At 64.4% G+C, this 113,621-nt stretch carries 107 protein-coding genes and 1 pseudogene (1 of these 108 running past the window's edge); 68 read left to right on the top strand and 40 right to left on the bottom strand.

The features are described from left to right. Both WD006_RS24500 and WD006_RS24505 read left to right on the top strand, forming a co-directional pair. A partial coding sequence (locus WD006_RS24500; protein ID WP_425648311.1) for a hypothetical protein occupies window positions 1-1,775 on the top strand: 1,775 nt, incomplete at its 5' end. Further along, complete coding sequence (locus WD006_RS24505; RefSeq protein WP_029306807.1) at window positions 1,772-2,488, top strand: hypothetical protein; 717 nt, start codon at window positions 1,772-1,774, stop codon at window positions 2,486-2,488. The genes WD006_RS24500 and WD006_RS24505, both read left to right, overlap by 4 nt. A gap of 445 nt (window positions 2,489-2,933) precedes the next feature. Here WD006_RS24505 and WD006_RS24510 read toward each other — a convergent pair whose 3' ends face one another. The 4 genes from WD006_RS24510 to WD006_RS24525 all read right to left on the bottom strand — a co-directional run bounded on the left by WD006_RS24510 (window position 2,934) and on the right by WD006_RS24525 (window position 6,848). After that, window positions 2,934-3,815, bottom strand: coding sequence for a plasmid partitioning protein RepB C-terminal domain-containing protein (locus WD006_RS24510; protein ID WP_029306806.1), 882 nt, complete (start codon window positions 3,813-3,815; stop codon window positions 2,934-2,936). After that, window positions 3,812-4,714: a ParB/RepB/Spo0J family partition protein gene (locus WD006_RS24515; protein ID WP_029306805.1), complete on the bottom strand. Its 903-nt coding sequence runs from the start codon at window positions 4,712-4,714 to the stop codon at window positions 3,812-3,814. The genes WD006_RS24510 and WD006_RS24515 overlap by 4 nt, the downstream gene beginning before the upstream one ends. Further along, window positions 4,711-6,276, bottom strand: a complete 1,566-nt coding sequence (locus WD006_RS24520; RefSeq protein WP_029306804.1) for a recombinase family protein — start codon at window positions 6,274-6,276, stop codon at window positions 4,711-4,713. The genes WD006_RS24515 and WD006_RS24520 overlap by 4 nt, the downstream gene beginning before the upstream one ends. Before the next feature lie 146 nt (window positions 6,277-6,422). Continuing rightward, a complete protein-coding gene (locus WD006_RS24525) occupies window positions 6,423-6,848 on the bottom strand; it encodes a hypothetical protein (protein WP_029306803.1) in 426 nt (141 codons plus the stop codon). A 1,175-nt stretch (window positions 6,849-8,023) separates the two neighbouring features. On the opposite strand from WD006_RS24525, the gene WD006_RS24530 reads away from it, so the two are divergent. Further along, the gene (locus WD006_RS24530) at window positions 8,024-9,262 is read left to right on the top strand and encodes a restriction endonuclease (RefSeq protein ID WP_029306802.1); all 1,239 of its coding nucleotides are present in this window, start codon (window positions 8,024-8,026) and stop codon (window positions 9,260-9,262) included. A gap of 36 nt (window positions 9,263-9,298) precedes the next feature. Next, window positions 9,299-9,484: pseudogene (locus tag WD006_RS24535) on the top strand (DUF6216 family protein); the annotation flags it as partial. 45 nt (window positions 9,485-9,529) lie between these two features. Here the strand turns inward: WD006_RS24535 and WD006_RS24540 are convergent. The 8 genes from WD006_RS24540 to WD006_RS24575 form a co-directional block, all read right to left on the bottom strand. Beyond that, window positions 9,530-11,284 carry an amidohydrolase gene (locus WD006_RS24540; protein WP_011514939.1) on the bottom strand — a complete coding sequence of 585 codons (1,755 nt, stop codon included), beginning with the start codon at window positions 11,282-11,284 and terminating at the stop codon, window positions 9,530-9,532. Between the two features lie 138 nt (window positions 11,285-11,422). Further along, window positions 11,423-12,352 carry a DMT family transporter gene (locus WD006_RS24545; protein ID WP_011514940.1) on the bottom strand — a complete coding sequence of 310 codons (930 nt, stop codon included), beginning with the start codon at window positions 12,350-12,352 and terminating at the stop codon, window positions 11,423-11,425. 105 nt (window positions 12,353-12,457) lie between these two features. Further along, the gene (locus WD006_RS24550; RefSeq protein ID WP_011514941.1) at window positions 12,458-13,276 is read right to left on the bottom strand and encodes an AraC family transcriptional regulator; all 819 of its coding nucleotides are present in this window, start codon (window positions 13,274-13,276) and stop codon (window positions 12,458-12,460) included. A 37-nt stretch (window positions 13,277-13,313) separates the two neighbouring features. Next, window positions 13,314-14,201: a carbohydrate ABC transporter permease gene (locus tag WD006_RS24555; protein ID WP_011514942.1), complete on the bottom strand. Its 888-nt coding sequence runs from the start codon at window positions 14,199-14,201 to the stop codon at window positions 13,314-13,316. A gap of 1 nt (window position 14,202) precedes the next feature. Further along, complete coding sequence (locus tag WD006_RS24560) at window positions 14,203-15,135, bottom strand: carbohydrate ABC transporter permease (protein WP_011514943.1); 933 nt, start codon at window positions 15,133-15,135, stop codon at window positions 14,203-14,205. Further along, on the bottom strand, window positions 15,132-16,169 hold the full coding sequence (locus WD006_RS24565) for an ABC transporter ATP-binding protein (RefSeq protein WP_011514944.1): 1,038 nt from the start codon (window positions 16,167-16,169) through the stop codon (window positions 15,132-15,134). The genes WD006_RS24560 and WD006_RS24565 overlap by 4 nt, the downstream gene beginning before the upstream one ends. A 19-nt stretch (window positions 16,170-16,188) precedes the next feature. Next, window positions 16,189-17,583, bottom strand: a complete 1,395-nt coding sequence (locus WD006_RS24570; RefSeq protein ID WP_011514945.1) for an ABC transporter substrate-binding protein — start codon at window positions 17,581-17,583, stop codon at window positions 16,189-16,191. 197 nt (window positions 17,584-17,780) lie between these two features. Further along, window positions 17,781-18,440, bottom strand: a complete 660-nt coding sequence (locus WD006_RS24575) for a methyltransferase family protein (protein WP_011514946.1) — start codon at window positions 18,438-18,440, stop codon at window positions 17,781-17,783. A 151-nt stretch (window positions 18,441-18,591) separates the two neighbouring features. On the opposite strand from WD006_RS24575, the gene WD006_RS24580 reads away from it, so the two are divergent. The 9 genes from WD006_RS24580 to WD006_RS24620 all read left to right on the top strand — a co-directional run bounded on the left by WD006_RS24580 (window position 18,592) and on the right by WD006_RS24620 (window position 27,231). Next, entirely contained in the window at window positions 18,592-18,915 is a 324-nt protein-coding gene (locus WD006_RS24580) for a nucleotide pyrophosphohydrolase (RefSeq protein ID WP_008645810.1), read from the top strand. Window positions 18,916-19,046: 131 nt separating this feature from the next. Next, window positions 19,047-19,997: a DUF72 domain-containing protein gene (locus tag WD006_RS24585; RefSeq protein WP_011514948.1), complete on the top strand. Its 951-nt coding sequence runs from the start codon at window positions 19,047-19,049 to the stop codon at window positions 19,995-19,997. Between the two features lie 13 nt (window positions 19,998-20,010). Beyond that, a complete protein-coding gene (locus WD006_RS24590) occupies window positions 20,011-20,694 on the top strand; it encodes a DEAD/DEAH box helicase (protein ID WP_011514949.1) in 684 nt (227 codons plus the stop codon). A 189-nt stretch (window positions 20,695-20,883) separates the two neighbouring features. Further along, a complete protein-coding gene (locus tag WD006_RS24595; RefSeq protein WP_011514950.1) occupies window positions 20,884-21,324 on the top strand; it encodes a CBS domain-containing protein in 441 nt (146 codons plus the stop codon). 207 nt (window positions 21,325-21,531) lie between these two features. Beyond that, window positions 21,532-23,118 carry an MDR family MFS transporter gene (locus tag WD006_RS24600; RefSeq protein WP_011514951.1) on the top strand — a complete coding sequence of 529 codons (1,587 nt, stop codon included), beginning with the start codon at window positions 21,532-21,534 and terminating at the stop codon, window positions 23,116-23,118. 110 nt (window positions 23,119-23,228) lie between these two features. Further along, the gene (locus WD006_RS24605) at window positions 23,229-23,855 is read left to right on the top strand and encodes a glutathione peroxidase (protein ID WP_011514952.1); all 627 of its coding nucleotides are present in this window, start codon (window positions 23,229-23,231) and stop codon (window positions 23,853-23,855) included. 151 nt (window positions 23,856-24,006) lie between these two features. Continuing rightward, window positions 24,007-24,789: an MBL fold metallo-hydrolase gene (locus tag WD006_RS24610; RefSeq protein WP_017514029.1), complete on the top strand. Its 783-nt coding sequence runs from the start codon at window positions 24,007-24,009 to the stop codon at window positions 24,787-24,789. Window positions 24,790-24,854: 65 nt separating this feature from the next. Next, window positions 24,855-25,721 carry a fumarylacetoacetate hydrolase family protein gene (locus WD006_RS24615; protein ID WP_029306799.1) on the top strand — a complete coding sequence of 289 codons (867 nt, stop codon included), beginning with the start codon at window positions 24,855-24,857 and terminating at the stop codon, window positions 25,719-25,721. Between the two features lie 232 nt (window positions 25,722-25,953). After that, window positions 25,954-27,231: a M20 aminoacylase family protein gene (locus WD006_RS24620; RefSeq protein WP_008645138.1), complete on the top strand. Its 1,278-nt coding sequence runs from the start codon at window positions 25,954-25,956 to the stop codon at window positions 27,229-27,231. A gap of 15 nt (window positions 27,232-27,246) precedes the next feature. Here WD006_RS24620 and WD006_RS24625 read toward each other — a convergent pair whose 3' ends face one another. Further along, window positions 27,247-28,065 (bottom strand): AraC family transcriptional regulator, encoded by an 819-nt coding sequence (locus tag WD006_RS24625; protein WP_011514955.1) that lies wholly within the window; start codon window positions 28,063-28,065, stop codon window positions 27,247-27,249. A 140-nt stretch (window positions 28,066-28,205) separates the two neighbouring features. Here WD006_RS24625 and WD006_RS24630 point away from each other — a divergent pair, with 140 nt between their 5' ends. Further along, window positions 28,206-29,420 (top strand): MFS transporter, encoded by a 1,215-nt coding sequence (locus WD006_RS24630; protein WP_029306798.1) that lies wholly within the window; start codon window positions 28,206-28,208, stop codon window positions 29,418-29,420. A 62-nt stretch (window positions 29,421-29,482) separates the two neighbouring features. Here WD006_RS24630 and WD006_RS24635 read toward each other — a convergent pair whose 3' ends face one another. Then, window positions 29,483-30,799, bottom strand: a complete 1,317-nt coding sequence (locus WD006_RS24635) for a M20/M25/M40 family metallo-hydrolase (RefSeq protein ID WP_011514957.1) — start codon at window positions 30,797-30,799, stop codon at window positions 29,483-29,485. A 220-nt stretch (window positions 30,800-31,019) separates the two neighbouring features. Between WD006_RS24635 and WD006_RS24640 the strand changes: the two genes are divergently transcribed. Both WD006_RS24640 and WD006_RS24645 read left to right on the top strand, forming a co-directional pair. Then, on the top strand, window positions 31,020-31,283 hold the full coding sequence (locus WD006_RS24640; RefSeq protein ID WP_029306797.1) for a hypothetical protein: 264 nt from the start codon (window positions 31,020-31,022) through the stop codon (window positions 31,281-31,283). Between the two features lie 139 nt (window positions 31,284-31,422). Further along, entirely contained in the window at window positions 31,423-32,415 is a 993-nt protein-coding gene (locus WD006_RS24645) for a Bug family tripartite tricarboxylate transporter substrate binding protein (RefSeq protein WP_017514557.1), read from the top strand. Between the two features lie 58 nt (window positions 32,416-32,473). Here the strand turns inward: WD006_RS24645 and WD006_RS24650 are convergent, their stop codons facing one another. Continuing rightward, window positions 32,474-33,241 carry a response regulator transcription factor gene (locus WD006_RS24650; RefSeq protein ID WP_011514960.1) on the bottom strand — a complete coding sequence of 256 codons (768 nt, stop codon included), beginning with the start codon at window positions 33,239-33,241 and terminating at the stop codon, window positions 32,474-32,476. Window positions 33,242-33,426: 185 nt separating this feature from the next. On the opposite strand from WD006_RS24650, the gene WD006_RS24655 reads away from it, so the two are divergent. Continuing rightward, a complete protein-coding gene (locus tag WD006_RS24655) occupies window positions 33,427-34,233 on the top strand; it encodes a response regulator transcription factor (RefSeq protein WP_011514961.1) in 807 nt (268 codons plus the stop codon). A gap of 12 nt (window positions 34,234-34,245) precedes the next feature. Here the strand turns inward: WD006_RS24655 and WD006_RS24660 are convergent, their stop codons facing one another. The 4 genes from WD006_RS24660 to minC form a co-directional block, all read right to left on the bottom strand. Further along, window positions 34,246-35,370, bottom strand: a complete 1,125-nt coding sequence (locus WD006_RS24660) for a porin (protein ID WP_029306795.1) — start codon at window positions 35,368-35,370, stop codon at window positions 34,246-34,248. Window positions 35,371-35,790: 420 nt separating this feature from the next. After that, a complete protein-coding gene (gene minE, locus WD006_RS24665; RefSeq protein WP_008645119.1) occupies window positions 35,791-36,045 on the bottom strand; it encodes a cell division topological specificity factor MinE in 255 nt (84 codons plus the stop codon). Window positions 36,046-36,060: 15 nt separating this feature from the next. Continuing rightward, window positions 36,061-36,873 (bottom strand): septum site-determining protein MinD, encoded by an 813-nt coding sequence (minD, locus tag WD006_RS24670; RefSeq protein ID WP_008645118.1) that lies wholly within the window; start codon window positions 36,871-36,873, stop codon window positions 36,061-36,063. A 48-nt stretch (window positions 36,874-36,921) separates the two neighbouring features. Beyond that, window positions 36,922-37,770: a septum site-determining protein MinC gene (gene minC, locus WD006_RS24675; protein WP_011514963.1), complete on the bottom strand. Its 849-nt coding sequence runs from the start codon at window positions 37,768-37,770 to the stop codon at window positions 36,922-36,924. A gap of 198 nt (window positions 37,771-37,968) precedes the next feature. Here minC and WD006_RS24680 point away from each other — a divergent pair, with 198 nt between their 5' ends. The 11 genes from WD006_RS24680 (at window position 37,969) to WD006_RS24730 (ending at window position 52,352) form a co-directional block, all read left to right on the top strand. Continuing rightward, window positions 37,969-38,940 carry a magnesium and cobalt transport protein CorA gene (locus WD006_RS24680; RefSeq protein WP_029306794.1) on the top strand — a complete coding sequence of 324 codons (972 nt, stop codon included), beginning with the start codon at window positions 37,969-37,971 and terminating at the stop codon, window positions 38,938-38,940. A 223-nt stretch (window positions 38,941-39,163) separates the two neighbouring features. Next, window positions 39,164-39,325 (top strand): hypothetical protein, encoded by a 162-nt coding sequence (locus tag WD006_RS24685; protein ID WP_008651794.1) that lies wholly within the window; start codon window positions 39,164-39,166, stop codon window positions 39,323-39,325. Beyond that, window positions 39,325-39,414 carry a K(+)-transporting ATPase subunit F gene (gene kdpF, locus WD006_RS24690; RefSeq protein ID WP_008651796.1) on the top strand — a complete coding sequence of 30 codons (90 nt, stop codon included), beginning with the start codon at window positions 39,325-39,327 and terminating at the stop codon, window positions 39,412-39,414. Before WD006_RS24685 ends, kdpF begins: the two co-directional genes overlap by 1 nt. After that, window positions 39,414-41,246, top strand: a complete 1,833-nt coding sequence (gene kdpA / locus WD006_RS24695; protein ID WP_011514965.1) for a potassium-transporting ATPase subunit KdpA — start codon at window positions 39,414-39,416, stop codon at window positions 41,244-41,246. The genes kdpF and kdpA overlap by 1 nt, the downstream gene beginning before the upstream one ends. Window positions 41,247-41,264: 18 nt before the next feature. Then, window positions 41,265-43,496, top strand: a complete 2,232-nt coding sequence (gene kdpB / locus WD006_RS24700; protein ID WP_029306793.1) for a potassium-transporting ATPase subunit KdpB — start codon at window positions 41,265-41,267, stop codon at window positions 43,494-43,496. A gap of 21 nt (window positions 43,497-43,517) precedes the next feature. Then, entirely contained in the window at window positions 43,518-44,129 is a 612-nt protein-coding gene (kdpC, locus tag WD006_RS24705; protein WP_011514967.1) for a potassium-transporting ATPase subunit KdpC, read from the top strand. Window positions 44,130-44,334: 205 nt separating this feature from the next. Then, window positions 44,335-47,181: a sensor histidine kinase gene (locus WD006_RS24710; RefSeq protein WP_175582376.1), complete on the top strand. Its 2,847-nt coding sequence runs from the start codon at window positions 44,335-44,337 to the stop codon at window positions 47,179-47,181. A gap of 1 nt (window position 47,182) precedes the next feature. After that, on the top strand, window positions 47,183-47,878 hold the full coding sequence (gene kdpE, locus WD006_RS24715) for a two-component system response regulator KdpE (protein WP_011514969.1): 696 nt from the start codon (window positions 47,183-47,185) through the stop codon (window positions 47,876-47,878). A gap of 138 nt (window positions 47,879-48,016) precedes the next feature. Then, window positions 48,017-48,727: a tetratricopeptide repeat protein gene (locus WD006_RS24720; protein WP_011514970.1), complete on the top strand. Its 711-nt coding sequence runs from the start codon at window positions 48,017-48,019 to the stop codon at window positions 48,725-48,727. Window positions 48,728-48,804: 77 nt separating this feature from the next. Then, the gene (locus tag WD006_RS24725) at window positions 48,805-51,453 is read left to right on the top strand and encodes a circularly permuted type 2 ATP-grasp protein (protein WP_011514971.1); all 2,649 of its coding nucleotides are present in this window, start codon (window positions 48,805-48,807) and stop codon (window positions 51,451-51,453) included. Continuing rightward, window positions 51,450-52,352, top strand: a complete 903-nt coding sequence (locus tag WD006_RS24730) for a transglutaminase family protein (RefSeq protein ID WP_011514972.1) — start codon at window positions 51,450-51,452, stop codon at window positions 52,350-52,352. The genes WD006_RS24725 and WD006_RS24730 overlap by 4 nt, the downstream gene beginning before the upstream one ends. A 71-nt stretch (window positions 52,353-52,423) precedes the next feature. Here WD006_RS24730 and gatB read toward each other — a convergent pair whose 3' ends face one another. From gatB to gatC, 5 genes are read right to left on the bottom strand one after another with little or no spacing between them, the layout of a single operon-like run. After that, window positions 52,424-53,920: an Asp-tRNA(Asn)/Glu-tRNA(Gln) amidotransferase subunit GatB gene (gene gatB / locus WD006_RS24735; RefSeq protein WP_375199096.1), complete on the bottom strand. Its 1,497-nt coding sequence runs from the start codon at window positions 53,918-53,920 to the stop codon at window positions 52,424-52,426. A 37-nt stretch (window positions 53,921-53,957) separates the two neighbouring features. Continuing rightward, window positions 53,958-55,028 carry a dienelactone hydrolase family protein gene (locus tag WD006_RS24740; protein ID WP_011514974.1) on the bottom strand — a complete coding sequence of 357 codons (1,071 nt, stop codon included), beginning with the start codon at window positions 55,026-55,028 and terminating at the stop codon, window positions 53,958-53,960. Window positions 55,029-55,061: 33 nt separating this feature from the next. Continuing rightward, window positions 55,062-55,535, bottom strand: a complete 474-nt coding sequence (locus WD006_RS24745; protein ID WP_011514975.1) for a hypothetical protein — start codon at window positions 55,533-55,535, stop codon at window positions 55,062-55,064. Between the two features lie 7 nt (window positions 55,536-55,542). After that, the gene (gene gatA / locus WD006_RS24750; RefSeq protein ID WP_011514976.1) at window positions 55,543-57,042 is read right to left on the bottom strand and encodes an Asp-tRNA(Asn)/Glu-tRNA(Gln) amidotransferase subunit GatA; all 1,500 of its coding nucleotides are present in this window, start codon (window positions 57,040-57,042) and stop codon (window positions 55,543-55,545) included. Between the two features lie 51 nt (window positions 57,043-57,093). Next, on the bottom strand, window positions 57,094-57,393 hold the full coding sequence (gatC, locus tag WD006_RS24755) for an Asp-tRNA(Asn)/Glu-tRNA(Gln) amidotransferase subunit GatC (protein WP_008648047.1): 300 nt from the start codon (window positions 57,391-57,393) through the stop codon (window positions 57,094-57,096). Between the two features lie 965 nt (window positions 57,394-58,358). Between gatC and WD006_RS24760 the strand changes: the two genes are divergently transcribed. From WD006_RS24760 to WD006_RS24790, 7 genes are all read left to right on the top strand, one after another. Next, window positions 58,359-59,402 carry a rod shape-determining protein gene (locus WD006_RS24760; protein WP_008648066.1) on the top strand — a complete coding sequence of 348 codons (1,044 nt, stop codon included), beginning with the start codon at window positions 58,359-58,361 and terminating at the stop codon, window positions 59,400-59,402. A gap of 142 nt (window positions 59,403-59,544) precedes the next feature. Continuing rightward, window positions 59,545-60,555: a rod shape-determining protein MreC gene (gene mreC / locus WD006_RS24765; RefSeq protein ID WP_011514978.1), complete on the top strand. Its 1,011-nt coding sequence runs from the start codon at window positions 59,545-59,547 to the stop codon at window positions 60,553-60,555. Continuing rightward, entirely contained in the window at window positions 60,552-61,064 is a 513-nt protein-coding gene (mreD, locus tag WD006_RS24770) for a rod shape-determining protein MreD (RefSeq protein ID WP_008640831.1), read from the top strand. The genes mreC and mreD overlap by 4 nt, the downstream gene beginning before the upstream one ends. A 43-nt stretch (window positions 61,065-61,107) precedes the next feature. Further along, entirely contained in the window at window positions 61,108-63,489 is a 2,382-nt protein-coding gene (gene mrdA / locus WD006_RS24775; protein ID WP_011514979.1) for a penicillin-binding protein 2, read from the top strand. A gap of 13 nt (window positions 63,490-63,502) precedes the next feature. Continuing rightward, window positions 63,503-64,645 carry a rod shape-determining protein RodA gene (rodA, locus tag WD006_RS24780; protein WP_011514980.1) on the top strand — a complete coding sequence of 381 codons (1,143 nt, stop codon included), beginning with the start codon at window positions 63,503-63,505 and terminating at the stop codon, window positions 64,643-64,645. Window positions 64,646-64,697: 52 nt separating this feature from the next. Then, window positions 64,698-65,369: a DUF484 family protein gene (locus tag WD006_RS24785; RefSeq protein ID WP_011514981.1), complete on the top strand. Its 672-nt coding sequence runs from the start codon at window positions 64,698-64,700 to the stop codon at window positions 65,367-65,369. A gap of 19 nt (window positions 65,370-65,388) precedes the next feature. Beyond that, window positions 65,389-66,498: a tyrosine recombinase XerC gene (locus tag WD006_RS24790; RefSeq protein WP_011514982.1), complete on the top strand. Its 1,110-nt coding sequence runs from the start codon at window positions 65,389-65,391 to the stop codon at window positions 66,496-66,498. Here the strand turns inward: WD006_RS24790 and WD006_RS24795 are convergent. Then, window positions 66,495-67,451, bottom strand: a complete 957-nt coding sequence (locus tag WD006_RS24795; protein ID WP_029306792.1) for a transcriptional regulator GcvA — start codon at window positions 67,449-67,451, stop codon at window positions 66,495-66,497. The genes WD006_RS24790 and WD006_RS24795 overlap by 4 nt on opposite strands. Window positions 67,452-67,644: 193 nt before the next feature. Between WD006_RS24795 and WD006_RS24800 the strand changes: the two genes are divergently transcribed. The 9 genes from WD006_RS24800 to pcp all read left to right on the top strand — a co-directional run bounded on the left by WD006_RS24800 (window position 67,645) and on the right by pcp (window position 75,211). Further along, window positions 67,645-68,013: a DUF2917 domain-containing protein gene (locus WD006_RS24800; protein ID WP_011514984.1), complete on the top strand. Its 369-nt coding sequence runs from the start codon at window positions 67,645-67,647 to the stop codon at window positions 68,011-68,013. Window positions 68,014-68,151: 138 nt separating this feature from the next. After that, complete coding sequence (lipB, locus tag WD006_RS24805; RefSeq protein ID WP_029306791.1) at window positions 68,152-68,880, top strand: lipoyl(octanoyl) transferase LipB; 729 nt, start codon at window positions 68,152-68,154, stop codon at window positions 68,878-68,880. Window positions 68,881-68,956: 76 nt separating this feature from the next. Beyond that, window positions 68,957-69,949, top strand: coding sequence for a lipoyl synthase (gene lipA, locus WD006_RS24810; RefSeq protein ID WP_011514986.1), 993 nt, complete (start codon window positions 68,957-68,959; stop codon window positions 69,947-69,949). Between the two features lie 340 nt (window positions 69,950-70,289). After that, window positions 70,290-70,940 (top strand): 5-oxoprolinase subunit PxpB, encoded by a 651-nt coding sequence (gene pxpB, locus WD006_RS24815; protein WP_011514987.1) that lies wholly within the window; start codon window positions 70,290-70,292, stop codon window positions 70,938-70,940. Next, a complete protein-coding gene (locus WD006_RS24820) occupies window positions 70,937-71,956 on the top strand; it encodes a biotin-dependent carboxyltransferase family protein (protein WP_011514988.1) in 1,020 nt (339 codons plus the stop codon). Before pxpB ends, WD006_RS24820 begins: the two co-directional genes overlap by 4 nt. Window positions 71,957-72,032: 76 nt before the next feature. After that, window positions 72,033-72,773: a 5-oxoprolinase subunit PxpA gene (gene pxpA / locus WD006_RS24825; protein ID WP_011514989.1), complete on the top strand. Its 741-nt coding sequence runs from the start codon at window positions 72,033-72,035 to the stop codon at window positions 72,771-72,773. 67 nt (window positions 72,774-72,840) lie between these two features. After that, on the top strand, window positions 72,841-73,575 hold the full coding sequence (locus WD006_RS24830; RefSeq protein WP_011514990.1) for a DUF969 domain-containing protein: 735 nt from the start codon (window positions 72,841-72,843) through the stop codon (window positions 73,573-73,575). A gap of 3 nt (window positions 73,576-73,578) precedes the next feature. Then, window positions 73,579-74,529: a DUF979 domain-containing protein gene (locus WD006_RS24835; RefSeq protein ID WP_011514991.1), complete on the top strand. Its 951-nt coding sequence runs from the start codon at window positions 73,579-73,581 to the stop codon at window positions 74,527-74,529. Window positions 74,530-74,542: 13 nt separating this feature from the next. Further along, window positions 74,543-75,211: a pyroglutamyl-peptidase I gene (gene pcp / locus WD006_RS24840; protein WP_011514992.1), complete on the top strand. Its 669-nt coding sequence runs from the start codon at window positions 74,543-74,545 to the stop codon at window positions 75,209-75,211. Between the two features lie 11 nt (window positions 75,212-75,222). Here pcp and WD006_RS24845 read toward each other — a convergent pair whose 3' ends face one another. Genes WD006_RS24845 through WD006_RS24865 form a run of 5 tightly spaced genes read right to left on the bottom strand, consistent with a single transcriptional unit; the run spans window position 75,223 to window position 80,196 of the window. Continuing rightward, window positions 75,223-76,545: a VanZ family protein gene (locus WD006_RS24845; protein WP_011514993.1), complete on the bottom strand. Its 1,323-nt coding sequence runs from the start codon at window positions 76,543-76,545 to the stop codon at window positions 75,223-75,225. A gap of 51 nt (window positions 76,546-76,596) precedes the next feature. Further along, window positions 76,597-77,244: an ABC-type transport auxiliary lipoprotein family protein gene (locus tag WD006_RS24850; RefSeq protein WP_011514994.1), complete on the bottom strand. Its 648-nt coding sequence runs from the start codon at window positions 77,242-77,244 to the stop codon at window positions 76,597-76,599. Between the two features lie 44 nt (window positions 77,245-77,288). Then, entirely contained in the window at window positions 77,289-78,230 is a 942-nt protein-coding gene (locus WD006_RS24855; RefSeq protein WP_011514995.1) for an MlaD family protein, read from the bottom strand. Further along, window positions 78,230-79,069 (bottom strand): ABC transporter ATP-binding protein, encoded by an 840-nt coding sequence (locus tag WD006_RS24860; RefSeq protein WP_008648922.1) that lies wholly within the window; start codon window positions 79,067-79,069, stop codon window positions 78,230-78,232. The genes WD006_RS24855 and WD006_RS24860 overlap by 1 nt, the downstream gene beginning before the upstream one ends. Continuing rightward, the gene (locus WD006_RS24865; RefSeq protein ID WP_011514996.1) at window positions 79,066-80,196 is read right to left on the bottom strand and encodes an MlaE family ABC transporter permease; all 1,131 of its coding nucleotides are present in this window, start codon (window positions 80,194-80,196) and stop codon (window positions 79,066-79,068) included. Before WD006_RS24865 ends, WD006_RS24860 begins: the two co-directional genes overlap by 4 nt. A gap of 160 nt (window positions 80,197-80,356) precedes the next feature. On the opposite strand from WD006_RS24865, the gene WD006_RS24870 reads away from it, so the two are divergent. From WD006_RS24870 to WD006_RS24880, 3 genes are read left to right on the top strand one after another with little or no spacing between them, the layout of a single operon-like run. Then, window positions 80,357-81,214 (top strand): biotin--[acetyl-CoA-carboxylase] ligase, encoded by an 858-nt coding sequence (locus WD006_RS24870; protein ID WP_011514997.1) that lies wholly within the window; start codon window positions 80,357-80,359, stop codon window positions 81,212-81,214. After that, entirely contained in the window at window positions 81,211-82,044 is an 834-nt protein-coding gene (locus tag WD006_RS24875) for a type III pantothenate kinase (RefSeq protein ID WP_011514998.1), read from the top strand. Before WD006_RS24870 ends, WD006_RS24875 begins: the two co-directional genes overlap by 4 nt. Before the next feature lie 42 nt (window positions 82,045-82,086). Beyond that, a complete protein-coding gene (locus WD006_RS24880; protein WP_011514999.1) occupies window positions 82,087-82,881 on the top strand; it encodes an SPOR domain-containing protein in 795 nt (264 codons plus the stop codon). 123 nt (window positions 82,882-83,004) lie between these two features. Here the strand turns inward: WD006_RS24880 and rfaE2 are convergent, their stop codons facing one another. The 6 genes from rfaE2 to WD006_RS24910 form a co-directional block, all read right to left on the bottom strand. Beyond that, window positions 83,005-83,496, bottom strand: a complete 492-nt coding sequence (gene rfaE2, locus WD006_RS24885; RefSeq protein WP_011515000.1) for a D-glycero-beta-D-manno-heptose 1-phosphate adenylyltransferase — start codon at window positions 83,494-83,496, stop codon at window positions 83,005-83,007. Window positions 83,497-83,573: 77 nt separating this feature from the next. After that, window positions 83,574-84,434 carry a ferritin gene (locus WD006_RS24890; protein WP_011515001.1) on the bottom strand — a complete coding sequence of 287 codons (861 nt, stop codon included), beginning with the start codon at window positions 84,432-84,434 and terminating at the stop codon, window positions 83,574-83,576. A 129-nt stretch (window positions 84,435-84,563) separates the two neighbouring features. After that, the gene (locus WD006_RS24895) at window positions 84,564-85,748 is read right to left on the bottom strand and encodes a patatin-like phospholipase family protein (protein WP_224446175.1); all 1,185 of its coding nucleotides are present in this window, start codon (window positions 85,746-85,748) and stop codon (window positions 84,564-84,566) included. 68 nt (window positions 85,749-85,816) lie between these two features. Continuing rightward, window positions 85,817-86,716 (bottom strand): PhaM family polyhydroxyalkanoate granule multifunctional regulatory protein, encoded by a 900-nt coding sequence (locus tag WD006_RS24900; RefSeq protein WP_011515003.1) that lies wholly within the window; start codon window positions 86,714-86,716, stop codon window positions 85,817-85,819. A 54-nt stretch (window positions 86,717-86,770) separates the two neighbouring features. Next, entirely contained in the window at window positions 86,771-87,598 is an 828-nt protein-coding gene (locus tag WD006_RS24905; protein ID WP_008648241.1) for an enoyl-CoA hydratase/isomerase family protein, read from the bottom strand. Between the two features lie 381 nt (window positions 87,599-87,979). After that, window positions 87,980-88,960, bottom strand: coding sequence for a fumarylacetoacetate hydrolase family protein (locus WD006_RS24910; protein ID WP_029306789.1), 981 nt, complete (start codon window positions 88,958-88,960; stop codon window positions 87,980-87,982). A 103-nt stretch (window positions 88,961-89,063) separates the two neighbouring features. On the opposite strand from WD006_RS24910, the gene WD006_RS24915 reads away from it, so the two are divergent. The 4 genes from WD006_RS24915 to WD006_RS24930 all read left to right on the top strand — a co-directional run bounded on the left by WD006_RS24915 (window position 89,064) and on the right by WD006_RS24930 (window position 92,374). After that, window positions 89,064-89,921 carry an IclR family transcriptional regulator gene (locus WD006_RS24915; RefSeq protein ID WP_011515005.1) on the top strand — a complete coding sequence of 286 codons (858 nt, stop codon included), beginning with the start codon at window positions 89,064-89,066 and terminating at the stop codon, window positions 89,919-89,921. A gap of 52 nt (window positions 89,922-89,973) precedes the next feature. Next, window positions 89,974-90,978 (top strand): DUF3108 domain-containing protein, encoded by a 1,005-nt coding sequence (locus WD006_RS24920; RefSeq protein ID WP_011515006.1) that lies wholly within the window; start codon window positions 89,974-89,976, stop codon window positions 90,976-90,978. A 54-nt stretch (window positions 90,979-91,032) separates the two neighbouring features. Then, a complete protein-coding gene (pcaD, locus tag WD006_RS24925) occupies window positions 91,033-91,881 on the top strand; it encodes a 3-oxoadipate enol-lactonase (protein ID WP_011515007.1) in 849 nt (282 codons plus the stop codon). A 235-nt stretch (window positions 91,882-92,116) separates the two neighbouring features. After that, entirely contained in the window at window positions 92,117-92,374 is a 258-nt protein-coding gene (locus WD006_RS24930; RefSeq protein ID WP_008644526.1) for a BTH_I0359 family protein, read from the top strand. 118 nt (window positions 92,375-92,492) lie between these two features. Here WD006_RS24930 and WD006_RS24935 read toward each other — a convergent pair whose 3' ends face one another. After that, entirely contained in the window at window positions 92,493-92,885 is a 393-nt protein-coding gene (locus WD006_RS24935; protein WP_008644527.1) for a rhodanese-like domain-containing protein, read from the bottom strand. Window positions 92,886-93,108: 223 nt separating this feature from the next. Between WD006_RS24935 and WD006_RS24940 the strand changes: the two genes are divergently transcribed. The 5 genes from WD006_RS24940 (at window position 93,109) to WD006_RS24960 (ending at window position 99,046) form a co-directional block, all read left to right on the top strand. Next, on the top strand, window positions 93,109-94,176 hold the full coding sequence (locus tag WD006_RS24940; protein ID WP_011515008.1) for a homocysteine S-methyltransferase family protein: 1,068 nt from the start codon (window positions 93,109-93,111) through the stop codon (window positions 94,174-94,176). Between the two features lie 28 nt (window positions 94,177-94,204). Then, complete coding sequence (metH, locus tag WD006_RS24945; RefSeq protein WP_011515009.1) at window positions 94,205-96,952, top strand: methionine synthase; 2,748 nt, start codon at window positions 94,205-94,207, stop codon at window positions 96,950-96,952. A 305-nt stretch (window positions 96,953-97,257) separates the two neighbouring features. Continuing rightward, window positions 97,258-97,596, top strand: coding sequence for a hypothetical protein (locus WD006_RS24950; RefSeq protein ID WP_011515010.1), 339 nt, complete (start codon window positions 97,258-97,260; stop codon window positions 97,594-97,596). 249 nt (window positions 97,597-97,845) lie between these two features. After that, window positions 97,846-98,478, top strand: a complete 633-nt coding sequence (locus tag WD006_RS24955; protein WP_011515011.1) for a response regulator — start codon at window positions 97,846-97,848, stop codon at window positions 98,476-98,478. A 160-nt stretch (window positions 98,479-98,638) separates the two neighbouring features. Beyond that, window positions 98,639-99,046 carry a response regulator gene (locus tag WD006_RS24960; protein ID WP_011515012.1) on the top strand — a complete coding sequence of 136 codons (408 nt, stop codon included), beginning with the start codon at window positions 98,639-98,641 and terminating at the stop codon, window positions 99,044-99,046. 65 nt (window positions 99,047-99,111) lie between these two features. Here the strand turns inward: WD006_RS24960 and WD006_RS24965 are convergent, their stop codons facing one another. Further along, on the bottom strand, window positions 99,112-100,497 hold the full coding sequence (locus tag WD006_RS24965; RefSeq protein ID WP_011515013.1) for a sensor histidine kinase: 1,386 nt from the start codon (window positions 100,495-100,497) through the stop codon (window positions 99,112-99,114). Between the two features lie 280 nt (window positions 100,498-100,777). On the opposite strand from WD006_RS24965, the gene WD006_RS24970 reads away from it, so the two are divergent. Both WD006_RS24970 and WD006_RS24975 read left to right on the top strand, forming a co-directional pair. After that, window positions 100,778-100,942, top strand: a complete 165-nt coding sequence (locus WD006_RS24970; protein WP_008644540.1) for a DUF1328 domain-containing protein — start codon at window positions 100,778-100,780, stop codon at window positions 100,940-100,942. Between the two features lie 30 nt (window positions 100,943-100,972). Next, window positions 100,973-101,407, top strand: a complete 435-nt coding sequence (locus WD006_RS24975; RefSeq protein WP_029306787.1) for a DUF883 family protein — start codon at window positions 100,973-100,975, stop codon at window positions 101,405-101,407. 411 nt (window positions 101,408-101,818) lie between these two features. Here WD006_RS24975 and WD006_RS24980 read toward each other — a convergent pair whose 3' ends face one another. Further along, window positions 101,819-102,139: a DUF1840 domain-containing protein gene (locus WD006_RS24980; protein ID WP_011515016.1), complete on the bottom strand. Its 321-nt coding sequence runs from the start codon at window positions 102,137-102,139 to the stop codon at window positions 101,819-101,821. A 177-nt stretch (window positions 102,140-102,316) separates the two neighbouring features. Between WD006_RS24980 and argS the strand changes: the two genes are divergently transcribed. The 5 genes from argS to WD006_RS25005 all read left to right on the top strand — a co-directional run bounded on the left by argS (window position 102,317) and on the right by WD006_RS25005 (window position 107,520). Beyond that, entirely contained in the window at window positions 102,317-104,125 is a 1,809-nt protein-coding gene (argS, locus tag WD006_RS24985; protein ID WP_011515017.1) for an arginine--tRNA ligase, read from the top strand. A gap of 139 nt (window positions 104,126-104,264) precedes the next feature. Further along, window positions 104,265-105,005 carry an SPOR domain-containing protein gene (locus tag WD006_RS24990; RefSeq protein WP_011515018.1) on the top strand — a complete coding sequence of 247 codons (741 nt, stop codon included), beginning with the start codon at window positions 104,265-104,267 and terminating at the stop codon, window positions 105,003-105,005. A gap of 145 nt (window positions 105,006-105,150) precedes the next feature. Continuing rightward, the gene (locus WD006_RS24995; protein WP_011515019.1) at window positions 105,151-105,789 is read left to right on the top strand and encodes a thiol:disulfide interchange protein DsbA/DsbL; all 639 of its coding nucleotides are present in this window, start codon (window positions 105,151-105,153) and stop codon (window positions 105,787-105,789) included. Between the two features lie 91 nt (window positions 105,790-105,880). Next, window positions 105,881-106,678, top strand: coding sequence for an SDR family oxidoreductase (locus WD006_RS25000; RefSeq protein WP_011515020.1), 798 nt, complete (start codon window positions 105,881-105,883; stop codon window positions 106,676-106,678). Next, window positions 106,678-107,520: a helical backbone metal receptor gene (locus WD006_RS25005; RefSeq protein WP_011515021.1), complete on the top strand. Its 843-nt coding sequence runs from the start codon at window positions 106,678-106,680 to the stop codon at window positions 107,518-107,520. The genes WD006_RS25000 and WD006_RS25005 overlap by 1 nt, the downstream gene beginning before the upstream one ends. On the opposite strand, the gene WD006_RS25010 is transcribed toward WD006_RS25005, so the two are convergent. Further along, entirely contained in the window at window positions 107,521-108,600 is a 1,080-nt protein-coding gene (locus WD006_RS25010) for an MBL fold metallo-hydrolase (RefSeq protein ID WP_011515022.1), read from the bottom strand. It lies immediately after the preceding gene. Window positions 108,601-108,732: 132 nt separating this feature from the next. Between WD006_RS25010 and WD006_RS25015 the strand changes: the two genes are divergently transcribed. From WD006_RS25015 to WD006_RS25035, 5 genes are all read left to right on the top strand, one after another. Further along, complete coding sequence (locus WD006_RS25015; RefSeq protein ID WP_011515023.1) at window positions 108,733-109,167, top strand: MerR family transcriptional regulator; 435 nt, start codon at window positions 108,733-108,735, stop codon at window positions 109,165-109,167. A gap of 122 nt (window positions 109,168-109,289) precedes the next feature. After that, a complete protein-coding gene (locus WD006_RS25020; RefSeq protein ID WP_008642884.1) occupies window positions 109,290-110,471 on the top strand; it encodes an isovaleryl-CoA dehydrogenase in 1,182 nt (393 codons plus the stop codon). A 126-nt stretch (window positions 110,472-110,597) separates the two neighbouring features. Continuing rightward, entirely contained in the window at window positions 110,598-112,421 is a 1,824-nt protein-coding gene (gene aceK / locus WD006_RS25025; protein ID WP_011515024.1) for a bifunctional isocitrate dehydrogenase kinase/phosphatase, read from the top strand. Continuing rightward, complete coding sequence (gene can / locus WD006_RS25030; protein WP_011515025.1) at window positions 112,418-113,089, top strand: carbonate dehydratase; 672 nt, start codon at window positions 112,418-112,420, stop codon at window positions 113,087-113,089. The genes aceK and can overlap by 4 nt, the downstream gene beginning before the upstream one ends. Window positions 113,090-113,130: 41 nt before the next feature. Next, a protein-coding gene (locus tag WD006_RS25035; RefSeq protein ID WP_011515026.1) for an acetyl-CoA C-acetyltransferase crosses the window boundary here: on the top strand, window positions 113,131-113,621 show its 5' end (the start). Its footprint extends 694 nt past the window's final position; only the first 491 of its 1,185 coding nucleotides appear in the window; it begins with the start codon at window positions 113,131-113,133; the stop codon falls past the right edge of the window.

Below are 113,621 nucleotides of genomic sequence, written 5' to 3' on the forward strand. Positions count from 1 at the left end.
GCATTGCGCAAGCCCTAATCAAAGCCCGCTATCCAATTGCCGAGACGAGAGTTTTACCGGGCGCGACAGAGAGCGGCCACGCGGAGTCACCTGAGGCGCGGGCCATCGACCTGGTGATGGTCAGCAGCCGCCTGTTTAAGGCGGTGCCACTTAGCATTGTGCTGCGCGCGGCAGGCGTGGGGCAGAGTGCTGGCGGATCGTACAGCATTGATTCGCTGCTGGATCTGATTCGCGGCCAGGACCTTTTCCGGTGGATATATGCAGATGAAGAACAGACCGATATCTTGGTCGAGGCGCGTCTACAGATCGAGGCGCGCCTTATCTGCGACTCCCGCTTCGGAAGCGCTGCTAGGGAAGCCGACGCCATCCGGAGCCTGATCGAGGCAGCAACCCGCGCCGGCCCAGAGACTAGCGACGAGACCTCGTACGTCGCAGAGTTGATCCATGCCGCCGGCCCTGACGGCCCGGAGGGCGATCGCTACAAGGAGAGCTACGCTAGCCTTGCTCGCGCCCTGACAACCCTGCGTGCCAAGACCATGCCTAACGCCCGCCTGATGCTTCAAGAGTCGGTACTTCGTCGGCACTACATTCGCACCCACAAGAACATCGAACAGCAGCAGAAGATTGAATTGCTGAATGAAGCGGTCAGCGTGGTGGATGAGGCGCTGAACCGCACCGCGGAAAATGGAGCGCAGGGAATCTACGCGTCGCGCCAGACCATCGATAATCTTTGGAACGAGCGCGCTGCAAGCTACGGCTACGTTGCCACAGACGCAGTACAGCATGGAATGGGTGTCAAGGCATGGTCCGCCTACAAGGCGGCTCATGAAGCAGCTGCACTAGCGAAGGCACGTCGCGATTCGTCGTTTTCTTTAGACGTATCTCTTTGGATGCCGATCGATATTCTCAAGCTGGAGAATACGTTGACGGATGCCCAGCGGCTTGAGATCGCCGCGGATTTGAGGTCGTCCTTAGATGGTGTCGACGAGAACGCGCTGGACGACGAGCGAAGGAAGAAATTCCAAAGTAGGCGCATGGAAGCTGGCGACGCAATTGGCGACACAGTACTCTCAGACGACGCGTTTACCCGACTCGACGAGGCCGGCTCTACGGCGGGCTACTTCTTCCGGGCACGCCGCCTTGCACCAGATATGAAGCTCAAGGCCGAGCCGACATCCGAGGACATTGTCGCTGCACAGACTTGTGTTGCATACCTTCGCTGCCACTATGACAAGATCTCGCAGGATGGACGTTGCCTGCGGTTACTTCTTGACATGGAGTGGGCAGTATGGACCCATCGTTGGCTGATGCGCGGTCTACGGCAACCATTCCCAGGCTCCACCGAGTTCCGCACCATGGTCCAGATTATCGTCGCCGACATGGCAGCCCTAGGTGAGGAAAAGCTGGCTACGAAGTACCGGTATCTTCGCGCAGTCACGACTTGGCTGGAGGGTAATGAGAAGGCCAGTAAGGACCTTTGGGACGAACTGGCTTACGACACACAGTTCGCTGATTCGCAGCGCGTCTCCGTTCGGCACCTGCTCGCCGACAAGAACGGCACGCCTATCATCTTTCGCGGCGTCGTGGAGAAGCAGCTTGGCCCAGGCCGTTACCAAGTGCGCGTGGATGGGATCGGTGTCATAGACCTTATTGCGGAATACTTCCCCAACGTCGACCTGGCTTTCGGACGAACCGTCTCCAACTTCGCTATTGCATTCAACTATCGCGGTCCTCTTGCCGATCCTCCAAGTAGCCCGCGGAGGCTTGGCCGATGAATTTCGTGCAACTTCAGGACGCAACCAGTCAATTTACAGGCATGATCAATAACGCCCTCGGGCGGGATGCGGTCAAGCCAGTAACCCTTGATATTCCGCAGCCACCGCCGGACGACCTGCATTTCCACAAACTTGTCGTATGGTGCTATGGCTTTTTCTATGAGGCCGCCATAGACGTACTTAGGGAGTGCAAGGCCCTCCTGAAACAAGGGCCGCCTGAGAGAACGAATAGGTTTGACCGGGGGGCAAAGATAGTTAACAACCTTCGGACATACAAGGTTCACAATCTTCCACCCAGTAAGGAAAACGACGGCAAACGGAGGCAGGCTGAGGCGTGGATTACAGATGCATCCAGCGATGGCAAGGGGATTGCCGGTGCCACCCAGGAGCTTTGCCGGATTGCCTTGGAAATGGTTAGCGATCTTATTGCCGCTTGGATCGACGCAACGAAAGACTCAAGCGACGCTGGCCAGCTTATCGAGCGCGTTCTGGGGGCGATCGACAATACCTGGCAGCCACACGAGTTGGATGACATCGTCCGCGACGTTGCCGACGAGATCAACCTGTCTGGCTTCGACGCGAAAGCGTTCCGAGATCTGCATCTTGAGGAATGGCGTAAGTGTGCCGGCTGCTTCTTAGATAGAGAGACCGCAGCAGCGGGGCTTCGTCGCCTCATCCGCAAATCGATGGAGAGCAAGTTCGGAACAATCTAGTCATGGAAGGGGCATTGCGCGACTGACCTGAGCAAGAGACGGATCGCGCGTAAATCTCCTTGACGATATGGGACCTCTCCCAGAAGGGGCCTTTCATAGCCTGTAGGTGCTTTCTCCGATGTCCGCTTTGGAGTAGTGGCCCGGCGGCGGGTGGCTTGTCCAGCAACGAGTTGAATCCTTGCGGCCAATCGAACAGAACCTTGACTACCGCCTCGACAAGCGAGATAGATCGGTCTAGTTGCATGACGCCGGCAATCTTTTCCGCCTTCGCTGTATTGCACGTCGCGTACGCACCCAAGAACCACGTCGCTTGAAGTAGCTGATCGACATTGAGCCGATGTATGGGTGTAGCCGCATCAGAGGAGTTGCAGCGCAACGGCAACCGGCTTGCTGCTAGCTTGCCCGGCAACATAGCCTTGGCAGGCTGGCGCTATTCGCAATGGTGCTATTGATCCAGAGAGACAGTTTGTACGATCAACTCGAACTCTGCGAGCAGATCGGGCTGCCTTTGGCGAAGGAAGGCAGACACCGACTCGTTCTCGAGTAACTTCGCTAGGTAGCCCTTCGCCAAGACCAAGTTCAAGACGTCTTGGCCGTAGGTCTGTTCAACGAGCTTGTATTGGCCCTGCAAATTTGTCATCTCCCTTTCCATCTTCGCCATCTGCTCTTGCGTGACGCCAGTGAGCTTACGTGGCTTTCTTCCGTCGACAAGTAGTGTCGCGGGGGTGGCCACAAGCAGGGCCTCGGCATATGCCACGGTGAGATTATTTGCCGAAGCCATAAGCTCGACGCACTCAACTTGCCTGGTCGGCTTCATCTTCCTGACGGCGCGAACGAGCTCTGGAGAGAACTGCCTATCCTTCAGTAACTCTGTTGCCTCTGGGCAGATGCCATTCAAGAGATTGGCCTTCTTCTGGATGTGTGAGACGTCAACGCTGAGCGCCTTAGCCAGACGGTCCGGGGATACGCCGCGCTCAATCGCCCGTCGCAGCATAAAGTGCTCTTGAATGGTGGAGAGGCGATTGATGCGATTGTTGTATGTGAAGCTTTCATCGTCAGTTGCAACCAGGCAAGACGCCTCGACGAAGCCCAACTCGCGGAGCGCAATCAATCGAATGTGACCGTCAAGCAGCACATGCTGACCAGATTGCTGGTTTGCCGGCATGACCGTAAGAGGCTCGATCAGGCCGATTTCCTCTATCGAGGATTTAATCTGGTTGAACTTTCGGGACGTAGCTATTCCTTCCGGAGCCCTCCGAGATGGCAGAATACAAACCACTGGAACGCTCAACGGCTCAGGAATGAAGCCTAGCGTAACGCCGCTCATCTCAGCGCACCTCCGGGCCACACGCGTTCCGACAGGTACTTCGGGAGCGTTGCGAGATCTTCCGCTCGTAGAAGATTGACAAAATTCTCATCAGCGAACAGCTGCCGTAGGGCTCCCACGACAAACAGTAGGCGTTGTTGCGCGAATTCGGCCTTGCGAACCATGGCCTTCTGGCGCTCGACCTCATTCTGATAGGTGCGGATGAGGCTAGACGTGGAGACATCGCTGCTATGGCGGGGCATCCGGTGGGCGATTGTCCTACCGAGGGTCTGGCGCCGCTCAATGACCCGACGCGCGTCCATCAGTTGCTTCCCTCTTAGCTTGCCTGACTCGTACGCCTCCTGCAGCGCGGCTTGAATCGCCTTGTCGTCATCGCCGGCACCGACAATTGCAAGTGCGGCATTCAGCGGGATGCCCCCCTTTTCGACGGCGACAAGTAGTCGCTCCTCGCCTTGTTGAAGTAGAGTCAAGATGCCTTGGATGTACTGTTGGGTGAGCCCTGTTTTCTCGGCAATCGCTTTCGGGGGGTAGCCTTGCTCATGGAGTTGCCGGATGCCAGACAGAAGCTCCAGTGAGCGACATTGGCGGCGGGCAATGTTTTCCGCCAGACTCATGAGAAAGGCATCCTCGTCGCTCACGTGAACGACGAGCGCGGGAATCATCGTCTCGCCGAGAGACCGGAACGCCTTTAGACGCCCTTCACCACACACCAGCTTGTACCGCTCGCCCCCATCTGATGCTGCGCGCGGTGTCACAGTAATAGGCTTTTTCAGGCCTATGGTCTTGATGTTCTCAACGATCTCGTCGAACACCTTTCCGTTGCGTTCTCGGGGATTCAGTACGTCGACCCGGTCGATCGGGATCATGCGTACCTCGCCTGGCTGTTGCCTCTCGGTCATGCTGCTCTCCGAAGTCTTGAGCGAGCCGCCATTCCGTAGAGGTAGTCAAGATTGTCAAATCGATAGCTTTCCAATTCGGCCGGGTTGCGTTCGGCGAGACTGATGCGCGGTCTACAGAAGTCCAGACGTGGAAGCAAATAGTAGTCCAGTATGGATTTGTTTTCCTGATCCAGCCGTATCGCAACAGTTATGTCGGGAGCGAGGCTTGTGTCAAAGCGCACTTTCCAGCGGTAATGGCCTATCGCGGGCGATTGGCAACGGGCAAGGACAAGCGAGGCGCTGAACTCACCATTTAGCATCAGCATATCCGTCGCTGGATCACGAACCACAGTGCCGCCGAGTGCGGAGATCTTTCGCTCTGTCTCCGTCACAGTTTCGGGATGGAGGCGGCGTAGGAAGCGATTCGTCTCCACATACCGGTAGTCGCGATCCGGCGTGAAGCCAACCGTTTGATAGGCACGAATCAGGCTTCCAAAGTGGTACACGTAGACTGACGTCGATGGCATTCCCTCCGTTTCGTCGATAACCAGGCCAGACAGGAAGCCGCGGCTCTTATACAGCGCGCGCAGTCTGTCGATAAGCTCGCTGTCGGTGTATCGGCGCGCTCGTGCGCGCATGATGCCTTGAGCTGTGTAGAAGATATCGCTCGGAATTATTGATTCAAAGGCATGCTCCTTTCGTATCCACATATCGGGCGTGTTGGTGACCCGCATCTTCTTCAGCTTGAAAGAGACGCGGTTGTAGACGTTATTTCCGATGTACTTCTCGTTCGTAAGTACCTCTCTTACTGTAGATCGACTCCAAGGCCGTCCAAGCTCTGTGTCGATTCGCATCTCATTTAGACGTGCAGCGATTTCATGCTCATTTCGTGCCTCCTCTATGAACCAGGAATAGATGAGATTGACCGTGCGGACCTCGCTTTCGGGCCCAGGCATCAAGATAACCCGATCAGTCTGGATACTCTTGTGCTCACCTCTTGCCAACGGTCCCTTCATGACCCCGTGTTGGTCTACGAGTACGCGTCGAAGTCCATACCCTGCTGGTCCCCCTTGCCGGAATCCCATCTCGATTAGTCGGCACTGCCCAGCAAAGACCTTTGCCGACAGTTCGCGGCTGTACTCTCCGGCCATCGCGCGCTTAACGCCTTTGACGATCGTGGAGACGGGCGATCCATCGTTCTCGAATTGCTCGGCGCAGTATGCAACCTGCAGGCCAGCCCTCCGGCAGATGTACTCGTAGTAGGCGCTCTCATCGGCGTCCTGGAAACGGCCCCACCTGCTGACGTCGTAGACGAGAATGACCTGAAAATCCGCCGCGCCAGATTCCACGTCCCGGATGAGGTCTTGAAGCGCTTGGCGGCCATCTATCCGCAAGCCGCTTTTCCCCTCGTCTGCATAGGTGTGAACAATGCGATAGCCACGACGGAGGGCATATTCACGGATTTTGTCGCGTTGATTTTCAGTCGAGTACTGCTGGTGTTCAGTCGACATGCGGACATACTCAGCCGCCCTTACTTCGGCTCCCAGTGGCGCTGCGCCAGTGCGTTGATCGTCCGTTTGCATGATTTCGACTCACTGCGTCCAAATCGATGTGTCGCGCCGATGCCTCGTCGGCCCTCGGTGTTGGCGATCGCAGGGGCGTGCACACGTCATTTCTAGCAGGTCCCTGCCCCTAGCGTGACACGTCATCTCTTTGCAATCATGACCCTCTATGCACTCGGCCGCGCCAGGACTGTAATACGGACGATCCACGAGTCCATCTTTGCAATCAGCTTTGGTAGCGCTGGAGACAGGGCGTAGATGCCGGACCGTATGGCCGTTAGCCTCTTCCACGCGTCCATCTTTGCAACGCGGTTCGTGGCATTCCGGCGCTTCTGCTGTTCTCGGTTGCGAGCGCTATAGGCCGGGTGGAGATTGCGATACGCGCGCCAATACTCAGGATGTGTCGCGGCCCAAGTGCGCTGGGCCCGTGTTTGGTTCTCCCGATAGTCGGCGTCAGTTGCCAATCGTTTTTGCTGCCATTCGCGGCGCCGGCGCCGCTGGCATTCAGGTGACGGACAGAAGCGCTGCTCGGGCGTCTGCGGACGGACCTCAAACGGCCGCCCGCACGCCTGGCACTGTCTGATGATCTTCATGCATCTCTCCCCGCCGGCGGCAAACGGGGAGGGTGCGGGAGGCATCGCTGGCGTTAGCCGCGGCAGCCCTATTAGTTAGCCAGATACATAAGAATCCAGCGAGGGCTGTCTTGAGATTCTCTCAAACTTGAGGGGCGGGTCGTCCGCGACAGTCGGGAACAGCGTGAGCCAAGGGATTTCGGCAAGGGTGGGCTAAAAAGGGAGGGAAAGTGCCTCGACGGGCGCTTGCCGGGCAGTCTCACTAATTCGTGCTCCGATTCAGGCTAGTCTCACTAATTCCGGTTCTGATGCGCGCGAACCGTGGCTGAATTAATTGATAAGTCCTTGATTTCTCGGAATACTCAGTCTCACGAATTCCGGTTCCTCACAGATGACACGGGAAGTGAAATCTGTGCCGAGTTACTGAAAACTTTGTGACGCAGTAAATGAAAAAACCGCCTTCGGGCGGTTTTTTTGTATGTAGGAAATCTGAGGGGCAAGCCGCCGGCAGGAGCCGACCGGTTGCGGTCGCCCAGGGTCTTGCTGCAAACGGCTGCTTTGCCGTGCGAAAGCGGAAGTCCGCACAAGATCCGAGGCGGTCTGCTTCACCCTCACCGCGCACGCGGCGGCCGCCTAACCTCGCTTGCGCGCCCAGATAACTCAGAACTTGCCATCCAACGACGGGCGAGACTATGGGAAGGAATAGCGGCGAGAGATATCCGAGTCAACGCATTCGACCTGAACCGCATCGGCCAAATTTTGCTGCGCCTCTGGGCGCCCCCGCGCGAAAAGACCGCATAGAGCGATCATTAGGGCATGCGTTCGCGCTAATGGACTTGCTGAGCGACTTGATCGAGTGACAAATTGGACGTATCGCTCACCCCGGCATTTGTTAGGCCAGTAGCAACAAGCTAGTCCGACTGTTTGAGCGCTGCGTAGCGGGGGCGCTTTTCACGCTTTTGATTCCTTAAGACTAGCGAGAGCGCTTCCTGTCGTCCCTACTGGATGAAAATGGTGAGTGGGCGGCGGTCGTAAGTCGCCGTCAGCCATAGCATATCTTCAAAGAAATGCCTCACTCGAGGTCATTCTTTCGTCGCTCGGAAACGGAGGGCTAGCCGTTTTTGGTATTCTGTTGCGGTTTGTTGCATGGCAGTGGCCAAGTAGGCGATACCACAACCATCTGATGCCCCACTACGATGACCAAGATTATTCCTTTTGATGCCCTCGCGACGGCCGATCTCGTTGTCGATGCGGTTTATCAGAGTCGGGCAGATGGTCAGATTGCCGGTGAGCCAATTGCAAAGCTCTTACCGGGTTCCGGCAACATGGGGGGATTCCGTGTCACCGGGAGAGGTGAGCAAAAAAGCTGGGTCGTGCTGTTCACGACTGGCGAGGATAAAGATTGGCCTGACACGCTGGATTTAAGTACTGGTAAGTTTGTCTACTTCGGTGATAACAAGACCCCGGGTCATGAATTGCATGAAACGCGTGGTGGCAACAAGGTTCTTCGATATTCGTTCGAGCGACTCCACGCTGCAGTGAATCCGCGAGCGGACGTGGCTCCGTTTTTGGTGTTCAAGAAGTACCCACTCGCACACGGTGCGAGGTCTGTTCAGTTCAAGGGCCTTGCGGTACCGGGCTTCCCAAGCTTGTCGTCGACGGAGGACCTGGTTGCTGTCTGGAAGTCCTCTGAGGGCCAGCGATTCCAAAATTATCGCGCTGTCTTTACGATCCTAAACGCGCCTGTGTTGAGCCGTGCTTGGATCAACGATCTCAAGGCAGGAGATTTAAACTCTTCCAATGCACCAAGAGCGTGGCGTCAGTGGCGCGAGTCCGGAAAATATTCGCCGCTTGCTGCGGCGCCGACCACGAACATTCGATCTGCGAACGCGCAAAGTCCAGATACGGCTCTGAAACGTGAGCTGCTCGAATGTATTTGGCAGCACTACAAAGGCGCACCGATTGCTTTTGAAGCGTTTGCCGCCCGCGTCTTTCAAATGACCGATGAGCGCGTCGTCATCGACGAAATCACGAGAGGGGTTGTCGATGGTGGTCGAGACGCAATTGGGAGATATCGGCTTGGGTCTATGGCCGATCCGGTCTATGCAGAATTCTCGCTGGAAGCAAAATGCTATCGTCCGCCACTAAACGGTGACACGCCGATTACGGTCAGCGTTAGTGATGTTGCGCGTTTAATCTCGCGTATTCGCCATCGGCAGTTTGGCGTTCTTGTCACAACCTCAGTGATTGCCTCCCAGGCTTACAAGGAGGTGCGCGAAGATCGCCACCCGATTGTCTTTATTTCGGGTGGCGATATGGTCAATATCCTCATCGACAAGGGCTACAACACCAGAGGAAGGGTGCAAGAGTTACTTTCCTCGGACTTTGCGCTTGTTGCGGCTGCTAGCAGCGAGCCGGTTGATAAGCCGCGCTAGTACCGCCAGGAGGCCACTGGGCGAAGCTATGTCCGGCGACGATCCGGGTCACCCCACAGCCTTATGACAAGGCTCTGGCAGCTATTCCATGGCAAGCAAGAATGCAAGGATCCAGAAATCGGTGAGTTTCTTGACGAGCAAGGGGCGCCTCTTCAATTTCGCTTCACGACAGATGTGCGCATGAACGCGGCAGCAAAAGACCGCGAAGCCATGCAAACCTGAAGCGGAAATGACGCCGAGCGCCATTTCCGCACCAACATCCCCCCCTCAAGCCGCAAACCGCCTCCGTCCCTCCGACCAAGTCTCCATCACCTTCAACTTACCAATCTCCTCCTGCGCCATCTGGAGCGGGTCCTTATCCACAATCACCAGATCCGCATACTTCCCGGTCTCCAGGCTGCCAACGATCTGGTCCATCTGGCATTGCCACGCCGCGTCGATCGTCACCGCCCGCAGTGCCTGCGCCACGGTAATGCGCTCCGCTGGGTTGAGCACGCCACCGCCGTCGCGCATGGTGCGGTTGACGGCGTTGTCCATGTAACGGATCGGTTCGATCGGCGTCACGTTGTAGTCGGAGTGGAGCGAGATGCGCAGGCCGCCGCGCAGTGCCGATGCGCAGGGGGCGTAGAACTGGGCGCGCTGGGGGCCGAGGATGTTGTCGCGGAATGCCTTGCCCCAGTAGTGCACGTGTCCGATCAGGAATGACGGCGACACGCCGAGCTTTGCCATTCGCTGAATCTGCTCGGGGTGCAGGACGCTGCAGTGTTCGATGCGGTGTCGATGATCCGTGCGTGGTGAGCGTTTCAGCACGTGTTCGTAGACGTCCAGCGTGGTGTCGATGGCGGCGTCGCCGTTGGCGTGGATGGCGACTTGCCAGCCGAGGTCGTGCGCGCGTTGTACGCCCTCGATCAGTTGCTCGGCGGTGTAATTCAGCGCGCCACGGCTGGTGGAGTTGAGGTATGGCTCGCGCTGGTATCCGGTGCGGGCCTGGTTGGAGCCGTCGGACCAGAACTTGATGCCGTGTAGCCGGAAGCGATCTGTGCCGGCGCCCGGCTTGATGCCTCGCTCTACCCAGCCATCCATCCGGTCGGACGTCAGGAAGCCCGAATAGCGGACAGGAGGATCGTCGCGCATGGCGGCGTTGACGATATCGAGGTCATGCACGCCGCTGGTGCCAATGCCGGCATCGTGCAGGCTGGTACAGCCCACGGCGCTGGCGCGGTCGAACAGCTTGCGAATGCTGGCCACCATTTGCGCGGCGTTGGGCATCGGGGCGACTTTCAGAAAGGGGCCGTATGCGGGGCCTTCCTCGAGCCGGCCGGTTAGTTCGCCCTTGTCGTCGCGGACAAAGCGGCCCTGGGCCGGGTTCGGCGTATCGCGCGTGACGTTGGCGAGCTTCAGGGCCGCGCTGTTGACGTAGGCAATATGTCCGTTCGATTCCAGGATGAAGACCGGATTGTTGGGCGCCACGGCATCGAGCCGTTGTCGCGTGACGGGTGCGCCGGGCATCAGCGAGGGATCGAGCGCCTGGGCGCGGACCCACTCGCCCGGTTTGGACTTTGCCGCCTCGGCGCGGATCTTCTCGAGTGCCTGGTCAATCGACGTGGTGGTGAACGGGCCCACGTCGAGCCATGCGTCGAGCACGGCCAATGCGGAGTGCATGTGTGGTTCGACAAATCCCGGCAGCAGCGTGCGTCCACCGAGGTCGATGGTTTGCGTGTCCGGGCCACGGAACTGCGCGACCGCATCCATCGAGCCAACGGCAACGATGCGGCCATCGCGCACGGCCAGGGCCTTGGCCGTTGGCGAGCCGCTGGCCATGGTGTAGATCGGCCCGTTGGTGAAGATGAATTGCGCGTAGGGAGATGTCGAAGGAGACGTAGCCGGGGGGTTCTCGGCGTATGCCGACGGGAATCCGAAGGTGGACATTGCACCGAGCGCCAGCGCGCCCGTCAGGAAGTCTCGGCGCGACGCGCGCGCGAGCAGGACTGCTGCACCACCAGGACTGCAGTAGAAGCACATGTGGTTACCCCATCGTTATCGTTGCTGTGTTGGGAATGGCGCGTATGTGGCGTCGACTGTAGCCTGCCGGACGATAGCGGTGACCGTCCATCCGCGTTTTCGTCAATTGTCGGCGTGGTTCGCAAAAGCGAATGCTGCCTATCGGTGCGAAGTGGCATCGCCTTCGGCATCTGCCATCGCACTATCGGTCATGTCAGCAGACTGAGACATCCCAAGGCTGAACACCGCGACCAGCACGCAACCGATGCCGATGATCTGGCTCTGGCCGATCTGTTCGCCGAGCAGCGCGGCAGCGAGCACCACCGCTGATACCGGTGCCACCGCAGTGAACAGCGCCGCCTCTGCACCGCTCACTCGGGCCGCGCCGGCGTACCAGAGCAGGAAGCCCCCCACGGTTGGAATCAGCGCGTAGTACGCGACGGCGGCGACCGCGTTGCCGGAGAGCGCGTGCATCCACGGCATCTCGAAGCCGGCCGGTATCACCGCCACCGCGAGTCCGAACACCGCCATGATGGTCGAGAGCGCAAGCGGCGCGATCGGTGTCTGGATCCGCTTGTTGAGCAGGATGAAGACACCCTCGCAGCCCACGGCGCCGAAGATCAGCAAGCTGCCGAGCAACGAGTGCGCGCTGCCAGCGTCGTTGCGGAATACGATGGTCAGGACACCGGCAGCCGCCAATGCGATGGCCAGCAACACGGCGCGTCGCGGCCGCTCGCCAAGCACCATGATGGCGATTGCCGCGGAGACCACTGGCAGCGTGCCAATGATCACGCCCGCGTCGGTGGCAGAGGCATGTCGGAGCCCCAGGATCAGCAGCGTCGTATAGCCGACGCTTCCAGCGCCTGCCTGCACCAGCAGCAGGCCCCATTCCCTCGGCGCCAGGATTGGCCAGGTTATTCGGGTCACGCGCATCAGCACGAGAAACAGCGGAAGCGCGATGGCGAAGCGAAGCGCCGTTGCAGTGAACGGTGGCAGGCCCGCGGCCACGATCTTGCTGGCCACCACGGTGCTGCCGACCGTAATCATCGCCAGCGTCAAATAGAGATAGCCGTGCATTCGTCTGGACATGGTCCTTCCTTTCTTCCCCGATGGGGGATGGCGGAAAGGTGCAGGATCGCGAACCGGACGCGGTGTCGTCTTGAATGAAATTGCGAGCGTGGCGGGGAAGGCCGGCTACGATGCGCCGCAGGCACGCGCGTACATGCTGGGCGAAATGCCGTACGTGCGAACAAAGATGCGCGTCATATGGCTCTGGTCGGCGAAGCCGCTCGCTGCGGCAGCGTCCGCGAGCGACATGCGGCGCGCGATCAGATGCCGTGCGGCGATGATGCGGCGCTGGATCATGTAGGCGTGTGGTGTCATGCCAGTCGCCCGCGAGAACGCGCGGATGAACTGGAAGCGGCTCAGGCGGCACTCGTTGGCCAGTTCGCCGAGCGTGAGCGGCGCGGCTGAATCGTCGTCGATGCGACGTCGCGCCAGTGCGATCTCTGCGAAGCCCGGGCCGCGTGTGTCCGAGCGGGTCTGCCCATGCATCGTGTCGGCCAGCAAGGTGAGCAGCAATTCCTCGCGCAGCACCGAGGCATGTTCCGCGTGCGCGGCCGTCATGGCGGTGAACAGTGTCAGGAAGCGTTGCGCGAGCCGCACATCGCGCATGACTGGGTGGGCGAACTCGAAGCTCCGCGTCCGCCCTTCCGTCACGTCCAGGATCGCGTCGGCGACCACGGGTGGATCGAAATAGAGCATCTGCCAGGCACGGCCGGCATCGCCGATCGGCATGCCGTCGTGCACTTCGCCAGGGTTGACCGTGATCGTGTCGCCGGGGCCGGCCTCCACGATCCCCTGCCCGCTGGCCGATCTTTGCGCGCCCTTGCCGATCACACCGATGCCGAACTGATCATGCGTATGCCGACCGAACGCGTGGCGCGAGTCGGCCTGCACAGCCTGTGTGCCGGCAACATGACAGCGGAATATCTGGAACTGGCCTCCGGCCATTTGCGCTCCCATTCGTCTGGCCATTCGTGCGACACCGCTACTTTATCGCGCCCACGGTGAAAGCGGTGACAAAGCGATCGAGGAACACGTTGTACAGCAGCGCTACCGGCACGCTGACGATCAGGCATGCACCCATCAGCGAGCCCCAGAAATAGACGTCGCCGCGCACAAGGAAAGTGGGCACGCCCACGCTGACCGTGTACTGCGAGGAACTCGTGATGAACGTCAGCGCGTAGACGAACTCCTGCATCACCAGCGTCAGCGTGAAGATGATCACGGTGAGAATGCCCGCTGACGATAGCGGCACGATGACTTTCAGGAACGCGCCAAAGCGGCTCATGCCATCCATCATCGCGGCTTCCTCGATGTCCCGGGGCACCGCCTTGAAGAAGCCCATCATCAGCCAGGTGCAGAACGGCACGGTAAAGCTCGGGTACACGAGCACGAGCGACCAGAGCGAGTCCTGCAGGCCCAGCGCGCCGACGATGCGGGAGAACGGAATGAACAGGATCGTGGGCGGAATCAGATAAGTCAGGAAGATGGCGATGGCGAGTTGCCGCCCTCGGGGTCCCGATAGTCGCGCCAGGCTGTAGCCCGCCGGTACCGCGAGCACGAGCGTGATGATGACCACGAAAACGCCCACCAGCAGCGTGTTGAGCAGCCATCGCAGGAATGCGGTTTCCTGGAACAGCACCCGCAGGTTCTCCGTCGTGGGTGGCAGATTGAACACGAACGGATTGTTGGCCGTGTTGATCAGGTCGTGCACATCCTTGAACGTGGTGATCAGCATCCAGTAGAACGGAAAGGCGCAGAACACGGCAAAAGTCGCCAACGTGGCGAACACCGCTACCCACGCGCAGCGTGCGGGCCAGCGCGACCCGAGCCACGCCAGCTTCCAGCCTCCGGATGTCGATATCGCTTCCATGTCACGTCACCTCGGAGCGATGCGCCACAGTCAGCAGCAACGTGACGACTGCCACCAGCAGTGGAAACAGGAAAAGCGAGATCGCTGCGCCTTCAGCCAGATCACCGCCTTGTATGCCTGTAAAGAAGGCCAGGCTGGCCAGCACCTGGGTCGTATCGTAGGGGCCGCCGCGCGTGAGCACGTAAATGATGACCATGTCGGTCAGCGTGAAGACGATGCCGAACAACAGGGCCACCAGCATGACCGGCATCAGCAACGGCACGTCGATCCTGAACAGCCGCCGCCAGAAGCCTGCGCCGTCCATGGCAGCGGCATCGTGCAGATCCTGCGGGATGCCTTGCATCCCGGCCAGGATGATGACGGTGGCCAGTGGCAGCAATCGCCAGACATCCACCAGAATCACGGACGCCATTGCCAGATCAGGCTGGCCGAGCCAGATCGGCCACGTGTTAGGGCCGAAAAGGCCGATCGCGCGTAACGTCCAGTTGATGATGCTGTAGACCGGGTCGAAGATCCACAACCAGCCAATCGATCCCAGCGAGATCGGCGCCACCCATGGCAACAGGATCAGCAGTCGCACGAGCCACTTGCCGGGGAAGTCACGCACCAACGCCAGCGCCAGCGCTTTGGCGAGCACGACCACCAGCGCTTGCGAGACCAGCGTGAACACCAGCGCGTTGCGCAGCGATTGCCAGAACGTCGGGTTCGCTACGACGCTCCGGAAATTCTCCAGCCCGATGAAATGCGGCATCGGACTTCCGACGGTGACATCGGTCAGGCTGTACCAGATCGACAGCAGGAAAGGAAAGCCAAGCAGCAGCGCGATATAGATGAGTGCAGGCGCCAGCATCATTGCGCCTAGCCTGCGGTCATCATCCGGCGTATCCGACGTCTCGTGGTCCGGTCTGCCAAGGGTGGCCGATAGCGCGCTCATGTCACGCCTTCCGCCACGCTCAGGCTTGTGCCACTGCTCGTGTCGAAGTGGTGCAGATCAGCACGGCGCACGGCGAACATGTGACGCGTGCCAGGTTGCGGTGACACGTTCACCGTGCACGGTATCCGGGAGATGACTTTCACGGGCGGCTGCGGTGGTGCCAGCACGCCGTACACGAGCCGGTCCGCGCCCAGGTTTTCGATGCGAGTGATGTCCAACGGAAACCGTTCCAACGATGCATCGGCGGTGAAGACGTCATCCGGTAAAAAATGCTCGGGTCGGAAGCCGATCTCCATGCCGTCGCTGGCAACGAGATTCATGGGAGGTGACCCGATGAACGTGGCGACGAACCGATCGACAGGATGCGCATACACGCGCTGCGGCGTGTCGAGTTGACGTATGCCGCCATGATCGAGCACGGCCACGCGATCCCCCAGCGCCAGTGCCTCCACCTGATCGTGGGTCACGTAGATCGTGGTGGTGCCGAGGCGGCGTTGGAGTTGCTGCAGTTCCTCTCGCGCCGAAGCACGGAGCTTGGCGTCGAGATTCGATAGCGGTTCATCGAGCAGGAATGCAACGGGGTCGCGCACGACAGCACGCGCAAGCGCCACGCGTTGACGTTCGCCGCCCGAGAGCTGACGTGGTTTCCGCGCGAGAAGATGGCCGATGCCGAACAGCGAGGCGGCCCACTCGACCTTGCTGTCGATCTTGTCGCGTGCCATATGCTGGGCCTGCAGCGGAAAGGCGATATTGCCCGCCACGGTCAGGTGCGGATATAGCGCGTAACTCTGGAAGACCATCGCCATGTTGTGCGCGCGCGGCGGGAGCCCCGTGACGATGCGCCCGCTCACCAGCACATCGCCGGAGGTCGGCGTCTCGAGTCCCGCGATCATGCGCAGCAGCGTCGTCTTGCCCGAGCCGGATGGGCCCAGCAGCACCAGGAACTCGTGCTCGCGCACGGCGAGGTCGATCGCGTCGACGGCGGTGGTGCTGTCGTAACGCTTGGTCAGCGAGCGTGTTTCCACTGTGGCCATGATGATTGCGCAGGCGGGGCTATACCAGCCCCCTCGCCTTCCATTTTGCGAAGATCCGCTTGCAAGCGTTCTCGGCATCGCGGATGGCGTCCTCCGGAGACGCGTCGCCGGTTGCGGCGCGGGCGAACATCGTGTTGAGGACCCACGTGTTGAAGATCTCGTCGATAGCGGCGTTGGCGTATCCGGGGTAGCCCACGTTGGTGGCCTGCTCCATCAGCACGCCCAGCACCTTGTACTTGTCATGCGGCGTGGCCTTGGCGTCCGCTTCGATCATCGTCTTGAGGTCGGGCACGGTGCTCGGGAAGCAGGGGAAGTTGTAGAACTCGCTGCCAACGAAGCCATCGCGAAAGTTGTCGATGTAGTCGACGAGGAACTGCTTCGCGCCGGCAATGTTCTCGGCGAATTTCCAGATCACGTAGCAGTCCATCACGTGTTCCAGGCAGATGCGTTGCGCGGGGCCGCGCAGTGCCTGCGTCAGCCAGATGTCGGGCGTGACCGGGATCTGCTTGTTTTCGCCTTCGCGCGTGATCGAGATGGCGTTCAGGCAGAGCGAGATCTTGCCGGCCAGCATGGCCCGGTTGTTCGAGGATGGGTCCCAGGCCAGCACTTCGGGTGTCATGGTGTCGCGATACAGCGCTCGCACGTACTTGACGGCCTCGAGCGTGCCGGGCGAGTTCAGCACGACATTGCCGCGCATGTCCTGCACGGCGCCACCGAATGCATAGAGGATCGTGCGCATGGCCATGGCGGTATCGAGTTCCGCGGAGAGGCCGATACCCACCGGCACGCCCTTCGCCTGCTTGATCTTGCGCCCGGCGGTCAGCACGTCGTCCCAGCTATCGGGAGGCTTCGCGCCGATGGCATCCCACAGGTCCTTGCGGTAATTGACCGGGTCCGGTACGAAGCTGTCGGAGAAGGCGAAGTACTTGCGGGTCTTCGGGTTGTAGGTACTGCGAACCGCCAGGTCCACGGGCTTGCCATGCTTGCGCTGGCATTCCTCGTAGATGTCGCGATGATCGATGACCTGGTCCTCGTACACCGGCGGCGGCGACAGGAACATGAAGAGATCGTGCCCCTTCTGGGCCGACACCTCGGCAGCGGCACGCGTAGCCAGCGCCGGAATGCCGACGTGATCGACGATGACTTCCGTATCGTGGCGCTGCCCCCATTCCTTCACATACGTGTTGTCGAACCACTTGTCGTAGCCCGGCACGAAATGGTTCCACTGAAGAATCCTGAGCGTATGCCTGGCCGCCGCGTGCGCGGCACCGGGGCGCGCCAGCGGTGCCAGGCCCGTGGCCAGTGCAGCGGCGGCCGCGGCTTGCATGACGTGGCGACGCTGCAAACTGGTGACGGAAGCATTGCCACCGCTGGGCCGGGTACGGAGCCCGGCAACGGGCGTGGTGTTCTTCATGAGAGCCTCGCAAACATGATGAGAGCCTCATGTGCTCTGTTTGCGTGGCTACTGGGCAGGGTGGCTACGCGCCGGGGCGCATGTGCCTATTTTTCAAGCATAGGCCCGTGTGCGGGAAATTCAATCACGGTGTGATGCCAAGGGCTTGATTCGATTGGATTCCCGCCACGTGATCCGCGCGCGGGCCTAGCGCGGGCCTAGTACAAGCCCGGCAACATGCGCCACGTACGTGCGCAGTACTGTTCGTACTCGACCCCGAACTGGCTCTGCAACAGCGCTTCCTCGGCCCGGATGCGGGCTACAAGCGGCGGGAGCATCAGCAGCGCCAGCAGCACGCCCACCCATGAGCGGAACACCAGTCCCCATCCCAGCGAGCTGATCACGAAGCCCACATAGCTTGGATTGCGAATGACGCTGTAGATGCCCGTCGTGACCAGGGTATGCCCGGGCTGGATCGCCACGAGCCCGCTGAAACGCCGGCCCAGCACGAAGACGGGCCAGAGCCGCAGCGCGCCGCCGGCGACAAACAGGAACAGGCCGATCCAGCGAATCGTATTGCCGTCGATCGACCAAACGTCGAGGCGGTCCGTATAGGCCGGCAGGAATCCCGCGAGCAGGCTGAGCACGCTGAATGCCACCAGTACCCATCGGTTATCGCGGTCCTCGCGTTCGCCAGCGCTGATATTGCCGCCGGAGAAGATGGCGATGACAGCCATCACCAGCGTCGCAACGACTGCCAGCGTGCGCGCGGTATCGGCGAAGTACGCCGTGATACCACCCCATCCGAACACGGGCAACGCCAGGTACGCGAGGGCGCCCGCGATGGTGATGATCGCCATTTTTGGAGTGGGACGCATGAGTGCCTCCGTCTGCAGTGGGCTTCACATGCGAGCCTATGCCTCGCGCGCGGCCGTGTCGAGAGGTGGCGTGTGGCGGCGTGTGGGAGCATCCGGCTGCCGTTCGGTGTGACAATACATGCCTGTCAGCGACATCCACATTGCATTCACAATGGCTCTCATCGATATCAGCAATCTCCAGCAAGCGGCGGCCGCCTTCGGCGAGGCCCGGGGCTGGGGCAAGTATCACAGCCCGAAGAACCTCGCGATGGCGCTCAGCGTCGAAGTGGCCGAACTGGTGGAGATCTTCCAGTGGCAAACCGAAGAGGAATCGCGCGGGATCATGTCAACGGACGAGCGCGCGCACGTCGAGCAGGAACTGGCCGATATCACCATCTACCTGACGCAGCTCGTGACCGCGCTTGGCGTCGATCTCGACGCGGCGGTGCAGGCGAAGATGGAGATGAACGCACGTAAATATCCCGCGCCAAAGTAAGGCCGGAGACGAGCAGGAGGGCTGCGCCGCCCTCGCCCACCGGCGTGTTTCGATTCACATGTCCGCGGGCTTCCGCCACGCCGCTCAATTCCGGCTAGACTTCCTCCACCAATCCTCGCGGAGATCGGGTCATGGCGGTTACCAGACAGGGCAAGTCGGCGAGCAACATCCATATTGGCATCGGCGGCTGGAACTATGCGCCGTGGCGCGATAACTTCTATCCGGCAGGTCTCGCGCAGGCACGCGAGCTGGAATATGCAAGCCGGCATCTGACCGCGATCGAGATCAACAGCACGTACCACGGCACGCAGAAGCGCACGTCGTTTGCGAACTGGCGCGACGCCACGCCCGATGGCTTCGTCTTCTCGGTCAAGGCTTCGCGCTTTGCGACCAATCGCCGCGTGCTGGCCGAAGGGAGTGATTCGATCAGCCGGTTCATCGACAGCGGCATTGCCGAATTGCGCGAAAAACTGGGCCCGGTCGTCTGGCAGTTCGCACCGACCAAGCAGTTCGTGGCCGACGATTTCGAGGCCTTCCTGAACTTGTTGCCGACCTCGGTGGAGGGTGTGAAGCTGCGGCACGTGATGGAGGTGCGTCACGAGAGCTTCATGTGCGACGCGTACCTGAAGCTGGCGCGCAAGTTCAAGGCGGCCACCGTCTTCACCGACTCACCGAAGTTTCCGTCGTTCGCTGATCTCACTTCGGACTTCGTGTACGCGCGGCTGATGAACGCCGACGAGAAGGTCGCGACGGGCTATGCGCCGAAGGTGCTGGACCAATGGGCGCAGCGGGCATCGGCGTGGGCTGGCGGCAAGTCACCGGACGATCTGCCACGTGTGGAAGACGAACCCGCTGGCAAGCTCAAGCCGAAGGAAGCGTTCCTGTTCTTCATCAACGGCGCGAAGGAGCGCGCGCCGGCGGCGGCTGGCGCCTTGCTTGAGAGGCTTGGCTGGGTGCCGACCGAGGCAGTGCCGATGAAGGCTTCAACGCCGAAGCCGCCCGCCGCGAAGAAGATCGCGGTGGTCAAGACGGTGACCAGGAAGCCGGCGGCCACGAAGACCGTGGCGCGAAAGACTGCATGACGGTGTCTCTGCCATGCGCGTCACCAAGTTCTCCGCATCGATTCCGCTTTCGACCGGCACACTGTTTTCCGCGCTTCCGCTGGCGCCTGCGTTGCAGGTGACGCTGACGGAACTCGGATGGCATGCCATCAATCCGCTTCAGGCGGCCATGCTGCCAGAGGCGCTGGCCGGCCGCGACCTCATCGTGCAGGCGTCTCCCGGCAGCGGGCGTACCGTGGCCTTCACCGTTGCCCTGCTCCATCATCTCGATCCGCGCCGGTTCGATGTGCAGGCGCTGGTGCTCTGCCCGACGCGCGAGCGCGTGCAGCATGTGGCCCAGTGCATCAGGGACTGCGTGCGCGCCGCCCGGCACGTGAAGGTCGTGGCGCTGATGCATGGCGCGGCGATGCGTCCGCAGATCGACAGTCTGATCCACGGCGCGCATGTCGTGGTCGGCACACCGGGCAGGGTTGTCGACCACCTGGATGCCGGCAGCCTCGATCTGCGCGCGATCGGCATCCTGGTGATCGACGACGCCGAATCGATGCTCGACCTCGGACTTGTCGACGATGTCGGCTTTGCGGCGAGCCGATGTCCGAAGAGCCGGCAGACGCTGTTGTTTTCCACATCGTTCAATAGCGACCTGGATCCCGAGGTGGAGCGGTTCTCCAGGCTCTGGCTCAGGAAGCCGCGACGCATCGCTCACTTGCCGGATTGACGCCGGGGTGCGTGCCCCATTCCGATGCGCGTTCTGCGTGAAACAAAGATTCGTGAAAGTCACCCTGTGAGTGCCGCGATTCCTTTGCTAATCTGAATGGACGCAGCCGGATGCACGTTGCGCAGTGCCGCTGGCGCGGCCCGCACAGGGCAGTGAATATTTCCAAAACGGCAACAAGGAGTCGGTGTCATGAAAACCGCGCGGCAGGTTCTGGAAAGCAAGGCAAATCAGGCGATCTTCAGCATTCCTCCCACGGCGACGGTCTATGCTGCGCTGCAACTCATGGCCGAGAAGGGCATTGGTGCCCTGCTGGTGATGGAGCAGCAGAAGATCGTCGGCATCATCAGCGAACGGGATTACGCGCGCAAAGTGATCCTGATGCAACGCACGTCGCGTGAGACCCTCGTGCGTGAAATCATGACCACCGCGGTGATCTATGTCCGGGCCGACCAGACCACCGACGAGTGCATGGCGTTGATGACCCGGCATCGCTTGCGTCACTTGCCGGTGATGAATAGCGATCAACTGCTCGGCATGATCTCGATCGGTGACCTCGTGAACGACATCATCAGCGAGCAGCGCTTCACCATCGAGCAACTGGAGCACTACATCCACGGCGGTTCGCGCTAAGCGGGCTGTTATCGCGGCCGATCGCATGGCGATCGGCCGCGATCTCCGGATAACGTCAAATGTGATGCGAGGACGCCCGCAGGCCGGCCTTTGCCTGTCCGGTATTCGGACAATTCCGCCAGCGCCAAATGCTAAGCATGCATATAATTATGCGGTTACTGAATTAGGCCGCATACACCGACTTGCGGCCGCACCCTCCCTCCCCGCATGTCGTCGACCGCCCCCGCCAGCCAGTCCACCGCAGAGGCCCTAGAGGCCACAGCTTCCCTCCCCCAAGCCGCCGTTCACGATCACGCGTCGATCATGCGTGTGATCGGTGGCATCGTGCTGTGCATTCTGCTCGCGGCGCTCGACCAGACCGTGGTGATCCCGGCCGTGCCGGCGATCGCGAACGATCTCAACGGATTCGGGCACCTGTCGTGGATCGTGACCGCGTACCTGATCGTGTCGACGGTGACCACGCCGCTGTACGGCAAGCTGTCCGACAGTTTCGGGCGTCGCCGTCTGCTGATGGTGGCGATCTCGCTGTTCATCCTGGCCTCGGTGGCCTGCGCGCTGGCGCAGACGCTGCCGCAGCTAATCCTGTTCCGCGCGCTGCAGGGCCTCGGCGGTGGCGGCCTGATGTCGCTGGCGCAGGCGGCCATTGCCGACGTGGTGGCGCCGCGCGAGCGCGGCCGCTATCAGGGCTATCTGGCCACGGTCTGGGCGATCTCGTCGATCGCGGGGCCGCTGGTAGGCGGCTGGGTGTCCGATCACATGTCGTGGCGCTGGCTGTTCTGGATCAACGTGCCGCTCGGTCTGCTGGCGATGACCATGTGCTATCGCGGGCTCGCGCATCTGAAGCCGCGCGGCGGCCGGCCCCAGGTCGATTGGCTAGGCGCCCTGCTCCTGGCCGTGGCCATTGTCGCGTTCCTGCTTGCCATGAGCTGGGGCGGCGAGGCGTTCGCCTGGATCTCGCCCGAGATGGCCGCCCTGCTGGCGATCTCGCTAGTGGCCGTGCTGTTGCTGGCCTGGCAGGAGCGCCGCGCCGCCGACCCGATGCTGCCGCCGCGCCTGTTCCGCAATCGCGCCTATGTGATGGGCGTGGGCGCATCGGCGCTGGCCGCGCTCAATATCTTCCTGTGCATCTTCGCCCTGCCCCTGCATTTCCAGCTTGTTCGTGACGCCGATGCGTCGATGTCGGGCCTGCTGGTGGTGCCGTTCCTGCTGGCGACCGTCGCCGGCAACTTCGTGGTGGCATGGCTCGCGCCGCGTCTGGGCCGTATGCGCGTCATCCTGACCATCGGCTTCGTTGCCGCGGCGGTCGGGCTAGTCTCGCTGGCTGCCGTGACGGTCGCCGTACCGACCTTCTTCGTTCTGCTGGCGATGACGATCGGCGGTATCGGCCTGGGTATGGCGATGGTTGGCACGCTGATCAGCGTGCAGAACGCGCTGGAGCGCCGTGACATGGGCGCGGGCACCGGCGCCTTGCTCGTGCTGCGTTCGCTCGGCAGCTCGATCGGTGGCGCGCTGGCCGGCACGCTGCTGGCCATGGAGTTTCGCGACGCGCTGGCCCGGGCCGGCGTCACGCAGGCGCTGGACCTTGGCGCGCTACGGCATGGCAGCGAGGCGCTGGCGCACCTGTCGCCAGCCGTGCGCCATGTGCTGGCTGGCGGCGTGGAATCGGGCTTTCATCTGATTTTTGCGGCCGGCGCGGTGGCCACGATCATCGCGCTGCTGATCGTGCGTCGGATGCCGGATCTGGAACTGCGCAGCAGCGTGACCGAGCACGCGGCCAAGATCCACATGGAATAAGGACGTCAAACCAGGGAAGAGGCCGGGTGTGCCCGAATGACGCGAATCGGCCGAGAGCGTAGACTTCCTTGCACCTAAAGTCACTCCTCAAGCCACCGGAGCCCCGATTCATGTCCCGCCAACGTACCCTGGAATCCGTGCAACGAACCGCTCTGGCTGGCGCGCTGACGCTGGCTGCCGCCGTGGCAGTCATGCTGCCGCCACCTGCTCACGCCGCCGAAAAGGCCGTGCCGGCGGCCGCGCAGCCGGCGGGCAATTGCCCGGCGTCGTTGAACTTCCGCTTCCCGCGGCTCCAGGACGAATCGCCGCAGAACCTGTGCCAGTACGCTGGCAAGGTGGTGCTGGTCGTGAACACGGCCAGCTATTGCGGCTTCACGCCGCAGTACGAGGGCCTTGAGGCGCTCTACGCCAAGTACCGCGAACGCGGGCTGGTGGTGCTCGGTTTCCCGTCCAACGACTTTTCCCAGGAACCCGGCTCGTCCAAGGACATTGCAGACTTTTGCTACAACACCTACGGGGTCAAGTTCCCGATGCTCGGCAAGAGCCATGTGCGCGGCAGCGACGCCAATCCGATGTACGCACTGCTGGCCCAGGAGACGGGCACCGCGCCGAAGTGGAACTTCTACAAGTACCTGATCGACCGCAAGGGGCAGGTCATCGGCAGCTACAACAGCATGGTCAAGCCGGACGACAAGCAGTTTGTCTCGAAGATCGAAGAACTGCTGAACGCGCGCTGATGCGCGGCTTGCCCCGCAGCGTGTCCATGCGGCTGTCGTTTCGTAGCTTGTTTCTGCCATAGTTTGATCACCGTCAATAAAGAAACGCCTACGTCTCATTACTTTCGCCCCTAGCCATTTACAACAAAACTAGAGCGGCGAGAGAGGGATCATGAGTAACGTGTTGTACGAAGCGGGCGGGCATGTCTGTCTGGCATTCACGGATCTGGTCGACGAGGGTCAAGGCGAGGTCGTCCAGAGCAACCAGTTTCTGGTGGTCGACAACGGCCATGCGGCGTTGATCGATCCGGGCGGAAACATGACCTACAGCGAGCTGTATCTGACGATCAGCCGCTATTTCCCACCCAAGCAGCTTGACTACGTGCTGGCGTCCCATGCGGACCCGGACATCGTCGCTTCGGTGGGGCGCTGGCTGACATCGTCGGACAGCCGCGTGCTGATCTCGCAGGTCTGGGCACGCTTTCTGCCGCATTTCTGCCAGGCAGGCAAAACGGCGGGGCGCATCGTAACCATCCCGGATGGTGGCATGGTGATACCGCTCGGCAATTGCCAGCTGATCGCGGTGCCCGCGCACTTCCTCCATTCCGAAGGCAATTTCCAGTTCTACGATCCGGTCAGCAAGATCCTGTTCTCGGGCGACCTTGGGGCCACGATGACATCGGGGACGGAAGCCGGCACAGTGGTCACCGATTTCGATGCCCACGCCCGCCGGATGCTGGCGTTCCATCGCCGCTATATGAGCGGCAACCGGGCGTGCCGGCTCTGGGCCGCGATGGCGCGGACCATGGATATCGAGTGGATCGTGCCTCAGCACGGGCCCTCGTTCCGGGGCCGCGAGATGGTCAATCGCTTCATCGACTGGATCGACCAATTGCAGTGCGGGCTGGATCTGCTCGAGCCCGCCCACTACCGTGTGCCGTCGATGCTGGGCTGAACGGGCAGGGGTCTCGCGCTTGCGCTATGCTCGCGGGCTGGTGCTACCGCAAGGAGACGAGACCCATGAAACTAGTCCGCATTGGAGAACCCGGCGCCGAGCGCCCCGGCATGTTGGACAGCGACGGCCGCGTGCGCGACCTGTCCGGCGTGATCGACAACATCGGCCCGCAGGAACTGGCGCCTGGCGTGCTGGCCCGTCTGGCGAACATCGACCCCGCCACGCTGCCGGTGGTGGAGGGCGGACGCTTCGGCGTGCCCTGGAGCGGCGTTGGCAAGATCGTTGCCATCGGCCTGAACTATGCCGACCACGCCGCCGAACCCGGCATGCCGCTACCGACCGAGCCGATCGTGTTCCTGAAGGCCAACACGTCGCTGAACGGCCCGAACGACAACGTGATGTTGCCGCTCGATTCGCAGAAATCGGACTGGGAAGTGGAACTGGGCGTGGTGATTGGCACCCGGGCTCGGAATGTGTGGAAGGAGCAGGCGCTCGACTACGTGGCCGGCTACTGCGTGGTCAATGATGTCTCCGAGCGCGAATTCCAGCTCGAGCGCGGCGGCACGTGGGACAAGGGCAAGGGCTGCGACACCTTCTGTCCGGCGGGCCCGTGGCTGGTCACGCGTGACGAGGTACCCGACGCGCAAAAGCTGGGGATGTGGCTCGACGTCAATGGCGAGCGCATGCAGAAGGGCAGCACGGCCACCATGGTTTTCGATGTGGCGACGATCGTCAGCTATGTCAGCCGCTTCATGACGCTGGAGCCCGGCGACCTGATCGCCACCGGCACGCCGCCGGGTGTGGGCATGGGCTTCAAGCCGCCGCGCTACCTGCGTGCCGGCGACGTGATGCGCCTGGGCGTCGAGGGGCTTGGCGAGCAGTCCCAGAACGTCGTGGCCTACGTCGGGCGCGGTGGCGCAATACGAATCTAGGCGGATTCAGACGGATCCAGGGCAGGGCGGTTGGGTGTCCGCGGCGACATCGGCGCGGGTTCCCAACGGAAACGTCTTCACACAAATCGTCGCAGTTCCACACAAAGCGTCCGATCAGGGCAACAGTTTTGCCGTGATTCCGGGCGTTTTCGCACGAAATCAGCATTCCAGGTTTTCTTCCTTGGGGTGCGTGAAATACTGTTCATACATGTCTGCCGTTTAGAGCACTGTCATGTCTGAACACGCCCCCGAAATCGAAGACCCCGACATCGACGCCCCTGAAGTCGCATCGATCCTCAAGTCTGTCTCCGTCCGCCTCGCCAAGGATTCCCCCACCCGGTCCTTCTGCACCCTGCACGACACGCTCGACTCGCGTGACGAACTGCAGGACATCCGCCGCCATATCCACCAGCATCCCGAGCTTGCCTTCAACGAGGTCCACACGGCCGAACTCGTCGCCAGCAAGCTGGAGAACTGGGGCTACACGGTCACACGTGGCGTGGGCGGTACTGGCGTGGTGGCCTCGCTGCGAGTGGGCGCGGGGCAACGCAGCGTCGGCATTCGCGCCGACATGGATGCATTGCCGATCCACGAGCGGTCGGGCTTGCCCTATGCCAGCGTGCACGACGGCAAGATGCACGCGTGTGGCCATGATGGCCACACCGCCGTGCTACTGGGTGCCGCGCGGCAACTGGCACGTACCCGGCAATTCGATGGCACCGTGCACCTGATCTTCCAGCCGGCCGAGGAGATCGGGGCGGGCGGTGGCGCGGAACGGATGCTGGCCGACGGCCTGTTCGAACGCTTTCCGTGCGATGCGATATTTGGCCTGCATAACCATCCGGGTGCCGAGGCCGGTACCTTCATGTTCCGTTCGGGCCCGTTCATGGCCGCGTGCGACACCGTAGCGATCACCATCCGAGGGAAGGGGGGCCATGCCGCGCGGCCGCATCAGTCGATTGATCCGATCCTGGTCGCGGGCAGTCTGGTCATGGCGCTGCAGTCCATCGTGGCGCGCAACGTCGATCCGAATGAGACTGCCGTGGTGACCATCGGCACGCTGCATGCGGGCCACGCGCCCAATGTGATTCCAGATAGCGCGCGCATGGAACTCAGCGTGCGCTCATTCAGTGCGGATGTCCGGGCATCCATGGAAACGCGCATCAAGCAGCTTGCCACGTCACACGCCGAGGGCTACGGCGCGACGGCCGATATCGAGTACGTGCGTGGCTATCCGGTGCTCGTCAACAGCGAAGCGGAGACCGAGTTCGCACGCCAGGTGGCCGAGGAACTGGTGGGCCCCGAACGTGCAATCGCGAATTTCCACCGCATCGCCGGCAGTGAGGACTTCGCTTACTTCCTGCAGCAGCGGCCCGGGTGTTTCGTCCGGATGGGCAATGGGGTCAACCAGCCGCTGCTTCACAACGCCGGCTACGACTTCAATGACGACAACCTGACCGTCGGGGCGGCTTACTGGACGCGGCTGGTCGAGCGTTACCTCGCCGGGTAGGACAGGGCGACAGGACTATTTGAAGAAGGCACTCGGCGGCACGCCGAACTGCCGGCGGAACATCGTCGCGAAGGCGCTCGGGCTGCCATAGCCCATGTCGAGCGCCACATCCACCACCTTGTCGCCTGCCGCCAGCCGCTCTAGCGCGGCCAGCAGCCGTGCCTGCTGGCGCCACTGGCCGAACGTCATCCCGGTCTCCCGCGCGAATCGGCGCTGAATGGTCTTGGGGTCCACGCCAAGCCTGTCGCCCCAGTCAGCCAGCGTCAGGCCAGAGTCGGGGCTGTCGGTGATCCGCTCGCAGATCACGCGCAGGTCCTTGTCCTTCGGGCGGGGCAGGTGGAGCGGCAGCGTGGGTACCAGCGTGACTTCATCGAGCAGCAATTGCATCAGCCGGGATTCGCGCGAGTCGGGCGAATAGGGCAGGGGAATGTCGATCGCGGCCAGGATCAACTCGCGCAGCAGCGGAGAAATACCGAGTACGGTACAGCGCGTGGGCAGGTTCGGCGCGGCGTCGGGGCGAATGTAGGCCGTGCGCATCTGCACGTGCCCGACCATGCGGATCCAGTGCACGGTGCCACCGGGCATCCACATGCCGCGTGTCGGCGGCACGATCCACTGTCCTTCTGACGTCGAGACCACCATTACCCCGTGCACGGCGTGGATGAGTTGCGCGTGCGGGTGCTGATGGGGCTTGGTGACATGGGTCGGCAGGTAGTCCGCCGCCATGGCCGCCACAGGCATCGGGCCGCGGTCGTACTGGAGGTAGGCGGGCTGTTCCGAGTAGGTATCGGGCCGCCCGTCGGCATGGGCAGCGTTCGGCGCTTCGGCTGGCATGTCCTTTTCTCCAAAGTTACGGCCTCATTCTCGCAGGACAGGCGGCAGTTTGCCAATTAGCATCGTCACACTTCCCGGCCGCGCGCTGTTCGGGCGCCCGGGCTTTTGCCAAGCATGACTGGCCAATGCGCCCCCGCACCATGAGCACAACCATCAATCCGGCCCATCCGGCCGACCGTGAGGAAGGCACACGCTTCCGCGTGCTGTACGCGATCAGTTTCGCGCACTTCCTCAACGACATGATCCAGTCGCTGATCCTTGCCATCTATCCGATGCTCAAGGGCGGCTTCAACCTGAGCTTCACGCAGATCGGTCTGCTGACGCTGACGTATCAGGTTACGGCGTCGCTGCTGCAGCCGGTGGTCGGCCTGTACACGGACAAGCATCCGAAGCCGCATTCGCTCGCCATCGGCATGGGATTCACGCTGTGTGGCCTGTTGCTGCTGTCGGTGGCCCCGACCTATGGCGTGCTGCTGGTTGCCGCAGCGCTGGTGGGAACCGGTTCGTCGATCTTCCACCCGGAATCGTCGCGTGTGGCGCGGCTGGCGTCGGGCGGACAGCATGGGCTGGCTCAGTCGATCTTCCAGGTGGGCGGTAACGGTGGCAGCGCGATGGGTCCGCTGCTGGCGGCGTGGATCGTTCACTCGCAGGGCAGCGTGGCGTGGTTCTCGCTGGCCGCGCTGCTGGCCATCACCGTGCTGTGGCAAATCGGCGGCTGGTACGGCCGGCACCTGGCCGAGCGCGCCGCGAAGAAGAAGGGCGCCGGCGTCGTGGTCAACAAGCTGCCGAAGTCGACAGTGGTGCGCGCCATCGTGGTGCTGCTGCTGCTGATCTTCTCGAAGTACTTCTACATGGCCAGCCTGAACACGTACTACACGTTCTACCTGATGGAGAAGTTCGGCCTGGCGCGTCAGACCTCGCAGATCTACCTGTTCCTGTTCCTGTTTGCCGTAGCGGCGGGCACGATCATGGGCGGGCCGATTGGTGACCGTATCGGCCGCAAGCGCGTGATCTGGGCGTCGATCCTGGGCGTGGCGCCGTTCACGCTGATGCTGCCCCATGCCAACCTGTTCTGGACCGCCGTGCTGTCCGTGGTGATCGGCTTCATCCTGGCCTCGGCCTTCTCGGCCATCCTGGTGTTCGCCCAGGAACTGATCCCGGGCAAGGTGGGCATGGTGTCCGGGCTGTTCTTCGGGTTTGCCTTCGGCATGGGCGGTATTGGCGCCGCCGTGCTCGGCCGGCTGGCCGATGCGCACGGCATCGAGACCGTGTACCAGCTTTGCGCGTTCCTGCCGCTGCTGGGCCTGCTCGCGGTATTCCTGCCGGACCTGCGCGAGAGGGCGAAGGCGGCTTGAACGGCTGATGGTTTTAACCCCCTCGCGCCAGAGCGGGAGGGGGCGTCACTTCCCTCCCGCGATCACTTCCCCGTCTTGTCCTGCGAGACATCCATGATCATCCGCGTCAGCAGATACAGACGCGGCGTGACCGAGTTCAAGTCCACATACTCCGCATCGTTCGAATGCGCGCCGAAGCCGCGCAAGCCGAAGCGCTCGATCACCGGTGCCTTGGTGGCCGCCGCCGCAAATGCCGCATCGGTGCCGCCGCCTTCGGCGGTGTCATAAACAGCCAGCTTTTCGCCGATTTCGGCATAGATGCCCTGCGCGTGCACAGCCAGCGCACGCGATGCCGGTGTCGCTTCCAGCGGCGGGCGACGGCGCTCGAACTTCACCTCGACCTTCGTGTCGGGAATCAGCTTCTTCTGGATCCGCTCCTGTAGCGTGCGCTCCAGGCTGTCGTAGTCGGCGGTGCGCAGCACGCGCACATCGGCCTGCGCGGTGGCTACGGCCGGAATCACGTTGCGGTTGGTGCCGGCGTGGGACAGGGTCCAGTTGACCTTGAGGCCAGTGTCCGGGTTGGACAGGTCGCGCATCTGCAGGATTTGGTGCGATAGCTCGTAGAGCGCATTACGCCCCAGTTCCGGCGAGCTTCCCGCATGGGAGGACTTGCCGTCGACCTTGAGCGAGATGGCGCCAATGCCGCTCGTAGCCAGCGAGAGCCGGTCGCCGGTGACGCGCGAGGCTTCGCACGAGAACACGGCATCCTGCTCCGCCCCCAGCTTCGTCAACGTGGCGCGCGCGCCCGGCGAGCTGATTTCCTCGTCGCCATTGATCAGCACGGTCAGCGTGCCATAGTCCTTGAACTTCATCTTCTGCAGGATGGCCACGGTATGCAGGATCACCGCCACACCGTTCTTGTCGTCGGCAATGCCCAGGCCGTAGGCGCGATCCCCGTCGACGCGGAAGGGCTGCTGCGCGAGCATTCCGCGCAGGTACACCGTGTCCATGTGCGCGATCAGCATGATCTTGCGTTGGCCGGTGCCCTTGAACTGGGCCATGACCATCTTGCCCACCTTCGCCGGGGTGTCCTCCATGCGATAGATCTCAGTTGGCTCGACCAGCTTCGCGTCGCCGCCGAGCGCGGCCAGGCGGTCGCGAAGCAGGTTGGCGATGCGGTCCAGGCCTTCGATATCCTTGCTGCCAGACTCGATCGAGACCAGGTCCTTGAGCGTGTCGATCAGCGCCGGCTTTTCCTGCTGCGCAAGCTGAAAGGCCGGCTGCACGGGCTCGGCCTGGGCCGGCAGGGCGCAGATCGCGCCAGCCAGCGCCAGCGCGGCGGGCAAGAGGGCCAGGCGGGCCAGGCGGGTACGCAGGGCAGGGTGAGGGGCAGCGTGCATGACGGGAACACTCCTTGTGGTGTCTTCTGTGCGGAAAGTTGGAATGTTGCGGAATCGGGGCGTCGCGGTAAAGGCCCCGGCGTGGGTCTCGTCACGATTCACGCGCCGTCCGCGCATCCTGTCGCGCGGGCGCTGCAGACATTGGTCATCCTGGCATCGAATTTGCGGCATCATGGTGGTCATGAAGTCCGCCGTACTCCAGCCCCCCGGGACCCCCGCCATGCCTGCCGCCGTGCCTTCCCGTGCGCCTGCGCACCCTGCCTGTGCCCATTGCCTGGCACTGGCTGACGACCCGCGCCGGCGCGAACCCCATCCCTGCCTGGCCCTGCACAACACGGCGCCGCTGGTCAGCCAGAGCGCGGCCGGCGTGCCGTTCAGCATGTTGTCGTTCAGGTGCCGGGAATGCGGTACCGCATGGCGGCTCTATGACCGGGCCAACGAGCTGTTCGTGTCGTGGGTGCCGGAGCATCCGCTGGTGCGATAACCGCTCGCCCGTTTCAGGGGCGCGGGCCGGATCGGCTAAGATGGCGGCAATTCGGACGCGGCCATGCATTTCCCGCCACGTCCCGCCAAATCCGCAGATTCCCGCTAATTTCCCGCCAATTTCCCGCTCAAGCCCGATCATGGTCGCCTTCCGATCCCTGCCGCTGCACGCCGCGTTCATCGCGGCCGCTGCCCTGACCGCCTCCATCTCCGTCCCGGCCTTCGCCGCGGACAACTATCCGAGCCGCCCGATCCGCATGATCGTCGCCTATCCGACCGGCGGCATCAGCGACGCCGTGGCGCGTGCGCTGGGCGAAAAGCTCTCGGTGCAGATGGGCACCTCGGTGGTGGTCGAGAACAAGGCCGGAGCGGGTGGCAGCATCGGCATCGACGCCGTGGCCAAGGCCGCGCCGGACGGCTACACAGTCGGTTTCTCGTCGACCAGCCCGCTGACGCTCAATCCGCACGTGGGCCACGTCAACTACGACCCGCAGCACGACGTGGCGCCGGTGATGAGCGTGATGTACTCGCCGGTGCTCGTGGTCGCCACGCCGAGCTTCTCCGGCAAATCGTTCCAGGACCTGATCGCGCAGGCCAAGGCCAAGCCGGGCTCGGTGCGCTGGGCCACGTCTGGCCTTGGCACGGTGGGCCACGTGATGCTTGAGCAGATCAAGGCCAAGTCGAAGACCGAACTGACGATGATCCCGTACAAGGGTGCCGGCCAGCAGATGAATGACGCGCTCGGCGGACAGTTCGAGGTGATGAGCACCAACGCCAGCCCCATGCTGACGCAGCACATGCAGGCCGGGCGCCTGCGCGCCATCGCCGTGGGCGCGCCGAAGCGCATCGACTCGCTGCCCAATGTGCCGACCATGGACGAACTGGGCTATCCCAAGGCCAACCTGACCTCGACGTTCGGTATCTTCGCGCCGGGCAAGACGCCGCCGGCCATCATCAACAAGCTCAATGCGGAACTGAACAAGGCGCTGGCCGAGCCCGACGTGCGCGACCGCCTGCTGCGCGGCGGCGAGGTGCCCACGGGTGGATCGGCGGCACAATTCGGCGCGGCCATTCGCGCCGAGTCGGCGGAGAACGCGCGCATCGTCAAGGAAGCCGGCATCAAGATCGATTGAGATGGATTCCGCTCAGCCGAAGGCGGCGGCCACATCTGCCACATTCGCCTCATCCGCCTCATAGGGCAGCCAATGACGGCCGGCCGCGTGTCGCGACGGCTGTTTCTATCGGGTCCAGGCGGCTCCCGAGCCGATAGACCGAACGCAGCATGATGCCGTTGAACGGCCAGAGCGCGAGTTTGGTGCGTACCCGTGACAGGTGGCTGTCGATGGTGCGCGCCTGCTCCTTGATACCCGTGGCAGGCCAAACGTGCTCGATCATCGCGCGGCGCGTCACCAGCGCGCCAAGGTTGCGGAACAGCAGCAGCGCCAGCGCGTATTCCTTGGGCGACAGGGCCACGGTCATGCTGTTGACCCACACGCGGTGCTCCGCTACCGCAAAGCGGAACACGCCGCAGACGAGTTGATCGGAGGTGTCCCCTAGCGCGCCGGGCGGCACGGTGGCAACCGTCATGCCGGGCACCGCTGCCCGCCGGGTCAATGCCTCGATGCGGGCCCGAAGTTCATCGCATCGCGCGGGCTGTGGCACGTACGCATCCGCGCCAGCCGCGAGGCAGCCCACGACCACTTCCTCCGCATCGCTCTGGCCCAGCATCATCACCGGCATCCCGTGTCCCAGTGTGCGCCGCACCCAATCGAGCAGATCATCGGCGTTGGTACCGGCCACGTCCCGGTCCAGCAGCAGCAGATCGAACGGCTCACGACGCATGGCCTCGATCATCGGCTGGCTGCTGCGAAATCGCGCAAGCGTGTGTCCGCCGGGATGCAACGCTCGCTCCAGCACGATGGCGCGGGCGGGGTCGTCTTCGAGCGCGGCGATTCTCAAGATGCGTTTCCTTCCTGTTCAGGTCAGATGTTCCGGGTCATGGTAGGCCGATGCGCGCGCCAAACGAAAGTAAACATTTGTGGCCGATGCAGAAAATGAGCATCGTCTTATAGGGTTTTCTCGCTCACACGCCTCTAATGGTCGTCAGCGATTTCACTGGACGCTCCACGTGGGAGCGACGACGCATGACAAGGATGGGACTGAGGGTTGCCTCGCTGGAGGACGACGCCGCCGAGGCCGCGAGGATTCGCGAGATCGTGACGGCGGAAGGGCACGAGTGCGTAACGTTCGCCGATGGCAGGCGCATGCTGGTCACGTTGCGCAAGGTCACGTTCGACCTGCTGCTGCTTGACTGGCACGTGCCGCATGTCTCGGGCCGGGAAGTACTGGACTGGGTGCGCGCGCACCTGGACCCGCGCATACCGGTGATGTTCCTGACTGGGCGTGACACCGAGGCGGACATTGTCGCAACGTTGAGTGCCGGCGCCGACGACTATATGGTCAAGCCGATCCGGCCGCGCGAACTCGGCGCGCGCATCGCAGCGCTGCTGCGGCGAGCGTACCCGGACTCTCGCCAGCCAGACGATGGACGGCTGACCTGGGGCTGTTTCCGCTTTGATGCCGTGACGCGCGAAGCCACGTGCCACGGGCAGGAGGTACGGCTGACGCCGAAGGAGTTCGAAGTCGCGCTGCTCCTGTTCCGCAATGAGGGCCGCGCCGTGCCGCGCGAATACATGCTTGCGGCGATCTGGGGCAAGGAACTGCCACCGCTGTCGCGCACCATCGATACCCATGTCTCGCGCGTGCGTACCAAGCTCGGCCTGTGGGAGCACAACGGCGTGCGGCTCCAGCCGCTCTACACGCATGGCTATCGTCTGGAACTGCTGACGACGCCGGGGATGGCGCCACCGTCAACACCACCGCCAACTCCACCTTCGACTCCGCCATCGCAAAAAAAGAAAGGCACCCGAAGGTGCCTTTCTGCCAACTGATCAAACCAACAATCAGAAGATGTGGCGGATGCCAGCGCCGAAGCTGGTCTGGTTGTTGCGGCCCGGCAGTTCGGTCGTGGTAGCGCCCGAAACCTTGTTGAAGTCCGCAGCACCATAGACTTGCGTGCGCTTCGACAGCGAGTACTCGGCGATCAGCGCGGCCGTGTAGCGGCGGCCATTGTTGTCGGCGATACCGTTCTTGTTTTCGACGTAATCGGCGTAGAACGCACCGGTCAGCGCCAGGGCCGGAGTGGCCTGGTAGGTCGCGCCGATGTAGCCCAGCGTGTCCTTGCGCGGATTGGCGTTGGCAGCAGCCGTACCGACGGTGTTCGGAGCCGGGTTGGCGTTCGTCGTGACGACGGCGGCGTTGTTCAGGATGTTGTCCATCAGGCCGGTGTGGTCGCGACCACCGATGTAGCCCAGGAAGATCTTTGCCGGGCCGATCGAGTACTTACCAGCAGCGCCCCACATTTGCTGCTTGTTGCCATTGGCGTCGCGAATTTCCTGGTACACGCCACCCACGCCGAACGGGCCGTAGTTGTAGGCTGCGCGCACGCCAAAGTACGGCGTGTTGATGCCGGCGCCCGAACCGCTTGCCTTCGTGAAGCTGCCCGGGGTTTCGCCGAAGCCGTAGCTTGCGCCGAAATCAAAACCGCTGAACGAACCGCCGTAGCTGACCACGTTGTTGCGACGGAGCTGCGTCAGGCTGTAGTACATCCACGAGTTACCGGTGTAGTTACCGATGGTCAGCGGATCGTAGTCACCGAAGAAATTAAACCCTTCGGTGTACTGACGGCCCAGCTTCACGGCGCCGAAGTCACCAGCCAGGCCAACGTAGGCTTGACGGTTGAAGATCTGGCCCGACGAGCTCATCGTGCCGTTGGGCACGTTGAAGCCGTTTTCCAGTTGGAAGATGGCCTTCAGGTTGTTGCCCAGGGCTTCGGCGCCCTTCAGGCCCCAGCGGCTTTGCGTGATGGCACCATTGTCCATCGCGAGTTGGCCGTGGTTGTTGGCATCGGCGTTGGTCGTGTAGTGGATGCTGGCGTCGGCAATGCCGTACAGCGTGACCGACGTTTGCGCGTAGGCGCCGCCGGCAAACAGCGAACCGAGTGCGAGGGTCAGTAGCGATTTCTTCATGGTGCTCCTTTTCTGTCTTGTGGTTGTCCGCTGCCGGATCACGGCGCGTCCATTTGAATAACGTTTGCTGTAAACGCCGCGAAAATTTAACAAAAGGCGGATCGTTCGGACATAAAACCAAGCAAGAGCAGTGCTTCAGGAGGAGATTTGGTGCAATTCCGTTGGTTTGCCGCTACACAATGCCTCCGCACCCTGAAAATGGTGCGCAGCAGCACGCGTCGTTCTGGTGCAAGGGCACGAACGGGCAGCGACAGGGCAACGAAAAACAGGGGGATAAACGGAAGTGCGGAGGACAGCGCAGCGGTCGTGAAATACGACTGCTGCGCTGCAATAACCTAATCGAAAATGCGGGTTTTCCCTTAGAAGAAAATACCGCGGATTTATCGCGGATTTACTTTGGAATTACCCACAGCCTCGATCTCAGGCTTGTGGAATTTCTATCTTGACCTCGAGAACCTCGAGGTTGTCCTGACGCTCCAGGCTGACGCGCAGGTCCTGATCGCTGATTTTGACGTACTTCGAAATCACGGCCACCAGCTCGCGCTGAAGGGCCGGCAGGTAATCGGCCGGCGCCGAATGGCCCGAACGTTCATGGGCAAGAATGATCTGCAGGCGCTCCTTGGCGACCGATGCGGATTTCTTCTTCTCTCCCAGCAGGAAGGACAGGATCGACATGTGGATGAGCCCTCCTTATTTGTTGCCGAAGATGCGCGAGAACAGCCCCGGCTTCTGATAATCGGTAAAGCGCAGCGGTTTGTCCTTGCCCAGGAAGCGGTCCACGATGTCGCCGTAGGCATCGGCCACATCGGTGCCTTCCAGGTGGATCGCCGGCGTGCCCTGGTTGGAGGCATGGAGCACCGCCTCCGATTCCGGAACCACGCCGATCAGCTTGATGCGCAGGATTTCCTGAATATCGGTAAGCGACAGCATCTCGCCACCGTGCACGCGCTTGGGGTTGTAGCGCGTGATCAGCAGGTGTTCCTTGATCGGCTCGCCTTCGCTGGCGCGCTTGGTCTTCGACGACAGGATACCGAGAATGCGGTCCGAATCGCGTACCGACGATACCTCGGGGTTGGTCACGATCAGCGCCTCGTCAGCGAAATACATCGCCATTAGCGCGCCCGTCTCGATGCCGGCCGGCGAGTCGCAGATGATGTACTCGAAGCCCATTTCCTTCAGGTCGTTGATGACCTTCTCCACGCCCTCGCGCGTCAGCGCTTCCTTGTCGCGCGTCTGCGACGCCGGCAGGATGAACAGGTTTTCGCACTTCTTGTCCTTGATCAGCGCCTGGTGCAGGTTCGCTTCGCCCTGCACCACGTTGATCAGGTCATACACCACGCGACGCTCGCAGCCCATGATCAGGTCGAGGTTGCGCAGGCCGACGTCGAAATCGATCACGGCAGTCTTGTGGCCACGCAGGGCCAGACCGGCGGCGAAACTCGCGCTGGTGGTGGTCTTGCCAACGCCCCCCTTGCCGGAGGTCACTACGATGATTTTTGCCATGGCTCTATGGTCCGGTATGAGTGGAATTCGTTCGATTGCGTGCTGCCGTTATTTCATGCGCAGCGGTTCAAGGATCAGCTTTTCGTCGGCCAGGCGAACCTGTGCCGACTTGCCGAGCACGTCGGCCGGGAGTGTCTGCTCCGCGGTCCGGTAGATGCCGGCGATGGAAATCAGTTCGGGCTCCAGGCACGTGCAGAAGATGCGCGCATCGGGATTACCCTTGACACCCGCCAGTGCGCGGCCGCGCAGCGGGGCATAGATATGGATATTGCCTTCGGCGATGACTTCGGCGCCGTAGCTGACCAGGTCCAGGATCACCACGTCGCCCTGGGCGTAGATCTGCTGGCCCGAGCGCAGCGGCTTGTCGATCAGCAGCGTGGGGATTGCGCGGGGGGCGGAAGCCGCGTTCGCGGCCGCCATGATCTCGGCGATTTCCGAGGCCTTGCCATTGACGGCGGCGCCCTCGCTGTCCTTGCCCTTGCCGGTGTTCCCGGCCGCCTCGGCGTCCGTCTGCCCGCTTGCCGCCGTGGCTTCGGGTTTGCCCGCCTTCTCTTTAGGGGCCTCGTCCTTGCCGCCACGCCGGCTCTGGCTGTCCAGCAGCGGCAGGCCGAAGCCGCCGGCCCAGTCGCGCTGGTCGGCACGGGCCACCACGCCGATGGCACGGGCCTTGAGGGTGGCCAGGGTGTCGATCACACGGTCCAGCGCCAGCGCCCCGGTGCCTTCCAGGCGGCGCAGGTCCAGCGCGACAACGTCATCAGAAAAGAAATCGGGGGTTGACTCGAAGCGGGAGAGGAGGTCGTCCCGCACCGCGTCCAGGTCGGCGGTATTGAGAGCGAGAAGGAGGGCGTCGACGTTGCCACTGCGCAGCTCGAAGCGTGGCGATTTCTTCTGAGACATAGCCGGGTGACCGTGGAAATGCCACATTCTAACGTCGTATCTCCGGGGAACTGTAACAAATGTCGGACGGCCGGCCCCAGGTGGCCGATGCGGACCACGGGCGCGCCAGCCGCACGTCAAAAAGTGGTGATGGCGGGGATGGTTCACATCAAATGCCTCGGCTTGTTACGATTGCACGTCCTCAAGTACGGAGCATCCATGGGAGCCATCGTTAACTGCGCGGCCTATCGCGACGGCAGAAAGGTCGGAGATGTGGAGTTCGACGGCATTGCCAGAGCGCTGGCCGAGCCCGGCACCTTCGTCTGGCTGGGGCTGCACGAGCCAGACCTGCCGCTGCTGCGCAAGGTGCAGCAGGCGTTCGGTCTGCACGATCTGGCCGTGGAGGACGCGCTGGAGCCACATCAGCGCCCCAAGATCGAGGCCTACGGTGACTCGGTGTTCGTGGTGCTGGGTACCGCGCGCCTGGTCGACGACGAAGTGGTGGTGGGTGAGACGCATCTGTATGTCGGCCCGAACTACGTGGTTTCGGTGCGGCATGGCGCCAGTTCCACCTACACGCCGGTGCGCGAGCGCTGCGAGGAAGACCCGCGCGGCATGGCGCATGGCACGGGGTTCGTGCTCTATGCGTTGATGGACTACATCGTCGATCACTACCTGCCAATCGTGAACCGGCTCGAGGAAGCCTTCGAGGCGCTGGAGCAGGATATCTTCCACGACGAGTTCGATCGCGCGGCCATCGAGCGCCTCTATAAGGTCAAGCATCAGGTCCTGCGCCTGCGCAACGTGGTCTATCCGGTCGAAGACATCTGCAGCCAGTTGATCCGCCTGCATGAAGACCTTGTGCCAAAGGATCTGCGCGCGTACTTCCGCGATATCCAGGACCACAGCAGCCGCGTTGTGCGCACACTCGACGTGGTACGAGAGATGCTGACGACGGCCGTCCAGGTCAACCTGGCGCTGGTCACCGTGACACAGAACGAGGTGGTCAAGCGGCTGGCCGGGTGGGGTGCGATTCTGGCGGTGCCCACCGTCGTGTTTTCGCTCTATGGCATGAACTTCAATTTCATGCCGGAACTGAAGTTTCACTACGCGTATCCCGTGGTGATCGGCTTCACGGCGGCCGCGTGCAGCTTTCTCTGGCGCAAGCTGCACCGCGCGGGCTGGATCTGACGGTTTCGTCGCCATGATCTCCCTTCTCCCGCATGCTGGAGTGGGGGGATCCCCCTCCTGAAGACATCGGCCGAACCGTCTTCCAGCGCCAGCAGTTGCTGGTCTTCTGCATTTTTATATTTCGTTTACACCCCCCTCCCGCCTCTCTACCCCGTTTTTACCCCCCGATCCCTAACCTGCTATCCGTAAATCACTCAGTCAGGTGTTATCGCCTGCACAAGTCATGGACGGGATCTACTTCCTTGTATTGCTGGCCTTCGGCGCGTTGACGGGCGCGCTGCTGGCTCTGTGCGCCGCGCTTGGCGCCAATCCGCCGGCCAGTCGAGGTAACGGCGAAGCCGCCGCTGCCGATTCCAGGCCAGCCGCCGACAACAGGGGGCAGTAATGGAATGGACTGACCTGCTTAGCGCCGGCCTGGCCGCTGCGCTCTTCATCTACCTGCTCATTGCGCTGTTCCGGCCGGAGAAATTCTGATGTCGACACCGCACTTCACTCAATTTCTCGGACTGCTGGTTCTGTTTCTGGCCATCCTGTTCGTGGTGGGCCCATTCCTGGGCCGCTATATGCGCCGTGCCGTCGAGGAGGGCAACTTCAGCCTGACCGCCTGGGGGCGGCCCATCGAGCGCGTGCTGTATCGCGTGGCCGGTGTGCGTGCCGATGCCGAAATGGGCTGGAAGCAATACGCCATCGCGGTGCTTGTCTTCAATGTGATCGGCGTGATCGCCGTCTACGCGCTCCAGCGCGTGCAGGGTTTGCTGCCACTGAATCCGCAGGCGTTTGGCGCGGTCTCGCCCGATTCGTCGTTCAACACCGCCATCAGCTTTGTCACCAATACGAACTGGCAAGGCTACAGCGGCGAGTCGACGATGAGCTACCTGACGCAGATGCTGGCGCTGACGGTCCAGAACTTCGTCTCCGCAGCCACTGGCATTGCCGTGGTCTTCGTTCTGATCCGTGGCTTCGCGCGCCATACCTCGGCCACGATTGGCAACTTCTGGGTCGATATCACGCGCACCACGCTCTACGTGCTGCTGCCGCTGTCGGTGATCACAGCGCTGCTGCTGGTCAGCCAGGGCGTGATCCAGAACTTCGACGGCTACAAGGACGCGAATCTCGTCACGGCGGTCGAGTACACGCAGCCCAAGGTCGACGCGGCGGGCCAGCCCGTGCTCGACCCGCAAGGCAAGCCCGTGACAGAGGCGATGAAGACGACCACGCAGACGCTGGCGATGGGGCCCGTGGCTTCGCAGGAAGCGATCAAGATGCTCGGCACTAATGGTGGCGGCTTCTTCAACGCGAACTCGGCGCACCCCTATGAGAACCCGACGCCGCTGTCCAATTTCATCGAGATGCTGGCGATCTTCCTGATCCCGGCGGCCCTGTGCTTCACGTTTGGCGAGATGGTGCGGGACCGGCGTCAGGGCGTGGCCGTGCTGGCCTCGATGACGGTGATCTTCGTCGTGATGGCCGTGGCGGCGATGGCGTCCGAGCAGCACATCACGGCGGCCCTGTCGTCTCTGTCGATCGACCATGCCGCGTCCGCACTGCAGGCAGGCGGCAACATGGAAGGCAAGGAAGTGCGCTTCGGCATATCGGCCACTTCGCTGTTCGCCACGATCACGACCGCCGCTTCGTGCGGCGCGGTCAACGCCATGCACGACTCGTTCACGGCCATTGGCGGTCTGGTGCCGATGTTGCTGATGCAACTGGGTGAGGTCGTGTTTGGCGGCGTGGGATCGGGCCTCTACGGAATGCTCGTGTACGCCGTGCTGGCCGTGTTTATCGCGGGCCTGATGATTGGACGCACGCCCGAGTACCTCGGCAAGAAGATCGAGGCCTACGAGATGAAGATGACCGCCGTGGCGATCCTGGTCACGCCGCTGCTCGTACTCGTGGGTACCGCCATCGCGGTGATGCTGGAGCCGGGTCGCGCCGGCGTGTTCAACCCGGGCACGCACGGTTTCTCCGAGATCCTGTATGCGCTGTCGTCGGCGTCGAACAACAACGGCAGCGCGTTTGCCGGCCTTTCCGCCAACACACCCTTCTACAACACGCTTCTGGCTGCGGCTATGTGGTTCGGGCGCTTCTGGATCATCGTGCCGGTGCTGGCGATGGCCGGTTCGCTGGCCGCCAAGCGCCGTACGCCGGTCACGGCCGGCACCATGCCGACGCATGGCCCGCTGTTCATCGTTTTGCTCGTGGGTTCGGTGCTGCTGGTTGGCGCGCTGACCTATGTGCCGGCGCTGGCCCTGGGGCCGGTGGCGGAGCAACTGCAGCCCGCGGCGGTGACCGCGGCTGCCAAGTAATCCTGCGGAGAATCGCACATGCAACAACAATCCACCGCGACACGCTCCAGCGCTGCCGGCACGGCGTCGCGCAATCCGGCACCGGGTTCCACGGTGATGACAGGCGGCGGCCTGCCAGGCCATCCGCGTCCCTCGCGCGGCATGATGTCGCCCGAGCTGGTGAAGCCGGCCATCATCGATGCCTTCCGCAAGCTGAATCCACGCGATCAGTTGCGCAACCCGGTGATGTTCGTGGTCTACGCCGGCAGCATCCTGACGTCGATCCTGTGCGTGCGTGCCTGGCTGCACCCGACGCCGGGTGGCGAATCGGCAGGCTTCATCCTGGCCGTGACGGTATGGCTCTGGTTCACGGTACTGTTTGCGAACTTCGCCGAAGCACTGGCTGAAGGTCGCAGCAAGCAGCAGGCCGCTGCGCTGCGCGGACTCAAGACCACCACCATGGCACGCGTGGTGCGCGCCGGCCATCGCGATGCGCGCGCGCAGGGGGCTACCGAGCAGCGTGCGGCCACGGAACTGCGCAAGGGCGATGTCGTGCTCGTCGAGGCCGGCGACATGATCCCTGGCGATGGCGAAGTCATCGAGGGCGTGGCGTCGGTCGATGAAAGCGCCATCACCGGCGAATCGGCGCCGGTGATCCGTGAGTCGGGTGGCGACTTCTCATCGGTCACTGGTGGCACGCGTGTGCTGTCGGACTGGATCATCGTGCGCATCACGGCCAACCCCGGCGAGAGCTTCATCGACCGCATGATCAGCATGGTCGAAGGTGCCAAGCGCCAGAAGACACCGAACGAACTCGCGCTGACGATCCTGCTGGTGGGGCTCACGCTGGTGCTGTTGCTGGCCACAGCCACGCTGCAGCCGTATTCGCTCTACGCGGTGCTGGTGACCAAGGCCGGCGTGCCGGTCTCGGTGACGGTGCTCGTGGCGCTGCTGGTCTGCCTGATTCCGACCACGATCGGTGGCCTGCTGTCGGCGATCGGCGTAGCCGGCATGAGCCGCATGATGGAAGCGAATGTGATCGCCACGTCGGGCCGCGCGGTGGAAGCGGCGGGCGATGTCGACGTGCTGCTGCTCGACAAGACCGGCACGATCACACATGGCAATCGCCAGGCCTCGCGCTTTATCTGTGCGCCCGGCGTTACCGAGCGTCAGCTCGCCGAGGCCGCGTGGCTGTCGTCGCTGGCCGATGAAACACCGGAAGGCCGCAGCATCGTTGTGCTGGCACGCCAGCAGTCAGACGTGAGCGCGCCGGAGATGGGCGAGCGGGGACTGGCAGCGCCGGTGTTCGTGCCGTTCACCGCGCAGACGCGCATGAGCGGTGTCGACGTGGCCAATGGCCAGATCGTGCGCAGCGTGCGCAAGGGCGCGGCCGATGCGGTGCGCCGCTACGTGACCGAGCGCGCGGGCAAGTTCCCCGATGTGGTGATGCAGGCCGTCGATGATGTGGCGCGCGCGGGCAGCACGCCGCTGGTGGTGGCGGAATCCATCGCGCAGGGTACCGAGGAATCGGTGCGAGTGCTCGGCGTGATCGAGCTCAAGGACATCGTCAAGGCCGGCATCCGCGAGCGCTTTGTCGAACTGCGCAAGATGGGTATCCGCACGGTGATGATCACCGGCGACAACCGGTTGACCGCTGCGTCGATCGCGGCCGAGGCCGGTGTCGACGACTTCCTCGCCGAGGCCACGCCAGAGGCCAAGCTGGCGCTGATTCGCGAGTACCAGAGCGAAGGGCGTCTTGTGGCGATGACCGGCGACGGTACCAACGATGCACCGGCGCTGGCGCAGGCCGATGTGGCCGTGGCGATGAACAGCGGCACGCAGGCCGCGCGCGAGGCCGGCAATATGGTCGACCTGGACAGCAATCCAACCAAGCTGATCGAGATCGTAGAGATCGGCAAGCAGATGCTGATGACGCGCGGGTCGTTGACCACGTTCAGCGTGGCCAACGACGTGGCCAAGTATTTCGCCATCATCCCGGCCGCGTTCGCGACCACCTATCCGCAGCTCAACCTGCTCAACGTGATGGGGCTGTCGACACCGGGCTCGGCCATCATGTCCGCCGTGATCTTCAATGCGCTCATCATCGTCGCGCTGATTCCGCTGGCGTTGCGCGGCGTGGTGTACCGCCCGCTGGGCGCGGCGGTGCTGCTGCGCCGCAACCTGCTGATCTATGGCCTGGGTGGCATCGTGGTGCCGTTCGTCGGGATCAAGCTGATCGACATGTTGCTGACGATGTTCGGCTGGGTCTGAGCATCGCAAGGAGAATCGCAAATGACTACACAAAGCAATACCGTCGCGCAGGTGCCGCGTCAGACTGGGCTGCTGCGTCCGGCGCTGACTGTTTTCATCGTGCTGTCGGTGGTGACCGGCCTGCTCTATCCCGGCGTTGTCACCGGCATCGCGCGCGCGGTGTTTCCGCATCAGGCAGCAGGCTCGTTGATCGTCAAGGATGGCAAGACGGTCGGTTCCGAACTGATCGGCCAGCCGTTCTCGGACCCGAAGTACTTCTGGGGCCGCCTGTCGGCTACGGCGCCGATGTCTTACAACGCCACGGCATCAGGTGGCTCAAACCTGGGGCCGACCAATCCGGCGCTGACGGACGCCGCGAAAGCACGTATAGACGGGCTCAGGGAAGCGGATCCGGACAACAAGGCGCCGGTTCCGGTGGATCTGGTGACGGCCTCGGGCAGCGGTCTCGATCCGCATATCAGCCCGGCAGCGGCGCAGTACCAGGCGGCCCGCGTGGCGCGGCTGCGCGGTGTGTCATTGGAGAAGGTCGAGGCGCTGATCGCCGCCAATACCAAAGACCCTGGTCTGGCGGTGCTTGGCGAGCCGGCGGTCAATGTGCTTGCGCTGAACCTGGCGCTGGATGGGCTGAAATAGATCTGGTGGCCGTTGATACCTGGTTTGCCCTCCGTCTTCCCCTCGCCCTTGCCCTGCCCGTGCAGGCGGGAGCCGGGGGAACGCCGAAGGCCTGTGAAACGCTGATGGTTTGCCCCGCCCTCCCGTGTGTGGAGTTGGGGACAGACGCATGTACGCATGGCAATCGCCTGCGTGGCACAATCATCGCCACCAACCGCCGTTGCCGATGACCGATCCAGACGCCCGCCCGGACCCCGACGCCCTGCTGCAACGCATGCAGGCGGAGCGCGCGCGTGCCGCTCGCGGCAAACTGCGCGTGTACTTTGGCGCGTCGGCCGGCGTTGGCAAGACCTTTGCCATGCTGGGCGCCGCGCGTGCGTTGCGCGAGCAGGGCGTGGACGTGGTGGTCGGCGTGGTCGAGACACATGGCCGCGCCGAGACCGAGGCTCTGCTCGATGGACTCGAGCGCCTGCCGCTGCGCGAGGTTCCATATCGGGACCGCGTCCTGGCGGAGTTCGATCTCGACGGCGCGCTGGCCCGACGCCCCGCGCTGATTCTGGTGGATGAACTCGCGCATTCGAATGCCGCGGGCAGCCGGCATCCGAAACGCTGGCAGGACATTCAGGAACTACAGGCCACGGGCATCGACGTCTGGACCACGGTCAATGTGCAGCACCTGGACAGCCTCAATCAGGCCGTGGGTGGCATCACCGGTGTGCGCGTCTGGGAGACCGTGCCCGATGCGGTGTTCGACGGCGCCGACGAAGTGGTGCTGGTGGACCTGCCCGCCGATGAACTGCTGCGCCGGCTGCGCGAGGGCAAGGTCTACCTGCCCGATCAGGCGCGCCACGCCGCACGTAATTTCTTCCGCAAAGGCAACCTGATCGCGCTGCGCGAACTCGCGTTGCGGCGGACCGCCGATCGCGTCGACGACGATGTGCGCGCGTATCGACATGCCGAATCGATCGATCTGGTCTGGCGCACGCGGGAAGCCCTGGTGGCGTGCATCGGCGCCGGCGACGATGCCGAGCAGGTGGTGCGCAGCGCGCAGCGTCTGGCGGGCCAGCTCGATTGCGACTGGCATGTGGTGACGATCGCCACGCCCCAGTTGATGCCGCCATCCAACGAGGTCCGCGCGCGCATGCGCGCCGCCATGCAATTGGCAGAGGAACTGGGGGCCCGCACGGAGACGCTCGCCGGCAACGACATGGTCAAGGCGGTGGCAGGCTACGTGCGACGCCACAACCTGACCAAGGTGCTGCTTGGCCGTGCCCCCGCCGACTGGTATGCGCGAGGGAACTGGATCGACAAGGGGCGTGCCTTGCTGGCCCGTGCGCTGTCGCCGTTGCTTGGTGTCGGTAACCGGCTGTTCGGCCGGCAGATGTTCGCCGATGCGCTGGCGGCGGGTTGCCCGGAGATCGACGTGATCAGGGTGGCGGCCGACTCCACACGGGCGGACCTGCGTCCGCGAGTCCAGGAGGGGCTATCCACCGAGGCGCACGATGCGGAGGCCGAAGCCGAGTTGGCCCGCGTGCGCCGTCATAACTATGGCTGGGCCGTGGTCTGGTGCATGGCGGCGACGTTCCTGTCGACGTTGACCAGACCCTGGTTCGACCTGGTCAATATCGCGATGCTGTTCCTGGTTGCCGTGGTAGGCGTGGCGTTGCGTCATGGCCGGGGACCGGCGGCATTGGCATCGGTGATTTCGGTGGCGGCGTTCGACTTTTTCTTCGTGCCGCCGAGAATGTCGTTCGCCGTCAGCGACGTGCAGTACCTGTTGACGTTCTTCGTGCTGCTGACGGTTGGTCTGGTGATCGGCCAGCTTACGGCGGGACTACGCGAGCAGGCTCAGGTGTCCGTGCGGCGCGAAACCGATGCGCGCACGCTCTATGAGCTGGCGCGCGAGTTGTCCGCTGCGCTGACGGCGCAGCAGATCGTCGAGATCGGCGGTCGCTTCCTGCGTGCCGCCTTTGACGCGGATGGCACTTTTTTCCTCGTCGCAGAGAACGGACGGCTCATGCCGATGGCCGGCGGAGAAAAGACACCGGAGCCGCGGACAGGCAAAGGCGATGCCATCGACAAGGTGTTGGCGCAATGGGTGTTCGATCACGGTCAGCCTGCCGGCACGGGCACGCACACGCTACCCGGCAGCACGGTGCTGTATCTGCCGCTGAAGGCGCCGATGCAGACGCGCGGCGTGCTGGCCGTGGAGCCGCGCGCGTGGCGGGCGCTGGCGGACCCGGCGTTGCGTCGTCAGGCCGATGTCTTTGCCACGCTGATCGCGATCGCGATCGAGCGTATCCATTACGTCGACGTGGCGCAGCGCGCGCTGGTGTCGATCGAGTCGGAACGGCTGCGCAGTTCGCTGCTGGCCGCGGTGTCGCATGATCTGCGTACGCCGCTGACCGGGCTGATCGGCATGGCCGAAACGCTGCAGCGCGCGGAGATGCCGCTGCCGGCCAGCGTCGCGGAGACAGTCGAGGCAATGCGCGTTCAGGCACAACGGATGCGCACGATGGTCGTCAACCTGCTCGACATGGCGCGCCTGCAGCATCACGACCTGGCGCTCAAGCGTGGCTGGCAATCGCTTGAGGAACTGATTGGCGCGGCGCTGGCGTCGATGCGCGACGTGCTCGGTCGGCACCATGTGGAAGTGATGAATCTTGTGGAGCTGCCGCTGGTGGAGTGCGACGATGTGCTGATGGAGCGTGTGCTGTGCAACCTGCTGGAGAACGCGGCGAAGTACACGCCGGCAGGCACCGCCATCCGCATCCGCGGCGCGGTGGTGGGCGACGAGGTGCAACTGTCAGTGGAAGACGAAGGCCCGGGCGTGCAGTCGGGCCAGGAGCGCTACATCTTCGAGAAATTCACGCGTGGCGAGCGCGAATCGGCCACCTCCGGCGTCGGGCTCGGCCTGGCGGTCTGCGAGGCGATCATGCAGGCCCATGGTGGTCGCATCTGGGTGGAGGCCGCCCACCCACATGGTTCGCGATTCACGCTGGCGCTGCCGCGCGGCAATCCACCGGCTATCGAGCCAGAGTCGCTGGACGAACCCATTCCGGATCATCACTGACATGCCTTTTGATTATTCGCCGACCGTGTTGCTGGTCGAGGACGAACCCCACATCCGCCGCTTCGTGCGTGAATCGCTGCAGTCCGAGGGCTGCACGGTGCACGAGGCCGATACGCTCAAGCGCGGCCTGATTGACGCCGGCACGCGCCAGCCGGATGTGGTGATCCTGGACCTTGGCCTGCCTGATGGCGATGGCATGACACTGATCCGCGAGATGCGCACCTGGACCGAGGTGCCTGTGCTGGTGCTATCGGCACGCACTGGCGAAGCCGACAAGATCGCCGCGCTCGATGCGGGCGCGGACGACTACCTGACCAAGCCGTTCGGCGTCGGTGAACTGGTGGCGCGCGTGCGCGTGCTGCTGCGCCGGCACGCCAAGGCGAATCCACAAGGCACGCCCCAGATCACGTTCGGCGACGTGCGCGTGGACCTGGCCAACCGGCTCGTCACGCGCGGCGAAGATCAGGTGCATCTGACGCCGATCGAATACCGCCTGCTGGCCGTGCTGATCGCCAATCGTGGCAAGGTCATGACGCACCGGGAACTGCTGCGCGAGGTCTGGGGCCCCTCGCACTCGGAGAGCAGCCACTACCTGCGGGTCTATATGGGCCACCTGCGCCACAAGCTCGAGGTCGATCCGGCCCAGCCCGCGCATCTGCTGACAGAGGTGGGCGTCGGATACCGGTTCGCCGGCTGAGCCAGATTATAAGAATGACGAATAATAACGAAGAATAATTTGAGTCGATAATCTGTTATCGACATATAAGTTCCCACGGATCGCCCACTACACTGAATCAAACACCCCCAGACGCGCCTAGCCGGATCGGAGCCAGCCATGTCGCAACTTGCCGCCCCTACGATCCGCCAGTCCGTCGTTGCACTGGCGCTGGCCTGCGCCCTGTCCGGCTTGAGTGCTTACGCGGCCACCGAGCGACCGCAACCGGCACAGGAACAGACCCAGGCGGCGGTGGCCGCCTACGAGGCTGGCAATTTCGAGGTGGCGATCCAGGGCTTTGCAGCGGCCGCGCAGAAGGGCAACCGGCTGGCCCAGTTCGACTACGCGATGATGTTGCTGCGTGGCGAAGGCACGCCGGCGAAGCCGCAGGAGGCGCTGGTCTGGCTGCGCCGCGCGGCGGACAACCAGATGACCCACGCGCAGTTCACATTCGGCGATCTGTACGAACGCGGTGACGTGGTGCCGAAGTCGCTGCCCGAGGCCAACCGCTGGTATGAACTCGCGGCGCAGGGGGGACATGTGCAGGCGCAGGTGGCGCTCGCCACCAATTACTTCACCGGCCGGGGCGTGCCCCTCGACTACGGTCGCGCGTTCCACTGGTACAGCAAGGCCGCCGCAGCCGGCGACGAAGGCGCGCAGTACATCGTCGCCAGCTATTACGAGCGCGGGTATCCGGGGGTGGTGGATCGCGATATCGAACAGGCCAAGCTCTGGTACGCCCGTGCCGCCGCGCATGGCGATCCGGGCGCGCTGGCCAAGCTGCGTTCGCTGCAGGACGAGGGGGCGCAGCCCGCGAAGGGCCCAATGTGAGCGCTATGCGCGACGCGAGCGCCGATCCTGTCATACTCGCAGCGCATTGCGCCGATGCATCCCGGAGACCGTAGCCCTTGCCCTCGCAGTCGTCACTGCCTCTTGAAGGACCCGATGCGCCTGCCCTGATGGCTGGCCAACTGGCGCTGCCCGTGCCGGATGGCCACCTCGACGAGTTGCGCCTGCCAGATGGCGCGTTGCGCGAATGCTGGGCACGCTTCTTCTCGGTACTCGGCGATCCACCGCCAGACGTACTGAATGCCCACGCGTCTGCCGTGGCGCGGCAGATTCGCCAGAACGGCGTCACGTACAACATCCGTGCCGACCAGGGCGATGGCGCGCGCGCGTGGCAACTCGAAGTGTTTCCGCTTCTGGTGCCGGAGCAGGACTGGGCCACTATCGAAGCGGGCGTGGCGCAGCGCGCGACGTTGGCCAACGCGATCATGGCCGACATCTACGGCCCACAGCTGCTGCTCAAGCGCGGCCTGCTGCCACCGGGGCTCGTCTACGGGCATCCCGGCTACATGCGGCCACTAAAGGGATACCGGCCGCCGGGTGGCAGCTACCTGCAGACCGTGGCAGTCGACCTCGTCCATACCGCGAGCGGCTGGACCGTGATTGCGCATCGGACGGAGACGCCGTCCGGCATGGGCTATGCGCTCGAAAATCGCCTGATCGTCTCGGGCCAGTTCGCCGAGGCGTTCCGCGAGATGCGTGTGCGGCGGCTCCCGCAGGCGTTCGCCCAGTTGATCTCCACACTCGCGCTGGCGCCGCTGACGCCGCTGACGCCGCTGGGGGGCGAGCCCGGCAGCCCGAGACCCTTGCAGGCGGGGCGGCAGATCGTGCTGCTATCGCCGGGGCCATACAACGAGACGTTCTTCGAGCACACGTTCCTGGCGCGCTATCTCGGCATCACCCTGGTCGAAGGCAAGGACCTGACCGTGCGCAATGACGTGGTCTATCTGAAGACGTTCGGCGGTCTGGAGCGCGTGGACGTGATCCTGCGTCGCCTCGACGATGTGTTCTGCGACCCCCTCGAACTGCGCGGCGATTCGATGATCGGCGTGCCGGGCCTGCTCGAAGCGATGCGTGCGGGCAATGTGATGGTGTCGAACGTGCCGGGCTCTGGCTTTCTCGAGTCGCCCGCGATCCACGGTTTCCTGCCCGGCGTGGCGCAGGCGTTGCTCGGCGAACCGCTGGTCCTGCCGGCGGTGTCGAGCTGGTGGTGCGGCGAGGCGCCGGCGTGGCAGGAGGCACTGGGTCTGCTTGACGAAGCGTTCGTGATGCCCACCTATCCGCGCACGCCTGCAGACGCGCCGCTTGGCATGGAGCAGGGGCTGCAGACGCTGGCGGACTGGCGCGCGCGCATCGACGCGTCGCCCGATCGCTATACCGTGCAGGCGCCGCTGCCGCTCTCGCATATGCCGTGCTGGGAACCCGACGGCCATGGCGGCGGCCGCATTGGCTCGCGCCCGGCCATGCTGCGGGTTTATGCGATTGCCGATGGCAATGGCGGCTGGCAGGTGATGCCGGGCGGATTCACGCGTCTGGCCCCGCCGCATCGCGAGGCGGTATCGATGCAGATCGGCGGTACCAGTGCCGACACGTGGGTGTTGTCGAGCCAGCCGACGCACGCGGTGCCGCTGACCTCGGCGCGCGCCGGTTTGGCGGCGATGAGCGCGACGGCAGGATCGGCGCTTGCCCGGCAGCTGACGGTGTCGAGCCGCGCGGCCGAGAACCTGTACTGGGCGGGCCGCTACGCCGAGCGCGCCGAGAACCTTGTGCGTCTGTGCCGGCAAATCCTTGGTTCGATCGAATCGAACGACGAAACCGACGACGGCACGCTGACGATGATCGGTGACCTGGCAACGTGGTTCGGGCTGGTGCCGCCGCAGACGCCATCGCCGCGAGCATCGTTGAGAGCGTTCGAACATGCCCTCGTTTCCACGCTGGCCAACCCTGACGCGGACTCCGGGCTGGGCCCGACGCTCGCCAGCCATGCCGGCGCCGCCAACGAGATCCGCAACCGGCTCTCGAACGATCACTGGCGCACGATCTTGGCCGCGCGTAATGACTTTCGCGATGCGATGCAGGCAGCCTGCCCAGATGGTCCATCGGCGGGGGAGGGCACTTACGATCGCTCGAAGGTGCTGGCAGCGCTCGAGCACCTGTCGATGCAGCTTGGCGCGATCAGCGGCGCGCAGGGCGACCGCATGGCGCGCGACGTGGCGTGGCGGCTGGTATTCATCGGCCGCCATATTGAACGGCTCGGCACGCTGGCGCTGTTCCTGGAAGTGGCCGAGCGCAGCGGCGCGCTGTACTCGCGCAGTGGTGTGGACCTGCTGCTGCATCTGTTCGACAGCACGTTGTCGTTCCGATCGCTGTTTCCCGGCCGCGCCGATGTACCTGCGCTGGTCGATCTGCTCGTGCTCGATCCGACCAATCCGCGCGGCATCTATGGTGTGCTGGATCGCTTGCGCGCCAAGCTCGTGCAACTGCCCACCGGCGCCACGGGGCAGACGCGTGTGCCGCTGGCGGAGATGCTGCCGCCAGCCAGCGCGCTACCTTCGCGCACGCTGCTGTGCGCGAGCAATCGGCAGGGGCGTCAGACCACGCTCGGGGCGCTGTGTGATCAGCTTGGCGCGCGCATGGCAAAGTTGTCCGAAGAGATCGGCGGCCGCTACTTCAGTCATGCCGGCGTGACAATCGAAACCGAACTGCCATGAGCGACATCGGCACGACCACGCTCAGCGTGCACCACACCACCACCTACCACTACGCATGGCCGGTAGAGCTTGCGCAGCAGCGTGCCGTGGTGACGCCACCGTCCTGCGCGTGGCAGACCGTCGGGGCCCATTCGATCGAGGTGGACCCCGCCCCGTCCCACCAGCACATGCGCACCGACGGGTTCGGCAACAACGTGCTGCATTTCATGCTCGACGTGCCGCACGAGACGATGTGGCTGACGGCTACCAGCACCGTCACACTGAAGCCGCGCTGGCAGGCGCTCGATATCGCCCGCAGTCCGCGCTGGGAAGACGCAGCGGAGCGGCTACGCTATCGCGCAGGCCAGCCCTTTCATCCCGAGACGGAGTTTGTGTATGCGTCGCCCAACGTCGCATTGCATGACAGCCTGCGCAACTACGCGCTCCTTAGCTTCGCGCCTGGCGTGACGGTCGCGGCTGGCGCCATCGATCTGATGCATCGTATTCACGCCGACTTCGACTATCACAGCGAGATCACGGAGGTGCATACGCCGGCGCTGGAAGCGTTCGCGCTGCGCAGCGGCGTCTGCCAGGACTTCGCACAGGTGATGATCGGCTGTCTGCGCTCGATTGGCCTGCCGGCACGCTACGTCAGCGGTTACCTGTGCACCGATCCACCGCCAGGCGAGCCGAGGTTGCTGGGCGCCGATGCCTCACATGCGTGGGCCGGCGTCTGGTGCCCGGAGAACGGCTGGATCGATCTCGATCCCACCAATGCAATGCTGGCCGACACGCGACACGTGACGCTGGCCATCGCACGCGACTATAGCGATGTGCCGCTGCTGCATGGCGTGATCGTGGGGGGCGGGGAGCATACGGTGGGGGTGGAGGTCAGCGTGGTGCCGGTGATGTCGGCATAGCGAACGCCAGGCGCAAAAAAACCGGCCACGCTTGATGCATGGCCGGCTTCTTCACTTCCGGAGCGCCGATATCAGCCCAGCTTCTTCTTCAGCAGTTCATTGACCTGCGCCGGGTTAGCCTTGCCCTTGGTGGCCTTCATGGCCTGGCCGACCAGTGCGTTGAACGCCTTCTCCTTGCCAGCGCGGAATTCCTCGACTGACTTGGCGTTGGCGGCCAGCACGTCGTCGATGATCTTCTCCAGCTCGCCAGTGTCGGACATCTGCTTCAGGCCCTTGGCCGCGATGATCGCGTCGGCGTCGCCGTCGGACTCGCCAGCCCACATCGCCGGGAACACGTCCTTCTTGGCGGTGTTGTTCGACACCGTGCCGTCCGTAATGCGTGCCAGCAGCTTAGCCAGTTGCGCCGGGCGCACGGGCGCTTCGTCGATCGAGATGCCTTCGCGGTTCAGTTGCGACGCGATCTCGCCCATCACCCAGTTCGCCGCCGGCTTGGCGCTGGCTGCGCCAACGTTGGTCACGACGGCCTCGTAGTACGCCGCCAGCGCCTTCGTCGCCGTGATGGTGCTTGCGTCGTACGCCGACAGGCCGTACTGGGACACGAAACGGGCCTGCATCGTGGCCGGCAATTCGGGCAGTTCGCTCTTCACGCGCTCGACCCACGCCGCGTCGATCTCCAGCGGCATCAGGTCCGGATCGGGGAAGTAGCGGTAGTCGTGCGCGTCTTCCTTGGTGCGCATCGCGCGTGTCTCGCCGGTGTCCGGGTCGAACAGCACGGTGGCCTGCACGATCTCGCGGCCATCCTCGATCTCGGCGATCTGCCACTGCACCTCGTAGTCGATGGCCTGTTGCAGGAAGCGGAACGAGTTCAGGTTCTTGATCTCGCGGCGTGTGCCGAATTTTTCCTGGCCCACCGGACGCACGGACACATTGGCGTCGCAGCGGAAGCTGCCTTCCTGCATGTTGCCGTCGCAGATGCCAAGCCACACCACCAGCGAATGCAGGGCCTTGGCATAGGCCACGGCCTCGGCCGAGCTGCGCATGTCGGGCTCGGTCACGATTTCTAGCAGCGGCGTGCCCGCGCGGTTCAGGTCGATGCCGGTCATGCCCGCGAAGTCCTCGTGCAGCGACTTGCCGGCGTCCTCCTCAAGGTGGGCGCGCGTCAGGTTGACGGTCTTCTCGTACACGCCCTGCTTGCCTTCCACCTGAATCGTGATCTGGCCGCCTTGCACGACGGGGATCTCGTACTGGCTGATCTGGTAGCCCTTCGGCAGGTCAGGATAGAAGTAGTTCTTGCGCGCGAAGATGCTGCGTGGCGCAATCGTCGCGCCAATGGACAGGCCGAACTGGATGGCGCGCTCCACGGCGCCGCGGTTCAGTACGGGCAGCACGCCCGGCAGCGCCAGGTCCACGGGCGAGGCCTGCGTATTGGGCTCGGCTCCGAACGCGGTGGAGGTGCCGGAGAAAATCTTGGAGGCCGTGGAGAGCTGCGTGTGCGTCTCCAGGCCGATCACCACTTCCCATTGCATGGCGGTTGTTCCTTCGTAAGCCTGATTTGAGTCTTTCTGTATCTGTGTTCGGTGCTCGTCGAGCCGGGTCCCGGTTGTATCAGGGATCCGGGCTCGCAAGCCATGAATCGAGCTGTCCCAGCGCTGCCACGCGGGCCACGGCATCGCCGCCCACCGTGACGCCGCCGTTGCGCCGCGCTGCGATCACATCGCGCCGCACATGCAGTTCGCTCGTGCCGTCGAAGCCATGGTACGCGCCCGGATAGATCTCCAGCCGGAAGCGCGCCCCCGGCTGCCGCGACTGCACGGCGTTCTGCAGCATCGCGCAGCGCGTGGCGGGCGTCCAGTCGTCCGCGCCGCCGATCAGCAGCAGCAGCGGCGAGCGCAGCCGGAAGTTGTGCTGTTGCACCGCGCGCTTGCATCCCGGATAGAACGCCACCGCACGGTCCACCGTGGGCGTGCCGCCGGGCCAGGGCCGGCTGGCGTCGATCGTGGCCAGCACGGCTTGCGCACCGTTGGACCAGCCCAGCAGCACGATGCGGCGGGCATCGATGCCAGGTTGCCGGGATACCCATCGCATTGCGGCCAGTGCGTCGCTGCGGCGTGTCCGGTCGTCGATCGCACGCGATTCGAGGGCGTCGCCGCAAGTGCCCTGGGCCCTGCCGCGCACGCTGTAGCTGTCCGGCATCAGCACCGCATAGCCGCGCTCGGCAAGCCAGTGCGCGTACTCGCGGTAGCGGCTCTGCAGCGCGCCGGCCGGATCGATGACTTCCTCGATCGTGCCCGCGCGTTTCGCGGCCACGCGCATGTCGATCAGACCATTGCAACCGTGCAGTGCCACTACCACGGGCAGTGGCTGCGAACGCGGCAGGCCACCATCGCGGGGTGTGAACCAGTATCCGGTCAGCTCCGGCGAGCCGCCATCGCCGGGAATGCGCACCCGCTGGGCCGCTGGTTCCATGGCCGCCGCTGCCGGTGTCATGGGTGCGCTGGCGGAAGCGGCCGGCGCCGCCGACGGTACTGCCGATGACACAGCAGGCTGCGCGGGCGCGGCCTGCAGGAGCGCCATGCCGATGGCCACCGCCGCCACGCTCGCGCGCAGCCAGTGCCCCGCCATGGTCGGAACCAGCGGCGTGGGGGTCAGCGTGGAAAGGTGCGGTCGGCGCCTCATGATCGGTCGATGGACGGTGTCGCTTCGTGCGTGTTAGCGCGTGCGGGCGCAGTCGCCCGAACCCGGTTCGAACATCACCGGCCATGCCTGCTCATAGATGCCCGGCGTGCAGTGCGCCTGGCAATTCGCGTGCGCCAGCGTGATGCGGCGCGGGTCCTGCCAGACCATCAGCTCGCAGGCGCTGCCGTCGTTGGCGCGCAGTTCGATATGCGGCGTTTTCTTGACCTGACGGAAGTCGGCCAGATTGAAGCTGCACGAGCCGCGCTTGCCCACCCAGAGCTTCCACTGGAGCTGCTGCACGGTGTTGTTGGCCACGCGCAACTGCGCGTCCTCGCGGAAGCCATCCTCCTCGGTGCGGCGGCAATCGCCAACGAGGTCGATATCGCGCGCGGCGATCGGCGTCGAGCGGCCGCCGAACGGCAGCGGAATGCAGCCGGCCAGCGTCGCCAGCAGGGCCATGGCCGCAGCGGCGCGCATGCTGACGATGGGCAGGGGGCGTGTTTGCATGGCGTTGTCAGGCCGGGCGGCGCAGGTGCCAGTCGGTGGCCTGCTGGAACGCATGGGCCGTCTGCAACAATTGCGCTTCGTCGAAATAGTTGCCGATAAGCTGCAGGCCAACAGGCATGTTGCCTTCGCCAAAGCCGCACGGCACGCTCATGCCGGGCAGGCCCGCCAGGCTGGTGGACAGCGTGAAGATGTCCGCCAGGTACATCTGGACCGGATCGGCAGTCTTCTCGCCGAGCTTCCATGCCACCGTGGGCGCCACCGGACCCATGATCACGTCGCACTGGGTGAACGCGCGCTGGAAGTCGTCGGCGATGATGCGGCGGATCTTCTGCGCCTGCAGGTAGTAGGCGTCGTAGTAGCCGTGCGACAGCACGTACGTGCCCACCATGATCCGGCGCTTGACCTCGGGGCCGAAGCCTTCGGCGCGGCTCTTCTTGTACATGTCGAGCAGGTCGCCATACTGCGCGGCGCGATGGCCGTAGCGCACGCCATCAAAGCGGGACAGGTTCGACGATGCCTCGGCCGGCGCGATGATGTAGTAGACGGGGATCGACAGTTCGGTCTTCGGCAGGGTCACGTCGACCAGCGTCGCGCCCAGCTTCTCATACTCGGCCAGCGCGGCGCGCAAGGCCTGTTCGACGTCGGCCGAGAGGCCTTTGCCGAAATACTCGCGCGGCAGGCCGATGCGCAGGCCGGCCAGCGGCTGGCTGGCGGTGGCGCCGGCGCGGGGCTGGCCCAGCAGGCGCGTGAAGTCCTCGGTGACGCCGCCCAGTTCCGGGGTCAGGCTGGTCGAATCCTTCGGGTCGAAACCGGCCATGCCATTAAGCAGCAGCGCGCAGTCCTCTGCTGAATGGGCCATCGGGCCGCCCTGGTCCAGCGACGACGCGAACGCAATCATGCCGTACCGCGACACGCGGCCATACGTCGGCTTGATGCCGGTGATGCCCGAGAACGAGGCCGGCTGGCGAATCGAGCCACCGGTGTCCGTGCCGGTGGCCGCAGGTGCAAGGCCGGCGGCCACGGCGGCGGCGGAACCGCCCGAGGAGCCACCCGGCACGCGGCTGGTGTCCCACGGGTTGCTCACCGGGCCGAAGAACGAGTTCTCGTTCGACGAGCCCATCGCGAACTCGTCCATGTTGGTCTTGCCCAGCGTGACCATGCCGGCGGCGGCCAGGCGTTCGACCACGGTGGCGTCGAACGGGCTTTCGTAGTTGGCCAGCATCTTCGAGCCGGCGGTGGACTTCCAGCCGCGCGTCACGAAGACGTCCTTGTGGGCGATGGGCACGCCGGTCAGCGGCGTGGCCTGGCCCTGGGCGCGGCGCTCGTCGGCGGCGCGGGCCTGGGCCAGGGTCAGTTCGGGGTCGACGGCAACGAACGCATTGAGGGCGCGGCCGGCCTCGATGCGGGCCAGGTACTCGCGGGCGAGTTCCTCGGCGGAAACGGAGCGCGCCGCCAGGGCATCGGCGATCTGGCGCAGGGAAGTCACGGAATCAGCTGAAAAGGGCATGTCGATGATGGCGTCTGGGTGGTGGGCAACGTGGTATCGGAGACCGCGTTGTCACTCGATGACCTTCGGCACCAGGTAGAGGCCGTTTTCGGTAGCTGGCGCGGGGCGCTGGTAATCGGCGCGGCGGTCGGATTCCGTGACGGCGTCCTCGCGCAGGCGCTGGGCGATGTCGCGCACGGCGGACAGCGGGTGCGCCAGCGGCTCGATGCCGGTGGTGTCCACCGCCTGCATCTGCTCCACGAGCGAGAAGAAATTGTTCAGTTGCGCAAGCGTTTGCTCGGCCTCGGCATCGCTAGTTTCGATGCGGGCCAGATGCGCGATGCGCTTGACGTCGGAGAGTGCGAGAGCCATGGCGTGATGCGGCGCGTGCGCCGGGTTCGGTCCGTTGGACTGGAAGTATCTTGGCCGGATTCGGGGGTGCCGGCCATCTGGGGGCCGGAAGGGCGCTTCGGGTGGCACGGCGGCGGGGTGGCCAGGGCGTGCCGGACTGGTGCGCCCGGGGAGGCGCCCCAGGATCGTCGAAGTTACAAGTTTTTCCGGGGCCAAACGCCCCGAAACAGCGAGAATTATAAGGTATGATTATGCGTTGCAGATTCCCCGCAACGCGCGCTCCACTTCGGATGGGCAGGGATGCCCGATGGTGACGCCGTCGGCACAGTCCGGACGGTTTTCGCGGTCGACCAGAACGGCCCCGGGACCCGGAACGGACCAGTTCCGAGCGTCGGCCGTCGCAGCCGTGCAACACTGGCGGCGCATGATAGCCGTCGGCGCCATACAAAAGGGGGACGCACTATCCGGTACGGCGTGGAAGTCCGGCGCGTATTGGACACGGGGTTGCGCGGTGACCATCCTGCGATATGCAGAGGGAAATCATCGCATTTTCAGTCGTAACAATCAGGTTCCTCCGATTAGGCTACTGCCACACGTCAGGTGTATTTGACCTGTCCGGCGCATCTGGCGGCGAACTTTCGCGCAGAGTCTAATCAAAGGTTCCCGTAAGGGGTGCTAACAAAGCGAAGCCTGGTGGGTCTGGCCGGGCGCGGCGAAGGCGTTTGTCCGTCACCGCGCTGCCAGAATTGCCAGAGTCGTTTTGTTAGCACCTCTCGGTTCGGCGCGTGCAGGTCTGCGCCGGTTGCGGAGCGCCGTGGGCTGCCGATCCGGCGTGTCAGCGGCATCGGCCCGCGCCAGCATGACTGGCGCGGGCCGCACGCACCGGGGAGCCGTGAACCATCACCCTTGCAAACGATTCGTGGCCGGGCCGCAGGCGGCGCCGGCCGCTTCGCATACCCGCGAAACAACAGAAGACAGGATTCCTGATGTTCGGATTTCTCCGCAGCTATTTCTCCAACGACCTGGCCATCGACCTGGGCACCGCCAACACCCTGATTTACATGCGCGACAAGGGCATCGTCCTGGACGAACCGTCGGTCGTGGCTATCCGTCAGGAAGGTGGCCCCAACGCCAAGAAGACGATTACCGCGGTGGGCAAGGAAGCCAAGCAGATGCTGGGCAAGGTCCCGGGCAACATCGAGGCCATCCGCCCGATGAAGGACGGCGTCATTGCCGACTTCACCGTGACCGAGCAGATGCTCAAGCAGTTCATCAAGATGGTGCACGACTCGAAGCTGCTGCGTCCGAGCCCGCGCATCATCATCTGCGTGCCGTGCGGTTCCACCCAGGTGGAACGCCGCGCCATCCGTGAATCGGCCCTGGGCGCCGGCGCCAGCCAGGTGTACCTGATCGAGGAGCCGATGTCGGCGGCGATCGGCGCGGGCTTGCCCGTGTCGGAGCCGTCGGGCTCGATGGTCGTCGATATCGGCGGCGGTACCACCGAGGTGGGCATCATCTCGCTGGGCGGCATGGTCTACAAGGGTTCGGTGCGCGTGGGCGGCGACAAGTTCGACGAGGCGATCGTCAACTACATCCGCCGCAACTACGGCATGCTGATCGGCGAGCAGACCGCCGAAGCGATCAAGAAGGAAATCGGCTCGGCCTTCCCGGGTTCGGAAGTCCGCGAAATGGAAGTCAAGGGCCGTAACCTGTCCGAAGGCATTCCGCGCGCGTTCACGGTGTCGTCGAACGAAATCCTCGAAGCGCTGACCGATCCGCTGAACCAGATCGTGTCGGCCGTGAAGATCGCGCTGGAACAGACCCCGCCGGAACTGGGCGCCGACATCGCCGAGCGCGGCATGATGCTGACCGGCGGCGGCGCGCTGCTGCGTGATCTGGACCGTCTGCTGGCCGAGGAAACCGGCCTGCCGGTGCTGGTGGCCGAAGACCCGCTGACCTGCGTGGTACGCGGCTCCGGCATGGCGCTGGAGCGTATGGACAAGCTCGGCAGCATCTTCTCGTACGAGTAATGCAACCGGACCCGGCAACGTGGTGAGTCGCGTCGCCGGGCCCTCCCCCATCTTGAACGTTTTCTCCGCCAGCCCGACCCGCCCCGTCCCGCAAGGGACGGGGCGTCGCGCTGGCGGATTGGCATCGCCTGCGCACGGGTAAATGGATTACTCTCCACCGCCGCTCTTCAAGCAAGGCACGTCCGCCGTTGCGCGTCTGGTTATCTTCGTGACGATCGCGCTGGTGCTGCTGATCGTCGACGCGCGCTTTGACGCCATGCGCAACGTGCGCCAGGTGGCTGCCACCGTGCTGATGCCGGTGGAGCGTCTGGTGCTGGTACCGCGCGACGCCATCCGTGGCGTCTTCGACTACGCCCAGTCTTCCGTCGAACTGGCCAACGAGAACCGCGAGCTGCGGCGTGCGGCGCTCGAGCAGGCCAATGCCTCGGTTCGCCAGGCCCAGCTCGAATCCGAGAACAACCAGCTTCGCAAGCTGCTGAACCTGACGCAGCAATCGACCACGCCGGTGACCCCGGCGGAAATCCTCTACGACGCCCGGGACCCCTACAGCCAGCGTATCGTGATCGATCGCGGCAGCATGCAGGGCCTGCGCGCCGGCTATCCGGTCATCGACGAGCGCGGCGTGATCGGCCAGGTGACGCGCGTTTCCCCGTTCCAGTCGGAAGTGACGTTGCTGACCGACAAGGACCAGGCGATCCCGGTCCAGGTGGTGCGCAACGGTCTGCGCAGCGTGGCCTTTGGCGGCTCACGCGCCGGTCTGCTGGACCTGCGCTTCATGGCGGCATCGGCCGATCTGCAGCAGGGCGACCTGCTGGTGACGTCGGGCCTCGATGGCACCTATCCGCCGGGCCTGCCGGTGGCGAAGATTGTCCAGATCGAACGCAAAGCCGATACGGCGTTCTCCCGCGTGTATTGCGAGCCCGTGGCCGGTGTGCGTTCGCACCGCCAGTTGCTAGTGGTGCGCTATGAGTCGGGCCTTGCCCCGCGCCCGCCGGAGGCAGCCACGTCGCAGAAGGCCGAGCGCGGCTCGCGGTCGGCGGCGGCACGCGCTGGCGCCGAGCAGAAGGCAGACAAGGCGGCCACGTCGGCCGACAAGCCCGCGGACACGCCCACGGCCGCGCCGGCGCAGAAACCCTCGGAGCCCGCACGGTGACGACATCCCAATACCTGCTGCGCCCGGTCAATCCCGCGTTCATCGCGCTGACCTTCGTGCTGGCCTTCCTGATCAACCTGATGCCCTGGGGCGAGACGCTCTGGATTCCGGACGTCGTGGCGCTGGTGCTGGTGTTCTGGAACATCCACCAGCCACGCAAGGTTGGCATGGGCGTGGCGTTCCTGCTGGGTTTGCTGATGGACGTGCATGACGCTCGCCTGCTTGGCGAACATGCGCTTGCCTACACGCTGTTGGCCTACTTCGCGATCACGATCCATCGCCGGGTACTGTGGTTTTCGGTCTACGCGCAGGCGCTGCACGTGCTGCCGTTGTTGTTCATCGCGCACGCGGTGCCGGTGGTTATCCGCCTGGCCATGGGCGCGCCGCTGCCCGGCTGGCAATTGCTGCTGGCCCCGGTGATCGAGGCGGTGCTGTGGCCGATGGCCACCAGCCTGCTGCTGGCGCCGCAACGCAGATCGAACGAAGTCGATGAGACGCGTCCGATCTAGTCCCAATCCCTGACGCGCTCACCACGCCGCCCGCAGTACCGCCATGACCGAAATTCGCAACGTCGAACTGGAAATCGGCCGCTTCCGCATCCGCGTGGCGGCCGCCGCCCTGTTCACGGTCGTCTGCTTTGGCCTGCTGTTCTCCCGCTTTCTGTGGCTGCAGTGGTACAAGCACGACCAGTACTCGGCCAAGGCCGAGGACAACCGCATCTCCGTGGCGCCGATCGAGCCTAACCGCGGCATCATCATGGACCGCAACGGCGTGGTGCTGGCGCGCAACTACTCCGCGTACACGCTTGAAATCACGCCGTCCAAGCTGACCGACACGCTCGACAACACGATCGAGGAGCTGGCCACGCTCGTCGATATCCAACCGCGCGACCGTCGCCGCTTCAAGCGGCTGCTGGAGGAATCGCGCAGCTTCGAAAGCCTGCCGATACGCAGCCAGCTCACCGACGAGGAGGTAGCCCGGTTTTCGGCGCAGCGCTTCCGCTTTCCGGGCGTCGACGTGCGCGCGCGGTTGTTCCGCCAGTATCCGCTGGGCGAAGCGGCCAGCCACGTGGTCGGCTACCTGGGTCGCATCTCGCAGCGTGACCAGGAGCGGATCGAGGCCATGGACGAGGCCAACGACGCCGCCGATGGCGACAAGTACGATCCGCGCAAGGACGCCGACAACTACAAGGGCTCCAACTACATCGGCAAGATCGGGCTGGAACAGAGCTACGAGACCGAGCTGCACGGCCTGACGGGCTTCGAGGAGGTGGAGGTCAGCGCAGGTGGGCGGCCGATTCGCACCCTGTCCACGTCGCCGGCCACGCCGGGCAACAACCTGATCCTGTCGCTCGACATCCGCCTGCAGCAACTGGCCGAGCAGCTGTTCGGCGATCGCCGTGGAGCGCTGGTGGCGATCGAGCCCGAAACGGGCGACATCCTGGCCTTCGTGTCCAAGCCGACCTTCGATCCGAACCTGTTCGTCGAAGGCATCGACTCCAAGACCTGGGACGAACTGAACAACTCACCCGACAAGCCGCTGCTGAACCGACCGTTGCGCGGCACCTATCCGCCTGGCTCGACGTACAAGCCGTTCATGGCGCTGGCTGCGCTGACCACGGGCAAGCGCACTGCCGCCTGGGGGATGCACGATCCAGGGTTCTTCACGCTTGGCAACCACACGTTCCGCGACGACAAGCCCGGCGGCCACGGCTGGGTGGACATGCAGGCGTCGATCGTGCAGTCGTGCGACACCTATTACTACATGCTGGCGCGTGACATGGGCGTCAACGCGATCCACGATTTCATGAAGCCGCTCGGCTTCGGCCAGATCACCGGCATCGATATCGAGGGCGAAAACCGCGGCATCCTGCCATCCACGGACTGGAAGCGAAAGGCGTACCGCCGCCCCGAGCAGCAGAAGTGGTATGACGGCGAAACCATTTCGCTGGGCATCGGGCAGGGCTACAACAGCTTCACGATCCTGCAGTTGGCCAACGCGGTGTCGATCCTGGTCAACAACGGCGTGGCGATGAAGCCCCACCTGGTCAAGGCCGTGGAGGATTCGGTCTCGCGCAAGCGCACGCTGACCGTGCCCAAGGAAAGCTATCGCATCCCGCTCAAGCAGGGCGATATCGACGTGATCAAGCGTTCGATGGTTGCCGTGACGCACTCCGGTACCGCTGCACGGGTGTTCGCCGGCGCTGCCTACGAGTCGGCCGGCAAGACCGGTACGGCGCAGACCTACACGCTGGGCAAGAACGAGAAGTACAACCACCATGCGCTGGACGAGCGCAAGCGCGACCACTCGCTCTACACCGCGTTCGCCCCGGCCGATCATCCGAAGATCGCGCTGGCGCTGATCGTCGAGAACGCGGGTTTTGGCGCCGCCGTGGCCGCGCCGATCGCGCGCAAGGTGATGGACTACTACCTGCTGGGCAAGTGGCCGGAGGAACTGGCCGCGACGGCCCCGCCGCCCGCGGAGCGCGAGCGCGCTGGCGGCAAGCCGCCTGTCGACACGCCGAGCGTGTTCACGACTGGCCAGACCGCCAATGCCGCCAGTGCCACGGTGATGCAGACAGCACCGGCCGCCGCGTCGGATGCCACGACGGGCGCTGCAAATGCCGCAGGCGCGAGCGCGGCGGGGGCTTCCGCATCGGTGCCGGCGGCACGGTCGGCATCCGACACGATTGCCGGCCAGCTCGACCCGGATGCCATCGCCCCGGCCTCGGCCGAAGTGACGCTCGATGCGCGGATGCTGCAGGCGCTTGGCCACAGCAAGCCAGCGCCGACGCCACCCGCCACGCCGTCGCGCGCAACGCCCGCCTCGGCCCCGGCACCCGCCAAGCCGAAGACGCAGCCCGCCCGGCCAAAGCCCGCCAATGTCGCGGGCCCGGCCTCGGGCTCGTCGGCCCGCAACAACGTTTCAGAGTAATAAGGAGACGCGCATGGACCGACGCCGCGTCGTATCGATCATCAAGTCTGCCCTGACCGGCTTCGACAAGCCGCTGGCCTTGATCGTCTTTCTGCTGTTCGCCACCGGCATCGTTGCGCTGTACTCGGCCGCGATCGACATGCCGGGCCGGGTCGAGGACCAGCTGCGCAATATCCTGCTGTCGTACGTGGTGATGCTGGTGATCGCCTACATGCCGACCCAGCTGTTGATGCGGATTGCCGTGCCGCTCTACACCGTGGGGGTAGCGCTGCTGATTGCCGTGGCGATGTTCGGCCTGATCCGCAAGGGCGCGCGGCGCTGGCTGAACGTGGGGATGGTGATTCAGCCCTCCGAGATCATGAAGATCGCGATGCCACTGATGCTGGCGTGGTACTTCCAGAAACGCGAGGGGGTGATCAAATGGTTCGACTTCGTCGTGGCACTGATCATGCTCGGTATTCCGGTCGGCCTGATCGCCAAGCAGCCTGACCTGGGCACTGCGTTGCTGGTGCTGGCCGCCGGCATCTACGTGATCTACTTCGCGGGCTTGACGTGGAAGATCATCCTGCCGATTCTCGGTGCGGGCGTGGTCGTGATCACGCTGATCGTGACTTACCAGAACCAGATCTGTGCGCCGGGCGTGAACTGGCCGATCCTGCACGACTACCAGCAGCACCGTGTCTGCACGCTGCTCGACCCGACCACTGATCCGCTCGGCAAGGGCTTTCACACGATCCAGTCGATCATCGCGATTGGCTCGGGCGGGGTGACCGGCAAGGGCTGGCTCAAGGGCACACAGACGCACCTCGAATTCATCCCCGAGAAGCACACCGACTTCATCTTCGCCGTGTTCTCCGAGGAGTTCGGGCTGATCGGTAATGCGGTGCTACTGGTCCTGTACCTGCTGCTGATCTTCCGCGGGCTCTATATTGCGGCGAACGCGCCAACGCTGTTCTCGCGTCTGCTGGCCGGCTCCATCACGCTGATCTTCTTCACCTACGCCTTCGTGAACATGGGCATGGTGAGCGGGATCCTGCCGGTGGTGGGCGTGCCGCTGCCGCTGATGAGCTACGGGGGAACCGCGCTGGTGACGCTGGGAATGGGCATCGGCATTCTGATGAGCATTTCCAGGCAGAAAAGGTTGATACAAACGTAGTGGATGGCGTCTTTGCTACACTGCCATCCAAAATTTGTTCCGGTGGAAGCCCATGAACGCTCAAGACGTTGCCGCTTACCTGCAGAGCCATCCGCAGTTTTTCGAAGATCACGCCGAACTGCTGGCGACGGTGCAACTGACCAGCCCGCACAGCCATCGGGCGGTGTCGCTGCAGGAGCGCCAGATGGAAATCCTGCGCGAGAAGAACAAGGGTCTGGAACTCAAGCTGGCCGATCTCGTCCGGCACGGCCACGAGAACGATCGCACGCAGCAGCGTATGCATGACTGGCAGATGCGCCTGCTGGCCGAGGCCGATTCCCACGCGCTGCCCTATGCGGTGCGCGACGGCCTGCAGCAGGTGTTCGACGTGCCCGCCGTGGGGCTGCGCCTGTGGAGCGTCGGTGAGACCTATGCCCACATGGAAGTGGCGCAGGGTGCCAGCGATGACCTGCGCCTGTTCGCCGAAGGCCTGCGCGCGCCGTTCTGCGGCGCGAACGCCGGTTTCGAGGCCGCTCAGTTGCTGGAGCGCGACGACGTCGCGTCGCTGGCGATGGTGGCGCTGCGCGTGCCGGCCAAGCCCGACGAGGACGGCCCGGGCGCGGCGTTCGGCCTGCTGGTGCTGGGCTCGCCCGACGCGCGCCGCTTCCATGAGGGTATGGGCACTGCCTATCTGGCCCAGATCGGCGAAGTCGCCGGCGCGGCGCTGAATCGCCTGCGCGACTAAGCGGGGCAAACACTCCTCCATGCGCACGCGCCAGCCGGCACGCAACAGGGCCCATGCGGTCGATGAGGCTGATGAGGCGTCGGCCGAGAAGCCGGCCCCAGACCCGCTGGTGGTGCGCTATCTCGACTGGCTGGCGACGAGCCGAAAGCTCGCCGCGCACACGCTGACCAGCTACGGGCACGATCTGTCCGTGTTGCAGTCGCAAGCCATTCGCCTGGCGCCCGGCGTGGCGTTGCTGGCGCTGGAGACCCGTCACATTCGTTCGTTTGCGGCGCGGCTGCATGGCAATGGCCTGTCGGCCCGCACCATCGCACGCACGCTGTCGGCGTGGCGCGGCTTCTATCTCTGGGCGGCGCGGCATGGTCACGGCGTACAGTCCAATCCCGTCGACGGCGTGCGCGCGCCCAAGCGTGGCAGGCCGCTGCCCAAGGCGCTCTCGGTCGAACATGCGGTGGCGCTGGTCGCCCATCGCCAGGACGACACCAACGAATCGCTACGTGATCAGGCTGTCTTTGAGCTGTTCTATTCGAGCGGCCTGCGGCTGTCAGAGCTGATCCAGCTAGACGTCCGCTATACGGAGGACGGCGACTATCGCTCGTCCGGCTGGCTCGATCTCGATGGCGCCGAAGTGACCGTGCTCGGCAAGGGTTCGCGCCGGCGCACCGTGCCGGTGGGCAGCAAGGCGATCCAGGCGCTGAAAGCCTGGATTCATGTGCGCGAGATGATGCTGCGGCCCGGCGCGCTGCCCGAGGATGCCCACGCGCTGTTTCTTGGCACGCGCGGCCGGCGGTTGCCGATCAGCACGGTGCAGCAGCGCATCAAACGCCAGGCGCTGGCCGCGGGCGTGCCCAGCGATGTCCATCCGCACATGCTGCGCCACTCGTTCGCCACGCATATGCTGCAGTCGTCCGGTGACCTGCGGGCGGTGCAGGAAATGCTGGGCCACGCCAGCATCTCCACCACGCAGATCTACACTTCGCTCGATTTCCAGCACCTGGCCAAGGTCTACGATCAGGCCCACCCGCGCGCCGGTCGGGCAAGCAAGTCGCCGAAGGCATCCAGCGTGAAACCCAGCAAGCCGGACGAATCGGACGAGTTGGCCGAGCCGGACGATTCAGGCGAAGACTAGTTCCACTGCGAGAGGATGTTGCGGAATCGCTCCATCTCGGGCAGCAGCCAGTGCCGGAAGGCCTGGACTTTGGGTGTCTCCAGACTGGCGTGCGTGCAGACGAAGTGGAGCAGCCACGGGCATGGAATGCTGACGTCGAACAATCGCACCACCCGGCCGGACAGCAGGTCGTTGTAGGCCAGCGACGAGCGGATCAGCGCCACGCCCTGTCCTTCGGCCGCAGCCTGCAGCAGCAGCGACGAATCCTGCAGCAGCAGGCCCTTGGTCGGCTCGGGCCAGTCGAGCCCGGCCGCTTCGAACCACGGTTTCCACGGATCGCCTTCACCCCGCAGCAACGGCATGCCGGCCATGTGGGCCGGCTGCTCGGGCAGGCGGCCACCGTTGTAGTTCGGGCTGCAGACGGGGAAGAACACATCGTCGAGCAGCCTCTCCACGTAGAGGCCCGGGTAGTGGCCGGTGCCCATGCGCAGCGCGATATCGACCTCCTCGCTGGCGAAGTCGACGAGCGAGTTCGACGACAGCAGTTCGACGTCCAGTTCCGGATGCTGCTCGATGAAGCTGCCGATGCGGGGCGTCAGCCAGCGCGCGGCAAAGGACGGCATGGTGCTGATGGTCAGGCGCTTGTCGCGATTGCCGGCCTGCAGCACGCGCGTGGCGTCGGCGATCTGCAACAGCGCGTCACGCACGCGCTCGGCATAGAGACGTCCGTTGGTGGTCAGCATCACGCGCTTGCCCCTGCGCTCGAACAGTTGCTGCCCCAGTTCCTCTTCCAGCGCGCGGATCTGGTGGCTGACCGCGCCGTGCGTGACGAACAATTCGGTGGCGGCCCGCGAAAAGCTCTCGTGGCGAGCCGCGGCTTCGAAGGTGCGCAGCGCGGCCAGCGCGGGCAAGCGCGGAAACTCGCGCTTCCAGCTACGCGGTTCGTCGGGATTCCAGGCTCCGCTCCAGACCATGGTGCTCTCGGCTATGTGAGGTTGGCTAACAAGACACAAGAATATATATCGTTTTGATAGTGGCAGGGCAATCACTAGAATTCACTTCACCGGAGACCGCTGGACACAATGAATAACTGGCCCGGTCCAAATGCCAAGCCAGTTTCTGAACCCCCGCCAAGACAGCTGGAATCCGGACTCACGGAGAGTCATCATGAAAGCCCTGCTCACAACGACCGTCTTCACCCTCGCCCCCGGGGAAGTCACCGCGCTGTCGCTGCACGCGGCACAGCGTCTGTTCGTGGAAGATGCAAAAGGCATGGATGTATGGGTGACCCGCGAAAACGACTCGGAGGATTACTGGCTGCGCTGTGGTTCGAGCCTGATGCTCCGGCGCGGCGATGAGATCGTGCTCAGCGTGGACCCGCGTGCCGCCGGCACGGTACGGTTGGCGCTGATCGCCGAAGCGCGCCGTCCGGCGCTGACGCTGGCCGATGTGCCGCATATTGCATATCGCGCTGTGAGGCGGCTGGTTCGAGGCACGGAGTGGACGCCCGCGGAAGACAAGATCACCGCCTCCTGATGCTGATGGTGCGGTGCCGGAGCGGCGGCTCAGACTTGTCTGGCCGCCGCGCGACGAACCCTGAACACCAGCATGACGAAGCAAATCGGGCCGGCCCGCGCTCTGCGTAGGCCGGCCCTTTTCGTTACACTCCTGCCCATGCATCCGATTCACGTCATCGACCGGGGCCGCCAGCCGTATCAGCCCTGTTTCGACGCCATGCGGGACTTCACCGCCACCCGCACGCCCGAGACGCCCGACCAGATCTGGCTGGTCGAGCATCCGCCGGTCTACACGCTTGGCCAGGCCGGCGACCCCGCGCATCTGCTCGCCCCCGACGACACGATTCCGGTCGTGCAGATCGATCGTGGCGGCCAGATCACATACCACGGACCGGGACAGGTCGTGGCCTACCTGCTGCTCGATTTGCGCCGGCGTCACCTGATGGTGCGCGAGCTCGTGCACGACATCGAGCAGGCGGTACTGGACACGCTCGCGGCGTATAATCTCGCAGCCGAACGCAAGGCCGGCGCCCCGGGTATCTACCTGTCCGACGGTAAGCACCAGGGTGCCAAGATCGCCGCGCTTGGTCTCAAGATCCGCAACGGTTGCAGCTATCACGGCGTCAGCCTCAACGTGCAGATGGACCTGTCGCCGTTCCTGCGCATCAATCCCTGCGGCTATGCCGGACTGGAAACGGTCGACATGGCTACCGCGGGCGCCGCCTTCACGGCGGCGGACGATGCCGGCGGCGCGGTGCATCGGCCCGTCACCGCGACACAACAACCCGAGATCGCACAACGCCTGGCGGCGGCCCTGTGCGAGGTACTGGCGGCACGCGAAGCGCGTGCCCCGGTGCCGGGACAAGCCGCTGCCGAGGCCGCCTGAGCATGGCTAGCCCGGCCCGAATCACAGCCTATATTTACAGCCTACATTGCACGCTGACGCGCGTGCGGAGAACAGTATGAGCGACGCCCCGATCGCCACGTCCAGCGAAGTCACGCAATCCCCTGCCGACTACGATCCGACCAAGAAGCAGAAGTCGGCCGAGAAGACCGCTCGCATCCCTATCAAGATCGTGCCGGCGGAAAAGCTCAAGAAGCCGGACTGGATTCGCGTCAAGGCTGCCACTGGCAATTCGCGCTTCTATGAGATCAAGGACATCCTGCGCGCCAACAATCTCGTGACCGTGTGCGAGGAAGCCAGCTGCCCGAACATCGGTGAATGCTTCGGCAAGGGCACCGCCACGTTCATGATCATGGGTGACAAGTGCACGCGTCGCTGCCCGTTCTGCGACGTGGGCCACGGCCGCCCGGACCCGCTCGACGTGAACGAGCCCGGCAACCTGGCGCGCACGATCGCCCAGCTCAAGCTCAACTACGTGGTGATCACCAGCGTCGACCGCGACGACCTGCGTGACGGTGGCGCCCAGCACTACGTCGACTGCATCTCGCAAACGCGCGAGCTGTCGCCGAACACGCGTATCGAAGTGCTGGTGCCGGACTTCCGCGGCCGCCTGGACCGCGCGCTGGACATCCTGCAGGCATGCCCGCCCGACGTGATGAACCACAACATGGAAACCGTGCCGCGCCTGTACAAGCAGGCCCGCCCCGGCGCTGATTACGCGCATTCGCTGAAGCTGCTGCAGGATTTCAAGCGCCGCAATCCCAATGTGCCGACCAAGTCGGGCCTGATGGTGGGCCTGGGCGAAACTGACGAGGAAATCCTCGACGTCATGCGCGACATGCGCGCCCACGACATCGACATGCTGACGATCGGCCAGTACCTGGCGCCGTCGAACCACCACCTGCCGGTTACGCGCTACGTCCACCCGGACACCTTCAAGATGTTCGAAGAAGAGGCGTACAAGATGGGCTTCACCCACGCCGCTGTCGGCGCGATGGTCCGCAGCTCGTATCACGCTGATCAGCAGGCGCATCAGGCGGGGTTTGCCTGATCGATCGACGTTTTCTTGCGCGTCACGAAAAGCGGCCGGATTTCCCGGCCGCTTTTTTTTGGCCCGTACGTAGCCACACCCTTTCAGCAGCCTTTCCATTGAGGTGGTGCAAGCACCTCTTTTGCATCTTCTTGGCGTGTTCTTGTCGCTAACGGTGCATAACTACCTAGGGTCAACACCGAGTGCCGTGCACCGGTAAGTTTCGATACCATGAATTTATCGATAAATCGTCGATGAAATTCGATTGAGTCGCGTCGGCTTCATCGGCGAGTCAGCACCGTGGTCTTGTGGCGCCTACACTGCCTGAGACTGCGGGCTGCAGTTACCTCGCGAGTTCCAAATGCCTCAATGCACCGTCCATCGTCTGGCTGAACAGGCGCTGCTTTACAGCGTCGAGCCGCCGGCGTCGCTCGATGTCCAGCGACGTATCTGGGCGATGGCCGCGCGTGCCGCCGACTGGCGGGGTGTGGTCGATGTGGTGCCGGGCATGAACAACCTCACCGTGACCTTCGATGGCACGGCGGACGTGGCAGCGCTGGAGCGCAACCTGAAGCTCGCCTGGGCTTCGGGAGAGGCGCGCAATGCGACGGGCAGGCTCGTGGAAGTCCCGGTCCGCTACGGCGGCGAGTTCGGGCCCGATCTGGCCGATGTGGCCGCCCACACGGGCCTGACACCCGCTGAGGTCGTGCACCGCCATGCCGCTGGCGAGTACGTGGTCTATTTCCTTGGATTCCAGCCCGGCTTTACCTACATGGGCGGGCTTGCGCCCGAATTGGCCACGCCGCGCCGCCGCGAGCCGCGTCTGGCCGTGCCGGCTGGCGCGGTGGGCATTGGTGGCGAGCAGACCGGCATCTACCCGGCCGTGCTGCCGGGTGGCTGGCAACTGATCGGGCGTACCGACGCCCAGCTATTCGTGGCCGATCGCGATCCGCCGTCGTTGTTCGCGCCCGGCGATACCGTGCGTTTTGTTGCCGAGGAGATCCTGCTGTGATCGAGATCATTCGGCCTGGCGCGCAGGCATCGGTGCAGGACCTCGGCCGTGTGGGCTTCCGCCGCTTCGGCGTGGGCCGCTCGGGCGCGGCTGACGACCTGGCGCTGCGCGTCGGCAATCGCCTGCTCGGCAACGATCCCGGCGCGGCGGCGATCGAGTTCACACTGGGCCGCGCCGCCGTGCGTTTTGAGGCCGACATGCGCGTGGCGCTGACGGGCGCCGAATGCAGCGCGAATCTTGACGGTGTCCCGGTCTGGTCGTGGCACGCGTTCGACGTGCGCCGTGGCGAGACGCTCACGCTGCCGTCGCCGCGCGGCGGCACGCGCACCTATCTCTGCGTGGCCGGTGGCATCGACGTGCCCCTGGTCATGAATTCGCGTAGCACCGATCTCAAGTCCGGTTTTGGCGGATTCGAAGGCCGCGTGCTGCGTGAAGGCGATCGCCTGCCCGTGGGCCGGCCCGGCATCGAGCAGGGGCAGGACTGGGTGGGCGTGGCCGCGCCGGGTTGGGCGCTGCCCGGGCAAGACGGTGGCAATGCCATCGCAATCCGCCTGCTGCCCGGCCCCGAATACGCCGACTTCGAGCCGGCGTCGCAAGCCGCGCTATGGCAGTCCGAATGGACCATCACGCCGCAGAGCAACCGCATGGGCCTGCGTCTGCAAGGTCCCGCATTGGCACGCCGAGCCGAGCGCTCGGCCGATCTGTTGTCGCACGGCGTGGTGCCGGGCGTGATGCAGGTGCCGCCGTCAGGCCAGCCTATCGCCCTGATGAGCGATGCGCAGACCACGGGCGGCTATCCGAAGATCGGCACCGTGATTGGCGCGGACCTGTGGCGACTGGCGCAGGTGCCGCTGGGCGCGACCGTGCGCTTCCGCCAGGTCACGCTCGAGGAAGCCGCCGCCGCGCAGGCCGAGGTGGACCGCTACCTGCGCCAGATCGACCAGGCACTGGCATGGCAGCGCGACGGCATGCAGATCGCCGCGCGGCGCCGCGCAACCACGCGCTTTGTCGCCTGAACGCCCAGACGATGCAACGACGCAACGAAACAACGAATTCCAATCGCCTGCCCCGACATATCCCCGGAGAACGCACATGCAAATCGACCTGAATGCCGACCTCGGCGAAGGCTGCGGCAATGACGAAGCCCTGCTGGCGCTGATCAGCTCCGCCAACATCGCCTGCGGCTGGCACGCGGGCGATGCCGCCACGATGCTGCAGACCGTGAAATGGGCGTTGGCCAACAAGGTGTCGATCGGCGCGCATCCGAGCTTCCCGGATCGCGAGAACTTCGGCCGCACCGAGATGCAGCGCGATCCCGAGGCGGTCTATGCCGATGTGCTGTACCAGATCGGCGCGCTCGATGCGATGGTGCGCGCGCAGGGCGGCGAACTCGCCCACGTGAAGCCGCACGGCGCGCTCTACAACATGGCCGTGCGCGACGCAAAGCTGTGCGAGGCGATCGTGCGCGCCGTGCGTGACTACGACTCCGACCTGGTCTTCTTTGGCCTGGCCAACAGCCAGATGATCGACATCGCACGCGCGGCGGGCCTGCGCGTGAAAGAAGAAGTCTTCGCCGACCGCGGCTATAACCCCGATGGCACGCTGGTCAAGCGTGGCACGCCGGGCGCGTTGCACGAGGACGAAGACGTGGCCCTGAACCAGACGCTGTCGATGGTCCGCGACAAGCAGGTGCGCGCGATTGATGGCACCTGGGTACCGATTCGCGCCGAAACCGTGTGTCTGCACGGCGACGGTGCTCACGCGCTTGCCTTCGCGCGCCGCATCCGGGAACGGCTCGGCGCGGAAGGCATTGCCATCCGTGCCGGCAACTGACGAGCCATCACGACGGGCTCACTCACGCGCTGGTTTTGCTCCCCCCAAACCTTATCCGGTGCACTCCATGGAAACCGCACTCAATCTTTGGCCCCTGCTAGGGGTCGGCGTCATCATCCTTGGCTTTGTTCTGCGGTTCAATCCCATGATGGTGGTGGCCGCGGCTGCTATCGTCACCGGATTGGCCGCGTCGATGCCTGTCATGCAGATCTTCACGGCGATCGGCACGGCATTCGTCAAGGCGCGCAACTTGCCGCTGATCATCCTGCTGCCGCTGGCGGTGATCGGCCTGCTCGAGCGTCATGGGCTGCGCGAGCATGCCCAGGCGTGGATCTCGCGAATCGCATCGGCTACCGTTGGCCGTCTGCTGATCGTCTACCTGGGTGTACGTGAACTCACCGCAGCGGTGGGGCTGACAAGCCTGGGCGGCCATCCGCAGATGGTGCGCCCGCTGCTGGCGCCGATGGCCGAAGGCGCGGCCGAGAACCGATTCGGTCATCTGCCCGAACCGGTGCGCCAACGCATCCTGGCGTTCTGTGCCGCTACCGACAACGTTGGCCTGTTCTTCGGTGAGGACATCTTCGTGGCCTTCGGCGCCATCGCGCTGATGCACACGTTCCTGCTGTCATCGAACATCGACGTCGAGCCGCTGCACATCGCCGTCTGGGGCATCCCCACCGCCATCTGCGCGTTCCTGATCCATGCCGTGCGCCTGAAGCGTCTCGATGGCTGGCTCGAACGCGAACTCGGTGGCAAGCAAGCCGCCGGCACGCCGGCCACTGCCGTAGCGAAAGGGGAGTAAGCCATGATTGTCTCGATCGACTATCTCTACTGGCTGGCCGGCTTCGTCCTGCTGATCACGGCCCTGATGACGTTCACGGACAAGACGCACCCGCGTCGGCTGTCCACGGGGCTGTTCTGGCTGCTATATGCGGTCATCTTTCTCGTCGGCGACAAGATCCCGCCCGCGATCGTTGGCGTGGGCGCGGTGGTGATGGCGCTGATCGCCGGATTCGGCGGCGTGGGCCAGGGCAAGCATGGCAGCCTGCCAGAGGAAGAGCGTCGCGCCAGCGCGCGTCGCCTGGGCAACAAGCTGTTCATTCCGGCGCTGCTGATCCCGCTGGTCACGGTGCTCGGTACCGTGCTGTTCAAGGATGTGAAGATCGCCGGACTGGCGCTGCTCGATCCGAAGAACGTCACGTTCGTGTCGCTCGGTATCGGCTGTATCGTCTCGCTGATCGTGGTTTGCTGGCTCACACGCGACACGGTGACGCAGAGCATGCGCGAATCGCGTCGTCTGATCGAGTCGCTCGGCTGGGCGCTGGTGCTGCCGCAGATGCTGGCGATGCTGGGTCTGGTGTTTGCCGATGCAGGCGTAGGCAAGGCCGTGGCGCACCTGACCACGGCGTACATCAACATGGACTACAAGCTCGTGGCCGTGGCGGTGTACTGCGTGGGCATGGCGCTGTTCACGATCATCATGGGCAACGGCTTTGCCGCGTTCCCGGTGATGACCGGTGGTGTTGGCGTGCCGATCCTGGTCGGCATGTTCAATGCGAACCCGGCCGTGATGGCGGCGATCGGCATGTTCTCCGGCTACTGCGGCACGCTGATGACGCCGATGGCCGCGAACTTCAACATCGTTCCTGCCGCGTTGCTGGAACTGGAAGACAAGAACGCCGTGATTCGCGCGCAGGTGCCTACCGCGCTGTGCATCCTGGTGGCCAATATCATCCTGCTGTACTTCCTGATGTAACCGGAGCCTGGCCATGACCACCCGTACTGTCCTGCTGACCGGCTTCGAGCCGTTCGAGAATGAACCGGTGAATCCGTCCTGGGAGGCGGTGCGTGCGCTCGATGGCGAGCGCGTGGGCGATGCCTTGATCGTTGCGCGGCAGTTGCCCTGCGTCTTCGGCAAGGCCATCGAGGCAATGGACGCGCTGGTCGATACGCTACGCCCTGACGTGGTGATCGCCGTCGGGCAGGCCGGTGGCCGCACCGAGCTGTCGATCGAGCGCGTGGCGATCAATGTCGACGATGCCCGCATTGCCGACAACGCCGGGGCCCAGCCGATCGACGCGCCGATCGCCAAGGATGGCCCGGTCGCGTACTTCTCGACCCTGCCGATCAAGGCGATCGTGCGCGACATGCGCGCGGCCGGCGTGCCCGCGATGGTCTCGCAGACCGCCGGTACCTTCGTCTGCAATCACGTGTTCTATGGGCTGATGCATGTGCTTGCCCATCGCAAGGCGGGCAGCGCCGCCGCGCCCACGCGCGGGGGATTCATCCATATTCCCTATCTGCCCGAACAGGCCGCGCGTCATCCGGGGGCGCCGAGCCTCGCACTCGATACGCTGATCGCGGGGTTGCGCGTGGCGGTGGCCACGTCGCTATCGACGGACGCGGATATTCGCGAGGGCGGCGGACAACTGCACTAGCAGGAGCGGCCTCAGGATTGCGGCCGCTTCGATTCCTGCTGCGCTTCCGTCGCGGCCGCCACCGCGCGCTCGGTGGCGCGGCGCCTCGCGCGCCGCACCAGCCGGCGTCGCACGCTGGCCTGCTCGAATCGCCAGATGATGTAGAAGAACGCCAGGAGCGGCCATAGCCAGCCCAGCCATTGCGCGAGGCTGTTGAAATGGATGAAGCGGCCCATGCGCCAGCCTTGCTCCGAAATCCACGCGTACGGGTTCGACGGCAGCACGTTGGTCAGCACGATCAGCGTCGCCAGCGCCAGCGTGGCGAGGATCGCCCGCAGCCAGCGTGGCAGGCGCAACAGCAGCACCAGCACCAGCGAACTCGTCAGCAGCGCGAAGCGGCCCCCCTCGGACAGCCAGTTGAAGGCGTTGTCGTCCGGGAACTGCAGCTCGGCTACCGCGGCCTTGATGATGAGCGCGGCAGTCAGCAGGCCCGCCAGGATGCGCAGCATCGGCGCGGTGCGCCGCATGGCGATCGAGGCGAACAGGCCGGTGCCGATCCAGCTCGATGCCGTGACCATGGTCTCCAGCATCAACTGGCCCTGCATATCGTCAGGGCGCAGGCCGATGTTGTCCTGCCATGCGATCAGCGAAGGGAAATAGGCCTGCACCAGCTCCATCGGCCACGAGTCCGGGTCGGTCAGCCATTCCCGCACGATCCCGCCCATGCCGAACAGATGCTCCTGCGGGAAGATCTGCGCGAACGGCCAGAGCAGGATCAGGATGATCGCGAAGCTCGCGTACGGCTCGAACCACGCATAGCGCAGTCGCGTCAGGGTGCCGCGGTCCACCAGCGCACTGGTGAACGGCGCCACCACGGCCGCGCCGAGCAGTGAGCCCAGCGCATTCGTGATCAGGTCAATGTTCGAGGAGATGCGCGTTGGCAGCCAGGTCTGCAGCGCCTCCATCGAGCCGGACAGCAGCGCGCCGGCCACCAGCGCGATCAGCGTGGCCCGTGCGCCGGACACGCGCGGATGCAGAGACAGCACAACGAGCGCGCCGAACGGGCAGTAGCCGAGCACATTGGTCAGCAGGTCGAACTCGGTGATGTAGCGCGGCTTCGGCGCGGTCAGGAAGGCAAACGCCGAGACGCCGTTGTTGACCCATCCGGTGAACGGATAGAGGCTCGCGTACACCACGAGCAGTGTGAAGCAGAGCAGGCCCACGCGCGCCACCGGCGAGTGACGCGGCAGCAGCGCGACTTCGAGCTCGGACTGGCGCGTGTCCTCCGGTTGGCTCCGCTGCGGTTCCGGAGGCGCGGGGGAGTGGGGAGAGGGCGGGGGCGTTGCCTGTGCCATGACTACGGTAAGACGGCGAGCAATGTGACCGACACGGCTACCACTCTACGCTCATCGGCGCTGCGGAGCCGGCGGGGCCGGCGGCGCGCTCGATGCCTGCGCGCCATCGAGCGGGAGCGTCGCGGTCCAGTCGAGGATCGCGGCGATTACGGCATCGACGCCGGCCGAAAGTGCCTTGACGCCACCCTGGCCGTCCGCGCTTGGCGCCGGCTGTTCGGCGACGAACGTTTTCTGTCCGATCAAGCCCTTGTGGTAGACCGTCGCGCGGGCTCGAACCACGCCGCGGCTGCTGGTCGGGGAGTCGAAAACCTGTTCGAAGGCGAGCAGGTCGACCTTGAGCGCCGGGATCGTCGTATCGCCCGACCATGACAGCGGGCCGCGAGCGGCCACCGCGTCGCGGAGGCGATCGTTGAACAGGTGCTGCGGGGAGTCTACCCAACGCTGCGTCGAGTAAGCCTGCAGCCGCTGCGCCTGCGTGTACTGGAGCCGGTAGTAGATGCCGCTGCCGTCCATCCAGACCGGCCCGTCGGTCTGCGTGATGCGCAGCTTTGGCAACGGTGCCGGCGGCTGAGATGGCGCCGCTGCCAGCGGGCCGAAGTCATAGGTGGTCGAAGGCGGCTGCGAGGACAGCACGCTGCAGCCCGACAGTGCGATCAGCAGGCCCAGCGCGGTGAATCGGAGAGCGGAGGCGATGGTCATGGTGAATTTCCGTCGAGTTACCGTCAAATGTTGGGCGCTGCGGATCAGGGCGCCTGGAAACCCGGCTCGCCCGGGCCAGGCGTGGGCGATGGCCCGCCGAACAGCACGCTACTTGGCTTGTCGTTGAACTGACTGGCGGCGCGGTCGATGCTGCGCACCGCCTGGCGTGACTCGCGTGCCAGTCCGTTGATCTGTGGCAGCGTTTCCTGATTCACGATGGTGGTGGTGGACTGTACTGAATCGGCAGCCACCTGCAGGTCGTTGCCAACGCGGTTGACCGTGCGCATGACCGTGCCGTCGGGGTTGCCGATCTCATCGGTCAGCCGCTTCGTCGACACCAGCGCTGCGTTCAGGTTGTCCACGGCCTTGGGCAGCTTCTCGGCGGCCGGCTGCAGGGTCGACTTCAGATGCGAGTAGTCGTCCGCGGTCTTGTGCACGGCCCGGATGGCCGCCATCAACTCGTCGCGGTTGGCGGGCTGGAACATGCTGTCGAGCGATGCCATCAGTGTTTCGGCCTGCGTCAGCAGTGAATCGCCGCGCTTTTCCAGTTCCTCGAAGAAACCGGGCCGCATCACGATGCGCGCGGGCTCGCGTGCCGACGTCGTCAGCCGCGGCGAGCTGCTCGTGTCGCCCTCCGTGCGCTCGGAATCGTCGAGCTGCACGTAGGCAATGCCGGTCACGCCCTGGAAGCCTAGCGTGGCATACGTGGTGCGCGTGATTGGCGTGTCATGGTTGATGCTGATGCGGACGATGATCTGGCCCGGCACCTGCGGATCGAACTTGATAGATAAGACCTTGCCGACCTCGAGTCCGCGATATTTCACGTCGGCCTGCGGCCCCAGTCCGTTCACCGTCGATCGCGTGATCAGGTCGTACGGCACGCGCACGGTGTGATCGCTGCTGAACCAGAACAGGGAAACCGATACCAGGATGGCAAGGCCGATGGTGAACACGCCGGCCAGGAAGGCGTTTGACTTGTTTTCCATCAGACTTCTCCAGGATGCGCGTCCGGCGCGCCGGGGCCCTTGGGGGCCGGCAGCGCCTGCAGCGCGCGCTGGGCGCGTTCGCCCAGGAAATATTCGCGAATGAATGGGTGGTCGACCTTGATCACCTCGGGAATTGGCGCGGCGGCCAGCACTCGATGGTCGGCCAGCACGGCCACGCGATCGGACAGCGCCACTAGCGTGTCGAGGTCGTGCGTGATCATGACCACGGTCAGGCCGAGTTCACGGCGCAGTTCGCGGATCAGGGCCACATAGTCGTCCGAGGCCATCGGGTCGAGGCCAGCGGTTGGCTCGTCCAGAAACACCAGCTCGGGTTCCAGCGCTAGGGCACGGGCCAGCCCGACGCGCTTGATCATGCCGCCGGACAGGTCGGACGGCATCTTGTCGGCGTCCTTGGCGGAGAGCCCCACCAGTTGCAGCTTGAGCAGGGATGCCCGGCAGATGAGGTCGTCCGGCAGCGCGCGCATTTCGCGCAGCGGCAGCGCGACATTGTCGATCACCGACAGCGCGGAGAACAGCGCGCCACGCTGGAACTGCAGCCCCCAGCGGCTGCGCAGGGCCTGCAACTGGTCAGCGGACAGTTCCGCGGGATTCTCGCCGAAGACCCGGATCGTGCCCGAGGTCGGACGGTCCAGGCCGACGATCTGGCGCAGCAGCACGGTCTTGCCCGAGCCAGACCCGCCAACGATCGACAGCACCTCGCCGCGATAGACCTCGAGGTTCAGATCCTTGTGGACCACGTTGTCGCCGAAGCGCTTCTCGAGGTTGCGCACCTCGATGATCGTCTCGCGCGGGGTGCCGCGCTCAATGGTTGGACTCATATGCCGATGTCCTTGAACAGGATTGCGAACACGGCGTCGGCGATGATGACCACGGTGATCGACGTCACCACCGATGCGGTCGTGCCCTGGCCCAGGCTCTGCGTATTGGGTTTGACGCGCAGGCCGAAGTGGCAGGCCGTCAGCGCGATCAGCATGCCGAAGACCACGCCCTTGCACAGGCCGAACCACAGGTTGGCAACCGGCACTGCATCGGGCAACTGGCGCAGGAAGTACACGTAGCTGATGTCGAGCTGCAGGCGGGCGGCGACCATGCCACCGAATAGCGCCAGCAGGTCGGTCCAGGCCACGAGCAGTGGCATGGAGATGGCCAGGGCGATCACACGCGGCATGACCAGCCGGAAGCCATGGGAAATCCCCATCACGGACATCGCGTCGAGTTCCTCGGTCACCCGCATGACGCCGATCTGCGCGGTGATGGCCGAGCCGGAGCGGCCGGCGATCAGGATCGCGGCCAGCACCGGACCGAGCTCGCGGATAACGGCCATGCCGAGAATATTGACGATGAACGTGCTGGCGCCAAATATCCGCAGCTGATTGGCCGACAGGTAGGACAGCACGATGCCGATCAGGAAGGCGACCAGCGCCGTGATGCCGAGCGCCTTGTAGCCGACGTTGTAGATATTCGCGGAGATTTCGCGCCAGGGGCCGCGCTGCGGCGCGCGCAGGAAGCGCAACAGGTCGAACACCAGTTGCCCGAGCATCGTGACGCCGACGCCGAGTTGGGCCAGAAACGACAGCACGCTCGCGCCGACGATTGTCACCGGGTTGAAGCGTTCGACCATGTGCTTCTTCCAGCCCTCGGTGCGCAGGCCGGCGATGCGCGCGAATACGCGCTTCTGGCCGTCATTGAGCGACACGTTGTCAGGCATGTGGCCATTCCAGGCCTGCCAGATCAGTTGTGCGCCGATATGGTCGAGGCGCGTGATGCCATCGAGGGACCACTCGGCGTGGCGCGGCGCCTCGGACAGTTCGTGCAGTTGCGCGCGCAGGCCACGTGCTTCATGGCATCCGGCTAGCGCAACGGCCGTCCACTCTCCCTGCAACTGCACGCGGAAGTCGGTGTCCTGGCGCGATATCTCAATGACGGGTGTCGGCTGGCGTTCCAAATGAGGCTGATGTGATGGGCGAGTCTCGATTCTATGCTACTGGCCGCCGGCATGGCGATCAGACACCTTCTGACACGGTGGCGGCTACAATCTCGCCAGACCGCGCCGCGCGGGTTTGATTCCCTGAAACTCCCCGAATTCCGAGTTCTTTGCTTTCGACATGTCAGAAGCCCCCGACCGTTCCCCATCCGCCCCCGACTGGCGCATCGATGCCGATTTCCTGCATCTCGAGCTTGGAGCAGGTGCCGCGCACGCCTGGGCCGTCGAGGTGGTCGAGGAAACCGGCTCGACCAATGCCGACCTGACACAGGCCTGCCGCGCCGCGCCCTGGTCGGACGACGCGTGCAGCGTGCGGGTGGCCTATCGCCAGACAGCAGGCCGTGGTCGGCATGGCCGCCCGTGGCGGGGGCAAGCCGGCCTGACTTTCTCGGTGGCGATGCCGCTGGCGCTGTCGCCGGCGCGCCTGAGCGGACTGAGTCTCGCCGTGGGACTGGCGTTGGCCGAGGCGCTGGAGGACGTGGACCCGGCGCTTGGCGCGCGCGTTGGCCTGAAATGGCCGAACGATCTCCAGATCGACGGCCGCAAGCTGTCGGGCATCCTGATCGAATCGGTGCCTGCCGGGCCGGAGCGGGTCTGGGTGGTGATCGGCATTGGCCTGAATCTGGTGCGTGACCCGGCGATGGAAGCCGCCCTGGGCCGCGATCTGGCTGGCGTGGCCGAGGCCATGACGACGTTTGATCCGCAGCGGGACCCGACGCGCATCCTGGCTGCGATCGCGAACCGGCTGGCGCGGATGCGCGAGGCATTCCTGGTGGATGGCTTCGCGCCGATGGCGGCGCGCTGGTCTGCGCGGGATGCATTTCGCGATGAGCCGGTGCGCCTGCTGCACGATGGCGTGGTGCAGGCCGAAGGGCTGGCGCGTGGTGTGGATGGCGAAGGCTACCTGCTGCTGCACACGCCCGAGGGGCTGCAGCGCATCGCCAGTGGCGAAGTCTCGCTGCGCGGAGCCAGTGCATGAGTCGGCTCCTGATCGACATCGGCAACACACGCCTCAAATGGGCGTGGTGCGATGACGCGCCCGTGGCTGCGGAGCATGTCGTCGAGGGTGGCGCGGTCCTGCCCTCACCTTGGCGACACGGCGGCGCGGCGGCGCACGCCGTGCCTGCCGAGCGCTCGGCGCTGGTCGGCACATGGCGGCAACTTGCCGCCGGGACCACGCCCGAGATCTGGATTGCCAACGTGGCCGGCCCGACCATCGCGGCGGCCATGGAAGCCGTGATGGAGGATGCATTTGGCGCGGTGTCGCCACATTGGGTACGTACCACGGCCGCGCACGGCGACCTCGTCAACGGCTATCGCGAGCCCACGCAGCTTGGCGTGGACCGTTGGGTCGGCAGTATCGGGGCGCACCGGTGGTTGCCCGGCGAGACCCTGCTGATCGTGACGGCGGGCACGGCCACCACACTCGATATCGTCACGGCCACGGCGGATGGCGCCCGCTTCGAGGGTGGGCTGATCTTGCCCGGCCTTGAACTGATGCTCGGCACGCTGGCCCGCAATACTGCGCAATTGCCTGAACTCGATGTGCTCGACACCGGCGCGGGCGCCGAACGAGCTGTTCGGGCGTTGGGCGCGGACAACACTCACGATGCGATCGCGGCGGGCTGTCTGGCCGCGCAGGCCGGTGCCATCGAGCGCTCCTGGCGTGCGCTCGCGGGACGCGGCCCGGTCCGCTGCCTGCTCTCGGGCGGCGCGCGGCACGCGGTGGCTGGCGCGCTCGCGATGCCGTTCGAGATGCACGATAATCTCGTGCTGCTCGGGTTGCACGCCATGGCGCTGCCTGCCTGACATACCTGCGCAACCCCTATCCGTCGCCTGTCATTCGTCACCATGCTCCGCAAAGGTTTCAACGCCCTGCTGCTGATCCTGCTGCTCGTCAACCTTTGGCTTGCGGCGGCCGTGGCCGGCAAGTTCGGTCCGGAACCACTGGCCGGCTGGGCAGAAAGCCCGCGCGAGCCGCAACGCCTGGGGCAGCAGGCGCGGGTGGAGCGGATGCAGATCCAGCCGCCGAGGGCGGCGGAGGCTGCGGACGCGGCAGTGGCTCCGGCATCGTCCCCGGCAGCGCCACGCGCGGCCCATCCGGCGGCCATCTCCAGCACCGCGCGGACATCCGCCGATAGTTGCATGGAGGTGGGCGGCTTCACGGCGCAGAACGTGCAGCGCGCGATCGAGGACCTGAAGGCGATTGCCGTGACCGCACCCCTGCCGATGGAGCAGTTCGAGCGATCGGAGCAGGTGCGGTGGTGGGTTCATCTGCCGGCCCAGCCGACGCGCGAGAACGCCGATCGAAAGCTGGCGGAGCTGCGTCGCCGCAAGGTCACCGACGTATCGGTGGTGGCGGGCGAGAATCCCGAGTCGTACACGGTTTCGCTCGGACTGTTCCGTGACCGCGAGCGTGCCGACAAATTCCTGGAAGTATTGCGCGGGCAGGGCGTGCGCACCGCGCAGATCAGCGATGCGCCGAGAGCGATCGCGCGGCAGTGGCTGCGCGTGGCGCACGCCGACGATGCCGTGCGCGCGCGGATGGACGAAGTGAGGCTGCGCTATGGCGGTGATGTGCTGCAGGACTGCCGCCCGGTGACCCAGGCGCGCGGCGAGCCAGTCGCGACGCGTGCCGAGGGTTAAAAAGCGGGTTCAAAATGAAGCGAAGCAGTTCTGGCTAGACGAGGGGCTGCAGACAGTAGAAGTAGAACGGCAAGGCCCTGCAACGACGCCAGAATCTTCTTGAAACGGCTTCTAACACCCGGCTCAGCCGCCGCGTACCTTCGTCAGCAGCTTGGTGGTCGAGCGGTCGTGCAGGAACTGGATCGCGTATGCCTGTCCGCCCCAGCTACGCACCAGCCGCGTTTCCTCCAGCGTGTCGATGTCGTAGTCGCCGCCCTTCACGTAAACGTCCGGCCGCACCAGCCGGATCAGTTCCACCGGCGTCTTCTCGCGGAACATCGCCACCAGATCCACTGACGCGAGCGCGGCCAGCAGCGCCATGCGATCGGCATCGTGATTGAGCGGGCGATCGTTGCCCTTGCCGAGCATCTTCACCGAAGCGTCGCTGTTCACCCCGACCACCAGGCTGGCGCCCATCGCGCGCGCCTGCGCCAGATACGTGGCGTGGCCGCGATGGAGGATGTCGAACACGCCGTTGGTGAAGACCAGCGGGCGCGGCAGCTTTGCCACTGCGGCGTGCAGGGCCGCGACATCGTCGGCGGGGACCAGCTTGGATTCGAAGGCGGGTGCGTTCATGTGTCGTGGAGAAAGAAAAACCCCATCGTATCCGATGGGGTTTGGCATGCTCAGGTGCTCAAGCGGGGCCGGAACGCTCAGGCTTGGGCAGGTTGGGCACCGCCGCTCTGCAGGCTGATGTTCAGTTCCTTGCGGTAGCGGTTCAGGTCCTGCACCGTGTCGAACGTGCGCTCGAACAGCAGCGACATGTTGTGCAGAATCCGCTCGATGACCTTCTTTTCCCAGATCTCGTCGAAGCGGATCTGTTCGTCGAGCCAGTGCTCGAGCCAGTCCGGATCGGGCAGGCGGGACTGCACCGTGTCGTTCGGGAACAGCGCCTTGTTCACGTGCAGGTTGGTCGGGTGCAGCGGCTTTTCCGTGCGACGGGCCGACGCCATCAGCACGCCGATCTTGGCGAACGCGGCACGCGCGTTGTCGCCAAACTGGTTCAGGTACTTCTTCATGTAGCGCAGGTAGGCGCCGCCATGGCGTGCCTCGTCCTGCGACAGCGTGCGGTAGATATGCTTGATCACCGGTTCCGAGTGCCATTCGGCGGCACGGCGGTACCAGTGGTTCAGGCGGATCTCGCCGCAAAAATGCAGCATCAGCGTTTCCAGCGGCGGGGCCGGATCGAACTCGAAGCGCACGGCGTGCAGCTCTTCCTCGGTCGGCACCAGGTCCGGACGGAAACGGCGCAGGTACTCCATCAGCACCAGCGAGTGCTTCTGTTCCTCGAAGAACCAGATGCTCATGAACGCCGAAAAGTCGGAGTCGTGGCGGTTGTCGCGCAGAAACATCTCCGTGGCGGGCAGGGCCGACCATTCGGTGATGGCATTCATGCGGATGGTTTTCGCCTGGTCGTCAGTGAGCAGGCTGGCGTCGAAGGTATCCCAGGGGATGTCCTTGTCCATGTGCCAGCGGACCGCCTCCAACGATTTGAACAGTTCGGGGTAGAGCATGCTAAGCCTTTGAAATTACGGGCGGATTCTACCAGACAAGAATTATTCTCGAATGATTTCTCTACTCCGTTGTAGCCCGGATCGTAGCGATTTCAATCAGATTGCCGGTTGTTGTCGCAAAAAGTGGCGCTATTGCGACACTTCTGTCACTTCTTTTTTGGCCGGCGTGGTTTCCGGCACCACTCCATAGAGGAATGCGGCGATCTGGTCGCCCTGGGCGGCCGCGTCACGTTCGCCCAGCGCCAGCAAGGCCTGGGTGAACTCGGGTTCGAACAACAGATAGCTCGCGAACGCGGCGCCGCGCGCCTCGGTGCCGCCCAGTGGCGACAGGAACGCGCGCACGGTGCGTGGCAGGCGATTCAGGTGCTCGGCCGCGATGGCCTCGATCGGCTCGCTGGGTGAAATCGTCATGACCTGCACCGGGCGCCAGCCTTCGGTGTCGTTGGCCATCTCGGGCATCCGCGACAGCAGCCGGTTGATGTGCATGAGTCGCTCGATGTCGGCCTGCAGGCCATCCAGGAAGATGCTGGCCAGGGCTTGGCCGCCAACCTGCGCCAGCGACGGATAGCCGCCCGATGGCACGGTATCGAACCAGCCGGCCCGCTGGCGCGACGCGGCGCCGATGGCCAGGATGCGCGACGCGCCAAGGTGAATCGCGGGTGACAGCGGCGACATCTGCCGCATCGTGCCGTCGCCGAACCATTCGTGATGGCCTTCGAGTTCGAGCGGTATGGCCGGGAACAGGAACGGAATCGAGGCCGATGCCAGCAGGTGATCGACGCCAATCGCGGACTCCACGGCCATGCGCTGGCTGCGTTGCCATCCGTGGATACGGCGGTGAGACTGATAAAACGTGACATGGCGGCCGGTGCTGTACGACAGCGCCGTGACCGCGAAGGCTTGCAGCACGCCGGCGTCCAGACTGGCCTGGACGCGCTCCGGCTCGAACAGCTCGGTCAGGAAGCTGCCGAGCGGCGCATTGTCGAATAGCGCGCGTGGCGATGACCGCCGCGTGACCCAGCCGAAGGCCAGCGAGGACAGCCATCGCGCGCCGGAAACGCCCACGCGCAGCACGTCGGTCCGGTAGACGTCGTCGGCGTGCAGGCTGTGCCAGAGCGCTGACAGCTTGTCCGTGGCCGCGCGGAAGTCGGCGGCGCCGACCGCCAGGCCCGCGCCATTGATCGCACCCGCGGATGTCCCGGCGATGATGCCGAACGGCAGCGGGCAATGTGCCAGCCCAAGACGCGCGGCGATCTTCGCAATACCGGACAGCACACCGGCCTGGTACGCGGCCCGCGCGCCACCGCCCATCATCACCAGAGCGGTGCTCTGGCGCTGGCGGGCGCGGGCCGAGGCCTCCGCCGAATGTGCGGAGAGCGCGCTCACTCGAACGTGTCCTCCGGCGTGCCGGGCGCTGGCGGGGTCTCAGGCTTGGCCGTCGATTTCCCGGCCGATGCCTTTCGGGCTGCGGGTTTCTTTGCAGCCGGCTTGCCCGATGTCTTCGCCGCCGGCTTTGTCGCCGATTTTGCGGATTTCCTGGCTACGGTCTTTGTTCCCGCCTTCTTCGTCCCGGACGTCTTCGCCCCCTTGGGTGCAGGACCGGACTTGTTATCGCCGGCGCTCGTGGTGCTCGTGGTGCTCGTGGTGCTCGTGGTGCTCGTAGCAGACTCGCTGCCTGCCGGGCTGGCGCCGAAGCCACCAAGGTTGCTGAACGGCGTGACATTGGCCGCCGCCGCCGCGCTGCTGGCGATCTGGTTGAACTGTTGCTGCATCAGGTCCCACCACAGCGATGCATTGGGCGGCACCTGGGCGGGTCCGGTGGAAGTGGCCGAGGCTTCGGCGCCGGATTCGGGCGGCGCGTCGATGTCGTCATCGGCGGGCTCGTCATTTTCCGCATCGGCTTGTGCTTCCGAGACCGTCTCGGCAGCGCCGTACTGGTGATGCGGTGCGGCGCTCGGGGCGCTGGCGGCGCGCGCCACGTTTTCCATCGCGCTCTGCATGGCATCGGGGGAGAGCGCGCTGCCAAACGTCTGCAGCGCTACCAGCGTGGCCCGTTGCACTTCAAGGCCCTGGATGGTCGTGCGCAGCAGGCTCGAGTTGAGCTGCAGCCAGCTTTCCACTGCCTTGAGGTCGTGAATCCGCTTGTCGATGCCCTCGAGATCCATCGGGGGCGTCATCGCGCTCAGGCCGGGCATCAGCCCGCTGGGCATTCCGCTGCCGGAAGCCCAGAGCTTGCGAAGGAACTCGTAGCTGTTGGTGAAATCGGGTAACTGTCCGAACATGGTCGCGCAACTCCGTCTGACATGGTCGTCCCGAAACGTGAGCAGGACGACCGGTTACTTGAATTCGGGCGGCCGCTTCTGACGCAGGCTCGCCATGCCTTCGTGCACGTCGGGGCCGGCAAAGCCCATGAATTCGAGCGCCAGCGAGGTATCGAACGCGGGGCCGGCCATGCGCAGCCAGTTGTTGAGCGCGTACTTGGTCCAGCGGATGGCGGTCTGCGATCCGGCAGCAAGCCGGTTGGCCACCTCGAACGCTTTCGCGACCAGTTCGTCTTCTTCCACCGCCAGCGATACCAGGCCGATCCGCTCGGCTTCCTCGCCGCTGACCGACTCGCACAGCATCAGATAGTACTTGGCCTTGGCCATTCCGCACAGCAACGGCCAGACGATGGCGGCATGATCGCCGGCGGCCACACCCAGCCGGGTATGGCCATCCACGATGCGCGCGGTCTTTGCCGCGATCGAGATATCGGCCAGCAGCCCGGCTACCAGCCCCGCGCCAACGGCCGGGCCATGCATCGCGGAGACGATCGGCTTGTCGCAGTTGATGACGTTGTAGACCAGGTCGCGTGCCTCATGCCAGACGCGGGTGCGCGTCTCGAAATCGTTGGCCATCTCCTCGACCAGTCCGAGGTCGCCGCCGGCCGAGAAGCCCTTGCCTTCGCCACGGATCAGCGCCACGCGGATTTCGGGTTCCGCCGAAATATCACGCCAGATCTCGGCCAGTTCGCGGTGCATGGAGGCGTCGGCGGTGGCCAGTTTCTGGTTGGCCGATTGGGCCGCGCCCATGATCACCTCAAGGATGGGGCCGTGGCGGCGCAGGGTCAGGGCGCGATAGCGCGCAAGGCGCGGGGGCAGGGTATTGGCGTCGGAAGTGGTCATTTGGGCGGGTATCGAAGAAGTTTCGGGCCGCCGGGCAGGGGAACTGGATGTCCGAAAGAGGCGAAGGAGCGCGAAGGGACGCAAGGAAGACGCGTCGAATGCAATTCCCCGACCGGCTGGTCGGGGAATTATAGGCCCAGGAACGCCTGGCGCGGCAAGGCTTGCATGCCTTAGAGGCGCTATCAAAAAGATTCTGGCGTTGTTGCGCGGCCTTGGCCGGTCCACTTGTACTGTCTGCGGCCGCGCCCTTGCAGGGCGCGCATGTGCTCGCAGGCACGTGCCGTTCCGCAGGCGGCTCGCATACGAGCCGAAACCCCTGCGTCACCCTAGCCAGAACCGCTTCGCTTCATTTTGATAGCGCCTCTTATGGGCCGGTGCCCGTTATGGTGCGGCCACCACCTGGTCGATCGCGCCGAAGATCGACTTGTGTTCGGCGTCGAACATCTCGATACGGACGGCATCGCCGTACTTCATGAACTCGGTCTCGGGTTTGCCGCCGTCGATCGTCTCGATCATGCGTTTTTCGGCGATACAGCAGTACCCCTTGCTGCGATCGACGTTCGAAATCGTGCCCGAGCCGACGATGCTGCCCGCGCGCACGTTGCGCGTCCTGCAGATGTGGGCAATCAGCTGGCCGAAGTCGAACACCATATCGGTGCCGCAGTCGGGCGAGCCCACCTTCTTGCTGTTCCAGTGGACCACCATCGGGCGATGCACGCGGCGCTCGCGCCAGGCGTCGCCGAGTTCGTCCGGCGTGACCGCCACCGGCGAAAACGCCGTGGCGGGCTTGCTCTGGAAGAAGCCGAAACCCTTGCCGAGTTCGGCCGGGATCAGGTTGCGTAGCGAAACATCGTTGGCCAGCATCACCAGCCGGATGGCCTCCCCGGCCTGGTCGGGGGTGGCGCCCATGCGCACGTCGCCGGTGATCACGGCCACTTCGGCCTCGAAATCGATGCCGAAGGCCTCGCTGGCGCAGACGATGTCGTCCTGCGGGCCGATGAAGTCGTCGGAGCCGCCCTGATACATCAGCGGGTCGGTCCAGAACTCGGGCGGCATCTCCGCGCCGCGCGCCTTGCGCACCAGTTCCACGTGGTTCACGTAGGCCGAGCCGTCGGCCCACTGGTACGCGCGCGGCAGCGGCGCCATGCAGTCCTTGGTCTGGAACGGGAACGGGTGGCGTGACCGGCCGGCGTTCAGCGCGTCATACAGGTCCTGGAGCTGCGGCGCGTAGAAGGCCCAGTCGTCGAGCACGGTCTGGAGCTTGCCTGCGATATCGGTGGCGAAGTGCGCGGTTTTCAAGTCGCGCGAGACAACGACGAGCTGGCCGTCGCGCGAACCATCCTTCAGGGTGGCGAGTTTCATGCGGAGTCGAACATAGGCAAATCGGATGGGCCACAGTCTACCGGAGCGGCGCGGGCGCACCGTATAGAATGGCCGGCAATACCGATACGCTTGCCAGGAACGCATGACCGCAGCCGAAGACGACGATACCCGGGACGATATTGCCGACGACACCAGGCGTGCGGGCATCCAGTCCATCGAGGTGGGATTCCGGCTGCTGCAGGCGCTGGCCGCGTCGCCGCGCGCGATGATGCTGCGCGACCTGGCCGCGGCGGCGGACATGAGTCCGGCCAAGGCGCACCGCTATCTGGTTAGCTTCCAGCGGCTGGGCGCCGTGACGCAGGACGCCGTGAGCCAGCGCTACGACCTTGGCCCGTTCGCGCTGCAGCTTGGCCTGGCCGGGCTGAACCGGCTCGACCCGGTGCGCAAGGCGCGCCCGATCCTGTCGCAGCTGCGTGACGAGATCGACCAGACCGCCGGTATCGCCGTGTGGGGCAACCACGGGCCGACCATCGTCCACTGGGAGGAATCGAGCCATCCGGTCAGCGCCAGCCTGCGGCTCGGTGACGTCATGCCGATGCTCAACTCGGCCACGGGCCGCCTTTATGGGGCTTATCTGTCGCGCCGCCAGACACTGCCGCTGATCGAGCGGGAACTGGCCACGCGTGGCACCGTCCCACTGCCTGACATGCCCGTATCGCTGGACGAATATGACGCGATCTGCGCGGACGTGCGAGAGCACGGCGCGGCACGCACGCGCGGCGGGGTGTTGCCGGGCATCAATGCGATCTCCACGCCCGTGTTCGACGCGAATGGCCATCTGGCGATGGCGCTGATCGTGCTCGGCGCGCAGAGCGTATTCGATGCAGAATGGGGCGGTACGGTGGATCGGCGCGTGCGCGATATCGCCCGGCAAATCTCTTCGGAACTCGGTTACCTAGATGGCAACCAACGGGCCGGACAAACCGGTCAAACCTCGTAGTCGGTCGCGGGGCGGCACGCTGAGCTGGTGGCAGCGCCGTCGCAGATGGGTTGTGGTCATTCTGCTGGTGGTGGCCGCCCATTTGCTGGCGCTGCTGCGTCTGGTTCATGCGCCGGCGCCGAGCCTGCCCGATATCGAGCCGACCCCAACGCTCGACGCCATCCTGCTGCCGCCGCCCAAGCCACCGGCTCCGCCGGCGCCTCCTCCGCCCGTGCCCGCGCCACGACCGGTGCCGCAGCCGCCAGCCCCTTCACCACCGCCAAAACCTGCGCCGCCGGAACCCGCGCCGGCACTCGCCACGGCGGAAAGCGGCCAGACCACGACAACCACCGGATCAGGCGGAGAGGGATCGGCGGCGGCTGCGCCGCCCGCAGCGACGCCGGCAGCCCCAGCGGCCCCACCGAGCCCGCCCGCGCCCAGGTACGACGCACCGCCGTCGGTGGTGCTGCGCTATGCCAGTTTTGTCAATGGCGTGCAGAACCCCGATGGCCGGATCACGTGGCAGCAGGACGGTCAGCACTACCGGCTGGCGGTGGAAACCCGCGTGCTCTGGTTCCGCTTTGCGTTTCAGAGCTCGGGCGACATGAACGACGGGGGGCTGAATCCCACACGTTACGAGGAGGCCCGGCGCAGCAAGGTCGAAGTCGCCCGCTTTGATCGCACGGCAGGCACAGTGGTGTTTGAAACGCGTGGCGGACAGGTGCCAATGCCGTCAGCATTCCAGGACCGCTTCAGCGTGTTCCTGCAACTGGTTGGGTGGGCGCGGGGCGATCCGCAGCGCTATGCGACCCCGGGCGTGACGGAGACGTTCAACGTGTCCGACACGCGGGAAGTGGAAGTCATGCAGGTGCAGTACGTTGGCGAACAGGACATTGATATCGGTATCGACAGGGTGCGCACGAAGCACTTCGTGCGCCTGCCGCGCCACCCGAACGACAAACGCAAGGTGGAAATCTGGCTGGCGCCGTCCCTGAACTGGATGCCGGCGCGTCTGCGTCAGACGGAGCCTGATGGCACTCAGATCGATCTCGTCTATCGTAGTAGTGAGACACATTGACGAATGCGCCTTGGGAGCCGGTGGGTGGCGCCATGACCGTACGGAGACTGACACATGTCTGACACTTCCGCATCGACCGCGTCGCAAACGAACCGGCTTCGGGTCGGGGATGTGCATTTGCAAGTGCGCGTCGATGGTACCGAAGGCCCTTGGGTGATCCTGGCCCATGCGCTCGGTGCGAATCTGACTTTGTGGGATGACACCGCGCGGCACCTTGCCGCACGCTATCGCGTGCTGCGTTTCGACATGCGGGGCCATGGGGGTAGCGATGCGCCGGTGGGCGCCTACACGATGACGCGGCTGGCCGACGACGTGGTGGCGCTGATGGACGAACTCGATATCGCGCAGGCCCACTTCTGTGGGGTGTCGGTGGGCGGTATGGTGGCGCAGACGTTGGGCGTGCGCCATCCGGAGCGGCTGTTGTCGCTGACGCTGGTGGACACGATTCACCACACGCCGCTGGAAGCCCGGGCGATGTGGGCCGACCGGATCGGACAGGTGGAAGCGCATGGCATGGGCGGGACCGTCGAGTCGACGCTGAATCGGTGGCTGACCGCACCGTTCCGGGAGCGGCACCCAGAAATCGTCGAGAGAATCAGGAAAATGTTGCTGGAAACACCAGTGCGCGGCTATGTTGGTGTAGCGCAGGCCATCGAAGCCTTCGATCTGGCCCGCGCGATCTCCCGGATTCACTGCCCGACGCTAGTGGTGGTCGGCGACAAGGACGAGGGCTCGCCGGTGTCGATCGCCGAAGCCATCGCCCGTGAGATTCACGGTTCAAGGCTGGAAGTGCTGCCGGACGCGGCGCACCTGTCATTCATCGAACAACCGGAACGTTTCCATGCGATGTTCGACGCGTTCCTGGGACACGCGGCTTGTGGCGGCCAGTGTGATATTCCGTAACGCCATTGGAAATATCGCAACACAGTAGTGCACGGCGCTCAAGAAACTTGCAGGCTGCGCCGATGCCCAATGTAAGAGGGCAGCAATGGCACGACAAGGTCCGCCCGGTCGTACAACTTGAATTACGGGCGACTACCCTCAGCTTGGAGAGGAAATCGCGTCAATTCCATAGGCCTTGTGCCGGGAGCGCAGCAATGCGCGGAGTTGCCGCTAACTATGCCAGGAGGAAAGTGCGATGCAAATGATCTACAACAGCGACAATTACTGCATTGTCGAGTTTGGAGCAGACGTCGAGCATGCGACCCTTGCCTCGGGCGGTTACGAGATCGTCGACAAGAATCTGAAACGCGAAATTTTCCTCGGTGGCCTGATGGCCGAGACCTTCCGCGCCGATGTGACGCGTTTGATCGAGAGCGAACCCTCCGTGGAAGAAGTCGATGAGTTTCTCGGCAAATTCGATACGGTGATGAACAACCCGCTGGTCATGCACTGACCACTGGCGCGTCGCATCACACCGGGAGGCGCGGCGGCGGTAGACCGTTTGTCCGCCTCCAAAAACAAACGCCCGCTTTTGCGGGCGTTGCTGTCTTCTCAGAAGTCGCGAAATCAGATCAATATTGTTCCCAGGGTAGCCCGTCGTGACGCCAACCGTTGACCGTGTTGCGATGGCGCTGGGCGTCGAGGTCGCCTTCGAATCCATGCAGTACGCAGTAGATAGTGGCGAATCCGGCGCCTTCCAGCGCGCGAGCGGCTGCGGACGACCGGTTGCCGCTGCGGCAGATCAGCACGACCGGGCGGGCCGAGGCTTGCCCGGCCAGTTTTTTCACCGCCTGCACGAAATGCGGATTGACCTCCCAGTCGGGGCCGTCGTTCCAGGGAACGTTGTGCGCCCCGCGGGGATGACCGACGAACAGGTATTCCATCTCGCTGCGGCAATCGATGAACAATGCATCGGGCTCGCCTTCGAGCAGGGTCCGGGCGTCATTGGGGCTGAGGGTTTGCATGGTGCGGATAAGCGTGACGAATGCGTCTCTCAGTGTAGGCGCGCGGCCGGTTGCTGACAACTGGCCCGGCACCCGGGCCGACACCGGGCCCGACACCCGGCCATCAATGTGGCAGGGCAAGTCCCTGACCGCCGCAATGCCTTGATCTACCTGATAAAATCGCCGGTTCTGAATTGTCACAAACTGCGCGGCTCCGCCGTCGCATCGAAGATCGAGCCCCACCATGAGCGCCGCCCAATCCCAACCACGCCCCTACACCCGGGCCGCCAGCCTGCCGAAGCTGCTGCGCGACCGCATTCTGATTCTCGACGGCGCGATGGGCACGATGATCCAGCGTTACAAGCTCACGGAAGCTGACTATCGGGGCACGCGCTTCGCCGACCATCGGATCGACGTGAAGGGCAATAACGAATTGCTGCTGCTGACCCGTCCGCAGGTCATCACGGAGATTCATGAGCAGTACCTGGCCGCCGGCGCCGACCTGATCGAGACGAACACGTTCGGCGCCACGCGCGTGGCGCAGGAAGACTACAAGATGGCCGACCTCGCGTACGAGATGAACGTCGAGGCCGCCCGCCTGGCGCGCGCCGCGTGCGACAAGTACAGCACGCCGGACAAGCCGCGCTTCGTGGCCGGTGCGTTCGGCCCGACGCCGAAGACGGCCAGCATCAGCCCGGACGTCAACGACCCGGGCGCGCGCAATGTCACCTTCGAGGAACTGCGCGATTCGTACTACGAACAGGGCAAGGCCCTGCTCGAAGGCGGGGCCGATGTGTTCCTGGTCGAGACAATTTTTGACACGCTCAACGCCAAGGCCGCGCTGTTCGCGATCGACCAGTTGTTCGAGGACACCGGCGAGCGCGTGCCGGTGATGATCTCGGGCACCGTGACCGATGCCTCGGGCCGCATTCTCTCCGGTCAGACCGTGGAGGCGTTCTGGAACAGCCTGCGCCACGCGAAGCCTGTCACGTTCGGCCTGAACTGCGCGCTTGGCGCCACGCTGATGCGCCCGTACATCGCCGAACTGGCCAAGGTGTGCGATGCCGCGGTGTCGTGCTACCCGAACGCCGGCCTGCCCAATCCGATGAGCGATACCGGCTTTGATGAAACGCCCGAGGTCACTTCCGCGCTGGTGGAGGAGTTCGCGGCATCCGGCCTGGTGAACCTGGTGGGCGGCTGCTGTGGCACCACGCCCGATCACATCGCTGCCATCGCCAAGAGCGTGGCCAACAAGACGCCACGCACCTGGCCCGGCCAGTATCGCGAAGACACCGCACAATCCGCCGCCTGAAGCCATCGTACGCAAGAGAACAGAAATCATGAGCCAGCAAAACCTGCCCCCGCGTCCGATGCGCCTGTCCGGTCTGGAGCCGTTTACGATCGACGACGACACGCTGTTCGTCAACGTTGGCGAGCGTACCAACGTCACCGGTTCGAAGGCATTCGCGCGCATGATCCTGAACGGCCAGTTCGACGAAGCCCTGGCGGTGGCCCGCCAGCAGGTGGAGAACGGCGCGCAGATCATCGACATCAACATGGACGAGGCGATGCTCGATTCGAAGGCGGCGATGGTGCGCTTCCTGAATCTGATCGCATCTGAGCCGGACATCGCGCGCGTGCCGATCATGATCGATTCGTCGAAGTGGGACGTGATCGAGGCGGGCCTGCGCTGTGTGCAGGGCAAGGCCGTGGTGAACTCGATCTCGCTCAAGGAAGGTGAGGAACAGTTTCGCCACCACGCCACGCAGATCCGCCGTTATGGCGCGGCCAGCGTGGTGATGGCATTCGACGAGAAGGGCCAGGCGGACACGTTCGAGCGCAAGACCGAGATCTGCAAGCGCAGCTACGACTTCCTCGTGAACGAAGTGGGCTTCCCGCCCGAGGACATCATCTTCGATCCGAACATCTTCGCGGTGGCCACCGGTATCGAGGAGCACAACAACTACGCGGTGGACTTCATCGAAGCCACGCGCTGGATCAAGCAGAACCTGCCGTACGCCAAGGTCAGCGGCGGGGTGTCGAACGTGTCGTTCTCGTTCCGCGGCAACGACGTGGTGCGCGAGGCGATCCACACCGTGTTCCTGTACCACGCGATCGCGGCGGGCATGGACATGGGCATCGTCAACGCCGGCCAGCTTGGCGTGTACGACCAGCTCGACCCGGAATTGCGCGAGCGCGTGGAAGACGTGGTGCTGAACCGTCGCGACGACGCCACCGATCGCCTGCTGGAGATCGCCGACCGCTTCAAGGGCGGTGGCACGAAGCGGGAAGAGAACCTGGCCTGGCGCGGCACGCCCGAGCAACCGGTGCCGGTGGGCGATCGCCTGGCGCACGCGCTGGTGCACGGCATCACCACGTTCATCGTCGAGGACACCGAGGAAGTGCGCCAGCAGATCGCGGCGCGCGGTGGCCGTCCCATCGAGGTGATCGAGGGGCCGCTGATGGATGGCATGAACATCGTCGGCGACCTGTTCGGCGCGGGCAAGATGTTCCTGCCGCAAGTGGTGAAGAGCGCCCGTGTGATGAAGCAGGCCGTGGCGCATCTGCTGCCGTTTATCGAGGAAGAAAAGCGCCTGGTGGCCGAGGCCGGCGGCGACGTGCGCGCGCGCGGCAAGATCGTGATCGCCACCGTGAAGGGCGACGTGCACGACATCGGCAAGAACATCGTGTCGGTGGTGCTCCAGTGCAACAACTTCGAAGTGGTCAACATGGGCGTGATGGTGCCGTGCAACGAGATCCTGGCGCGCGCTAAGGTCGAGGGCGCGGACATTGTCGGGCTGTCCGGCCTGATCACGCCGTCGCTCGAGGAAATGGCCTACGTTGCCTCGGAGATGCAGCGCGACGATTACTTCCGCGTGAAGAAGATTCCGCTGCTGATCGGCGGCGCCACCACATCGCGCGTGCATACCGCGGTCAAGATCGCGCCGAACTATGAAGGCCCGGTGGTCTACGTGCCCGATGCCTCGCGCTCTGTCAGCGTGGCGTCGAACCTCTTGTCTGACGAAGGCGCGGCGAAGTATCTGGACGAGCTGAAGTCCGACTACGACCGCATTCGCACGCAGCACGCCAACAAGAAGGCCACGCCGATGGTGTCGCTGGCCCAGGCGCGCGCCAACAAGACGCCGATCGACTGGAGCGCCTATGTGCCGCCGAAGCCGAAGTTCATCGGCCGCCGCGTGTTCCGCAACTACGATCTGTCCGAACTGGCCAACTACATCGACTGGGGCCCGTTCTTCCAGACCTGGGACCTGGCCGGCAAATTCCCGGACATCCTAAACGACGAGATCGTCGGCGAATCGGCCCGACGCGTCTTCTCGGATGGCAAGAGCATGCTGGCTCGCCTGATCCAGGGACGCTGGCTGACGGCCAACGGCGTGATGGCGCTGCTGCCGGCCAATACGGTCAATGACGACGACGTCGAGATTTATACCGACGAGTCGCGCAGCAAGGTCGCGCTGACCTGGAACAACCTGCGCCAGCAGAGCGAGCGTCCGGTGGTGGATGGGGTGCGTCGCCCGAACCGTTGCCTGGCTGATTTCATCGCGCCGAAGTCGAGCGGCGTGGCCGACTACATTGGCCTGTTCGCGGTCACGGCCGGGATCGGCGTGGACAAGAAGGAGGCGCAGTTCGAGGCCGACCACGACGACTACAGCGCCATCATGCTCAAGGCGCTGGCCGATCGTCTGGCCGAGGCGTTCGCCGAATGCCTGCACGAGCGCGTGCGCAAGGATCTCTGGGGCTACGACGCCGCAGAGTCGCTGAACAATGATCAGCTCGTCGCCGAGGCGTATCGCGGTATTCGTCCGGCACCCGGCTATCCGGCGTGCCCGGAGCACACGGTCAAGGCGCCGATGTTCGCGTTCCTCGATGCTGCCGACATCGGCATGGGCATTACCGAGGGGCTGGCCATGACGCCGGCGGCATCGGTGAGCGGCTTCTACCTGTCGCATCCGGACTCGACCTACTTCAGCATTGGCAAGATCGGCCAGGACCAGCTCGACGATATGGTGGCCCGTCGCGGCGAGGACCGCCTTACGCTCGAGCGCGCTCTGGCGCCGAACCTGTAGAAGCTGTAACCAGGTGCAAGAGCCGGGATACCGCGCGCGCGTGGCATCCCGGCTTTTTCATATTTGGCGTCAGCCGTTGATGGTTGGGGGCAGGCCCGCGATGCCCTCGCATGGCGCGCTGTGTTGAATCGCGTCGAATCGTGCCGATTTGTAGCAGCGATGTCCTCACCTCTGCTTACAGGGCATTACAAGTCCTCACAGAAGCGAGTGGAGCGAGTCCATAGACTGGGCCTCAGTTCACGTGACACCGCGTGAATGCCGCGGCGAATGTTTCGCTGCGGGGCATTCCAGTAAAGGAGTCTTCCATGAACAAGCTGCTGATCTCCCTGTCCGCCCTGTCGATTGCCGCCGCCTCGTCGCTTGCGATGGCGCAAGGCACTGGAGCCACCGCCGGAACTGCCGGCACACAGGCCGGCGTCGGTGCCGCTGTGAACGCGCCGTCCCTGCAAACCGGCACTGGCGCATCGGTCAATGCTTCCGGTGGTGCGGTGACGCCTGGGGCCTCGGCTGACGGCGGTACCGGTGCCCAGATGGATGCGCCGAAGGGCCATCAGGGCAAGCAAGCCAAGGGCAAGTCCAAGAAGGGCGAAACCAGCGAATCCAGTGCCAGCGCGGGTGGTCAGGCCGGTACGAAGATGCAGTAATCCGGTCAGGTGCCGGGGCGGGCCCCTCCAGACCGCCCCAGCTCCCACTGTCGACAGACCTCGACAAACCGGCAACGGGCGCCTTGTGCGCCCGTTGTGCATTTCCGACAGCGCGCGTGGGGGCAGGTATCCCTCCAGACATGTCAGCCTGAGACTGACATATTTGGCCGCGCGGCAGCACTACAATGCAAAAAAGCCGGCCCGGTCCATCCATCCGAAGCCGGGCCGTCCTTCACCGTGGAGACACAGATGATTCGCGTCCTGATCGCCGACGATCACGAGATCGTGCGTGCAGGTCTGCGCCAGTTCATTGCCGAGGAGCCTGACATCGAGGTGACGGGCGAAGCTGGCAGCGGCGACGAAGTGATGGCGCAGTTGCGCGACAGCGAGTTCGACGTGCTCGTGCTCGACATTTCCATGCCGGATCGGAATGGCATTGACGTGCTGAAGCTGATCCGACAGAGACTGCCTGCCTTGCCGGTGCTGATCCTGTCGACCTATCCGGAAGACCAGTACGCCATCAATCTGATACGTGCGGGAGCATCCGGTTACCTGACCAAGGAGTCGGCGCCGGACGACCTCGTCAAGGCGATCCGCACCGTTGCCCAGGGACGACGTTACGTGAGTCCGACCGTGGCCGACCTGCTGATCGGCGGACTGGACAAGCCCACCGATCAGCCCGTGCACCGCACGCTCTCCGAGCGCGAGTTCCAGATCTTCTGCAAGCTGTCACGCGGGCAATCCGTCTCGGTCATCGCTGACGAACTGTTCCTGAGCGTCAAGACGGTGAGTACCTATCGTTCACGCATCCTGGAGAAGATGGGGATGAAGACCAATGCCGATCTGACGTACTACGCCATCAAGAACGGCCTGGTGGAGTAAGAGGTGCTATCAAAAAGATTCTGGCGTCGTTGCGGGGCCTTGCCGTACGACTTGTACTGTCTGCGGCCCCCCGCCTAGCCAGAACCGATTCGCTTCATTTTGATCGCGCCTCCAAGCAGGCTTCCATAAATCGCTCAATTTTCGGAACCATCATCGCACCATGCCGGAGCAGCCCACTGCCTCCATACCCCGACCACTGCGCGTCCTCCTGATCGAGGACTCGGCCGTGATTCGGAGCATGTTGATGGAGTACCTGACCGCGTTTCCGTTCGTGGAAGCCGTGGATTGGGCCGATACGGAAAGCAAGGCGGTGGGGCTGGCCGCGGCCGGGGCCTATCACGTGGCGATCGTCGATCTGCAACTACGTCAGGGCAACGGCATCAATGTGCTGCGCGAGATGCAGAAGGCGCGGTTCCCGGGCATCCGCATCGTCTACACGAACCATGCGCAGGTATCGATGTACCGGCGCCAGTGCGCCGAAGCCGGCGCGGACTATTTCTTCGACAAGTCACTCGAAATGGAGCAAGTGTTCCGGGTGATCGAGGACTACGCAATGTCGACGCCCTGACGTTGACGTCCCTTGCTGCGTCACCTATTCCAAGGCCCTTGGATCGGCGCCTCCATGCCTTCCCCTCACTCGGCCGGCTCTTCCTGCGCCAGCACCGCCGCGGTCAGCGGCACCTCGATCCCGATCGTCACACCGTGTCCCGGCGATGAATCCACTTCCATCGTGCCGCCCAGCGCCAGTACGCGCTGCTCCATGCCGAGCAGGCCGTGATGGCCGGCAATGCTGCCAGCGTCGAAATCGGGCGGCAAGCCACGGCCGTCGTCGCGCACGGTCAGCACCAGATGTTCGGTCGTGCACGCCAGGGTCACTGACACTTGCTTGGCCTCTGCGTACTTGCTGGCATTCGTTAGCGATTCCTGCACGATGCGGTACAGCGCGATGGCCGCAGGGTCGTTCAGTCTTGGCAGCGTCTCGGGCAGGTCCAGCGCGGTATCCCACTGGTTGCGCGTGCCGACATCTTCCACCAGTTGCACGATGGCCTCGCGCAGGCCCAGGTTCAGCAGCACGGTCGGACGCAGGTCCTCGATCAGTTGTCGCTTGATCTGGATGGCCTGGTCCGCGTGCTGCATCACGCGCGTCAGCTTGTCGCGCGCCTCCGGATGCGTGTCTTGCACGCGCATCCGCACCCAGTGCAGATCGAGCTTGATGGCGGTGAGGATGGCGCCGAGTTCGTCGTGCAGCTCGCGCGCCAGGCGCGTCTTTTCGTCTTCGGTCACGCGTTGCAGGTGAGCGGCCAGGGCGGACAGCTGGCGCGTGCGGGCGCGCACCTTGCGGTCGAGCCGCGCGCTTTCCTCTTCCAGTTCGGCCCGGGTGGCATCGGCCATTGCCATGCGGCGCGCGTGGCCCATGCCGAGCGTCACCATCAATACGATGTTGATGGCCGTGAGCAGCCCAATGCCATAGCGCGACAGTTGCAGGTCATGCTCGGCCGCTTCGAGATTGTGCGTGACCGTGCCCGACTCGCGCACCTGCAGATGCTCGAGACTGCGCCGGGCGTTCTCCATGGTCTGCTTGCCGAAGTCGGTGCGGACCATGTCGAGCGCCACGTCGAAGTCGCGCTTGCCGTAGACCAGCGTCAGTGCCATCTCGTTGAGTTTGCGCGTCACGAATTGGGACGCCTCGCCGAATTGGCGCAGGCCTTCCGGATCGTTCGCGTAGTGCTGGCGGATGCGCGACATCAGTTCGTTGATGCGCGGCAGCGCCTTGTAGTACGGGTCGAGGTAGCTGTCCTTCCCGGTCAGCAGGAAGCCGCGCTGGCCGCCCTCTGCATTGACGAGTTCGGCGATCAGGTCGCCCAGGTCGTTCTGAAGCTGCTGCGAACGGATTGCCTCGATGTATCCCTCGCGCAGGCGCTGGTTGCCGGTCTCGGATGCGATCAGCACGGCCAGCGTCAGCATGATGCCGCTGACCAGCAGCAGTGTGTTTCGCACGAGTAGGGAATGCTTGGCCATTGAGAATTACCGGTTAGAAGACCGTTTCCAGATGCGCGGCGGCCCGATGGGCGACCATCGCATCACATTGAGGGGCGGGGTCAATCGTAGCCGTGGGCCGGCCGGTCTCGCACCCGGTGTGGCGCTCGGTGCGCTGTAGGACTTGGCTGACATGGGAATCGGTCTGGATTCGGTGCCTGCTCTGGCGAGCGAACCCTACGATGAGGCTATGAGCTTGCGCGCCGTGGTGCAAGCCGGACGCGCCACTTTCGGCTCGCCCATCATCCGAGGGAGGCTGGACATGCTGTACTACGCACTCGTCTTCTTTATTGTTGCCCTGATCGCGGCGATCTTCGGATTCGGCGGCATTGCCGCCGGCGCGGTGGAAATTGCCAAGATCCTGTTCTTGATATTCCTGGTGGTGGCAATCGTAACGTTTGTAATGGGCCTGGTGCGCCGACGGTAAGTCGCCCCACGTCCGGAAACAGGAGATCCAATGCTTACGCAAAACCCCAAGGTTCGCAAGGAAATCAACCACCTGCACGACAGCGCTGACGCAGCCGTCCGGCAGATCCGCCATGCCGCGCGCGATACCCGCGACGCGGCACGCGATGCCGCTGGCCCGGTGTCGGAGGACGTCAAGGCACTGATCGGGCAGCTTCAGCAAACGATCGATGTGCTGGCGCGTGAGGGTTCGGCGGAAAGCCTGGCGGCGGGGCGCCGACTGCGTGACCGTGCGCAGGAACTGGCCAAACGGCTGCGCGAACGTGGCCGGGACGGCATGGACTGGGCGCGTGTGCATGTTGACGATGCCGTCGACCACAGCCGTCAGCGCGTGGTGGAATCCCCGCTGATGGCGGTGGGGATTGCCGCGCTGGTTGGCGCGTTCGTCGGCCTGCTGCTGGCCGGCGGCCGCCGAAGCGACGACTAAGAAGCCGTTTCAAAAAGATTCTGGCGTTGTTGCGGGGCGCGCATGTGTTCGCAGGCACATGCCGTTCCGCAGGCGGCTCGCATGCGAGCCAGAACCCCTGCTTCACCCTGGCCAGAACCGCTTCGCTTCATGTGGAAGCAGCTGCTAAGGAAACGAAGCCGGAAGGCGCGCGGCGGGCTGCTGCCTTGCGCTTTTCCGCAGTAATCCCCCTTCCCGGATACCAATCCCTGGTCCGGGTCGCCCGGTCGCCCTGTGGCAGCCGGGCGCTTTTTCGTGTGCGACGACCGGGTGTCGGGAAACCTTTCAAACGGCTTTCTGTGGAAGGGCGTGTGGAGACTGGCGGCATGGTGTCGCCGGACGAAGGTGCAGCAGGGCGCCAGCGAAGGCGGCGCCCGGGGGGGCGTCAGAGGGTCAGACGCCCCACATCACATCCGCGCCTTCCTTGGCGGACTCGCGCAGCATGTCCAGGAACGGATAGGCGCGCTGGCCCAGATGGAGCGGTTCCTCTTCGCGCTCGTCATCCTTGCCGGGGTGAACGGTGGCTTCGGCCGGGTGGACTTTCTTGGCGTCCTGGACGGCGGCTTCGAGCTTTCGGATTGCCGCCGGCATTTCGTCGGCCTTGATCACCCCGCGCTCGCCCAGATGCTTGCCGATGATGCCAAGCAGCGTAATGGCAAGATCCTTCATCATGATCAGGTCTTGCGCCGCGTGGGATTTGAAGGTGATCAACATAGTGGTTCCTTTCACGAGTGGCGGTGTCTGGCGCAGGGCGTACAGGCCATCCGCATGATGTCAGCATAGCACCTGATAAAATTCCGCGTTTCCCGATTTCCACTGCCGGTCACGCGGCGCGGCGTTCACTTGCCGACGCATGGCCGGAAGCACCCCAGCCTCAGGGCCCAGATATCCATGCTGCCTGTTCAGACCTCCCAACTTGCCGCCGCGTTCACGGATGCCGTGCGTGCGCTCGCCCCCGCCGATGCCAACCTGCCCGCGGTGACATTCGAGCGACCCAAGGCAGCCGCCCACGGCGACCTGGCCTGCAACATCGCCATGCAGGTGGCCAAGTCGCTCAAGACCAACCCGCGTGAGCTGGCGCAGAAGGTCGTCGACGCAGTCAAGGCCGATTCGCGCGCGACCGCGCTCGTGGCCGCGCTCGAGATCGCCGGCCCGGGCTTCATCAACCTGCGCCTGAGCCCCGAGGCCCGCGCGGAAGTCCTGCGTGCCGTGCTGGCGGATGGCGACCGCTACGGCGCGCGTCCGGTCGGCGAGCATGGCCAGGTGCTGGTGGAGTTCGTCTCCGCCAACCCGACTGGCCCGCTGCACGTGGGCCACGGCCGCCAGGCCGCCCTGGGCGATGCGCTGGCGAACCTGCTGGCCTGGCAGGGCTGGTCGGTCCATCGCGAGTTCTACTACAACGACGCCGGCGTGCAGATCCATACGCTGGCCATCTCGGTGCAGGCCCGGGCGCGCGGCCTGAAGCCGGGTGACGCCGGCTGGCCCGAGTCCGCCTACAACGGTGACTACATCGCCGATATCGCAGCCGATTTCCTGGCCGGCAAGACCGTGTCCGCCTCGGACGGCGAGCCGGTGACGGCCTCGGGCAACATCGAGGATCTGGAGTCGATCCGCAAGTTCGCGGTGACCTACCTGCGCAACGAGCAGGACATCGACCTGCAGGCGTTTGGCGTCAAGTTCGACCGGTACTACCTGGAATCGTCGCTGTACAGCGATGGCCGCGTGGAAGCCGCCGTGCAATCGCTGATCGCCAAGGGCAAGACGTACGAGAGCGAAGGCGCGCTGTGGCTGCGCACCACCGACGACGGCGACGACAAGGACCGCGTCATGAAGAAGGGCGACGGCACGTACACGTACTTCGTGCCGGATGTGGCGTACCACACCACCAAGTGGGAACGCGGCTTCTCGAAGGTCATCAACGTGCAGGGCAGCGACCACCACGGCACCATCGCCCGCGTGCGTGCCGGCCTGCAGGGCCTGGACATCGGCATTCCGCAGGGCTACCCCGACTACGTGCTGCACAAGATGGTCACCGTCATGAAGAACGGCGAGGAGGTGAAGATCTCCAAGCGCGCTGGTTCGTACGTGACCGTGCGCGACCTGATCGAATGGAGCAACGGCGGCGAAGAGACGATCCGCGGTTGCCTGGAAGCAGGCGTGGCCGACTGGCCCGCGCACTTCACGCGCGGCCGCGACGCGGTGCGCTTCTTCCTGCTGTCGCGCAAGGCCGACACCGAGTTCGTGTTCGACGTGGACCTGGCGCTGAAGCAGAACGACGAGAACCCGGTGTACTACGTCCAGTACGCTCACGCCCGCATCTGCTCGATTTTCGAGGCATGGGGCGGCGCGGACTGGGAAGCGCGGCTGGGCGAGCTGGCCAGCGTGGACCTGGCCGCCGTGACGGCTGCTGACGTGAGCCCGCAGGCGATCGCGCTGGGCCGCCGTCTGGCCGAGTTCCCCGACATGCTGGCCGCGGCCTCCAGCGAACTGGCCCCGCACGCGGTGGCCTTCTACCTGCGCGACCTGGCTGGCGATTTCCACGCGTTCTACAACGCCGACCGCGTCCTGGTGGACGACGAGACGGTCAAGCGCGCGCGGCTGGCACTGCTGGCTGCCACGCGCCAGGTGCTCAAGAACGGCCTGGCGGTGATCGGTGTTTCGGCACCGCAGCGCATGGACCGCGAAGCGGCTCCGGCCTGATCGTGGTACGGGTGGTGGGTTGACGCACCACCCGCCAGCCCATGGCATCGGCGGCCGGCAGTCGACAATTTGCGACGAATCTGAAGCCGTGCGTCATGGGTCTGGCTCTATAATCCCCGGCATCACCGAAGAGGACTTCATGCAACAGATTGCCAAGCGCGCCCCGCGCACCGTCCGCCATACCAAGACGCAGCGTGGCGGCACGTTCCTGGGCCTAGTGCTCGGGTTGATCGTCGGCCTGGCCATTGCCGTGGTGGTGGCGCTGTACATCACCAAGTCTCCTGCGCCGTTCCAGCAGAAGGGCGGCAGTAGTGCCCCGGCCCCGCGTCCCAGCGAGCCTGGCAACGTGGTCAGCACCTTGCCGAGCCCGACGCAACAGGCGCAGCAGCCCGAGGAGCCGTCGGACCCGAACCGGCCGCTCTGGAGCAAGACGCCGGCCAAGCCGGTGGGCCAGCCCGAACAGGCGCAGCCCGGCCAGCCCGCGCCACAGGCGCCGGTGGCGACCACCCGTCCGGCCGATGCTGGCACCAACTCCGCCAGTTCCACCGTTGCCGGCAAGACCCCGGAGAAGCCTGCCGCGCGCCCGGCCGAGAAGCCGGTGGCCGACCCGATCGCGGAGATTGCCCAGGCCGATGCCAACAAGGTGGGATATCTGCTGCAGGTAGGGGCGTTCCGGTCGCAGGATGACGCCGACCGTCAGAAAGCCAACCTGGCCATGCAGGGTTTCGAGGCCAAGGTGACGGATCGCGATGTCAACGGCGTGAAGATGTATCGCGTTCGACTGGGACCGTTCAACCGCATCGACGACATGAACCGCGCACGTGACCGCCTGCAATCGGCCGGTTTCGAAGCCTCGGTGATCCGCTTTACCAAGCAGTAACAGGTTCGCGGCGGCAGGCGGTGAACCGCGCGCCGCCGCCGTGGTCATAGCCTGAGATCCGGGGCCCGGCCGGGCGCTGGACAACGCAATCCGATGCTTCGCTGTACCCTTGCATACCCTCGATAAACCGGAAGGCCCTTCGAACATGAAGAAAATCGCCGCACTGCTTGCCACCGTTGCCGCTGTCAGCGGCCTGCTGATGACCGCGCCCGCCGCCATGGCCGCGCCGACGGAAGGCAAGGACTACACGGTCCTGAAATCGCCGCAGCCCGTGCCGGCCGGCAAGATCGAGGTGACCGAGTTCTTCTGGTACGGCTGCCCGCACTGCTACGACTTCGAGCCCGAGCTTGAGGCGTGGGTCAAGAAGCAGGGTAAGGACGTGGTGTTCAAGCGCGTGCCGGTGGCGTTCCGCGACGACCTTCTGCCCCACACGAAGATCTTCTATGCGCTGGAAGCCATGGGCAAGCTGGACGCGATGCACACCAAGGTGTTCGACGCGATCCACAAGCAGCGCAAGCGCCTGCTGACCACCGATGAAATCGCCGATTTCATGGCCCAGAACGGCATCGACAAGAAGCAGTGGCTGGACACCTACAACTCGTTCTCGGTGACCACCAACTCGCAACGTGCCAACAAGATCGCCGACGCCTACAAGATCGACGGCGTGCCGACCGTGGTGGTGCAGGGCAAGTACGAGACCTCGCCTTCGATCGCCGGCACCAAGCCTGGCGCCATCCAGGCCATGGACTTCCTGGTCACGGGCGTGCGCGACAAGAAGCTCTGATCGCCGCGATCTGACCGACGACGGCCCGGCGTACCGTGTGGTGCGCCGGGCCGTTCTGTTTTGGAATCTCCGATTTCGCTATATTGACGCGATGCGACCACAGAAAATCTTTATCACCGGCGCCTCCAGCGGCATTGGCCAGGCGCTGGCACGCGCATACGCGGAGCAGGGTGCCATCCTTGGCCTGGTCGGCCGGCGCGAGGATGCGCTAAGGGCTTTCGCGGGCACGCTCCCCAATCCCGGCGCTGTGCGCGTCTATGCCGTGGACGTCCGCGACGTCGACGCCATGGGGGTCGCGGCTGCCGATTTCCTTGCGAACGTGGGCTGTCCCGACGTCGTGATCGCCAACGCGGGCGTCTCGGTGGGTACGGTGGCCAGCGAGCGCGAGGATCTGGAGGTGTTCCGCACGGTCATGGATACCAACTGGTTCGGCACGCTGACTACGTTTCAGCCATTCCTCGGGCCGATGCGCGAGCAGCCACCCGGTGCCGACGGATGGCGTGGCACGCTGGTCGGCATCGCCAGCGTGGCCGGGGTGCGGGGATTGCCCGGCGGCGGGGCCTACAGCGCATCGAAATCGGCGGTGATCAAGCTGCTGGAGAGCCTGCGGCTCGAACAGGCGCGCGAGAAGATTCGCGTGGTGACGATTGCGCCGGGTTACATCCGCACGCCAATGACGTCGCACAACCCGTACCGGATGCCATTCCTGATGGATGCCGAGGTGTTTGCGCAAAAAGCGGTGCGGCGAATTGCCGCAGGCAGCCGCTTCGCGGTGATCCCCTGGCAGATGGGTGTTGTGGCTTCGCTGCTGCACCTGATGCCGCGCTGGCTCTACGACGCGCTGTTCGCACGCGCGCCGCGCAAGCCGCGCCGCCCCCGGGACGCATGATGTGGACCGACGCAGGCGGGCAGGTACATGAGGCGGCATCCGGCGATGTCCGCATCGCATCGCTCGTGCCCTCGATCACCGAACTGCTGTTCGATCTCGGCTTGGCTGACCAGCTTGTGGCCCGTACCGGCTTCTGCATTCATCCGGAGCCAGCGGTACGCGCCGTTGCCAAGGTCGGCGGCACCAAGGATGTGAAGCTCGATCGCCTGCGCGCGCTGGCTCCGACGCACGTGGTGGTCAATATCGATGAAAACCGACGGGAGACCGTCGACGAAATCCGCACCTTCGTGCCGCACGTGATCGTCACCCATCCGTGTGCCCCGGAAGACAACCTCGCGCTCTATCGGCTGCTGGGCGGGATTTTCGGGCGCCGGCCACAGGCCGAAGCGCTGGTGGGGCAGTTACGCGGCGAACTCGATGCCATCCAGGCACAAACCTGGCCGGCCCGGCGTGTGCTCTATGCGATCTGGCAAGACCCCTGGATGACGGTGTCGCGCGCGACCTATATCAGCCGGATGCTGGCGCTGGTGAACTGGGCGACGTGGCCCGATGACGCGGATACTTCGGACACGCCGGCTGCCTGCGTCGACGGCGACTGCAGCCGCCCGAACGCGCCGGGCGAGCGCTATCCGACCTTCCGCTGGAGCGACGCGCTAGTGCGCGAGCTGGATGCCGTGCTGTTGTCGACCGAACCCTATCGCTTTACCGAGGATCATGCCGACGCGCTGGAGCGGCAGATCGGCAAGCCGGTATTGCTGGTCGATGGAGAGATGCTGTCGTGGTACGGCAGCCGCGCCGTGGCCGGCGCGCGCTACCTCAGGTCATTGGCACAGGGCTTCTGATCAGCCCGCCTTCTTGAACCGGATTACCCCATCGTCACCTACCACGCGCACCAGTTCGCCGCGGTGCCACAGCGCGTGCAGGTGGGCCAGCGCCTCGCCGATCGCGAACGTGAGTTGGTGAATGTCGAACTGGCGACGGAAGATCACGCTGACTATGTCGTGCGCGTTGCAGGGCTTTTCCGCGCACGCGGCCAGCGTTTCGGCCAGACGATCGACGTGGTGTTCGCGAAGCTGGTTGATGCGAGTGTGAAGATTGCGGAACGGACGACCGTGCGACGGCAGGATCAGCACATCCTTCGGCAGGCCTTCGTACTTGCCGAGCGAGTCCAGGTAGAGCTGCAGCGGATTGGCTTCCGGCTCCATGTCGAACACGCTGACGTTGGTCGAGATACGCGGCAGCACCATGTCACCGGAAATCAACACGTTGGTGGCCGGGTTGAACAGCGCAACGTGTTCCGGCGCATGGCCGTAACCGGTGATCACGCGCCACGACGCGGTGGCCGGGTCCGCGCCTATCTTGACCGTGTCGCCATCCATCAGCCTGCGGTACTGGGTGGGCAGGTCCGGCACCAGCGACGGGTAGTAGCTCTTGCGGGCCCGCAGCTTCTCGAGGTTGTCGGGATCGACCATGCCGTGACGGGCGAAGTGGCTGGCCGCGAAGTCGCCGCCCGCGTTCGATCCGACGCCCGAGCCGCCGGCCATCACGCGCGCCGACATGTAGTCACCCAGACTCATCCACAGCCGCACATCCCAGTGCTTGCAGAGCCAGTGCGCCAGGCCGACGTGGTCGGGGTGGCAGTGCGTGACCAGCACCCGCAGCACGGGCAGGCCTTCGAGTTCGTTGGCGAAGATGGTTTCCCAGTGCGCCTTGATGGTGTCGTTGGTGATGCCGCAGTCCACGATCGTCCAGCCGTCGCGCCCGTCGATGCGGTCACGCAGCAGCCAGAGGTTGATGTGGTCCAGCGCGAACGGTAGCGGCATGCGCAGCCAGTACACGCCAGGTGCGACTTCCTGCCGAGTGCCCGGTTCGGGCATGGTTTCGCCAAACGGGTATTGGAGCTGGTGTTCGAGTGCGTTCATGGGGCTGTCTCTGGTCGTTATAAGGCGCTAGACTTGACGCTAACGTTAACGTCAATTCGCTCTGCTTGTTCGTCATCTTAGACGAAAACTTGATTGCGCAACGAACGATCGTTCACTTTTTCCGGACGCACCATGTCGGCTCAGCCATCAACCGTTACCTACACGATTACCGATCTCGCCCGCGAGTTCGACATTACACCGCGCGCGATCCGATTCTACGAGGACCAGGGCCTGTTGGCGCCTGATCGCGAAGGGCCAAGCGGCCGGCGGCGTGTCTACAACAGCCGTGAGCGCACCCGGTTGAAGTTGACGCTGCGCGGCAAGAGGTTAGGGCTTACTCTCAATGAAATCCGCGAAATTCTGGATTTGTACGAGTCCCCGCGCGATACGGCTCCCCAACTCGAGCGCTTCCTGCATCTCCTGGCCGGCCACCGTGGCACGCTCGAGCGCCAGTTGGAAGACCTGCAGGCGCAGCTTGCCGAGATCGATCAACACGAGCGTCAGTGCCAGGCGCTGCTGGCTGCCCAACATGCCAAGAACGCTGGCAACAAGACTCCCACAGCCTGAGATTGCCGCCCCGGCGGCACACCATGCGACTTCTAATTGACGTTTACGTAAACGTCAATAAAATAGCCGACACCGACCTCATCGAACCCATCGAACCCATCGAACTAACAGGAGACACCACCATGACCGAACTACCCGGCCTGAAATTCGACCTTGGCGAAGACATCGAGATGCTGCGCGAATCGGTGCGCAACTGGGCGCAGGCCGAACTGGCGCCGCGCGCCGCCGAGATCGACCGGACCGACCAGTTTCCGATGGATGCATGGCGGAAGATGGGCGACCTCGGCGTGCTGGGCATCACGGTGGCCGAGGAGTACGGCGGCGCCAACATGGGGTACCTGGCCCACATGATCGCGATGGAGGAGATCAGCCGCGCGTCGGCGTCGGTCGGCCTGTCGTACGGCGCCCATTCGAACCTGTGCGTGAACCAGATCCACCGCAACGGCACGGCGGCCCAGAAGGCGAAGTACCTGCCGAAGCTGGTTTCCGGCGAATGGATCGGCGCGCTGGCCATGAGCGAGCCGAACGCCGGATCGGACGTGGTCAGCATGAAGCTGCGCGCCGATTTCAAGGGTGACCGCTACGTGCTCAACGGCACCAAGATGTGGATCACGAACGGGCCGGACTGCGACGTGCTGGTGGTCTACGCCAAGACCGAGCCGGACCTGGGCGCGCGCGGCATGACCGCCTTCATCGTCGAGAAGGGCATGAAGGGCTTCTCGGTAGCCCAGAAGCTGGACAAGCTCGGCATGCGCGGTTCGCACACCGGCGAACTGGTGTTCCAGGACGTGGAAGTGCCGGTCGAGAACATTCTCGGGGCCGAGAACGGGGGCGCCAAGGTGCTGATGAGCGGCCTGGACTACGAGCGCGCCGTGCTGTCGGGCGGCCCGGTCGGCATCATGCAGGCCTGCATGGACGTGATCACGCCGTACATCCACGATCGCAAGCAGTTTGGCCAGAGCATCGGCGAGTTCCAGCTGATCCAGGGCAAGGTGGCCGACATGTACACCACGCTGCAGGCCGCGCGCAGCTACCTGTACACCGTGGGCAAGAACCTGGACTCGCTGGGCACGGACCACGTGCGCCAGGTCCGCAAGGACTGCGCCGCCGTGATTCTGTACACCGCGGAGAAGGCCACGTGGATGGCGGGCGAGTCGGTGCAGATCCTGGGCGGTAACGGCTACATCAACGAATACCCGGTCGGCCGCCTGTGGCGTGATGCCAAGCTGTACGAGATCGGCGCGGGCACTTCGGAGATCCGCCGCATGCTGATTGGCCGCGAATTGTTCTCCGAAACGATGTAATCCGCCCAGTCGACTGAAAAGTGCTCTATGAGGCGTTCGGTGCCGCCATTGGGCCGGCACCGAACGCCTTTACAATCTCAACATCGCCGCCTGCCCGATTCTCACAGTCTTCGAGCCCTCCGAGCCATGTCCCACTTCCCCAAGCTGCTCTCGTCGCAGATTGCCTACGATGTGGCGCGGACCATGCTGGATGGCTTCGACAAGCACTACCGGCTGTTCCGCGAAGTCAGTATCGAGGCCAAGGCGCGCTTCGAGGTCGGTGACTGGCATGGTCTGCAGCAACTGCAGCGGGACCGCATCGCGTTCTACAACCAGCGCGTGCACGAAACCATCGTGACGCTCCAGGACGAGTACGACGCGGAGGACATCGAGGACGAGATCTGGCAGCAGATCAAGCTGCACTACATCGGCCTGCTGACGAACCATCATCAGCCCGAACTGGCCGAGACGTTCTTCAACTCGGTCTTCACGCGTATCCAGCACCGCTCGTACTTCAACAACGATTTCATCTTCGTGCGTCCCGCGATCTCGACCGAGTACATCGAGAACGAGGAGTCGCCGATCAAGCCGACCTACCGCGCCTACTACCCGGGCAGCCGCGAGGGCATGGCGGCCTGCTTCGAGCGGATCGTGAACAACTTTCAGCTCGAGCGTCCGTTCGAGGATCTCAAGCGGGATGCCGGCTATGTGGCCCGCGCGATCACCGAGCACTTCGGCGAATTCCGCATTGCGCCGAATTTCCAGGTGCATACGCTGTCGTCGCTGTTCTTCCGCAACAAGACTGCGTTCGTCATCGGCCGGGTGATCAACGGCGACCATACCTATCCGCTGGTGGTGCCGATCATTCACGCGGCATCTGGCAAGCTCGTGCTGGACACGGTGCTGCTGCACCGGGAGCAGATCCTGATCCTGTTCTCGTTCGCGCACGCCTACTTCATGGTCGACATGGAGATCCCGTCGGCCTACGTGACTTTCCTGCGAGACCTGCTGCCGCGCAAGTCGCGCGCGGAGATCTACACCTCGCTGGGTTTGCAGAAGCAGGGCAAGAACCTGTTCTATCGCGACTTCCTGCATCATCTGCAGCATTCGTCGGATAAATTCATCAGCGCGCCGGGCATCAAGGGGCTGGTGATGCTGGTGTTCACGCTGCCGTCGTTCCCATACGTGTTCAAGGTGATCCGCGATTTCTTCCCGGCGCCGAAGGAAACCACGCGCGAACTGGTGAAATCGAAATACCAGCTCGTCAAGCAGCATGACCGCGTGGGCCGCATGGCCGATACGCTCGAGTACTCCGATGTGGCGTTCCCGCTGTCCCGCTTCGACGACGCGCTGGTGCGCGAGCTGGAGCAGCACGCGCCGTCGATGATCGAGTACCAGCGCAGCAAGCAGGGCGAGGACGAGATCGTCGTGCGCCATGTCTATATCGAACGCCGCATGACGCCGCTGAACATCTGGCTTCAGGAGGGAACGGACGAGCAGGTGGATCACGGCATCCTCGAATACGGCAACGCCGTCAAGGAACTGATCGCCGCGAACATCTTCCCCGGCGACATGCTTTACAAGAACTTCGGCGTAACCCGCCACGGCCGCGTGGTCTTCTACGACTACGACGAGATCGAGTACCTGACCGACTGCAACGTCCGCCGCGTACCCGCCCCGCGCAACGAGGAAGAGGAAATGTCCGGCGAGGTGTGGTACACCGTACGTCCGCACGACATTTTTCCGGAGACCTACGGCACATTCCTGCTGGGCGATCCGCGTGTGCGCGCCGCCTTCATGCGGCATCACCCCGATTTCTTTGACGCTGCGATGTGGCAGCACCACAAAGACCGGCTCCTGGCCGGCCATGTCCATGACTTTTTTGCGTACCACAGCCAAGAACGCTTCATCCACCGCTACGGGTCCGGCGCAACCGGCCCCGCAACTGAAGAACCAAGGAGGGCAGCATGAGTGACGCCATCGCCCAGCTGTTCCGCAACAACCGCGAATGGGTAGACCGCGTCAACGCGGAAGACCCGACTTTCTTCACGCGCCTGGCCAACCAGCAGGCCCCCGAGTACCTGTGGATTGGTTGTTCCGATTCGCGCGTGCCGGCCAACCAGATTCTTGGCCTGGCGCCGGGCGAGGTCTTCGTCCATCGCAATATCGCCAACGTGATTTCGCACAGCGATCTGAACGCGCTGTCGGTGCTGCAATTCGCTGTCGATGTGCTCAAGGTTCGCCACGTGACCGTGGTGGGCCACTACGGCTGCGGCGGCGTGAAGGTGGCGCTCAAGCGCGAGCGCGTCGGCCTGGCCGACAACTGGCTGCGCCACGTGCAGGATGTGGCCGACAAGCACGCGGGCTATCTGGGCACCGTGCTGCGCGAGGACGACGCGCATACCCGCCTGTGCGAGCTGAACGTGATCGAGCAGGTCAACAACGTCTGCCAGACCACCGTGCTCCAGGATGCCTGGGCGCGCGGTCAGGCCGTCACGGTGCATGGCTGGGTCTACGGCGTGTCCGACGGCCTGCTGCGCGATCTCGGCATGGCCGCCAGCAACAATGACGAACTGCACGCGCAGATTGCAGCCGCGCTGCGCCAGTACGGCGATCCGCCACAAGCATCGATTCGCTGATTTCAACCCACGAAGCTCCACCCCTGCTTCAGGAGACAGACATGCAGAAGGACCCAGTCGTTATCGTTTCCGCGGTGCGTACCCCGATGGGTGCGTTCCAGAGTGAACTGAGCAGTCTGATGGCGCCGCAGCTTGGCGCCGCCGCGATCCGCGCGGCGGTTGAGCGCGCGGGCATCAAGCCTGAGCAGGTGCAGGAGGTGGTGTTCGGCTGTGTGCTGCCAGCCGGACAGGGTCAGGCGCCCGCCCGACAGGCCGCGCTTGGCGCGGGCCTGCCGCTCGACGTGGCGTGTACCACCGTCAACAAGATGTGCGGCTCCGGCATGCGTGCGGCGATGAGCGTCTACGACGGCCTGCTGGCCGGATCGTTCGATATCGCCGTGGCCGGCGGCATGGAAAGCATGACCAACGCGCCATACCTGGTGCCGAAGGCGCGTGGTGGCTATCGCATCGGCCACGGCATGATCTACGACCACATGATGCTGGACGGCCTGGAGGACGCGTACGACAAGGGCCGGGCCATGGGCACTTTCGG

The organism is Cupriavidus sp. Met-2 (assembly GCF_049843575.1).
In the GTDB taxonomy this organism is placed as follows: domain Bacteria; phylum Pseudomonadota; class Gammaproteobacteria; order Burkholderiales; family Burkholderiaceae; genus Cupriavidus; species Cupriavidus metallidurans.

Excerpts from the sequence above, each read along its gene's own strand:
- WD006_RS24635 (WP_011514957.1), bottom strand. The coding sequence starts at position 30,799 with ATGCACGCTGCCCCTCACCCTGCCCTGCGTACCCGCCTGGCCCGCCTG.
- kdpF (WP_008651796.1), top strand. The coding sequence starts at position 39,325 with ATGGAATGGACTGACCTGCTTAGCGCCGGCCTGGCCGCTGCGCTCTTC.
- WD006_RS24555 (WP_011514942.1), bottom strand. The coding sequence starts at position 14,201 with ATGGAAGCGATATCGACATCCGGAGGCTGGAAGCTGGCGTGGCTCGGG.
- WD006_RS24965 (WP_011515013.1), bottom strand. The coding sequence starts at position 100,497 with ATGGCCAAGCATTCCCTACTCGTGCGAAACACACTGCTGCTGGTCAGC.
- pxpB (WP_011514987.1), top strand. The coding sequence starts at position 70,290 with ATGCCTCAATGCACCGTCCATCGTCTGGCTGAACAGGCGCTGCTTTAC.
- WD006_RS24710 (WP_175582376.1), top strand. The coding sequence starts at position 44,335 with ATGACCGATCCAGACGCCCGCCCGGACCCCGACGCCCTGCTGCAACGC.
- WD006_RS24950 (WP_011515010.1), top strand. The coding sequence starts at position 97,258 with ATGAACAAGCTGCTGATCTCCCTGTCCGCCCTGTCGATTGCCGCCGCC.
- WD006_RS24895 (WP_224446175.1), bottom strand. The coding sequence starts at position 85,748 with ATGATGGGCGGTGGCGCGCGGGCCGCGTACCAGGCCGGTGTGCTGTCC.
- WD006_RS25000 (WP_011515020.1), top strand. The coding sequence starts at position 105,881 with ATGCGACCACAGAAAATCTTTATCACCGGCGCCTCCAGCGGCATTGGC.
- WD006_RS24575 (WP_011514946.1), bottom strand. The coding sequence starts at position 18,440 with ATGCGTCCCACTCCAAAAATGGCGATCATCACCATCGCGGGCGCCCTC.
- WD006_RS24745 (WP_011514975.1), bottom strand. The coding sequence starts at position 55,535 with ATGCAAACACGCCCCCTGCCCATCGTCAGCATGCGCGCCGCTGCGGCC.
- WD006_RS24800 (WP_011514984.1), top strand. The coding sequence starts at position 67,645 with ATGAAAGCCCTGCTCACAACGACCGTCTTCACCCTCGCCCCCGGGGAA.
- WD006_RS24610 (WP_017514029.1), top strand. The coding sequence starts at position 24,007 with ATGAGTAACGTGTTGTACGAAGCGGGCGGGCATGTCTGTCTGGCATTC.
- WD006_RS24615 (WP_029306799.1), top strand. The coding sequence starts at position 24,855 with ATGAAACTAGTCCGCATTGGAGAACCCGGCGCCGAGCGCCCCGGCATG.
- WD006_RS24660 (WP_029306795.1), bottom strand. The coding sequence starts at position 35,370 with ATGAAGAAATCGCTACTGACCCTCGCACTCGGTTCGCTGTTTGCCGGC.
- WD006_RS24930 (WP_008644526.1), top strand. The coding sequence starts at position 92,117 with ATGCAAATGATCTACAACAGCGACAATTACTGCATTGTCGAGTTTGGA.
- WD006_RS24830 (WP_011514990.1), top strand. The coding sequence starts at position 72,841 with ATGGAAACCGCACTCAATCTTTGGCCCCTGCTAGGGGTCGGCGTCATC.
- WD006_RS24855 (WP_011514995.1), bottom strand. The coding sequence starts at position 78,230 with ATGGAAAACAAGTCAAACGCCTTCCTGGCCGGCGTGTTCACCATCGGC.
- WD006_RS24570 (WP_011514945.1), bottom strand. The coding sequence starts at position 17,583 with ATGAAGAACACCACGCCCGTTGCCGGGCTCCGTACCCGGCCCAGCGGT.
- WD006_RS24975 (WP_029306787.1), top strand. The coding sequence starts at position 100,973 with ATGCTTACGCAAAACCCCAAGGTTCGCAAGGAAATCAACCACCTGCAC.
- WD006_RS24850 (WP_011514994.1), bottom strand. The coding sequence starts at position 77,244 with ATGACCATCGCCTCCGCTCTCCGATTCACCGCGCTGGGCCTGCTGATC.
- WD006_RS24590 (WP_011514949.1), top strand. The coding sequence starts at position 20,011 with ATGCGCGTCACCAAGTTCTCCGCATCGATTCCGCTTTCGACCGGCACA.
- WD006_RS25015 (WP_011515023.1), top strand. The coding sequence starts at position 108,733 with ATGTCGGCTCAGCCATCAACCGTTACCTACACGATTACCGATCTCGCC.
- WD006_RS24595 (WP_011514950.1), top strand. The coding sequence starts at position 20,884 with ATGAAAACCGCGCGGCAGGTTCTGGAAAGCAAGGCAAATCAGGCGATC.
- WD006_RS24655 (WP_011514961.1), top strand. The coding sequence starts at position 33,427 with ATGACAAGGATGGGACTGAGGGTTGCCTCGCTGGAGGACGACGCCGCC.
- WD006_RS24510 (WP_029306806.1), bottom strand. The coding sequence starts at position 3,815 with ATGAGCGGCGTTACGCTAGGCTTCATTCCTGAGCCGTTGAGCGTTCCA.
- argS (WP_011515017.1), top strand. The coding sequence starts at position 102,317 with ATGCTGCCTGTTCAGACCTCCCAACTTGCCGCCGCGTTCACGGATGCC.
- WD006_RS24760 (WP_008648066.1), top strand. The coding sequence starts at position 58,359 with ATGTTCGGATTTCTCCGCAGCTATTTCTCCAACGACCTGGCCATCGAC.
- WD006_RS24935 (WP_008644527.1), bottom strand. The coding sequence starts at position 92,885 with ATGCAAACCCTCAGCCCCAATGACGCCCGGACCCTGCTCGAAGGCGAG.
- gatA (WP_011514976.1), bottom strand. The coding sequence starts at position 57,042 with ATGCCCTTTTCAGCTGATTCCGTGACTTCCCTGCGCCAGATCGCCGAT.
- pcp (WP_011514992.1), top strand. The coding sequence starts at position 74,543 with ATGACCACCCGTACTGTCCTGCTGACCGGCTTCGAGCCGTTCGAGAAT.
- WD006_RS24680 (WP_029306794.1), top strand. The coding sequence starts at position 37,969 with ATGGGAGCCATCGTTAACTGCGCGGCCTATCGCGACGGCAGAAAGGTC.
- WD006_RS24915 (WP_011515005.1), top strand. The coding sequence starts at position 89,064 with ATGACCGCAGCCGAAGACGACGATACCCGGGACGATATTGCCGACGAC.
- WD006_RS24970 (WP_008644540.1), top strand. The coding sequence starts at position 100,778 with ATGCTGTACTACGCACTCGTCTTCTTTATTGTTGCCCTGATCGCGGCG.
- WD006_RS24990 (WP_011515018.1), top strand. The coding sequence starts at position 104,265 with ATGCAACAGATTGCCAAGCGCGCCCCGCGCACCGTCCGCCATACCAAG.
- kdpE (WP_011514969.1), top strand. The coding sequence starts at position 47,183 with ATGCCTTTTGATTATTCGCCGACCGTGTTGCTGGTCGAGGACGAACCC.
- lipA (WP_011514986.1), top strand. The coding sequence starts at position 68,957 with ATGAGCGACGCCCCGATCGCCACGTCCAGCGAAGTCACGCAATCCCCT.
- WD006_RS24940 (WP_011515008.1), top strand. The coding sequence starts at position 93,109 with ATGAGCGCCGCCCAATCCCAACCACGCCCCTACACCCGGGCCGCCAGC.
- WD006_RS24540 (WP_011514939.1), bottom strand. The coding sequence starts at position 11,284 with ATGTGCTTCTACTGCAGTCCTGGTGGTGCAGCAGTCCTGCTCGCGCGC.
- kdpB (WP_029306793.1), top strand. The coding sequence starts at position 41,265 with ATGCAACAACAATCCACCGCGACACGCTCCAGCGCTGCCGGCACGGCG.
- WD006_RS24905 (WP_008648241.1), bottom strand. The coding sequence starts at position 87,598 with ATGACCACTTCCGACGCCAATACCCTGCCCCCGCGCCTTGCGCGCTAT.
- WD006_RS24585 (WP_011514948.1), top strand. The coding sequence starts at position 19,047 with ATGGCGGTTACCAGACAGGGCAAGTCGGCGAGCAACATCCATATTGGC.
- WD006_RS24845 (WP_011514993.1), bottom strand. The coding sequence starts at position 76,545 with ATGGCACAGGCAACGCCCCCGCCCTCTCCCCACTCCCCCGCGCCTCCG.
- minD (WP_008645118.1), bottom strand. The coding sequence starts at position 36,873 with ATGGCAAAAATCATCGTAGTGACCTCCGGCAAGGGGGGCGTTGGCAAG.
- WD006_RS25010 (WP_011515022.1), bottom strand. The coding sequence starts at position 108,600 with ATGAACGCACTCGAACACCAGCTCCAATACCCGTTTGGCGAAACCATG.
- pxpA (WP_011514989.1), top strand. The coding sequence starts at position 72,033 with ATGCAAATCGACCTGAATGCCGACCTCGGCGAAGGCTGCGGCAATGAC.
- WD006_RS24980 (WP_011515016.1), bottom strand. The coding sequence starts at position 102,139 with ATGTTGATCACCTTCAAATCCCACGCGGCGCAAGACCTGATCATGATG.
- WD006_RS24545 (WP_011514940.1), bottom strand. The coding sequence starts at position 12,352 with ATGTCCAGACGAATGCACGGCTATCTCTATTTGACGCTGGCGATGATT.
- WD006_RS24740 (WP_011514974.1), bottom strand. The coding sequence starts at position 55,028 with ATGAGGCGCCGACCGCACCTTTCCACGCTGACCCCCACGCCGCTGGTT.
- WD006_RS24605 (WP_011514952.1), top strand. The coding sequence starts at position 23,229 with ATGTCCCGCCAACGTACCCTGGAATCCGTGCAACGAACCGCTCTGGCT.
- aceK (WP_011515024.1), top strand. The coding sequence starts at position 110,598 with ATGTCCCACTTCCCCAAGCTGCTCTCGTCGCAGATTGCCTACGATGTG.
- WD006_RS25005 (WP_011515021.1), top strand. The coding sequence starts at position 106,678 with ATGTGGACCGACGCAGGCGGGCAGGTACATGAGGCGGCATCCGGCGAT.
- gatC (WP_008648047.1), bottom strand. The coding sequence starts at position 57,393 with ATGGCTCTCGCACTCTCCGACGTCAAGCGCATCGCGCATCTGGCCCGC.
- WD006_RS24790 (WP_011514982.1), top strand. The coding sequence starts at position 65,389 with ATGCGCACGCGCCAGCCGGCACGCAACAGGGCCCATGCGGTCGATGAG.
- WD006_RS24520 (WP_029306804.1), bottom strand. The coding sequence starts at position 6,276 with ATGCAAACGGACGATCAACGCACTGGCGCAGCGCCACTGGGAGCCGAA.
- WD006_RS24910 (WP_029306789.1), bottom strand. The coding sequence starts at position 88,960 with ATGAAACTCGCCACCCTGAAGGATGGTTCGCGCGACGGCCAGCTCGTC.
- rfaE2 (WP_011515000.1), bottom strand. The coding sequence starts at position 83,496 with ATGAACGCACCCGCCTTCGAATCCAAGCTGGTCCCCGCCGACGATGTC.
- WD006_RS24730 (WP_011514972.1), top strand. The coding sequence starts at position 51,450 with ATGAGCGACATCGGCACGACCACGCTCAGCGTGCACCACACCACCACC.
- WD006_RS24835 (WP_011514991.1), top strand. The coding sequence starts at position 73,579 with ATGATTGTCTCGATCGACTATCTCTACTGGCTGGCCGGCTTCGTCCTG.
- WD006_RS24995 (WP_011515019.1), top strand. The coding sequence starts at position 105,151 with ATGAAGAAAATCGCCGCACTGCTTGCCACCGTTGCCGCTGTCAGCGGC.
- WD006_RS24625 (WP_011514955.1), bottom strand. The coding sequence starts at position 28,065 with ATGCCAGCCGAAGCGCCGAACGCTGCCCATGCCGACGGGCGGCCCGAT.
- WD006_RS24550 (WP_011514941.1), bottom strand. The coding sequence starts at position 13,276 with ATGGCCGGAGGCCAGTTCCAGATATTCCGCTGTCATGTTGCCGGCACA.
- WD006_RS24620 (WP_008645138.1), top strand. The coding sequence starts at position 25,954 with ATGTCTGAACACGCCCCCGAAATCGAAGACCCCGACATCGACGCCCCT.
- mreC (WP_011514978.1), top strand. The coding sequence starts at position 59,545 with ATGGATTACTCTCCACCGCCGCTCTTCAAGCAAGGCACGTCCGCCGTT.
- can (WP_011515025.1), top strand. The coding sequence starts at position 112,418 with ATGAGTGACGCCATCGCCCAGCTGTTCCGCAACAACCGCGAATGGGTA.
- kdpA (WP_011514965.1), top strand. The coding sequence starts at position 39,414 with ATGTCGACACCGCACTTCACTCAATTTCTCGGACTGCTGGTTCTGTTT.
- WD006_RS24955 (WP_011515011.1), top strand. The coding sequence starts at position 97,846 with ATGATTCGCGTCCTGATCGCCGACGATCACGAGATCGTGCGTGCAGGT.
- WD006_RS24880 (WP_011514999.1), top strand. The coding sequence starts at position 82,087 with ATGCTCCGCAAAGGTTTCAACGCCCTGCTGCTGATCCTGCTGCTCGTC.
- WD006_RS24900 (WP_011515003.1), bottom strand. The coding sequence starts at position 86,716 with ATGTTCGGACAGTTACCCGATTTCACCAACAGCTACGAGTTCCTTCGC.
- WD006_RS24530 (WP_029306802.1), top strand. The coding sequence starts at position 8,024 with ATGACCAAGATTATTCCTTTTGATGCCCTCGCGACGGCCGATCTCGTT.
- WD006_RS24890 (WP_011515001.1), bottom strand. The coding sequence starts at position 84,434 with ATGCTCTACCCCGAACTGTTCAAATCGTTGGAGGCGGTCCGCTGGCAC.
- WD006_RS24560 (WP_011514943.1), bottom strand. The coding sequence starts at position 15,135 with ATGAGCGCGCTATCGGCCACCCTTGGCAGACCGGACCACGAGACGTCG.
- WD006_RS24640 (WP_029306797.1), top strand. The coding sequence starts at position 31,020 with ATGCCTGCCGCCGTGCCTTCCCGTGCGCCTGCGCACCCTGCCTGTGCC.
- WD006_RS24515 (WP_029306805.1), bottom strand. The coding sequence starts at position 4,714 with ATGACCGAGAGGCAACAGCCAGGCGAGGTACGCATGATCCCGATCGAC.
- WD006_RS24870 (WP_011514997.1), top strand. The coding sequence starts at position 80,357 with ATGTCAGAAGCCCCCGACCGTTCCCCATCCGCCCCCGACTGGCGCATC.
- WD006_RS24795 (WP_029306792.1), bottom strand. The coding sequence starts at position 67,451 with ATGGTCTGGAGCGGAGCCTGGAATCCCGACGAACCGCGTAGCTGGAAG.
- minE (WP_008645119.1), bottom strand. The coding sequence starts at position 36,045 with ATGTCGATCCTGTCCTTCCTGCTGGGAGAGAAGAAGAAATCCGCATCG.
- WD006_RS24860 (WP_008648922.1), bottom strand. The coding sequence starts at position 79,069 with ATGAGTCCAACCATTGAGCGCGGCACCCCGCGCGAGACGATCATCGAG.
- mrdA (WP_011514979.1), top strand. The coding sequence starts at position 61,108 with ATGACCGAAATTCGCAACGTCGAACTGGAAATCGGCCGCTTCCGCATC.
- pcaD (WP_011515007.1), top strand. The coding sequence starts at position 91,033 with ATGTCTGACACTTCCGCATCGACCGCGTCGCAAACGAACCGGCTTCGG.
- WD006_RS24630 (WP_029306798.1), top strand. The coding sequence starts at position 28,206 with ATGAGCACAACCATCAATCCGGCCCATCCGGCCGACCGTGAGGAAGGC.
- metH (WP_011515009.1), top strand. The coding sequence starts at position 94,205 with ATGAGCCAGCAAAACCTGCCCCCGCGTCCGATGCGCCTGTCCGGTCTG.
- WD006_RS24505 (WP_029306807.1), top strand. The coding sequence starts at position 1,772 with ATGAATTTCGTGCAACTTCAGGACGCAACCAGTCAATTTACAGGCATG.
- kdpC (WP_011514967.1), top strand. The coding sequence starts at position 43,518 with ATGACTACACAAAGCAATACCGTCGCGCAGGTGCCGCGTCAGACTGGG.
- WD006_RS24525 (WP_029306803.1), bottom strand. The coding sequence starts at position 6,848 with ATGAAGATCATCAGACAGTGCCAGGCGTGCGGGCGGCCGTTTGAGGTC.
- WD006_RS24600 (WP_011514951.1), top strand. The coding sequence starts at position 21,532 with ATGTCGTCGACCGCCCCCGCCAGCCAGTCCACCGCAGAGGCCCTAGAG.
- WD006_RS24720 (WP_011514970.1), top strand. The coding sequence starts at position 48,017 with ATGTCGCAACTTGCCGCCCCTACGATCCGCCAGTCCGTCGTTGCACTG.
- WD006_RS24875 (WP_011514998.1), top strand. The coding sequence starts at position 81,211 with ATGAGTCGGCTCCTGATCGACATCGGCAACACACGCCTCAAATGGGCG.
- WD006_RS24685 (WP_008651794.1), top strand. The coding sequence starts at position 39,164 with ATGGACGGGATCTACTTCCTTGTATTGCTGGCCTTCGGCGCGTTGACG.
- WD006_RS24645 (WP_017514557.1), top strand. The coding sequence starts at position 31,423 with ATGGTCGCCTTCCGATCCCTGCCGCTGCACGCCGCGTTCATCGCGGCC.
- WD006_RS24565 (WP_011514944.1), bottom strand. The coding sequence starts at position 16,169 with ATGGCCACAGTGGAAACACGCTCGCTGACCAAGCGTTACGACAGCACC.
- WD006_RS24580 (WP_008645810.1), top strand. The coding sequence starts at position 18,592 with ATGGCTCTCATCGATATCAGCAATCTCCAGCAAGCGGCGGCCGCCTTC.
- WD006_RS24960 (WP_011515012.1), top strand. The coding sequence starts at position 98,639 with ATGCCGGAGCAGCCCACTGCCTCCATACCCCGACCACTGCGCGTCCTC.
- WD006_RS24785 (WP_011514981.1), top strand. The coding sequence starts at position 64,698 with ATGAACGCTCAAGACGTTGCCGCTTACCTGCAGAGCCATCCGCAGTTT.
- minC (WP_011514963.1), bottom strand. The coding sequence starts at position 37,770 with ATGTCTCAGAAGAAATCGCCACGCTTCGAGCTGCGCAGTGGCAACGTC.
- lipB (WP_029306791.1), top strand. The coding sequence starts at position 68,152 with ATGCATCCGATTCACGTCATCGACCGGGGCCGCCAGCCGTATCAGCCC.
- rodA (WP_011514980.1), top strand. The coding sequence starts at position 63,503 with ATGGACCGACGCCGCGTCGTATCGATCATCAAGTCTGCCCTGACCGGC.
- WD006_RS25020 (WP_008642884.1), top strand. The coding sequence starts at position 109,290 with ATGACCGAACTACCCGGCCTGAAATTCGACCTTGGCGAAGACATCGAG.